Source organism: Enterobacter sp. C4G1 (assembly GCF_052886895.1).
In genome coordinates this window covers 1,765,516-1,880,858 of sequence record NZ_JBQVVV010000002.1, presented here as the reverse complement: position 1 = coordinate 1,880,858, position 115,343 = coordinate 1,765,516, and the positions used below count along the sequence as shown (strand labels likewise).

Genomic DNA, 115,343 nt, shown 5'->3' with positions numbered 1-115,343 from the left:
GGCAGTCCTGCTGGCACACCTGCGCTTCAAGCAAAAAGCGTTTCTCGCTGATATAGTGGCCTTCCAGAACGTCGGCAAGCTGTTGCTGGGCATTGTCCGGGTCGAGATCGGTCAGAAAACCGAGGTTGCCACGGTTAATGCCGATAACTTTGATATCGTAGCGCGCCAGGGTACGGGCCGCTCCCAGCATGTTGCCGTCACCGCCGACCACGACGGCGAGATCCGCCTGCTGGCCAATTTCCGCCAGCGTACCGGTTCTGACGCTCTTAAGCTGTAGCTCCTGCGCAATTTGCTGTTCGACCATCACGTCATAGCCTTTGGCGCACAGCCAGCGATACAACATTTCATGTGTCGTCAACGCGGTAGGGTGACGCGGATGCCCGACGATCCCAATACACTTGAAATGATTATTCATTTTCTGGAGGTCCTTGTGCCTAATGAATGATGACAATCTGTCTTGTTCCCTTGAATCCCGGAAACTGATCCCCATAATAAGCGAAGTTAGCGAGATGAATGCAGAAAAACGCGGAGAAATTCATGAGTAGTAAAGAACAGAAAACGCCTGAGGGGCAAGCCCCGGAAGAAATTATCACGGAACAGCACGATGAAGTTGAGGCCGTAGAGTCAGCAACTTCTGCTGAGCAGGTGGACCCGCGCGATGAAAAAATTGCGAATCTGGAAGCCCAGGTTGTAGAAGCACAGAATCGCGAACGCGATGGTGTGTTACGCATCAAAGCGGAAATGGAAAACCTGCGTCGTCGTACCGAGCTGGACGTTGAAAAGGCGCATAAGTTTGCGCTGGAGAAGTTTATCAACGAACTGCTGCCGGTTATCGATAGCCTGGATCGCGCGCTGGAAGTGGCTGATAAAGCTAATCCGGATAACACCGCCATGATTGAAGGTATCGAGCTGACGCTGAAATCCATGCTGGATGTGGTGCGTAAGTTCGGTGTTGAAGTGATTGCCGATACCAACGTGCCGCTGGATCCAAACGTTCACCAGGCAATTGCTATGGTGGAATCTGAAGACGTTGAAGCCGGTAAAGTGCTTGGCGTGATGCAGAAAGGTTACACCCTGAACGGCCGTACCATCCGCGCTGCTATGGTGACGGTGGCGAAAGCGAAAGCATAATTTGCCGCCCTGTAGTGCCGGGTGGCGGCTTCGCCTTACCCGGCCTACAGCATTATTCAGCGATACTTTCGCGCAGTGGTTTCACGGGCAGGATTTTCACCTGCTTAATCATATTGTCCTGCACGTCCAGGATATCAATATCGTATTGCTCAATGCGTACCCGCGTGCCTGCCGCCGGGATTTCTTCCAGTGCTTCCAGAATCATTCCGTTCATGGTGCGGGCTTCGTCTTCTGGCAGGTGCCAGTTAAAGGCTTTATTGATCTCACGGATGTTGGCGCTGCCATCAATTAGCACTGAGCCGTCGTTCTGCGGGGTAACTTCCTCTGCCAGCGAGGGTGACATTGAGGTGGTAAAGTCCCCGACAATCTCTTCGAGAATATCCTCTACCGTCACCAGCCCCTGAATATCGCCATATTCATCGACAACCAGCCCGACTTTCTTCTTATTGCGCTGGAATTTCACCAACTGAGTGCTGAGTGGCGTGCCTTCTGGCACATAGTAAATCTCGTCAGCAGCACGCAGCAGTATCTCTTTGGTAAACTCGTTTTTCTCGGTCATCAGACGGTAAGCTTCGCGTACACGCAGCATACTGATGGCATCGTCCAGCGAATCGCGGTACAGCACGATACGCCCGTGCGGAGAGTGCGTGAGCTGACGAACAATAGCTTTCCAGTCGTCATTGATATCGATACCGACGATTTCGTTGCGCGGCACCATAATGTCGTCAACGCTGACCTTTTCAAGATCCAGCACCGACAGAAGCATGTCCTGGTTGCGGCGGGAAATTTGCGAGCGGGATTCGTTCACGATGGTGCGCAGCTCATCTTTGCTGAGTGCGCTGCTAATGGTGACGTCCGCTTTGATGCCGACCATGCGCATCAAAATACGCGTCACCATATTCAGCAGCCAGACCAGCGGCATCATCAGGATCAGTAAAGGGGCCAGCAGGAAGCTGCTCGGGTAGGCGACTTTCTCCGGGTAAAGCGCCGCGATGGTTTTTGGCAGCACTTCGGCAAACACCAGTACCACAAACGTCAGTACACCGGTGGCAATCGCCACACCGGCGTTACCGTACAGGCGCATCCCGACGATAGTCCCCAGTGCTGAGGCGAGGATATTGACCAGGTTGTTACCGATAAGGACCAGGCTAATCAGGCGGTCCGGCTTACGCAATAGCTTTTCTACACGACGTGCGGCGCGGTTACCTTGTTTAGCGCGGTGACGCAGCCGATAGCGGTTCAGCGTCATCATGCCGGTTTCCGAGCCCGAGAAATAGGCAGATATGACCACCATGATGATCAGCGTGACGATCAGCGTGGTGGTAGAGATGTGTTCCAGGGGGAACTCCTTTGTTACTTAGCCAGCAAATTGCTGTATGAAGCGGCTACCGAAATAGGCAAGAGTGAGAATGCCTGCACCCGCAACGTTGAACCAGACCACGCGGCGACCGCGCCAGCCTTCATGATAATGGCCCCATAACAGGACAATATAGACAAACCACGCAATGATGGAGAGGACGGCTTTGTCGATATTCTCCACGCTGAAGAGGTTTTTCATATAAAACAGGCCAGTACAGAGTGTTAGCGTCAACAGTACAACCCCGACCTGGGTGATGTGGAACATTTTACGTTCGATGACCATCAGCGGCGGCATTTCATGGTTGAAGGCCAGCTTTTTGTTTTTCAGCTGGTAGTCAATCCAGGCCAGCTGCATTGCGTACAGCGCGGCAATAATCAGCGTGGCATACGCGAACAGCGACAAGCCAATATGCACAAGCATTCCCGGCGTAGCTTCCAGGTGGGTAATGAACTCATTGGGCATAAAGGTGGCTAAGGCCAGATTGATCAGCGCAAAGGAATAGACAATCGGCAGCAGCAGCCAGCCACGGTTTTTGGATGCCACTATAGTCATTACCGTACAGATCATCAGGCTGACCAGCGAGCCGACGTTAAGTACGCTCAGGTTTTGCACGCTGCCATCGCCGGGAATAATGCGCGATTCCAGCGCAAAAGCGTGGCATATGAGCGCGATCACCGCTGAAAGAATGGCCATACGTCGCCAGCCGCTGTTTTTTTGCAGCAGGCCAGGAATGATCAGCGCGAGGCTGACAGAGTAGGCAACAAGGGCGATCAGTGCGAAAACAGGCATATAGGCGTCGACAGTCGTCTTAATAATAAAGAGAAGCAGTATAACGTTACGTGACGCGTGCTCCAACCGTTGCATAACAACAAAGCCGCCTTCATGTTATACTCCGGCAAAATTCTGTGTATGTGTCGCTAATGCGACCCAACGTTTCTACCTCAGGCGAGAGACAATGTTTGATAATTTAACCGATCGTTTGTCGCGCACGCTGCGCAACATCAGCGGCCGCGGACGCCTCACCGAAGAAAATATTAAGGAAACGCTGCGCGAAGTGCGTATGGCGCTGCTCGAAGCAGACGTTGCGTTGCCTGTCGTGCGTGATTTTATCAGCCGCGTTAAAGAAAAAGCGGTTGGTCACGAAGTTAACAAGAGCCTGACCCCGGGTCAGGAGTTCGTCAAAATCGTTCGTACCGAACTGGTTTCGGCGATGGGCGAAGAGAACCAGGTGCTTAACCTGGCGGCTCAGCCACCGGCAGTGGTGCTGATGGCCGGCCTGCAAGGTGCGGGTAAAACCACAAGCGTGGGTAAGCTGGGTAAATTCCTGCGCGAGAAGCACAAGAAAAAAGTGCTGGTTGTCTCTGCGGACGTATACCGCCCTGCGGCAATCAAACAGCTGGAAACCCTGGCAGAGCAGGTTGGCGTGGATTTCTTCCCGTCTGACGTTGCCCAGAAACCTGTCGACATCGTGAACGCTGCGCTGAAAGAAGCGAAGTTGAAATTCTACGACGTGCTGCTGGTGGATACCGCCGGTCGTCTGCACGTTGACGAAGCGATGATGGACGAAATCAAGCAGGTTCATGCTTCTATCAATCCGGTAGAAACTCTGTTTGTTGTCGATGCCATGACCGGCCAGGATGCGGCGAATACCGCAAAAGCCTTCAACGAAGCACTGCCGTTAACCGGCGTGGTGCTGACGAAAGTGGACGGTGATGCGCGTGGTGGTGCGGCGCTTTCTATTCGCCATATCACCGGTAAGCCAATTAAGTTCCTCGGCGTTGGCGAGAAAACCGAAGCCCTGGAGCCGTTCCACCCAGACCGTATTGCCTCCCGTATTCTCGGCATGGGCGATGTGCTGTCGCTTATCGAAGATATCGAGAGCAAAGTAGACCGTGCGCAGGCCGAGAAGCTGGCCAGCAAGCTGAAAAAAGGCGACGGTTTCGATCTGACCGACTTCCTTGAGCAACTGCGTCAGATGAAAAACATGGGCGGCATGGCGAGCCTGATGGGCAAACTGCCGGGCATGGGCCAGATCCCTGACAACGTAAAAGCGCAGATGGATGACAAAGTGCTGGTGCGAATGGAGGCCATCATCAACTCGATGACGCTGAAAGAGCGCGCTAACCCGGACATCATCAAAGGTTCCCGTAAACGCCGTATCGCAGCAGGATGTGGGATGCAGGTACAGGACGTTAACCGTCTTCTGAAACAGTTCGACGACATGCAGCGCATGATGAAGAAAATGAAGAAAGGCGGTATGGCGAAGATGATGCGCGGCATGAAAGGGATGATGCCCCCAGGATTCCCAGGCCGCTAAGCGGCCTGGCTTGTTTGCCATTTCGGCACCGGGGTGTGCTCGCCATCCTCACGTACTGCGTGTACGCTCCGGTGGCTGCGCGCACGCTGGCACCGAACTGACTGCACCGCCGACGGCCTTTTCTGGCAGACTTCGCAACTGCTGATTGCATTTTCCGCAGAAATCAGTAAAATTTTCGGGCTTTTAATATGACACCCGGGCTCCGTTCCTCGATGGGGCCCGGTTGTTTTATTCACACAAGAGGATGTTATGGTAACTATTCGTTTAGCACGTCACGGCGCTAAAAAGCGTCCGTTCTACCAGGTTGTTGTTACTGACAGCCGTAATGCACGCAACGGTCGCTTCATTGAGCGCGTTGGTTTCTTCAACCCACTGGCCTCTGGCGCAGAAGAAGAAACTCGTCTGGATCTGGATCGTATCGCTCACTGGGTTGGCCAGGGCGCTACTGTTTCCGATCGCGTTGCTACGCTGATCAAAGCAGCAAACAAAGCAGCTTAATCTGTCACGGTGGTCATGATGAGCAAGCAACACACCGCACCAGTACCTGTTGAACCGATCGTATTGGGGAAAATGGGTTCTACTTACGGTATCCGTGGTTGGCTCAGAGTGTTTTCCTCCACTGAAGACGCCGAAAGCATTTTTGATTACCAGCCCTGGTTTATCCAGAAAGGCGGTAAGTGGGAAGAGGTCGAGCTGGAAAGCTGGCGTCACCACAATCAGGATATCGTTATCAAGCTGAAAGGCGTTGACGATCGCGATGCCGCGAATCTACTGACTAATTGTGAAATTGTCGTTGATTCGTCGCAGTTGCCGAAGCTGGATGATGGCTACTACTGGAAAGACCTTATTGGCTGCCAGGTAGTGACCACTGAAGGTTATGGTCTTGGTAAAGTCATTGATATGATGGAAACCGGATCAAATGACGTTCTCGTCATCAAGGCAAACCTGAAAGATGCATTTGGCATCAAGGAGCGGTTGGTTCCGTTCCTCGATGGACAGGTTATCAAGAATGTCGATCTCACTACTCAAACCATTGAAGTAGATTGGGATCCTGGTTTTTAAATTCTCCGGATAAACGGTAAAAGACGGCGCTATGTGGATTGGCATAATTAGCCTGTTTCCTGAAATGTTCCGCGCGATTACCGATTACGGGGTAACTGGCCGGGCAGTAAAAAATGGCCTGCTGAGCATCCAGAGCTGGAGTCCTCGTGACTTTGCTCATGACCGGCACCGTACCGTGGACGAACGTCCTTACGGTGGCGGACCGGGGATGTTGATGATGGTGCAACCCTTACGGGACGCCATTCACACAGCAAAAGCCGCGGCAGGTGAAGGCGCGAAGGTGATTTATCTGTCACCTCAGGGACGCAAGCTTGATCAAGCGGGCGTGAGCGAACTGGCGACGAATCAAAAGCTGATTCTGGTCTGTGGTCGCTATGAAGGGATAGATGAGCGCGTAATTCAAACCGAGATTGATGAAGAATGGTCTATCGGCGATTACGTTCTCAGCGGTGGTGAGTTACCAGCGATGACGCTGATTGACTCCGTCGCCCGGTTCATTCCGGGGGTACTGGGCCATGAGGCTTCGGCAACAGAAGATTCTTTTGCCGATGGATTGCTGGACTGTCCACACTATACTCGTCCTGAAGTGTTAGAAGGGATGGAAGTACCGGCAGTATTGCTGTCTGGAAACCATGCCGAGATACGTCGCTGGCGTTTGAAGCAGTCGCTGGGCCGGACCTGGCTTAGAAGACCTGAACTTCTGGAAAACCTGGCTCTGACTGAAGAGCAAGCAAAGTTGCTGGCCGAGTTCAAAACTGAACACGCGCACCAGCAGCATGAACATGATGGGAATGCGTAATACGCTCCCGAATATCAGTTTACCCAGGATAAGAGATTAAATTATGAGCAACATCATTAAACAAATTGAACAAGAGCAGATGAAGCAGGACGTACCTTCCTTCCGTCCAGGTGACAGCGTGGAAGTGAAAGTATGGGTTGTTGAAGGTTCCAAAAAACGTCTGCAGGCATTCGAGGGCGTGGTTATCGCTATTCGTAACCGCGGTCTGCACTCTGCATTCACTGTTCGTAAAATTTCCAACGGCGAAGGCGTTGAGCGTGTCTTCCAGACTCACTCTCCGGTAGTTGACAGCATTGCTGTTAAACGTCGTGGTGCTGTACGTAAAGCTAAACTGTACTACCTGCGTGAGCGTACTGGTAAGTCAGCTCGTATTAAAGAGCGTCTGAACTAAGATTCGCTTAAGCGACATCCTGTTAAAAAGGGCTGGCCGAAAGGCTGGCCCTTTTTTTATCTCATCGCATCTCTCGCGTTAACCCTTTCGTCATAAATCATTTACAATGCTTGCCTCTTCCGTGGAGGGTAAGTGGATAACACACTGCATCAGCACAACTGGAAACGCGCAGCGGCATTGACCGCGCTGTTTGCGATCCTGCTGATCGTGGTGGCGCCGCTTATCTCCGTCTCGTTGCAAAAAGATCCCATGAGCGCGATGCCGGGAATGCATCATGATATGAGCATGATGTCGATGGATGAACATCATGGCGATATGCAGCACACCATGCCGGTTGATCATGCTGAAGCGTGCGGTTACTGCGTACTGTTAGCCCATGTTCCTGGCATGATGCTGGCGCTGATCGTCCTGCTCAGTGTGGTGATGCAAAGACTGCGGGTGAAGCCTCCTCGTCAGGCGGTCAGTCACTGGCACTTTTTCCCCTGGCTTTATCCTGATACTCGCGCGCCACCGCGCTGGTCTGCTTTTTCCCTTTAAAAATAAATTCGATAACTTTTGGCCTTAAAAAGGAAAAGTATGACCACCTGCACTCCGCGCGCGGCATGGGGAAACCTGCTGCGTCGACTCCATTTCTATATTGGGCTGTTTGTCGGCCCGTTTATCTTCTTCGCTGCCCTGACCGGCACGCTGTATGTGGCAACGCCGCAGCTGGAAAATGTGTTGTACCGGCACGCGCTTCACACGGATGCTGTGGGGGAACCGCAGTCGCTGGCGGAACAAATTGCCGTGGCAGAAAAAACTGTGGGCCCGGAACTGAGACTGCATGCCGTTCGCCCTGGACTGACTGAAGGTGAAACGACCCGTGTGATGTTCGCCGACCCTTCGCTTGGGCCATCAGAGAATCGGGCGATTTTTATCGATCCTGTCAGCCTTGAAGTGCGTGGCGATCTGACGGTATACGGCACCAGCGGAATTCTGCCACTTCGTCAGACTATTGATTATCTGCATACTTCACTGATGCTGGGTGATACCGGGCGGCTTTACAGCGAGCTGGCTGCTTCATGGATGTGGGTTGCCGCACTGGGGGGAATTGCTCTGTGGTTTTATACCCGGCCAAAGCGACGCATCAATAATCGCTTCCAGAACCGTCGGCGCCTGCATGTCACGCTCGGCTGGATCCTGCTGGGCGGGATGTTGCTGTTCTCGGCAACCGGGCTGACCTGGTCGCAGTGGGCAGGGGGGAATGTCGATAAACTGCGGGCTGAAATGAACTGGCTCACGCCGCAGGTTAACACCCAGCTTTCCGGTGCGCCTCAGCAGATGGATGAGCACGCTGAGCATCACGGTCATCATGGCGGAATGATGATGCCAGAGATGGATATGGATCTGACGCAGTTTGACGGTGTGTTGGATGCCGCCAGAAAGGCAGGAATCGATGCCAGCAAGCTGGAGATCCGCCCGGCCAAAGCAGCTAATCAAGCCTGGACGGTAACCGAAATCGATCGTAGCTGGCCGACACAGGTAGATAGCGTGTCGGTTGATCCCCATTCCATGCAGGTCCTGGACAGAACCCGGTTCGACGATTTCCCGCTCATGGCCAAGCTGACTCGCTGGGGTGTGGATTTCCACATGGGGATTTTGTTTGGTCTGGCAAACCAGCTTTTGCTTATCGCTTTTGGTCTTGCGCTCTGCGTGCTGATCCTTTGGGGATACCGCCTGTGGTGGATGCGTCGTCCTGCCCAGTCAAGCGCAAACCCGGTTCAGACACTCTGTCAGAGCTGGCTGGCGTTATCGCTTCCTGCAAGGTTAGTCACTGCGGTAATGAGCATACTGCTGGGGCTGGCACTTCCGGTGATGGGAGGCAGTCTGGTACTGTTTATTTTGTTTGACTGGCTGCGCTGGCGAGCGGCCATAAATGTGTCGCTCGCCGAATCATCCGTTAAATAATGTCTATGGCGTGCTGATGACTACTGCTACGCGGCGGTTTTCAGCACGACCTTTCGATGTACTGTTGCTGGCTACCGGGTATTTTTTACCTAACCCCTGAGTGGTGAGATTACTGCGCGGGATGCTGGCACCTTTTGCCCAGCTGTCGGCAACGACATTGGCTCGTTTTAACGATAACGCTTCGTTATAGCTATCTTCACCGTAGTTGTCGGTGTGTCCATCCATGCGCGCATGAGTTAAACCGGTCGCAGCCAGACGTGTTGCCATTGTCTGGATCTGTTTTTCGCTCTCAGGACGCAGTTGCGCTTCATTTTTGCCGAACAGAATGGTGTCAGAAAGTCCCAGTGACCAGTCGCCATTGAGTTCATTGAAGCCATATGACTTCATGGCGGCGATTTGCTCTGCAGTGAATTTTCCTTGTGGCGGGGTCTGACATCCAGCCAGAACCATTGATGCCAGTAAGAGCGGTGCGAGGTATCGCTTTAACATATCGTATTCCTTTCTAGGATATTGTTTTTGAACGCTGGTTTTTAACCAGGTACATATTGCGGTCGGCTTGCTCCAGTAATGCTTCCACTGAAACATTTTCCCACGCCAGAGCAAAGCCAATGCTGAGTGACATCGACGCCGTGTGCCCGTTATGCAAATCGAACGGGCGGATAAACTGCTGCGACAGCGCAGCACAAATGTGTTGAACATCGGGTTCAGAATGTACGCCGTACAGGATCATCGCAAATTCATCGCCACCAAGACGGTACGATTGATGGCGGTTTTCTCCGAACTCCACCATTCTACTGGCGACCTCAATAAGCACGCAGTCGCCAGCGGCATGTCCCCATGTATCATTGATAAATTTAAAGTTATCGCCATCCAGGAAAAGCAGGGCAGAGTTCATTTTTGCGGAAGAGTCATTCATTAACGCCGCAATACTGTTGCGAAATGCCGCGCGGTTAGCCAGGCCGGTTAACGGGTCGTGCATCGCGGTACGCAGTAACTGTGCATTTTTGGCCTGGAGCTTCAGTTGCCACTCTTCCATTTCGTCCAGCAGGCTGTTGAAGTCCTCGCCAAAACGGTGGAACTCCTCAATTCTGCCCTCTTTGACCCGGCGCGAGAAATTACGGTTGGTGCGCACGTCATGAACGACATCGGTAATATTTTGCATCGCCGTGACCATGCCCTGGTGCAGGGAGCGGGTAATAGTTAATGCCACCAGAGAAGCAAAAAGAATGCAGCCGGTAAGAACGGCAAACGACATCCAGATAAAGTGGCTGATAAGACTGTCGCGTGCCGTAAGGCGAATTTCACCAATCTTATTGCCGTTATGCATAATGGGCTGCGCGACAGGGTTTGGGAACAACCAGCGGCTGACTAACGCACCCAGCGTATCCGTATTGTCTTCAGGGTTCCATGACCACCAGGCAAAACGTTTTTCATGGATATTGAGGACTTCTGCTACCGCAAATTGCCCCTGTTTGCCGAGGGTGGCGAGTGTTTCATTCGCGGCCAGAGAGTCGTTGAAAACCAGCGAAGCTTCAAGGCTGTGGCTCATGGTTGCGCCGGTTAATTCGAGATTTTTTTGCGCGTATTGTTTTAACGTCACGACGGAAGCGAAACAAAGCAACAGCCATATAAACGTCATTGTTATTATGACGCTTATCATGCTGATACGCCTCAACGTTCTTTTAAACGTAGGACGTGGAGCTGAAGTGAAATCCTTATTCATGCTTCGAATTCCGTGCAAGCATTAATACATCTGGACTGACTCTTACACCACTGCGAGACAGTGCATCCAGATTTACGGAAAACCTAACCCGGTCGTCTTCTATAATGAGACAAAATGCGCTTCCAATAACACATTCCGGATTCTGTTCTGAGATTAATAGCAACGCTCGGCCCTGATACTGACTTATTAAATCAAGTTGTTGGGCAGGGGATTCGTTCCCGAAATATATAGCGTCGCACATGGCTGCCAGTGCTTCCTGATCGTTACGCACGATAGCAGGAGTGTAGGGTAACTCACTATGCCCATCTTCGCGGCTGAGTGCCTGCGTGTAGCGCGATGTGGCGTAAATACAGAGTTTCGGCTGGCCGGAAAGTGCTGGCCATCGGGTATAACTCACAATACCCGAAACAATTGAACGCACCGATTTATCGGTTTCCGTTTGCGTTCCGGCAACCGTTACGCCCGCAGTAAGAAACAGCATCAATGCCAGAGTCAGTCGGTACAAAGAGATCAAGAATGAAATTCTCACCAGAAACCGCCATACCGCTCTGGAAATAGATGTCCTTAAGAGTTGTCGGCAGAATACCATTGTTTGTCAAAGCCGTCATTATGTCAGAAATGCAACTACGTTGACTTAGGTTAAATCTCACAGTTACATTTATTCCGATGGTAAAAGATAAAGATCAATTAAGCCTGCTGGCCTTCATGCTTTCATCCATCCCTTGTTGCCAGGCATCGTGAAGTTTTGCTGCATTTTCTACGGTATCGCAACTGGCTGGAAATGATTTGCCTGCTAAACCCCATGCGTGAATAAATCCTTCTTCACAAACTTTCTTCTGACCATCCGCATAACCGCGGAGATATTCACTACGATCAACTTTCGGATCGTTAAAATTATCGGCCAGCGCCTGATTATCTTTAACCGGCACGCCGTTCATGGCGTCTTCTTTTCCCGCGCCAAACCAGTCAGGGCTTGTCCAGTCGGGCTGGAAGGTGTAGGGATTGATCTGGCAGCCTGATAAAGACAGGGCCAGTAGCGCTAACGCGATTGAACGCATAGACATTCTCCTTTTTTCTTCAGCATAGCCTGGCGGAAGATAAGTAGAGTGTAATTTTAAGTTTACGTTTTTATCGGCTGATTTTTGCAATAAATTGGCTGTTGTAAAGTAATGTGTACGTATTTTGGATTGAAATCTTTACTTGTTGTGGTATCGTTGTCTCACCTCTTAGAGGAAAACAACTATCGCAAACGAGCTTTACAGGATCGCAATCATGCAAAAAGACGCGCTGAACAACGTACATATCACTGACGAACAGATTTTAATTACCCCGGATCAACTGAAAGCGGAATTCCCGCTGAGCATTGCGCAAGAGGAGCAAATTGAGCACTCTCGCCAGACCATTTCTGACATCATCGCCGGGCGCGATCCGCGTCTGCTGGTGGTATGTGGCCCATGCTCTATTCACGATCCTGAAACCGCCATTGAATATGCCCGTCGATTTAAAACATTAGCGGAGGAGGTCAGCGATAGCCTCTATCTGGTGATGCGCGTCTATTTTGAAAAGCCACGTACCACTGTTGGCTGGAAAGGGTTGATTAACGATCCGCACATGGATGGCTCGTTTGATGTGGAAGCTGGCCTGAAGATTGCGCGTCGCCTGCTGGTTGAGCTGGTCAGCATGGGGCTGCCTTTGGCAACCGAAGCGCTGGATCCGAATAGCCCGCAATACCTGGGTGACCTGTTTAGCTGGTCTGCTATCGGTGCGCGTACCACTGAGTCGCAAACCCACCGCGAGATGGCGTCTGGTCTGTCCATGCCTGTTGGTTTCAAAAACGGGACTGACGGCAGCCTGGCAACTGCGATTAACGCAATGCGTGCTGCGGCAATGCCACACCGCTTTGTTGGCATCAACCAGGCGGGGCAAGTTTGTCTGCTGCAAACGCAGGGTAACCCGGATGGCCATGTGATCCTGCGCGGCGGTAAAGCGCCAAACTACAGCCCGGCAGATGTCGCTCAGTGTGAAAAAGAGATGGAACAGGCGGGACTGCGTCCGGCTCTGATGGTAGATTGCAGTCATGGTAACTCGAACAAAGATTACCGTCGTCAGCCTGCAGTTGCTGAATCTGTTGTCGCGCAAATCAAAGATGGCAATCGTTCTATTATCGGCCTGATGATTGAAAGCAACATTCATGAAGGCAATCAGTCATCTGAACAACCGCGTAGCGCAATGAAGCACGGGGTGTCTGTAACCGATGCCTGTATCAGCTGGGAAGCTACGGATGCACTGCTGCGTGAGATCCACAAAGATTTGAACGGCCAGCTGGCGACGCGTCTGGCATAAGAGGGTAGTTATGGTTGCTGAATTGACCGCATTGCGCGATCAAATTGATGAAGTGGATAAGGCGTTGCTGGACCTGCTGGCGCGCCGTATGTCTCTGGTTGCCGAAGTGGGCGAGGTTAAGAGTAAATATGGCCTGCCGATTTATGTACCAGAGCGTGAAGCTTCCATGCTTGCGTCCCGCCGCAAAGAGGCGCAGGCGCTGGGGGTTTCTCCAGACTTAATTGAAGATGTACTGCGTCGCGTGATGCGTGAATCCTATTCCAGCGAAAACGACAAAGGCTTTAAAACCCTTTACCCGTCGCTGCGCCCGGTTGTGATTGTAGGCGGTGCGGGCCAGATGGGGCGTCTGTTTGAAAAAATGCTGACGCTTTCTGGCTATCAGGTTCGTATTCTGGAAAAAGAAGACTGGGCTCGCGCGCCGGAACTGATAAAAGATGCGGGCATGGTGATCGTTAGCGTGCCAATTCACGTGACGGAACAGATTATCGAGAAACTACCTCCGCTGCCGGAGGATTGCATTCTGGTGGATTTGGCGTCGGTGAAAAACGGTCCGTTGCAGGCGATGCTGGCCGCTCACACTGGCCCGGTGCTGGGTCTGCATCCGATGTTTGGCCCGGATAGCGGTAGCCTTGCCAAACAGGTGGTGGTCTATTGTGATGGCCGTCAGCCGGAAGCTTATCAGTGGTTCCTGGAACAGATTCAGGTATGGGGTGCGCGTTTGCACCGCATTAGCGCGGTTGAGCACGATCAGAACATGGCGTTCATCCAGGCGCTGCGCCACTTTGCAACCTTTGCTTATGGCCTGCATCTGGCGGAAGAAAACGTGCAGCTTGAGCAGTTGCTAGCGCTTTCTTCGCCAATCTATCGCCTGGAGCTGGCCATGGTAGGGCGTCTGTTTGCGCAGGATCCGCAGCTTTATGCTGACATTATTATGTCTTCAGAGAACAACCTGGCGCTGATTAAACGCTACTACCAGCGCTTTGGTGAGGCCATCACCTTGCTGGAGCATGGCGATAAACAAGCTTTTATCGACAGTTTCCGTAAGGTTGAACACTGGTTTGGCGATTATGCGCAGCGCTTCCAGAGCGAAAGCCGCACCCTGTTGCGCCAGGCAAATGACAGTCGCCAGTAATGTGATGATGTATATACTAAAAGCCAGCAATGCTGGCTTTTTTCTTTTGGGGAAATGACATGACGGAACCGCAGCTGTTATTGAACTACACCGGGCACTTACCGGAATGCCCGACGTGGAGCGAAGATGAAAATGCACTCTACTGGGCTGATATTCTGGAAGGGGAGATCCATCGTTACCATCTGCCAACGGCTGAGCACACTGTCCTGTCATTTCATGAAGAGGTTGGATGTTTTGCCCTGCGGGAACGTGGCGGTTTTATTGTCGCGATGCGAAATGCCATCTGGTTGACCGATAAGCACGGGCTGCTTCAGCGCAAGGTGTGCGACAACCCCTCGAACCCGCAGCTGGCACGATTTAATGATGGTGGCACCGATAACCGTGGTCGCTTCTATGCGGGGACGTTTTGGGGGCCTGGGGACTATAACGGCGCAATGCTGATGCGTGTCGACAACGACCTGACCCCGAAGGTACTTCAGTGCGATATCCACGGGCATAACGGCCTGGCATTCAGTAATGACCAGCAATGGATGTTTACCTCCGACACGCCGAATGGCGTTATCTATCGCACACCGCTGGATGAACAGGGGGAGCCAGGCAAACGAGATGTTTTCCGGCGGTTTAAGGAAGGCGAGGGGATACCTGACGGTGCCGCGATGGACGTGGAAGGCTGTTACTGGAGCGCGTTGTTTGATGGCTGGCGCATCGCCAGATTTTCGCCAGAGGGTGAACAGCTCGAGGAATACCGGCTTCCGGTTCGTTGCCCGACGATGGTCTGCTTTGGCGGTGACGATATGAAGACGTTGTTTATCACGACGACCCGGGAAAATATGGACGATGCTGAAACAGCAAAATATCCGCTTTCCGGGGCCATCTTCACCCTGCCTGTCAGCGTGGCAGGGATGAAGAAAAGCCGCTTTATCGAACGTTAAGCCGGGTCGACCGGAACAACGTTTTCGCTCGGATAGCAACCGAGCACTTTCATTGAGCGGGTGATTTCACCCAGCTCACGCAGGGCTTTCTGCATGGATGCAGATTCCAGATTGGCCTGAACATCAAGATAGAACATCTCTTCCCACGGGTTGCCGTGGATCGGGCGCGATTCCAGTTTGGTCATAATCAGATTGTGATTACGCAGCACCAGCAGGGCTTCAACCAGCGCACCAGCCTGCTGGCCGGTGGCCATCAACAGCGTGGTTTTTGCCGGGACCTGATCGGACACATTAATGGCTTTGCGCGCCAGCACCACAAAACGCGTAATGTTTTGCGTCTGGTTAGCGAGGTTACGTTCCAGCACCTGCAATCCGTACAGCGCGCCACCCGCTTCGCTACCCAGTGCGGCTACGGTCGGGGAGTTTGCCTGCGCGACTTTTTCCATCGCCGCAGAGGTACTTTCGGTGTACTCAATCTTCCAGTTCGGATAGCGGTTCAGGAACTGGCTGCATTGCTGGAACGGCTGCGGATGGCTGTACACCGTGTCGATTTTGCTCAGGTCAGTGGAGCCTGAGACCAGAACACAGTGGTCAATTGGAATAGTCAGCTCGCCAACCAGCGACAGACTGGTGTGTTGCAGCAGGTCGTAGACATCATTGATGGCGCCGGAGCTGGTATTTTCAATCGGGACCACGGCGTAATCGGCCTGGCCGGTTTCAACCTGATTGAAAATGTCGGCAAACTTCGCGCACCCACTTTCGATAAACTCTTCGAAATGGCGGGCTGCATACTGACGTGCCGCCAGGTGTGAATACGAACCTTTCGGGCCCAGAAACGCGATACGGGCAGAGTGCGGATTGGTTTTGTTCAGATGCTGCTGTAACAGCGCTTGTTGGGTCAGAACGGAATCTTCGATGATAAGCTGGAACAGACGGGTGATGTAATGGGCATCAAGGTGGTGCGCTTTTCCAAGCTGAATCAGACGCTCCAGCAGGTCACGCTCACGGTCGATATCACGTACGGGGCGATGGGAGTCCAGCTTGGCTTTGCCCACTTCGACAGCGAGTAAGCGGCGTTCTGCGAGCAGTGCCAGTAATTTTTCATCCAGCGCGCTGATTTTTACTCGCAGATCCAGTAACGGGTTTTCCGGTGTCATAGTGTTGCCTGTCTCATTTTATCGTTATCAATAAAAAAGGCCCCCCGGTTTGGGAGGCCTTGTTGTTCGTCTTCGCATTCTTTATCACACGACGAAACGCCTCCCATTCAGGGGAAGGTAAAAAAGAATGCGAAGAAAAACGGCGTTAGTTTCATTGAGTCATCCTGTGGTTGATACCGTTAAAGTACCTGCACTGTTTTCACCCTGTCAATAAAAAACGCGCCCGAAGGCGCGTTGGCGGTACACTCAATTTAAAGGATTACTCTTCTTCAACTTCTTCCGCGAGGCTGGCGTCTTTCACCGATGTTGTGGCGCGACGGGCTTCGCCTTTGTGTTGCACTTTATTGAGCTGCCGTTCCAGCTTGTTGATCAAATCGTTAATTGCGGTGTACATATCCTCGTGTTTAGCGCTGGCGACCAGATGGCCGTTTGGAGTATTGATAGTTGCGTCAGCGATGAAACCCTGTGGCTCCTTGGACAGGATGATATGTGGATTAATCAAATGAGTTTGCCATTTATCCAGTTTGGCGAGACGGTCTGCGACGTGCTGGCGAATTGCCGGAGTAATTTCCATTTGTTTACTGGTAATGTTCATTGTCATAAATTTTACCTCTTGTCTTTCCGTCTTGGTGATCCCAGCATACCTGTCCTAATGTCAAAATGTGTGATTTATATCACGTTATTTTGTCGGTTTTTGTCAGGGAATCTTTTTTGTGAGGCAGGACAGGAAGAGGCGATTTTTACCTTGTCGAAGTCAGAAATTGAGGCCATAGTTGATAGGATGTGTTGTAGCTAAACCGCTTCAGCTTGCGACAGAAATGAATAAAAAAACGGCAGCCATTGGGCTGCCGTTTTGCTTTGAGCGGAATATCAGGTATTGCTGCTGTTCGCGGCGATGATTTTCGCGACCTTTTCAGCCTGCGCGTTCATCTGCATTTGACGGTATGCATTTTCCATCAGCTTCAGGCCATCACGCGTGGCTTGCGTATCTGGGTAATCGCGCAGCATTCCTTCTACACGGTTAACCACGGCAACCCATGCGCCACGGCGAGTGTAGTATTCGGCAACGGAGTATTCATACTTAGCCAGACGGTCTTTCAGGAAAACCAGACGTTTAGTGGCATCGGTAATATACTGGCTGTTTGGATAACTGCGCACCAGCTTGGAGAAGTCGTTAAAGGCGTCACGCGCATGTTGAGGATCGCGGTCGGAACGATCAACACCAAAGAAACCTTGCAGAGCACTGTCGTCCAGCGCCATGTTGGTGAGGCCGCGCATGTACATCACATAGTCGATGTTAGGATGAGTCGGGTTCAGACGCATGAAACGATCGATGGTTGCCTGAGCCAGCGGCAGATCGGCATTTTTATAGTATGCGTAGATGAGATCTAACTGTACCTGCTGTGAATACGGACCAAATGGATAGCGATTATCCAACGCTTCCAGTTGCGTTATCGCCTGTTTCCAGTTACCGTCCTGCAACTTTTGTTGTGCAGTCGCATAGATTTCATTCGGCGGATTGTCAGGGACCTGTTCATTTGAACCGGAGCAGCCCACCAAAGCCAGGCTCAACGTGGCCGCTGCCACCAGATATTTCATGCGCGTCATGACGTTTTGACTTTCCTCAAATGTTTGTCCGGGAGAAACTCTGTTCCTGCTCCCGATTAAGACCAGCTACAATAGCACACTATATTAAACGGCAAAGCCGTAAAACCCAACGTTAAACGAAGAAGCAGTTTATGGCACAACGAGTAGAACTCACCGCAACAGTCTCCGAAAATCAGCTCGGTCAACGCTTAGATCAGGCTTTGGCCGAATTGTTCCCTGATTATTCGCGTTCACGTATAAAAGAATGGATCCTTGACCAACGCGTGATGGTAAACGGCAAAGTCTGGGACAAACCAAAAGAGAAAGTGTTAGGTGGGGAAGCTGTCGCCATCAATGCTGAAATTGAAGAAGAAGTGCGTTTTGAACCGCAGGATATCCCACTGGACATCGTCTACGAAGATGATGACATTCTGGTTATCAACAAGCCGCGCGATCTGGTTGTTCATCCAGGTGCCGGTAATCCTGATGGTACAGTATTAAACGCACTCCTCCATTACTACCCGCCAATTGCGGACGTTCCGCGCGCCGGTATTGTTCACCGTCTGGATAAAGACACCACAGGTCTGATGGTGGTGGCGAAAACCATTCCTGCACAGACACGTCTGGTGGAATCGTTGCAGCTGCGTGAAATTACCCGTGAATATGAAGCTGTCGCGATTGGTCATATGACCTCGGGGGGCACGGTAGAAGAACCTATCAGCCGCCACCCAACCAAACGCACGCATATGTCGGTGCACCCAATGGGGAAACCGGCGGTAACGCACTACCGCATTATGGAGCATTTCCGTATCCATACGCGTCTGCGTCTGCGCCTTGAAACGGGTCGTACACACCAGATTCGTGTCCATATGGCACACATCACTCATCCGCTGGTGGGTGATCAGGTTTACGGTGGTCGTCCGCGCCCACCTAAAGGCGCATCTGATGAGTTCATCAGCGTCCTGCGTAAGTTTGACCGCCAGGCTCTGCACGCAACAATGCTGCGTCTTTACCATCCGATCACCGGCATTCAGATGGAATGGCACGCGCCTATCCCACAGGATATGGTGGAGCTTATCGAAGCATTACGCGCTGATTTTGAAGAGCATAAGGACCAGGTGGCCTGGTTATGACCAAACTGATTGTCCCGGAGTGGCCACTTCCTGAGGGTGTGGCCGCCTGTAGTTCGACCCGCATCGGCGGGGTAAGCCAGGGCGCGTGGGAGTCATTAAATCTCGGCGCGCATTGCGGTGATGTTCTGGAACACGTTGAGGAAAACCGCAAGCGTATGCTTGCGGCCGGTAACTTACCGTCAAAACCCGTCTGGCTCGAGCAGGTGCATGGCAAGGACGTACTGAAACTGACGGGTGAACCCTATGTTTCTAAACGCGCCGACGCCTCTTACAGTAATACTCCCGGGACAGTTTGTGCCGTTATGACCGCCGATTGCCTGCCGGTTCTCTTCTGTAACCATGCTGGAACTGAAGTCGCGGCCGCGCACGCGGGATGGCGTGGCTTGTGCGAAGGGGTTCTGGAGGAGACGGTCGCCTGCTTTGCCGATGACCCTGCCAACATTATTGCCTGGCTTGGCCCGGCAATTGGCCCTCGCGCCTTTGAAGTCGGGCCTGAGGTACGCGAAGCCTTTATGGATAAAGACCCGCAAGCCGTCACCGCGTTTCAGTCGGTGGGTGAAAAATATCTGGCCGATATTTATCAGCTTGCGCGTCAGCGTCTGCATCGCGTGGGTATTACGCAAATCTTCGGTGGCGATCGCTGTACGTTCACCGAAAAGGGTGATTTTTTCTCTTATCGTCGTGACAAGACGACGGGTCGTATGGCAAGTTTTATTTGGCTGATATAACCTAAAGAATCAAGACGATCCGGTACGTGCCGTTTTCTTTTCACATAATTCAGGTCATTAACCTTGAATAATTGAGGGATGACCTCATTTAATCTCCAGTAGCAAATTTGACCTGTTATGGGAGGAGTTATGCGTCTGGATCGTCTTACTAATAAATTCCAGCTTGCACTCGCCGATGCCCAGTCCCTCGCACTGGGGCACGACAACCAATTCATCGAACCTCTTCATCTAATGAGCGCCTTGCTGAATCAGGAAGGGGGTTCGGTACGTCCATTATTAACGTCCGCCGGTATTAATGCTGGCCAGTTACGCACGGCTATCGATCAGGCACTGAGCCGTTTGCCGCAGGTAGAAGGGACCGGCGGTGATGTTCAGCCGTCCCAGGATCTGGTGCGTGTACTGAATCTTTGCGACAAGCTGGCGCAAAAACGTGGCGACAACTTTATATCGTCGGAACTGTTTGTTCTGGCGGTGCTTGAATCACGCGGTACTTTGACCGACCTGCTGAAAACTGCCGGAGCAACAACCGCCAACGTGACTCAGGCGATTGAAAAAATGCGCGGAGGTGAAAGCGTGAACGATCAAGGAGCCGAAGACCAACGTCAGGCTTTGAAAAAATTTACGGTCGATCTGACCGAGCGTGCCGAGCAGGGCAAGCTTGACCCGGTAATTGGCCGTGATGAAGAAATTCGCCGTACCATCCAGGTGCTGCAACGTCGTACCAAAAACAATCCCGTTTTGATTGGTGAGCCGGGTGTCGGTAAAACCGCCATCGTTGAAGGGCTGGCGCAACGTATTGTTAATGGAGAAGTACCGGAAGGCCTGAAAGGTCGCCGTGTGCTGGCTCTGGATATGGGTGCGTTGGTAGCCGGGGCGAAATACCGCGGTGAATTCGAAGAACGTCTGAAAGGCGTGCTTAACGACCTGGCAAAACAGGAAGGCAACGTCATTCTGTTTATCGACGAATTGCACACTATGGTCGGTGCCGGTAAAGCGGATGGCGCAATGGATGCCGGGAACATGCTGAAACCGGCGCTGGCGCGTGGTGAACTTCACTGTGTCGGTGCGACAACGCTTGATGAGTATCGTCAGTATATTGAAAAAGATGCTGCGCTTGAGCGTCGTTTCCAGAAAGTATTCGTTGCTGAGCCAACGGTCGAAGACACCATTGCGATTTTACGTGGCCTGAAAGAGCGTTATGAGTTGCACCACCATGTGCAGATCACCGACCCGGCCATTGTTGCAGCGGCGACGCTTTCGCACCGTTATATCTCCGATCGCCAGCTGCCGGATAAAGCTATCGACCTTATTGATGAAGCTGCGTCGAGTATTCGTATGCAGATTGACTCAAAACCTGAAGAGCTGGACAGACTCGACCGCCGAATCATTCAGCTCAAGCTGGAACAGCAGGCGCTGAAGAAAGAGTCTGATGAAGCCAGTAAGAAACGCCTGGATATGCTTAACGAGGAACTGGATGACAAAGAGCGCCAGTATTCTGAGTTAGAAGAAGAGTGGAAAGCGGAGAAAGCGTCGCTTTCGGGTACCCAGACGATTAAGGCAGAACTGGAGCAGGCAAAAATTGCCATTGAACAGGCTCGCCGGGTAGGTGACCTGGGGCGGATGTCTGAACTTCAGTACGGTAAAATTCCAGAGCTGGAAAAACAGCTGGAAGCTGCAACGCAGACAGAAGGCAAAACCATGCGTCTGCTGCGTAACAAAGTGACCGATGCGGAAATCGCTGAAGTGCTGGCGCGCTGGACGGGTATCCCGGTCGCTCGCATGATGGAAAGTGAACGTGAAAAACTGCTGCGGATGGAGCAGGACTTACACCACCGGGTTATCGGCCAGGATGAAGCCGTTGAGGCTGTATCGAATGCAATTCGCCGTAGCCGTGCGGGCTTGTCTGACCCAAATCGTCCGATTGGTTCATTCCTGTTCCTGGGGCCAACGGGGGTGGGTAAAACAGAACTCTGCAAAGCGCTGGCAAACTTTATGTTTGATAGCGATGACGCGATGATCCGTATCGATATGTCTGAGTTTATGGAAAAACACTCGGTTTCACGTCTGGTGGGTGCACCTCCGGGATACGTTGGCTACGAAGAAGGTGGCTATCTGACTGAAGCGGTACGCCGCCGTCCTTACTCCGTCATTCTTCTGGATGAAGTGGAGAAAGCGCACCCGGATGTGTTCAACATTCTGTTGCAGGTTCTGGATGATGGACGACTCACCGATGGGCAGGGGAGAACAGTCGATTTCCGTAATACCGTTGTGATCATGACGTCTAACCTGGGTTCTGATTTGATTCAGGAACGTTTTGGTGAGCTGGATTACGGTCATATGAAGGAACTGGTTCTGGGGGTTGTGAGTCATAGCTTCCGCCCTGAGTTCATTAACCGTATCGATGAAGTCGTGGTATTCCACCCATTAGGTGAAAAACACATTGCTTCTATCGCGCAGATTCAGCTCCAGCGTCTTTATAAACGTCTGGAAGAACGTGGGTATGAAATTCACATCTCTGATGACGCGCTGAAACTGCTCAGTGAGAATGGCTACGATCCTGTTTATGGTGCACGCCCTCTGAAACGTGCTATCCAGCAGCAGATCGAAAACCCTCTGGCTCAGCAAATCCTTTCCGGGGAGTTGATTCCAGGAAAAGTAATTCGTCTGGAAGTGAATGAAGATCGAATTGTGGCAGTGCAGTAAGTCACAAAACATCAAAAACGAGCCGCTTGCGGCTCGTTTTTGTTTAAAAACCAGGCGAAAATGAATGTCTGGAGTGCGTTTTGCCTGGAAAGTGAGCGGTCAGTAAATAATTTTCACTTTGCACTTGCAGCTTCAGAATAACTCCCTATAATGCGCCTCCACTGACACGGAACAACGGCAAGCAAGCCGCCGGGTCAGCAGGGTTCTCCGGCGAAAGCCGCTGAAGAATCCCGGAGAAAAGCGAAAATAAATGCTTGACTCTGTAGCGGGAAAGCGTAATATGCACACCCCGCGCCGCAGTGAAAACGAAGCGGCACTGCTCTTTAACAATTTATCAGACAATCTGTGTGGGCACTCAAAGTGACATGGATTCTTAACGTCGCAAGACGATAAATGAATACCAAGTCTCTGAGTGAACATACGTAATTCATTACGAAGTTTAATTCACGAGCATCAAACTTAAATTGAAGAGTTTGATCATGGCTCAGATTGAACGCTGGCGGCAGGCCTAACACATGCAAGTCGAGCGGTAACACAGGGAGCTTGCTCCTGGGTGACGAGCGGCGGACGGGTGAGTAATGTCTGGGAAACTGCCTGATGGAGGGGGATAACTACTGGAAACGGTAGCTAATACCGCATAACGTCGCAAGACCAAAGAGGGGGACCTTCGGGCCTCTTGCCATCAGATGTGCCCAGATGGGATTAGCTAGTAGGTGGGGTAACGGCTCACCTAGGCGACGATCCCTAGCTGGTCTGAGAGGATGACCAGCCACACTGGAACTGAGACACGGTCCAGACTCCTACGGGAGGCAGCAGTGGGGAATATTGCACAATGGGCGCAAGCCTGATGCAGCCATGCCGCGTGTATGAAGAAGGCCTTCGGGTTGTAAAGTACTTTCAGCGAGGAGGAAGGCATTAAGGTTAATAACCTTGGTGATTGACGTTACTCGCAGAAGAAGCACCGGCTAACTCCGTGCCAGCAGCCGCGGTAATACGGAGGGTGCAAGCGTTAATCGGAATTACTGGGCGTAAAGCGCACGCAGGCGGTCTGTCAAGTCGGATGTGAAATCCCCGGGCTCAACCTGGGAACTGCATTCGAAACTGGCAGGCTAGAGTCTTGTAGAGGGGGGTAGAATTCCAGGTGTAGCGGTGAAATGCGTAGAGATCTGGAGGAATACCGGTGGCGAAGGCGGCCCCCTGGACAAAGACTGACGCTCAGGTGCGAAAGCGTGGGGAGCAAACAGGATTAGATACCCTGGTAGTCCACGCCGTAAACGATGTCGACTTGGAGGTTGTTCCCTTGAGGAGTGGCTTCCGGAGCTAACGCGTTAAGTCGACCGCCTGGGGAGTACGGCCGCAAGGTTAAAACTCAAATGAATTGACGGGGGCCCGCACAAGCGGTGGAGCATGTGGTTTAATTCGATGCAACGCGAAGAACCTTACCTACTCTTGACATCCAGAGAACTTTCCAGAGATGGATTGGTGCCTTCGGGAACTCTGAGACAGGTGCTGCATGGCTGTCGTCAGCTCGTGTTGTGAAATGTTGGGTTAAGTCCCGCAACGAGCGCAACCCTTATCCTTTGTTGCCAGCGGTTCGGCCGGGAACTCAAAGGAGACTGCCAGTGATAAACTGGAGGAAGGTGGGGATGACGTCAAGTCATCATGGCCCTTACGAGTAGGGCTACACACGTGCTACAATGGCATATACAAAGAGAAGCGACCTCGCGAGAGCAAGCGGACCTCATAAAGTATGTCGTAGTCCGGATTGGAGTCTGCAACTCGACTCCATGAAGTCGGAATCGCTAGTAATCGTAGATCAGAATGCTACGGTGAATACGTTCCCGGGCCTTGTACACACCGCCCGTCACACCATGGGAGTGGGTTGCAAAAGAAGTAGGTAGCTTAACCTTCGGGAGGGCGCTTACCACTTTGTGATTCATGACTGGGGTGAAGTCGTAACAAGGTAACCGTAGGGGAACCTGCGGTTGGATCACCTCCTTACCTTAAAGAACCTGCCTTTGTAGTGCTCACACAGATTGTCTGATGAAAAGTAAATAGCAAGGCGTCTTGCCGAAGCAGACTTCAGTGTCCCCTTCGTCTAGAGGCCCAGGACACCGCCCTTTCACGGCGGTAACAGGGGTTCGAATCCCCTAGGGGACGCCACTTGCTGGTTTGTGAGTGAAAGTCGCCGACCCCCGTATCTCAAAACTGACTCAGTGAGTCATGTTTGAGATATTTGCTCTTTAAAAATCTGGATCAAGCTGAAAATTGAAACGACACACCTTAATGGTGTGTTCGAGTCTCTCAAATTTTCGCAATTTGATGATGAATCGAAAGAAACATCTTCGGGTTGTGAGGTTAAGCGACTAAGCGTACACGGTGGATGCCCTGGCAGTCAGAGGCGATGAAGGACGTGCTAATCTGCGATAAGCGCCGGCGAGGTGATATGAACCTTTGACCCGGCGATTTCCGAATGGGGAAACCCAGTGTGTTCCGACACACTATCGTTAAGTGAATACATAGCTTAACGAAGCGAACCGGGGGAACTGAAACATCTAAGTACCCCGAGGAAAAGAAATCAACCGAGATTCCCCCAGTAGCGGCGAGCGAACGGGGAGCAGCCCAGAGTCTGAATCAGCTTGTGTGTTAGTGGAACGGTCTGGAAAGTCCGGCGATACAGGGTGATAGCCCCGTACACGAAAGCACACAGGTTGTGAACTCGAAGAGTAGGGCGGGACACGTGGTATCCTGTCTGAATATGGGGGGACCATCCTCCAAGGCTAAATACTCCTGACTGACCGATAGTGAACCAGTACCGTGAGGGAAAGGCGAAAAGAACCCCGGCGAGGGGAGTGAAAAAGAACCTGAAACCGTGTACGTACAAGCAGTGGGAGCACCTTCGTGGTGTGACTGCGTACCTTTTGTATAATGGGTCAGCGACTTATATTCTGTAGCAAGGTTAACCGTATAGGGGAGCCGAAGGGAAACCGAGTCTTAACTGGGCGTTAAGTTGCAGGGTATAGACCCGAAACCCGGTGATCTAGCCATGGGCAGGTTGAAGGTTGGGTAACACTAACTGGAGGACCGAACCGACTAATGTTGAAAAATTAGCGGATGACTTGTGGCTGGGGGTGAAAGGCCAATCAAACCGGGAGATAGCTGGTTCTCCCCGAAAGCTATTTAGGTAGCGCCTCGTGAATTCATCTTCGGGGGTAGAGCACTGTTTCGGCTAGGGGGCCATCCCGGCTTACCAACCCGATGCAAACTACGAATACCGAAGAATGTTATCACGGGAGACACACGGCGGGTGCTAACGTCCGTCGTGAAGAGGGAAACAACCCAGACCGCCAGCTAAGGTCCCAAAGTCATGGTTAAGTGGGAAACGATGTGGGAAGGCACAGACAGCCAGGATGTTGGCTTAGAAGCAGCCATCATTTAAAGAAAGCGTAATAGCTCACTGGTCGAGTCGGCCTGCGCGGAAGATGTAACGGGGCTAAACCATGCACCGAAGCTGCGGCAGCGACGCTTATGCGTTGTTGGGTAGGGGAGCGTTCTGTAAGCCGTTGAAGGTGTCCTGTGAGGGGTGCTGGAGGTATCAGAAGTGCGAATGCTGACATAAGTAACGATAATGCGGGTGAAAAGCCCGCACGCCGGAAGACCAAGGGTTCCTGTCCAACGTTAATCGGGGCAGGGTGAGTCGACCCCTAAGGCGAGGCCGAAAGGCGTAGTCGATGGGAAACAGGTTAATATTCCTGTACTTGGTGTTACTGCGAAGGGGGGACGGAGAAGGCTATGTTAGCCGGGCGACGGTTGTCCCGGTTTAAGCATGTAGGCGGAGAGTTTAGGTAAATCCGGACTCTTTTTAACGCTGAGGTGTGATGACGAGGTACTACGGTACTGAAGTAACAAATGCCCTGCTTCCAGGAAAAGCCTCTAAGCATCAGGTAACATCAAATCGTACCCCAAACCGACACAGGTGGTCAGGTAGAGAATACCAAGGCGCTTGAGAGAACTCGGGTGAAGGAACTAGGCAAAATGGTGCCGTAACTTCGGGAGAAGGCACGCTGATGTGTAGGTGAAGCCCCTGCGGGTGGAGCTGAAATCAGTCGAAGATACCAGCTGGCTGCAACTGTTTATTAAAAACACAGCACTGTGCAAACACGAAAGTGGACGTATACGGTGTGACGCCTGCCCGGTGCCGGAAGGTTAATTGATGGGGTTAGCGGCAACGCGAAGCTCTTGATCGAAGCCCCGGTAAACGGCGGCCGTAACTATAACGGTCCTAAGGTAGCGAAATTCCTTGTCGGGTAAGTTCCGACCTGCACGAATGGCGTAATGATGGCCAGGCTGTCTCCACCCGAGACTCAGTGAAATTGAACTCGCTGTGAAGATGCAGTGTACCCGCGGCAAGACGGAAAGACCCCGTGAACCTTTACTATAGCTTGACACTGAACACTGGTCCTTGATGTGTAGGATAGGTGGGAGGCTTTGAAGCGTGGACGCCAGTCTGCGTGGAGCCGACCTTGAAATACCACCCTTTAATGGCTGGTGTTCTAACGTAGACCCGTAATCCGGGTTGCGGACAGTGTCTGGTGGGTAGTTTGACTGGGGCGGTCTCCTCCCAAAGAGTAACGGAGGAGCACGAAGGTTAGCTAATCCTGGTCGGACATCAGGAGGTTAGTGCAATGGCATAAGCTAGCTTGACTGCGAGAGTGACGGCTCGAGCAGGTGCGAAAGCAGGTCATAGTGATCCGGTGGTTCTGAATGGAAGGGCCATCGCTCAACGGATAAAAGGTACTCCGGGGATAACAGGCTGATACCGCCCAAGAGTTCATATCGACGGCGGTGTTTGGCACCTCGATGTCGGCTCATCACATCCTGGGGCTGAAGTAGGTCCCAAGGGTACGGCTGTTCGCCGTTTAAAGTGGTACGCGAGCTGGGTTTAGAACGTCGTGAGACAGTTCGGTCCCTATCTGCCGTGGGCGCTGGAGAATTGAGGGGGGCTGCTCCTAGTACGAGAGGACCGGAGTGGACGCATCACTGGTGTTCGGGTTGTCATGCCAATGGCATTGCCCGGTAGCTAAATGCGGAAAAGATAAGTGCTGAAAGCATCTAAGCACGAAACTTGCCCCGAGATGAGTTCTCCCTGACCCTTTAAGGGTCCTGAAGGAACGTTGAAGACTACGACGTTGATAGGTCGGGTGTGTAAGCGTAGCGATACGTTGAGCTAACCGATACTAATGAACCGTGAGGCTTAACCTTACAACGCCGAAGCTGTTTCGGCGGTTGAGAGACAGAATATTTTCAGCCTGATACAGATTAACAGAATTTGCCTGGCGGCTTTAGCGCGGTGGTCCCACCTGACCCCATGCCGAACTCAGAAGTGAAACGCCGTAGCGCCGATGGTAGTGTGGGGTCTCCCCATGTGAGAGTAGGGAACTGCCAGGCATCAATTAGAAGAACCCCGTACCGAAAGGTGCGGGGTTTTTTGCTTTTGTGCGAAAAAAATGCCCGGTGGCGCTACGCTTACCGGAGCTGCAAAACCGTAGGCCGGGTAAGGCGAAGCCGCCACCCGGCAATGTCGACCGCACGATCCCCCTTTCTGGCCTTTCTCCTAATCCCTTATCCTGCTAATGAAATATGTGATCTCCATCTCAATGTGATTTATAACAAAATTATAACATTTCATTTACGAAGCAATTGAGTCTCTTAGACTCAACACGCCGCTGTAGATGGCAGGAGCATAATCATAATGACAGAAAACATCACATCACACGGGACGCTGGCTAACAGTGATACCCGCCGAAGGGTATGGGCAATCGTCAGCGCCTCTTCAGGAAATCTGGTTGAATGGTTCGACTTCTACGTCTATTCGTTCTGTTCGCTCTACTTCGCTCACATTTTCTTCCCGTCCGGTAACACAACCACGCAGCTACTGCAAACTGCGGGCGTTTTTGCCGCTGGGTTCCTGATGCGCCCAATTGGTGGCTGGCTGTTCGGCCGAATTGCGGATCGCCGTGGCCGTAAAATCTCTATGCTGATCTCGGTCTGTATGATGTGCTTTGGTTCGCTTGTGATTGCTTGCTTACCGGGTTACGACGCTATTGGTACATGGGCACCGGCGCTGCTGTTACTGGCTCGCTTATTCCAGGGGCTTTCGGTTGGCGGGGAATACGGCACCAGCGCGACTTACATGAGTGAAATTGCGCTCGAAGGTCGTAAAGGATTCTACGCATCTTTCCAGTATGTCACTCTCATTGGCGGCCAACTTTTGGCGATCCTTGTGGTGGTGATCCTTCAGCAGATCCTGACCGATGAACAGTTACACGCCTGGGGATGGCGGATCCCCTTTGCAATGGGGGCCGTGCTGGCGATCGTTGCGCTTTGGCTGCGTCGACAGTTAGATGAAACATCGCAGCAGGAAGTCAGGGCGTTAAAGGAAGCCGGATCGTTCAAAGGCTTATGGCGTAACCGCAAAGCATTTCTGATGGTGCTGGGCTTCACCGCCGGGGGCTCGCTAAGCTTTTACACCTTCACCACCTATATGCAAAAGTACCTGGTGAACACAACGGGAATGCACGCGAACGTCGCCAGTGTAGTAATGACCGTGGCGCTGTTTGTCTTTATGCTGATACAACCGGTGATTGGCGCGCTCTCTGATAAAATTGGTCGGCGCACATCGATGCTGATTTTTGGCGGAATGTCTGCGTTATGTACCGTGCCCATTTTGTCCGCACTTCAGCATGTCTCCTCGCCTTATGCAGCTTTTGCCCTCGTTATGATGGCAATGGTGATAGTCAGTTTCTACACCTCTATCAGCGGGATATTAAAAGCGGAAATGTTCCCTGCACAGGTGCGTGCTCTGGGGGTTGGTCTCTCTTACGCGGTGGCTAACGCACTGTTTGGGGGCTCAGCTGAATATGTCGCGCTGTCTCTCAAATCATGGGGAAGCGAAACGACCTTCTTCTGGTATGTCACCGTCATGGGGGCGCTGGCCTTTATTGTTTCTCTGATGCTGCACCGTAAAGGGAAGGGGATCCGCCTTTAATAATGCGCCATCTGCCACACGGCATAGCCGGTGGTTGCTCCGGTGACATCCCACGCTAAATCTTTCCAGCTCCAGCCGCTCCCTGCCGGGCGGCTGTCCCAAAGCTCTTTGGATGCCCCAAGGCTTACAGAAAACATGAAACCAATCGCCGCGCTACGATCCTGGCTGTAACCCTGATGTTGTGCGTATTCATTGCCCGCAGCGGACAACATTGCTGAGGCAAGAAAGTGCTGAGCCTTGTCCTGGCCATACCAGTTATCGTTAGCCATGTGGCTACATCCAGTCAGACAGAGGATTGTAAGCAGCAGAGGTATACGCACAATGAGCTCCATAAAAAAAGCCCCGTCGTTGACAGGGCCTGGCGTTACAAAATGCGGCTAATAAGGCGGTCGATACGGATCCGACGCAAACGGCGAATGAGCTTGCGGACTTTCACCGGATAATCAGCAATGCTTTGCAGATCGCGGTAGTGACGCACCACCGTGGTATGCGTGCGAATCAAATCCAGTTCGCGTTCACGTTTCGCGGCCAGTTCATGCTGTGGATCGTGGATCAGAATGGCATTTTCCAGATCCAGGCGCCAGGCACGCGGGTTCAGGTTATTACCTGTCAGCAGCATCCACTCATCATCTACCCACATCCCTTTCAGGTGATAGGTATTGTCTTCATCTTTCCACAAGCGCACAACTAGCTGGTCAGTGTTGACATAGTACTGTAAACGGCTCAGGAAACGGCGCAGGTTAATCTCATAGAGATAAGGCAATGCACCGATGATTTTGAACGGCTGATCTTCCGGGATAAAAAAGTCGTTCGCGGTTTTATCACCCACGATGATTTCGACCTTCTTACCATCACGTAACAGCTGAATGATGTTACGCACCAGCACGGCCGGCAGGTTGAAGTAAGGGGTGCAGATCGTGAGTTTCTGATCGGCGCACGGCATCAGATGGAAGATGGTCTTATTCAGCAGGCTCGACTTGCCCAGTCCAACGAGCGGAGTGACAGATAACTGCTCGTTGTTTGCATCACCCTGAAAATGATAAATCGCGTCACGTAATTCCTGGCGGAAGAGACGAACGTCGTTTTTAATTTCCGGACTCTTGGGACGGTGAGGGTTATCAAGACGATTCACGCCACGTCCATGTACCAGATTCTTATCAACCCAGTTGAACATGATGTCAGCCATCTGCGGATTGCGAATCAGATGGTAGCGGTCGTAACGATATTTATCGAGCTGGTGCAGGTAAACATCATTCAGACTCGCGCCGCTATACAGAACGCTGTCGTCAATGATGAAGCCTTTGAAATGGAGTACGCCAAGTGCTTCGCGAGTATTGACGGGAACGCCATAAACCGGGATATCAATCCCCGGGTTTTCCTGGGCAGTTCGGCAATACCAGTCTGCGTTGGTGTTAGAAGCCACGGCACCAATACGGCCGCGTTGTGCGCGATGCCAGTCAACCAGCACACGTACATCCAGCTCTGGACGAAGCCGTTTTGCTTCATAAAGCGCGTTCAGGATCCCGCGGCCACCTTCATCTTGTTCGAGATAAAGAGCCACTATGCAAATACGTCTCGTGGCGCTGGCAATTTTTTCCAGAAGTGTCTCCCGAAAATGAGCGGGAGCGTAAAAGAACTCTACATCATCAACTGACTGAGAAATCTTCGGTAGTTGAGCAAGGTGTTGTTGATGTTTATTACGCTTAAATTTTGACAACATCACAGTGCGTTTCTTCTCTGTTCATTGAAGGGTTGTCTGTACCAGGCAAACAACATAAGCGGATAATGATACCACCAGTACCATCCAAAGTGGTTAACATTTCCAGTAGGTTACTCTTGTTTATCCGCCGAATTCAGGCCGAGGGTCAGGGAAACAATACCTTCCTCCAGTTGGATATCAACGTCAAAACCAAGTTTTCGCGCCAGAGTGACCATGCCGCGATTGTTAGGCATAGTAATGCCATTCAGGCGTAACAATCCGTGATCGCGCGTATAACTGATGAGTTTTTCCAGCAGGCGTCTGCCCAGACCCAGCCCCTTCAGATCGGAACGTACCAGCACGGCGAACTCCGCATCCACGTTATCAGGATCAGAGATCGCACGCGTAACACCCAGGATCTCTTCCTCTGCTTCCAGGCGACGAACAGCCACAAATGCCATTTCACGATCGTAGTCGATCTGGGTCATGTTGGCTAAATCTTCGTGGGTAAATTCGTTGATTTCGCTGAAGTAGCGATAGTAGAGATCTTCTTTCGTTACTTGCGAGATAAACACCCGCAACTGAGGTTCATCTTCTGGCAGGATAGGGCGGAACAGCACGCGTTCGCCGTTTTTCATTTCCACCCATTCTTCAAGTTGTAGCGGGTAAGGACGAATAGCCAGCCTGCTTTCGCTGTCACCTTTAAAGGGCGCAATATCCAGCGTGACGTCCAGCGCGGTAAATTCATTGCCAGAAGCCAGCAGCGGATGAATATCCAGGCGCTGAATTTCAGCACAATCAACAATCAGGTTAGAAACCTGCACCAAAAACTGGCTTAGCCCGGCGATATCCAGCGGTCTCAGTGCACTTCGCCCGCGGATTTTCTTGCTTTTAATGGCCTGAATAACCAGATAGCGCGCCAGGTTCATGTTCAGTGGTGGCAGGGCGACCACCGCCTGCTCTTCAGGGCGCCATTCAACACCGCCTTCACCCAGCATAATCAGTGGGCCAAAGACCGGGTCGTGCTCAACCACCACCCGTAACTCCTGGGCACCGGCACGGTTGGCCATACTTTGCACCAGCAAACCGTGGATCCTCGCCTGCGGCCAGGCCATTTTTACCCGATCGAGAATGGCGTCTGCGGCCTGTTGTACTTCAGCTGCGGTGCGTAAATACAACATAACGCCCTGAATATCGGACTTATGCGGGATATCCGGCGAACGCAGTTTCAGTGCAACCGGGTAACCAATTTGCTCGGCAATATGAACGGCCTCTGCGCTGTCGCTGGCAATCCAGGTGGGTAGGGTGTGTATCCCATAGCTGCCGAGGATCGGCTGCACTTCATGGGTGTCCAGAGATGTTGCACCCTCCTCGATGGCCCGTTGCAACAACCTGCGAACATCAACGGTATTCGCCGCCAGATGACCCGGTAAAGCAGGGGTTTCACGCAACTGTTTCTGGTTACGACGATATTCCACCATATGCATAAACGCGGTGATGGTGCCTTCCGGGGTGCGATAGGTCGGAAGCCCGGCTTCACTAAACAGCCGCCGTGCTTCCTGTGATGAAAACTCTCCACACCAGTTGGTTAGCAGCGTGACGTATTTCCCGCGAGGATGATTTCGAACCGCTTCGATAAGCCCTCGCGCACTTTCGCTGCCGGGGGCGGCGGCACTTGGCGAATGAATGATCATCAGCGCATCAAAATCCTGGCTATCCAGCAAGATAGAGATGGCTTTGATGTAACGCTCGCTGCTGGCATCATCGCGCAAATCCAGCGGATTACCGGATGAAACGCTTGTTGGCAGGGCGTCACGCAAGCGCTGAAGCGTCTCCTCACTGAGCGCCGCCAGTTTGCCATTACGTAGCCACAGTTCGTCCAGAGCCAGTGCAGCAGGTGCTGCACCATTACTGACTATCATTAATTTCTCACCGCGCAACGGGCGCATATGGCTCAGTGTTTCGACCGCGGAAAAAAGCTCATGTGTATCCTGAACACGCAGCAAACCTGCGCGCTGAATAGCGGCATCCCACGCAGGATCCATTCCTGAATGTGAATGCAGAAGCCGTTGTGCGGCTGGGCTACGGCCACTTTTGATGACCAGAATCGGTTTATTACGCGATGCACTACGGGCTGCTGAGACAAAACGGCGGGCATCGCTTAAATGTTCTAGGTACAGCAATATCGCACTGGTTTTGCTGTCCCTGGCCAGGAAATCCAGCAGCTCATCGACATCAATATCCAGGCTGTCGCCCAGCGCGATGAAGTAGGAAAATCCCATTTCGCGCTGTTGCGCCCAGTCGAGGATGGTATTTGATACAGCCGCAGACTGGGAAATAAACGCCAGCTTGCCTTTGCGAATCGGAACGGGGGAAAAACTGGCATTCAGACCCTGCCAGGGCGCCAGCAAACCGAGACTGTTTGGGCCGAGAATGCGCATCTGATACCGGCTGGCACAGGCGAGAAGCTCAGGATGCTGTTCAGGAGGAGAAGAGAGGATAATGCAGGTTTTACACCCTTTCTGGCCAAGTGACTCAAGCAGGTCCAGGTTACGTTTCGCGTTTGTACACAGCACGGCAAGGTCTGGCACAAAAGGCAGGCTCTGCACATCGGGCCACGCCAGTACACCCTGTACCGCTTTCCAGGAGGGCGTAACCGGCAACACGGGGCCATTAAATCCACCGGCCAGTAAATTACGCATCATCAGATAACCTGCACGATCAGGCTTCATCGACGCACCGATAACAGCAATGGATTTAGGGCGCAGTAGCGCTTCCAGGCCTCGCTGACTCATGCAAGTCTCCAGTAGATACGAGTGACCTGATGATTTTAAACGCTTTCTGCTTCGTCTGCTGTGACACTGCCCTTATGAATGGTTTTTCCTGCCAGGTAGCGCTCACGAAAACGGGAAAAATGGCCGCCCAGCGCAGCTGCCGCTAACGTATCCCCGGCAAGGTCCAACAGCGCAATTGCCACTTCTGCGGTGCAGTATTGTCCCTCTGCGTGCGCTTCACGCAGTCGGTAAGTAGATACGCGTGACAGATCGACTGAAATGACTGGCAGCGCGTCAAGATAAGGACTTTTGCGGAACATTTTTCGCGCTTCGGTCCAGGTGCCATCCAGCATAATGAATAGCGGCGACTTCCCTGAAGGCGGCGCAGAAAGCACCTGACGGCTCTCTCCTGCATAAGAGGCCGGGAAAACGACCATCGGCTGATACTCATCACTGGCAACCAGATCGAGCAGCGCCTGAGATGGTTCGGTACGTGACCACTGAAATGCCGTTGTGTCCGGCAGAATATCCGCAATCAGACGCCCTGTATTGCTGGGTTTCATGGGTTCGGTATCGAACATGACCAGGCAAAAACGGCTTTGTGCTTGAGCAGGGGCGAGTGTTTCGCACAGGCAAACCTTGAGCGGCAGCAGGCAGCGCTGACAGCGGCGGATACGGTTGCCACGAGCAAGGAAAGGGCGGGTCGCACGCGCAAGGCGTTCGGCGCGTAATTGAAGTACGGCGTTATCAGTCATGGGCGAAATGCAGGAAAAACACCATTTTCGCAGAGGGAAGAACGGGGCACAAGATGTGCCCCGCGATTGTTACACGGATTCGTTCAGCCAGCTCTCAAATGGAGCCTTAGGAACTGCGCCGTTAAGCATGTCGATCACTTCGCCATTTTTGAAAATCATAATGGTCGGGATACTGCGTATACGAAAGCGAGCGCTAAGCTCGCGTTCAGCTTCGGTGTTCACTTTCACGAAACGCATTTTACCACTGCGCTCTTCTGCAACATCTTCAAAGATTGGCGCAAAACTCCGGCATGGACCACACCATGGCGCCCAGAAATCCACAACCACGGGCAGATCATCCTTGAGGAGTTTGTCCAGCGTAGCACCCGTCGCGTTAATCACGTCACCATCAAACAATTCGTGACCGCAACGCCCGCACTTCGCACCATCATCAATCCGATCATTGGGAATGCGGTTAAGAGCCTGACAGTTGGCACATACGGTATTCATAACTAACCTCTGATAGAGCTGTGGGACAGAGCGGCAGAACGCCGATTTTGTTTCTAATATGTTACATATTATCAATGAGCCTGTTTGAAACGACAATGCGTTTTATTCAATGAGAACAATAGTCGCAGGCTTTTGTACGAAATAATGGCTATGAGCTTGCACATCGGGTAATCTGCGCGCTTCGCGCAGCGCTGGTGGAGAAAAGCATGAACGACGAATTAAAGAACAAAAGCGGCAAGGTCAAAGTGATGTATGTCCGCAGTGATGAGGATTCTGATAAACGCACCCAAAATCCGCGTACCGGAAAAGGTGGCGGGCGTCCGGCGTCTTCTCGTGCAGACGGTGGCCGTCGCCCCGCCCGCGATGACAGAAATAACCGCGGTGATGACCGCAAACGTGACGATCGCAAACGTGACGATCGCAAACGCGATGACCGTCCACGTGATGATTTCTCACGTGATGGCTCGTCCCCGTGGCGTACCGTTTCTCGCGCCCCTGGCGACGAAACGCCAGAAAAGGCCGATCACGGCGGTATCAGCGGTAAAAGCTTTATCGATCCTGAAGTGCTGCGCCGTCAGCGTGCGGAAGAGACCCGCGTGTACGGTGAGAATGCGTGCCAGGCACTGTTCCAGAGCCGCCCTGAGTGCATCGTTCGTGCCTGGTTTATTCAGAGCGTAACGCCACGCTTCAAAGAAGCGCTGCGCTGGATGGCGGCGAACCGTAAAGCCTACCATGTGGTTGATGATGCCGAGCTGACCAAAGCGTCCGGTACCGAACACCACGGTGGCGTTTGCTTCCTGATCAAAAAACGTAACGGGACGACTGTTCAGCAATGGGTGAGCCAGGCTGAGGCAGATGACTGCGTTCTGGCGCTGGAAGATGTTGGCAACCCGCATAACCTGGGTGCGATGATGCGTAGCTGCGCGCACTTTGGCGTGAAAGGCGTGTTGTTGCAGGACGCTGCGCTGCTGGAATCAGGTGCGGCGATCCGTACCGCAGAAGGTGGTGCTGAGCATGTTCAGCCGATCACCGGTGATAGCGTTCTGGATGCCATCGAGCAGTTCCGCAAAGCGGGCTATTCCATTGTGACCACCTCCAGCCACGCCGGTACACCGCTGTTTAAAGCGACGCTGCCGCGTAAGATGGTGCTGGTGCTGGGTCAGGAGCGCGATGGTCTGTCTGATGCAGCACTGTCGAGCGCCGATCTGAGCGTGTCTATCGACGGTACCGGTAATGTCGAAAGTCTCAACGTTTCCGTTGCAACCGGCGTACTGCTGGCTGAATGGTGGCGTCAGAATAAGGCATAAGCCTTAATCTGCGGTGGTATGCCCGGTGAGCCGGGCATACTGCATCAAACTACTCGCCTTCTGCCGGTAATACGGGCATCCAGTCAATCGGCGTCTCGCCACGTTTTTCCAGCCATTCGTTCGCCAGAACAAAATGATTACTGCCAAAGAAACCGCGATGTGCAGACAGCGGTGACGGATGCGGCGCTTTCAGCACGTGATGACGCTGCGGGTCAATAATCGCCCCTTTTTTCTGCGCATGAGATCCCCACAATAAAAACACCACACCTTCACGATGTTCATTGATGAGGCTTATCACTTTATCCGTAAAAGTTTCCCAGCCCAGGCTGGCGTGAGAGTGGGCCTGACCTGCGCGCACGGTTAATACGGTATTCAATAACAGAACCCCCTGATGCGCCCAGCTTTCCAGGTAACCGTGTGTTGGCCGGGTAAAGCCGGGAAGGGTACCTTCAAGCTCTTTATACATATTCAAAAGAGAAGGCGGAATGGCAATGCCAGGACGCACGGAAAATGCCAGACCATGCGCTTGCCCTGGCCCGTGGTAAGGATCCTGACCGAGGATAACCACTTTTACATCATTCAGTTCGGTATAGCGAAAAGCGTTGAAGACATCTTTCTGCGGCGGATAAATCGTCTGGCCAGATTGCCGCTCTGCCGCGACGGTGCTGAGTGTATTAATAAAATAGGGTTGCTGTTTTTCTTCGGCCAGAACGTCGTGCCATGTTAAAGGGGTTGCCATCTCGCTCTCCTGCGAATCTCATCTGCGCCTAGCTTACCCGTTAAACCCTGGTGATCAAAATTCCACGCGGAAAAATGCCCTAAGTCCTTAAATTTAATTTGAAACTATACAATCTGGGTTGAATTGGTAAGGTGGTTAAATTGATCTGAAACAATAAAATCAAACCACACTCTTTATGTGGTTAGTATTTTTGTTGATTTAAATCAATAAATCGCAGAGGGCTGAGTGATATATATACACGCAAGCAACAATGGTTTTACCAATTGGCCTGAACAGGCCGACACCAGTTAATGTAGCCTAAGGGAGGCATCACATGATTACAGGTATCCAGATTACTAAAGCTGCAAATGACGACCTGCTCAACTCTTTCTGGCTGCTGGACAGCGAGAAAGGTGAAGCGCGCTGTGTAGTGGCTAAAGCAGGTTTTGCAGAAGATGAAATCGTTCCAGTAAGCAAACTGGGCGACATCGAATACCGTGAAATTCCAATGGAAGTGAAACCGGAAGTACGCGTGGAAGGTGGTCAGCACCTGAACGTTAACGTACTGCGCCGCGAAACGCTGATGGATGCCGTTGAGCACCCGGAAAAATATCCACAGCTGACCATTCGTGTGTCTGGCTATGCAGTACGTTTCAACTCTCTGACTCCCGAGCAGCAACGCGACGTTATCGCGCGTACCTTTACTGAAAGCCTGTAAGGCTTTTTGTCACGGAAGCAGAATGAAAAAGCCGGGTGATACCCGGCTTTTTTTTACTCTTCAGTTTGCGAATCTGGCGCAGCAGCACTTGGCTTACGGCGCTTACCAATATTCTTGGTATCGCGGTGGCGTTGTTTAACGCGCGGCTTCTCTTTTTCTTTCTCTTTCTTCTCAGCACGTTTGGCGAGCGCTTTCTTGGACGGTTTACCCGTCATTTTTTCGCTCGGAGCACGCGTGGTTGGACGAAGCTCACTGATAACGCGAGCCTTCAGCGGCTCATCAACATAGCGGCCAATTTTCTGCAGCAGCAGAAAATCATGTGCTTCGACCAGAGAAATAGCTATACCTTTGCGGCCTGCACGACCGGTACGGCCAATGCGGTGCAGATAGGTGTCACCGCTGCGGGGCATATCGAAGTTAATCACATGGCTTACATCCGGAATGTCGATCCCGCGTGCAGCAACATCGGTGGCAACCAGCACGTTTACGCGACCATCGGTCAGACGCTTGATGCCTTCGGTACGCTTAACCTGCGCCATCTCGCCTTCAAGGTAGCAGTTGTTGATCCCTGCATTACGCAGCATTTCAGCCAGCTCGTGCACACGCTCGCGCTTGCGCACGAAAACGATGGTGCGAGTCGCGTCTTCTTGCTTCAGCAAATGCTTGAGCAACTCAACCTTGTGTTCCAGATCATCTGCGCGGTAGTACCACTGGTGGATCTTCTTACGCTCACGGGTGGAAGGGGTTGCAGACACCTCCACCGGATCTTCCAACAGGCGCTCTGCGAAGTCTTTAATCGCTTCCCCTTCCAGGGTGGCAGAGAACAGCATGGTCTGGTTACGCCAGCGCGTTTCACCCGCGATGTGTTCGATATCCTGCGCAAAGCCCATGTCCAGCATGCGATCAGCTTCGTCGAGGATCAGCGTTTCAACCGCACGGCAGTCAAAATTCTCTTCTTTAATGTACTGCAGGAGACGGCCAGTCGTCGCCACGACGATGTCCTGGTTCTCACTGAACACTTCAGCGTGGTTCATATACGCAACACCGCCGGTAATGGTGGCGATATCAAGATGGGTGTTCGCAGCCAGTTCACGCGCGTGTTCGGCAACCTGCATTGCCAGTTCACGAGTAGGCGTCAGGATCAAAATACGCGGCGGGCCTGATTTTTTGCGGGGGAAATCGAGCAAATGCTGCAAGACAGGCAGCAAGTAGGCTGCTGTTTTCCCCGTGCCGGTTGGCGCAGAACCGAGCACATCGCGGCCCTCAAGCGCAGGCGGAATGGCCGCGGCCTGAATGGCGGTCGGGCGTGTAAAGCCTTTGCTCTCAAGTGCATTGAGCAGGCTTTCATCGAGTTCAAGTTCGGAAAAAGTCGTTACAGTCATGTTCTACCTCTGTGTGGGGCGCTGATTATAGACGTTACGGCTGTAATCTTCATCTGTTTGTATGGATATCGCTTTGCGACCACTTCGCTTTCCCCTATGCTACTCCAGTTTCACTTAGAAGGTTGCCCTGACATGTCTCAACTCAAAGCGCAATTGCGCCGCGATGGTTTCACATTTAAACAGTTCTTTATTGCTCACGATCGCTGTGCGATGAAAGTCGGCACAGACGGGATCCTTCTTGGATCCTGGGCTCCTGTTGCTGGCGTTAAACGTATTCTCGATATTGGTTCAGGAAGCGGACTTCTGGCGCTGATGCTGGCGCAGCGTACCGAGCAACATGTCACCATCGATGCCGTTGAGCTTGACGCACAAGCCGCTGAGCAGGCAAGTGAAAATGCCGCTGAATCCCCCTGGGCTGAACGTGTAAAAGTGGAATGTGCCGATGTACTTGTCTGGGCACCAGAGCAGACTGCGCGTTACGATCTTATCGTCAGCAACCCACCTTACTATGAACCCGGCGTAGAGTGCGGCACGCCGGAGCGTGAACAGGCCCGCTACACCGGTTCGCTTGATCACCGCGCGTTATTAACCAGTGCCGCTGAGTTGATTTCAGAAGAGGGTTTTTTCTGCGTCGTATTGCCAGAAAACACCGGTAATACCTTTATTGAAATTGCGCGGGAAATCGGCTGGAACTTGCGTCTGCGAACTGATATTTCAGATACAGAAGGGCGCTTGCCCCACCGGGTGTTACTGGCACTGTCACCAAAAGAGGGCGAGTGTTTTAACGACCGGATGGTTATCCGTGGGTCAGACCAGCGTTATTCCGAAGATTACACTGCTCTGACCCAGGCATTTTATTTGTTTATGTGAGCCCCGGGGAGAGTACCGACGGGCCTGATTCGGCCAACTGATCCGGGTAATCCAGAGTGTAGTGCAATCCGCGGCTCTCTTTACGCATCATGGCGCAGCGCACAATCAGTTCAGCTACCTGTACCAGGTTACGCAATTCGAGCAGGTTATTGGATACGCGGAAGTTTGCGTAATACTCGTCGATTTCCTGTTGCAGCATGGTGATGCGTCGTAAAGCGCGTTCAAGGCGCTTGGTTGTACGGACAATCCCCACATAGTCCCACATAAATAGCCTTAACTCGTGCCAGTTATGCTGGATGACAACCAGCTCATCCGGGTTCTCAACGCGGCTTTCGTCCCAGGCCGGCAAGTGCGCCGTCGGGCGTGCATAAGGCATCCGCTTAATAATATCTTCCGATGCTGACCACCCGTAGACCAGGCATTCGAGCAGCGAGTTAGACGCCATGCGGTTTGCCCCATGCAACCCTGTGTAGCTTACTTCGCCAATGGCATACAGGCCGTCAACGTCGGTACGACCGTGATCGTCAACCATGACGCCGCCACAGGTATAGTGTGCCGCGGGAACAATAGGAACCGGGTCGCGGGTGAGATCAATTCCCAGGCTCAGCAGTTTTTCGTAAATCATCGGGAAGTGCTGGCGAATGAAATCAGCCGGTTTATGGCTAATATCCAGATACATACAATCAACACCAAGACGTTTCATCTCGTGGTCGATGGCTCGCGCAACGATATCACGTGGGGCGAGTTCGCCTCTGGCATCAAAGTCCGGCATAAAACGCGAACCATCCGGGCGTTTCAGGTAAGCGCCTTCGCCGCGCAGGGCTTCAGTCAGTAAGAAGTTACGCGCCTGCGGGTGGAATAAGGCTGTTGGATGGAACTGGTTAAACTCCAGGTTCGCCACCCGGCAGCCAGCGCGCCAGGCCATGGCAATGCCATCACCTGAGGCGATATCCGGGTTTGTGGTGTATTGATAAACTTTGGATGCGCCGCCTGTTGCCAGCACAACGGCTTTCGCCTGGCAGGTTTCGACTTTCTCTTTATTGCGATTCCAGACCCAGGCGCCCACCACGCGGCGCGTACCAGGCAGTCCAATCTTATCGGAAATAATAAGGTCGACCGCATTGCTGCGTTCCAGTACCTGAATGTTCGGGTGGCCCAGGGCTTTACTGACCAGCGTGGTTTCAACTTCTTTACCGGTTGCATCCGCTGCGTGGAGGATGCGGCGGTGGCTGTGTCCACCTTCACGGGTAAGGTGATAACTCTCTTCACCGTTTGGCTGGATCTGCGTATCGAATAACACACCCTGATCGATGAGCCACTGAACGCAGTGGCGTGCATTGCTGGCGACAAACTCGGCGGCGTGCGCATCCACGATCCCCGCCCCGGCAATCAGCGTATCTTCCACATGGGAAGCGATGCTGTCAGTTTCATCAAACACGGCGGCAATACCGCCTTGTGCATAAAAGGTTGAGCCTTCGCTCATTGGCCCTTTACTCAATACGATAACTTTCTGATTTTTAGCCAGGCGAAGCGCCAAAGATAACCCTGCAGCGCCGCTGCCAATAATCAGTACGTCACACGTCAGTTCTGGTGTTGTGTTCATGATGTTTGTTTAATTTACTAAACATTGTTTGGTCAGAATAGCACCCGAATGCGAGATGTCGCACGTTTTTTTTAAATGATGTTGCAATGGCTAAACTCTATGTGAGGGCTTAAATGCGGGTAAATGTATGAAAATATTTTGCGAAGCAGATCGTTAGCTTCAGATTTTGTGGTGAAATAAAGGCTGTGTTGCGTTACTCTTCTGACGGTAATCAGGCAGAAAGTGCGAACGTATCGTGAACGGACTTATAATGATAGAAAATGAACGGTCTGCGGCGCGGTGAACAAAAACAAAGGCGTTACGGAACTAATTGAAGAACAGACACTCTAAGTCGGTGCTTGCTCAAAAGTGCAGTGTTTTTAGAGTGGCGTTTCGATAACGCGTGGAATTTAGGTTTGGGGAGACATTACCTCGGATGAGCGAGCAGTTAACGGACCAGGTCCTGGTTGAACGGGTCCAGAAGGGAGATCAGAAAGCCTTTAACCTTCTGGTGGTTCGCTACCAGCATAAGGTGGCGAGTCTGGTTTCCCGCTATGTACCGTCAGGGGACGTCCCTGATGTTGTACAAGAGTCTTTTATTAAGGCCTATCGTGCGCTGGATTCTTTCCGGGGAGATAGTGCTTTTTATACCTGGCTGTATCGTATTGCAGTTAATACAGCAAAGAATTATCTGGTCGCTCAGGGCCGCCGTCCACCTTCCAGTGATGTGGATGCAATCGACGCCGAAAATTTCGAAAGTGGCGGCGCATTGAAAGAAATTTCGAACCCTGAGAACTTAATGTTGTCAGAAGAACTGAGACAAATCGTTTTTCGCACGATCGAGTCGCTCCCGGAAGATTTACGCATGGCAATTACGTTACGGGAGCTGGATGGTCTGAGCTATGAAGAGATAGCCGCTATCATGGATTGTCCGGTCGGCACGGTACGTTCACGAATCTTCCGTGCGCGAGAAGCTATTGATAATAAAGTTCAACCGCTTATCAGGCGTTGACGATAGCGGGATACTGAAAAAGGTATTAGGCATGCAGAAAGAAAAACTTTCCGCTTTAATGGATGGTGAAACGCTGGATAGTGAGCTGCTCAACGAGCTGTCTCATTCTCCCGAAATGCAAGAGACCTGGGCGAGTTATCATCTCATCCGTGACACCCTGCGCGGTGATACCGAAGAGGTTCTCCATTTCGATATCTCAGCACGCGTTATGGCGGCGATTGAGAACGAGCCTGTTCATCAGACCACACCGCTGATTCCTGAAGCTCAACCCGCACCTCACCAGTGGCAGAAAATGCCGTTCTGGCAAAAGGTGCGCCCGTGGGCCAGTCAACTTACCCAAATGGGTGTGGCTGCATGTGTATCGCTTGCAGTTATCGTTGGCGTCCAGCACTATAATACTCAGTCTGAAGCCAATCAGCAGCCTGAAGCGCCAGTGTTTAATACACTGCCGATGATGGGTAAAGCCAGCCCGGTTAGCCTGGGCGTACCAGCAGATGCATCCGCAAGCGGCGGTCAGCAACAGCAGGTACAAGAGCAGCGACGTCGCATTAATGCGATGTTGCAGGATTATGAGTTGCAGCGTCGTCTGCACTCTGAACAGCTTCAGTTTGAGCAGGCACAAACCCAGCAAGCCGCTGTGCAGGTGCCAGGTAACCAAACTTTAGGAACGCAATCGCAGTAATGAAGCAACTTTGGTTCGCCATGTCTCTGATGGCGGGTAGCCTGTTCTTCTGTGCAAACGCCTCGGCTGATGTTTCATCCGGGGCGTTGTTGCAGCAAATGAATATGGCCAGCCAGTCACTCAATTACGAGTTGGCATTTATCAGCATCAATAAGCAGGGTGTAGAATCATTACGCTATCGCCATGCCCGCCTTGATAAACAGCCGCTTGCCCAGCTTTTACAGATGGATGGTCCGCGTCGGGAAGTTGTTCAGCGCGGTAACGAAATCAGCTATTTCGAACCTGGTCTTGAGCCTTTCACGCTTAATGGCGATTACATCGTTGATTCCCTCCCATCGCTTATCTACACAGACTTTAAGCGTCTTGCGCCTTTCTATGATTTTATCTCGGTTGGTCGTACGCGCATTGCCGATCGTCTGTGCGAGGTGATCCGCGTAGTTGCGCGCGATGGTACACGTTACAGCTACATTGTCTGGATTGACGCAGAAACTAAGCTGCCGATGCGTGTGGACCTGCTCGATCGTGATGGCGAGACCCTGGAACAGTTCCGGGTTATCTCCTTCACCGTCAACAACCAGGTCGGGAACAGTATGCTCAATCTGGCAAAAGCCAGCCTGCCACCGCTTTTGTCTGTGCCTGCGGGCGACTCAGTTAATTTCAACTGGGTACCTTCCTGGATCCCACAGGGCTTTAGCGAAGTTTCCAGCAGCCGCCGTCAGTTGCCGTCCATCGAAACGCCGGTGGAATCTCGACTCTACTCCGATGGGTTGTTCAGTTTTTCGGTTAACATCAACCGTGCAACGGCAAACAGTTCTGAGCAAATGCTCCGTACCGGTCGCCGGACTGTCAGCACCACGGTGCGAGATAACGCAGAAATAACGATTGTGGGTGAATTGCCGCCGCAAACAGCGAAGCGCATTTCCGACAGCATTAAATTCAAGGCAGCACAATGATTAAAGAGTGGGCCACGGTCATTTCGTGGGCGGATGGCATTGCGCTGGTCAGCTGCGATGTAAAAGCGTCGTGCAACAGCTGTGCTTCCAGAGCCGGTTGTGGAAGCCGCGTGCTGAACAAGCTTGGGCCGCAGACTTCTCATACCATCTCAGTGCCAAGTGAACAACCGCTGGTGGAAGGGCAAAAAGTTGAACTGGGTATCACCGAAGGTAGTTTGCTCACTTCTGCCATGCTGGTTTACCTCTCTCCGCTGGTGGGCTTGTTCGTGATGGGCGGTGTGTTCCAGATGCTTTTTGGCACCGACCTGGCCGCAATGTGCGGGGCAGCACTGGGTGGCGTTGGGGGCTTTTTACTGGCCCGAGGCTTTTCCCATAAACTTGCCGCACGGGAAGAATGGCAGCCCGTTATTCTGAACGTTGCGTTGGCACCAGACCAGCTTCGTGTTGAAACGCTCTCTTCTGAAGCCCGGTGATTTCACCGGGCTTTATCATTATTTACATCTCTAATAAGAAAACGCTGTTTCTTCACGCTATGCTTGGCTCTAAGTGCATTTCCAGGTTACGGAGATGTAGTGTAGAATGCTGCGTTTTCGCACTGAAAAACGTCAGGCTAAGAACAGCGGCCTCCAGGAATTCGTAAGGCATAATTATTTAACTATATGAAGAACATACGTAACTTTTCGATCATTGCTCACATTGACCACGGTAAGTCGACGCTGTCTGACCGTATTATCCAGATTTGCGGTGGCCTGTCTGATCGTGAAATGGAAGCCCAGGTTCTGGACTCCATGGACCTGGAACGCGAACGTGGTATTACCATCAAAGCACAGAGCGTAACGCTCGATTACAAGGCTGCTGATGGCGAAATCTACCAACTGAACTTTATCGACACCCCGGGCCACGTTGACTTCTCCTATGAAGTTTCTCGCTCGCTGGCGGCCTGTGAAGGCGCGCTGCTGGTGGTGGATGCCGGGCAGGGCGTAGAAGCTCAGACTCTGGCAAACTGCTACACCGCGATGGAAATGGATCTCGAAGTGGTTCCGGTTCTGAACAAAATCGACCTGCCTGCCGCCGATCCTGAGCGCGTAGCCGAAGAGATTGAAGACATCGTCGGTATCGATGCCACCGATGCAGTGCGCTGCTCGGCGAAAACCGGCGTGGGTGTCCCTGATGTGCTGGAACGTCTGGTGCGTGATATTCCTGCGCCAGAAGGTGACCCGGATGCACCATTACAGGCGCTTATCATCGACTCCTGGTTTGATAACTACCTGGGCGTTGTGTCACTGGTCCGTATTAAAAACGGCACCATGCGTAAAGGTGACAAAATTAAGGTGATGAGTACCGGGCAGGTCTATAACGCTGATCGTCTGGGTATCTTCACGCCAAAACAGGTTGACCGTACCGAGCTGAAATGCGGCGAGGTAGGCTGGCTGGTGTGTGCAATTAAAGACATCCTCGGCGCGCCAGTAGGCGATACGCTGACGCTGGCCCGCAATCCGGCGGATAAAGCGCTGCCTGGCTTCAAAAAAGTGAAACCGCAGGTATACGCGGGTCTGTTCCCTGTCAGCTCTGATGATTACGAAAACTTCCGTGATGCGCTTGGCAAGCTGAGCCTTAACGATGCTTCCCTGTTCTATGAGCCAGAAAGCTCAACAGCGCTGGGCTTCGGCTTCCGCTGTGGCTTCCTCGGCCTGCTGCACATGGAGATCATTCAGGAACGTCTGGAGCGTGAATACGATCTGGATCTGATCACCACGGCGCCGACTGTAGTGTATGAAGTCGAAACCACGTCGAAAGAAGTGATTTACGTCGATAGCCCGTCCAAGCTGCCGCCGTTGAACAATATTTATGAACTGCGCGAACCTATTGCAGAGTGTCACATGCTGCTGCCGCAGGAGTTCCTCGGCAACGTTATCACCCTGTGTATCGAGAAGCGTGGCGTGCAGACCAACATGGTTTACCACGGTAACCAGGTTGCGCTGACCTACGAAATCCCGATGGCAGAAGTGGTGCTCGACTTCTTCGACCGTCTGAAGTCTACCTCTCGCGGCTATGCGTCGCTGGATTACAATTTCAAACGCTTCCAGACATCCAACATGGTACGTGTGGACGTGTTGATCAACAGCGAGCGTGTTGATGCGCTGGCGCTGATCACCCACAACGACAACGCACCATACCGTGGCCGTGAGCTGGTTGAGAAGATGAAAGAGCTGATCCCGCGTCAGCAATTCGACATCGCGATCCAGGCCGCAATCGGTAACCACATTATCGCGCGTTCTACCGTGAAACAGCTGCGTAAAAACGTTCTGGCTAAATGCTATGGCGGTGACGTGAGCCGTAAGAAAAAGCTGCTCCAGAAACAGAAAGACGGTAAGAAACGTATGAAGCAGGTCGGTAACGTTGAGCTGCCGCAGGAAGCATTCCTTGCCATTCTTCACGTTGGTAAAGACGGCAAATAACCCTTAAGGAGTTGGCATGGCGAACATGTTTGCCCTGATCCTGGTCATTGCTACCCTGGTGACAGGTCTGTTGTGGTGTCTGGATAAGTTTATTTTCGCCCCAAAACGTCGTGAACGTCAGGCTGTCGCGCAGGCAACTACTGGCGACGGGCTCGATGCGAAGACCCTGAAGAAAGTTGGCCCGAAACCGGGCTGGCTGGAAACTGGTGCATCGGTGTTCCCGGTGCTGGCGATTGTTCTGGTTGTCCGTTCGTTCATTTACGAACCTTTCCAGATCCCGTCTGGTTCAATGATGCCAACACTGTTGATTGGTGATTTTATTCTGGTAGAGAAGTTTGCCTATGGCATTAAAGATCCTATCTACCAGAAAACGCTGATCGAAACGGGTCATCCGAAACGCGGCGATATCGTTGTCTTTAAATATCCGGAAGACCCGCGTCTTGATTACATCAAGCGTGCGGTAGGCCTGCCGGGTGACCGGGTCTCTTACGATCCGGTGGCGAAAGAAGTGACCGTACAGCCAGGTTGCAGCTCCGGTACGGCGTGTGAAAACGCGCTGCCAATCACTTACTCAAACGTTGAGCCGAGCGATTTTGTGCAGACCTTTGCCCGCCGTAACGGCGGTGAAGCGACCAGCGGTTTCTTCCAGGTTCCGAAAGGTGAAAGCAAAGATAACGGCATTCGTCTGGTTGAGCGCAAAGAGACGCTGGGTGATGTTACACACCGTATTCTGACCGTGCCGATTGCGCAGGATCAGTTGGGTATGTACTACAAACAACCCGGTCAGCAGCTGGCAAGCTGGATTGTTCCTCCAGGACACTATTTCATGATGGGTGACAACCGCGATAACTCAGCGGACAGCCGTTATTGGGGCTTTGTACCGGAAGCCAATCTGGTGGGTAAAGCGACGGCTATCTGGATGAGTTTTGAGAAGCAGGAAGGCGAATGGCCTACTGGCGTGCGCCTGAGTCGTATCGGTGGGATCCATTAATTCTCAATAATTGAACGCGTAGCCACTTGAATTAGTGGCTACGTGAATTATTTAAGCGATAAATCTCTTCGAACTAACGACATCCCCTGTCGTTGTGTATAGAATATTCCCCCGAAGTTTAAGGTTGGCCCTGTAAGGGTGCCACGGCACACGAAACCGCGTTGGTTTTCTCAGGTCGGTTTCGTGTGCTGCATTTTTGACGCATTCATTTATTGGTATCGCATGAACCCCATCGTAATTAATCGGCTTCAACGGAAGCTGGGCTACACTTTTCAGCATCAGGAGTTGTTGCAACAGGCATTAACCCATCGCAGTGCCAGCAGCAAACATAACGAGCGTCTTGAGTTTTTGGGCGACTCTATTTTAAGTTATGTGATCGCCAATGCGCTTTATCACCGTTTCCCGCGTGTGGACGAAGGTGATATGAGCCGGATGCGCGCCACGCTGGTACGGGGTAACACCCTCGCGGAAATCGCCCGCGAATTTGAACTGGGTGAATGTCTGCGTCTTGGGCCGGGTGAGTTGAAAAGCGGTGGTTTCCGCCGTGAATCTATTCTCGCTGATACGGTCGAAGCATTAATCGGTGGCGTTTTCCTGGACAGCGATATCCAGACCGTAGAGAAGCTGATCCTGAACTGGTATCAGTCACGTCTGGACGAAATCAGTCCGGGCGATAAACAAAAAGATCCGAAAACGCGCTTGCAGGAATATTTGCAGGGCCGTCATCTCCCGCTGCCATCCTATCTGGTGGTGCAGGTGCGTGGCGAAGCGCACGATCAGGAATTTACCATCCATTGCCAGGTCAGTGGCCTGAGTGAACCGGTGGTTGGCACAGGTTCTAGCCGACGCAAGGCTGAACAGGCTGCCGCCGAACAGGCGTTAAAAATGCTGGAGCTGGAATGAGCGAAGAAAAAACCTATTGCGGATTTATTGCCATCGTCGGACGTCCGAACGTTGGTAAATCCACCCTGTTGAATAATCTGCTTGGGCAGAAGATTTCTATCACCTCTCGTAAGGCGCAGACCACGCGTCACCGCATCGTCGGTATCCATACTGAAGGCGCGTATCAGGCGATTTACGTCGATACCCCGGGCCTGCACATGGAAGAGAAGCGTGCCATCAACCGCTTGATGAACAAAGCCGCGAGCAGCTCGATTGGCGATGTTGAGTTGGTGATTTTCGTTGTGGAAGGCACTCGCTGGACGCCGGATGACGAAATGGTGTTGAACAAACTGCGCGATGGCAAAACGCCGGTTATTCTGGCCGTCAACAAAGTGGACAACGTACAGGAAAAAGCTGACCTGCTACCGCATCTGCAATGGCTGGGTAGCCAGATGAATTTCCTCGACATCGTACCGCTGTCTGCAGAGACCGGTCTGAACGTCGATACCATCGCCGGCATCGTGCGTAAGCATCTGCCAGAAGCGATTCATCACTTCCCGGAAGAGTACGTCACAGACCGCTCTCAGCGCTTTATGGCGTCTGAAATCATCCGTGAAAAGCTGATGCGTTTCCTGGGTGCGGAACTGCCGTATTCTGTTACCGTTGAGATTGAACGTTTCCAGAGTAATGAGCGCGGTGGCTATGACATCAACGGCCTGATCCTCGTTGAGCGTGAAGGGCAGAAGAAGATGGTGATTGGTAACAAAGGTGCCAAGATCAAAACCATCGGTATTGAAGCCCGTAAAGACATGATGGACATGTTTGAAGCACCGGTTCACCTGGAACTGTGGGTGAAAGTGAAATCTGGCTGGGCCGATGATGAGCGTGCTCTGCGCAGCCTCGGTTACGGCGAAGACCAATAACCAAAGACGACGAGTATGATGGAAGGATGGCAACGTGCCTTCGTCCTGCATAGTCGTCCCTGGAGCGAAACCAGCCTTATGCTGGACGTCTTCACGGAAGAGTCGGGTCGCGTGCGTCTTGTTGCTAAAGGCGCACGTTCCAAACGTTCTAATCTGAAAGGCGCATTACAGCCTTTCACTCCGCTGCTGGTGCGTTTTGGTGGGCGAGGGGAAGTGAAAACCCTGCGCAGCGCTGAAGCCGTCTCTCTGGCGCTCCCCCTTTCTGGTATCACGCTTTATAGCGGTCTTTATGTCAATGAACTCGTCTCGCGCGTTCTTGAACATGAGACCCGCTTCTCTGAACTTTTCTTTGATTATCTGCACTGTATCCAGGCGCTTGCTGGCGCAACTGGCACGCCGGAACCGGCACTACGCCGTTTCGAACTGGCGCTGTTGGGGCATCTTGGCTACGGCGTGGATTTTCTGCACTGTGCAGGCAGTGGTGAGCAGGTAGATGACACGATGACCTACCGTTATCGCGAGGAAAAGGGCTTTATCGCCAGTATCGTGATTGATAACAGTACTTTTACCGGGCGGCAGCTCAGGGCGCTGTATGAACGCGAGTTCCCTGATGCTGATACCCTGCGCGCGGCAAAACGCTTTACCCGAATTGCACTCAAGCCGTATCTTGGTGGCAAGCCTTTAAAGAGCCGCGAATTATTCAGGCAGTTTATGCCGAAACGTTAGATCGTAGAAACACAAGAAAACCGAGGATTGTCATGGCTGAATTACTGTTAGGCGTCAACATTGATCACATTGCCACGCTGCGTAATGCGCGCGGCACGGCTTATCCTGATCCGGTTCAGGCGGCATTTATCGCTGAGCAGGCTGGCGCTGACGGCATTACCGTTCACCTGCGTGAAGACCGCCGCCACATCACCGACCGTGACGTACGCATTCTGCGTCAGACGCTGGATACCCGCATGAATCTGGAAATGGCCGTCACGGAAGAGATGCTGACCATTGCTTGCGACACCAAACCGCATTTCTGCTGCCTGGTGCCGGAAAAACGTCAGGAAGTGACCACTGAAGGTGGGCTGGATGTGGCAGGTCAGGTCGACAAAATGCGTGATGCCTGCAAGCGCCTGGCGGACGCGGGGATTCTGGTTTCGCTGTTTATCGACGCCGATTTCGACCAGATTAAAGCCGCTGCTGACGTGGGTGCGCCATACATCGAAATCCACACCGGCTGCTATGCAGATGCCGAAGACGATGCCACTCAGGCTAAAGAGCTGGAGCGCATCGCCAAAGCTGCCACCTATGCGGCAGGTCTGGGTCTTAAAGTTAACGCGGGTCACGGCCTGACTTATCACAACGTCAAAGCCATCGCAGCATTGCCAGAAATGCATGAGCTGAACATCGGTCACGCCATTATTGGCCGTGCGGTGATGAGCGGTCTGAAAGAGGCGGTATCTGAGATGAAACGCCTGATGCTGGAAGCGCGCAAGTAATGGCCATTCTGGGCTTAGGCACGGATATCGTCGAAATAGCCCGCATTGAAGCGGTGATCGCCCGTAGTGGCGATCGCCTTGCTCGACGCGTGTTAAGCGATAACGAATGGGCCATCTGGGAAGCGCACCAGCAGCCGGTGCGTTTTCTTGCAAAGCGTTTTGCAGTGAAAGAAGCGGCCGCCAAAGCCTTTGGTACGGGAATTCGCAACGGTCTGGCGTTTAATCAGTTTGAAGTGTTTAACGATGAACTGGGTAAACCGCGTCTGCGTTTATGGGGTGAAGCACAGAAGCTGGCCGAGAAACTCGGCGTGGCGCATATGCACGTGACAATCGCGGATGAACGTCACTACGCCAGTGCGACGGTAATTATCGAAAGTTAGAGACAGGCCCTTAAAGTTTGTCCGCGTGGTGCATCAGCACAAACTTATCCCACAGCTGTTCTTCGCTTTCAACGTGTGCCGGATCTTTGAGGATCGTATTGGGGATTGGGCACACTTTCTGGCAGGTCGGTGTTTCGTAGTGGCCGATACATTCCGTGCAGCGGTCGCTGTTAATCTCATAAATGCTGTCACCCATCGAAATCGCCTCGTTTGGGCATTCGGGTTCGCACATATCGCAATTGATGCATTTTTTGGTGATTAACAGCGCCATCAGGAAATTCTCAGAAACAACACAAACAGGGCGGGCATTATATGCGCATTCCCTGTTCAAACCAATTTTTTTACCAGCTCTTCACTCTGTCGAATACGTTCCGGAGCGTGCTCCAGATCCTGCTGAACCAGTGCCATAAAAAGAAGATCCGTCAGCATCATCTGGGCGCTGGTGGATGAGATAGCCGCGCTACGCGTAGCCTGCTCTTCCGCAATGGTATACAAACAGCGCGTTGCCCGTTGTTGCAGGGCATTAGGGGTAAAACCGGTGATCGCCAGTATTTTACCGCCCACGCGCAGGGTCTCATCGGTGGCCATGTTGATCTCGCGGCGCTCGCCGGAATAGGAGATAGCCACCAGCAGGTCGTCAGGCTCCATCGCCTGCACGGTGGCAAGCAGGGCGTGCATATCAAGCTCGACAATGCCGTTGTAACCGATTTTGGTGAGCTTCCAGCCAAAGTTACGCGCCACCAGACCCGATGCGCCAATCCCGGTCAAAATGATCCGCCGCGCGGTACGCAACATCGCCACGCTTTCCAGCAATTTCTCTTCAGTGTTGACGTCGAGTGTGGCGTGCATTGCCGCCACATTCTCTTTGATCAGTTTTTCACCGACAAGGCGCATCGGGTCATCACCGCGGATCTGGTTGTGAACCGGCATAGACTGCGGGTTGGGGTTACTCACCAGCGCTTCGCTGATGGCTAGTTTTAATGCCGGAAAACCTTTGAAGCCAATCTTCTGGGCAAATTTCACCACGCTGGACTGGCTCACTCCGGCTTCACTTGCCAGCTGCTGAGAACTGAGATGGCGGGCGTGGTCGGGCTGCGTAAGCAGGAAATCCGCCAGCTTTTTATCGCTCTGGGCAAAACCCGCGTAACGCTGGCGGATGCGAATTAAACAGTTCATACGTTCTCCTGGCGAAAATGTGATTGCTGCTGCAAATAAAGAAATTTGCTCGCCTGAATGAATTTTATATTCCATTATAGTGTGATTATTATGAATTAAAAATTCCTGAGGTACAAAAAATGAATCTTGGCTTACTTGTTTCTGAAACGCGCAACCCGCAAACCATGGATCTGGATGCTCTCTCCACGCTGGAGCTGGTTAGCCGTTTTAATCAACAGGATACGCTGGTCGCGCAGGCAGTGAAAGAGACATTACCCGAAGTGGCAAAAGCCGTCGACGCGGCGGCTACTGCTCTGAAAGCAGGTGGTCGCATCATCTACATGGGGGCGGGAACCAGCGGGCGTCTTGGCGTGCTCGATGCCTCTGAATGTCCCCCGACGTTTGGTGTACCGCATGGGTTGGTTATTGGGCTCATCGCAGGTGGCCCCGGCGCGCTTCTGAAAGCCGTAGAGGGTGCGGAAGACAACAAACAGCTCGGGGAAGATGACCTGAAAGCGCTGAACCTGAATGAGCGGGATCTGGTTGTCGGGCTGGCGGCTTCCGGGCGCACGCCGTATGTCATTGGCGGGCTGGAATATGCTAACCAGACTGGCTGCACCACGGTCGCTATCTCGTGTAATCCGGGCTCACCGATTGCACAGGTTGCTGCCATTGCCATTTCCCCGGTCGTCGGGCCTGAGGCGCTTACCGGCTCCACGCGTCTGAAATCCGGCACGGCACAAAAGCTGGTGCTCAACATGATTTCAACCGGCGCGATGGTGAAGTTTGGCAAGGTATACCAAAACCTGATGGTGGATATGAAAGCCACCAATATCAAGCTTATCGACCGGGCCTGCCGGATGGTGGTGGAAGCCACAGGCGCAACCCGCGAAGAGGCGGAATCCGTCCTCAGACAGACGGATTACGATGTTAAACCCGCCATTTTGATGATGTTAAGCGGGCTGGATGCAACCGCTGCGAGAGCAAAACTCGATACGCATCATGGGTTTTTACGGGCAGCGTTAGAAAACTAAAAAAGAGGCGTGTATGGAAAAAACGGCAGCGCTCGCCAGCGGTATTTTGCAAGGGATTGGCGGAGAGAAAAATATACAGCGTCTGGAAAACTGCATGACGCGTGTGCGTGTTGAGGTGCATGACGACGGGCAGCTTGACCTGCCACGCCTGAAGCAGCTTTCCGGGGTGAGCGGATACGTCAAACAGGGGCAACAGCATCAGCTGATTGTCGGCCCGGGTAAAGCCGCACAGGTGGTGGATGCCATGCGTGCGCTGATGGGGGGGGAAGCAACAGCCTCGTTTGACGATGCTGAACGCACCAAAGCGCAGGCAAAAGCAAAATATAAAGCCCCAATGAGCGATGCGCTGCGACAGCTGGCAAACGTCTTTATTCCACTTATTCCGGCCTTTATTGCCTCCGGCTTGATTACCGGGATCATCAATATCCTCAAGCGCCCGGACATCGTGGGGGACTTTGCCACCCACTATCCAAACTTACTGGGTATTCTGGGCATTTTCGGCAGCGCCGTCTTCGCTATCATGAATATTCTGGTGGGGGTCAATACCGCAAAAGTATTTGGTGGCTCGCTGGCAATGGGTGGCGTAATGGCCGGGATCCTCTCCAGTCCGCAGCTGGCGCAGATTACCCTGTTTGGCGAGGCGCTCCAGCCCGGGCGCGGCGGCGTTATCGCCGTGCTGCTGGTGGTCATCCTGATGTGCTGGATTGAGAAAAAGTTGCGCACCCTGCTGCCAGGCTCGATTGAACTTATCCTCAATCCACTGCTCACCACCTTAATTACTGGCAGCGTGGCGATTGTTGCGCTGCAACCGCTCGGTGGCTGGATCTCAGAGGCCATCGCCCACGGCGCCTCTTTGGCTATCGACCGGGGTGGTTTACTGGTGGGCGCAATATTGTCGGGGACCTTCCTGCCGCTGGTGTTAACCGGTTTGCATCAGGGGCTGGTGCCCATCCATGTTGAGCTGGTTCAGGCGCATGGTTATAACGCTTTGCTGCCGATCCTGTCGATGGCGGGCGTCGGGCAGGTCGGCGCGGCCATTGCGGTGCTGATGAAGACCCGCAATACACGTCTGAAGAAGGTGATTAAAGGGGCGCTGCCGGTCGGATTACTGGGCATTGGCGAGCCGCTGATCTTTGGTGTAACCCTACCGCTTGGGAAGCCTTTCCTCGGGGCATGTCTGGGTGGTGCAGTAGGAGGCGCGCTCATCAGCTACTGGAAAGTGGCAACGGTGATCACCTTTGGCATTTCCGGTTTGCCGCTGGCGTTAACCATCGTGACCGGAAAAGTCATGCTCTATCTGTTAGGCTATCTGGTAGCGGTGATCGCCGGGTTCTTGTTTACCTGGCTGTTAGGATTCAACGATCCAGAGGAGTAAGGTTTGGCTAATCACGAGCATCGCGTTGTCTTTTTTGACCTGGACGGAACGCTGCATCAGCAGGATATGTTTGGTACGTTTATGCGTTACCTGCTACGGCGTCAGCCACTGAATGCATTGCTCGTACTGCCACTCTTACCGGTTGTTGGCCTGGGATTGCTGATCAAGGGGCGTGCCGCACGCTGGCCGATGAGCCTGTTGTTGTGGGGCTGCACATTCGGCCACCGTGAAGCACGGCTTAAACAGCTCGAACAGGATTTTGCCCACTGGTTTCGCGGTCATGTGACCGCGTTTCCGGTTGTACAAGAAAGGCTGACTAATTACCTCGCTGAAAATGATGTGGATATCTGGCTGATTACCGGCTCCCCGCAGTCGCTGGTGGAACAGGTTTACGTCGACACACCCTGGCTACCACGGGTCAATCTTATCGCCACTCAAATTGCCCGCGGTTACGGCGGCTGGGTGCTGACAATACGCTGCCTGGGGCACGAGAAGGTGGCGCAGTTAGAAAAGCGGATCGGCACGCCGCTTCGCCTCTACAGCGGTTATAGCGACAGCAAACAGGATAACCCGCTGCTCTATTTCTGCCAGCACCGCTGGCGCGTCACCCCGGCTGGTGAACTTCAGCAACTCGAATAGTCTTATCCGGAAGGGGTGTGTATAATGCCGCCCGCTTTAGACTGGAGTATCTACCGTTGTCCAATCCCGAACACAATCATGAATACTGGATGCGCCACGCGCTGACACTGGCCCAACGCGCCTGGGAAGAGGGTGAAGTGCCCGTGGGGGCGGTTCTTGTTCATAACAACCAGGTGATTGGAGAAGGGTGGAACCGTCCTATTGGCCGCCACGATCCCACGGCTCATGCTGAAATCATGGCGTTACGCCAGGGTGGGCTGGTACTGCAAAACTACCGTCTGCTGGATACCACACTGTATGTCACCCTTGAGCCCTGTGTTATGTGCTCAGGGGCAATGGTGCACAGCCGTATTGGCACGCTGGTGTTTGGCGCACGGGATGAAAAAACCGGTGCGGCAGGTTCACTGATGGATGTGCTTGGCCATCCGGGCATGAATCATCAGGTCAAGACTATCGGCGGGGTGCTTGCACCAGAGTGTTCGGGGCTACTAAGTGACTTCTTTCGAATGCGCCGGCAGCAGAAAAAGCAACAAAAGGCAGAATTGAAGCCGTCGGACGATTAACTTCGTTCGGTAATACCACCGGATAGCTCTGCGCCAGCTGTTTCGCTTCTACTGCTTCTTTTTCTTTTTCAAGCAGATAACCTACCAGGCTAATCTGGTACTTACGGATATTTTCCACATAGGCGTAAGCCTCATGCCCACGCGCGTAACCATAGGTCAGCTTGTTGTACCAGGGTTTTTGGCTCAGTAAAGGCAGCCGCTGTTTTACATCTGACCAGCTATCGGGGTTGCCTTTTGTTTTTGCCGTCAGCGCGCGCGCATCAAGCATATGCGCGTAGCCCATGTTATAGGCCGCCAGCGCAAACCAGATACGTTCTTCTTCCGGCACCGTCTCAGGCACTTTAGTCATCATATCCTGCAAATACTGCGCGCCACCGCTGATGCTCTGTTCCGCATCGGTCCGGTCGCTAATGCCAAGGCTCTGCGCGGTATTTTTGGTTAGCATCATTAAACCACGCACGCCCGTCGGGGAGGTGGCCTGAGTGTCCCAGTGGGATTCCTGATAAGAAATCGCCGCCAGCAGCCGCCAGTCAATCTCCTGGGCGTACTTCTCGAACAAAGGTTGCAGGTCTGGCAGCACGCTATCTACCGCGCGCAGAAAACTCCGGGTATCGACATAATCAAAGTCTTCACCGTGACCCAGATACTTCTCTTCCAGACGCGCCAGGGTCCCGTCTTCATTGATCGAATTAAAGAAATCGAGCATCGCAGCGGACAGGGTTTGGTCGTCATCCAGCTGGCTAAACCAGGTGACAGGCTGTTCATCGGTCACATCAAGCGCCACGGCGATTTCCGGATGTACGCGCTGGAAAAGGCTGATGGCCACGGAGTCAGCAATGGTGTAAGCCAGCTTTTTGTCTTTGACCTGCTCCAGCAGTGCGGTGGTACCAAGCTTTGGATCTACCGTCCAGCTGAGGTCCGGGTATTTCTTTTCTTTAAGTGCGCGCAGATCGTCAATCACCACATGGCCCGGGGCGATAGCGAGCTGCTGCTCATTAATAGTCGCAAGCGAGCGCGGGCGCGGGTTTCCAACGCGGTAAACCAGCTGCTGTGAAACCGAATAGTAGGTTGGTCCGGGTTGATAGTTCTTGCTGCGTTCGCTGTTATACACCAGCCCGGCGGCCAGGATATCGGCATCGTCGTTATCCAGGTCATCGAACAGCTGGCTGATATTCTGGCGAACGGTAATTTTGAGCTTCACGCCGAGGTAATCGGCGAACTGCTGGGCCAGTTCATAATCCAGGCCAATGGTTTTACCGTTGATGTCGCCGTAAATCAGCGGGGAGCTCAGGGTACTGACGCGCAACTCTCCCCGCTCTTTGATCGCGGCGATACGGTTTTCGGCTTTGCCGAACCAGGGGATAGAAGGCCAGAGGGCCACTGCCAGCAGCAAGGTAACTATGCCGATGAGCAGATAATTAATCTTTAATTTTTTCAATTAGTTAATTCTCTGCGACGCCGGGTGCCTCAGTGTGCTGTAGCCATGTTAAGAATAAGGTTTGTCATTGAATGTGCGGCATTTTGCGCAAACTTACGCCAGTTGGCAACAAATTAGAGAGAGAGGTCACATCTATTGTTAAATGTCTCTGTCGATTTTATTTCGACGCAAACGGTTTCGTCGGCGCTCAGGATTCTCTATAATGACGCCCGTTTTCCCCCTTGCGCACACTGTAAGCGCCCCGGCGCTTCGAAGACGAGAGACTTATGATGGAAATTCTGCGTGGTTCGCCTGCACTGTCTGCCTTCCGTATCAACAAACTGCTGGCACGTTTTCAGGCAGCCGACCTTCCGGTAAGCAATATTTACGCTGAGTATGTCCATTTTGCTGACCTGAATGCACCCCTGAATGCAGAGGAGCGAGTACAGCTGGAACGCCTGCTCAAGTATGGCCCAAGTCTGAGCAGCCATACGCCAACCGGCAAATTAATCCTGGCTACGCCTCGCCCTGGAACCATCTCCCCCTGGTCTTCCAAAGCCACCGACATTGCCCACAACTGCGGCCTGAACCAGATTAACCGTCTGGAACGCGGTGTGGCGTACTATGTGGAAGCCTCTACGCTGACGGCCGAACAATGGCAGGCCGTTTCCGCTGAACTGCACGATCGCATGATGGAGAGCGTGTTTACCTCTCTGGACGACGCGCAGAAGCTCTTCTCTCACCATCAGCCTGCACCCGTTCAGAGCGTAGACCTGCTGGGGCAGGGCCGTCAGGCGCTGATTGACGCCAACCTGCGTCTCGGCCTGGCACTGGCAGAAGATGAGATTGATTACCTGCAGGACGCGTTCGTTAAGCTGAACCGTAACCCGAACGACATCGAACTCTACATGTTCGCGCAGGCTAACTCCGAGCACTGCCGCCACAAAATCTTCAACGCCGACTGGGTCATCGACGGTGAACAACAGCCGAAGTCGCTGTTCAAAATGATCAAAAACACCATGGAACAAACCCCTGACCACGTGTTGTCTGCCTATAAAGACAACGCCGCGGTGATGGAAGGTTCCGAGGTGGGCCGCTTCTTCGCCGATCGCGAAGCAGGGCGCTATGACTTCCACCAGGAGCCTGCGCATATCCTGATGAAAGTTGAAACCCACAACCACCCGACGGCGATATCTCCGTGGCCAGGTGCGGCAACCGGCTCTGGCGGTGAAATCCGCGATGAAGGCGCAACCGGACGTGGTGCAAAACCGAAAGCCGGTCTGGTGGGCTTCTCTGTTTCCAACCTGCGTATCCCGGGCTTTGAGCAGCCGTGGGAAGAAGATTTCGGTAAGCCAGAGCGCATTGTGACCGCGCTGGATATCATGACCGAAGGCCCGCTGGGCGGCGCAGCATTCAACAACGAATTTGGTCGTCCGGCACTGAACGGTTACTTCCGTACCTACGAAGAGAAAGTTGACAGCCACAACGGCGAAGAGCTGCGCGGCTACCACAAACCGATCATGCTGGCCGGCGGCATCGGTAATATTCGTGCCGATCACGTGCAGAAAGGTGAGATCGTCGTCGGCGCGAAGCTGATCGTACTGGGTGGCCCGGCAATGAACATCGGCCTGGGCGGCGGTGCGGCCTCTTCAATGGCATCCGGTCAGTCTGATGCAGATCTCGACTTCGCTTCTGTACAACGCGACAACCCGGAAATGGAACGTCGTTGCCAGGAAGTGATCGACCGCTGCTGGCAGCTTGGCGATGCTAACCCAATCCTCTTTATTCATGACGTGGGTGCGGGCGGTCTGTCTAACGCCATGCCAGAGCTGGTAAGCGACGGTGGTCGTGGCGGCCGCTTTAACCTGCGTGACATCCTGAGCGATGAGCCAGGCATGAGCCCACTGGAAATCTGGTGTAACGAATCCCAGGAACGCTACGTGCTGGCGGTTGCCGCCGACCAGCTGCCACTGTTTGACGAGCTGTGCCGCCGCGAGCGTGCACCTTATGCCGTTATCGGTGAAGCTACCGAAGAGCAGCACCTCTCATTAAGCGACACTCACTTCGACAATCAGCCAATCGATCTGCCGCTGGACGTGCTGCTCGGCAAAACGCCGAAGATGACTCGCGACGTGCAGACCCGTAAAGCGGCAGGCAAAGCGCTGGATCGTCAGGATATTACCGTTGCCGAAGCGGTAAACCGCGTTCTGCACCTGCCGGCTGTGGCAGAGAAAACCTTCCTGGTTACCATCGGCGACCGTACCGTAACCGGTATGGTGTCGCGCGATCAGATGGTTGGCCCGTGGCAGATCCCGGTGGCGAACTGCGCCGTGACGACCGCGAGCCTCGACAGCTACTACGGTGAAGCAATGGCGCTGGGTGAACGTACGCCGGTGGCGCTGCTGGACTTCGCAGCATCTGCCCGTCTGGCGGTGGGGGAAGCGCTGACCAACATCGCGGCAACCCAGATTGGCGACATCAAGCGTATCAAATTGTCTGCTAACTGGATGGCTGCTGCTGGCCACCCGGGTGAAGATGCAGGTCTGTATGAAGCGGTGAAAGCGGTAGGTGAAGAGCTGTGTCCTGCGCTCGGCCTGACCATTCCGGTGGGTAAAGATTCCATGTCGATGAAAACCCGCTGGCAGGAAGGCAACGAGCAGCGCGAGATGACCTCTCCGCTGTCGCTGGTTATCACAGCATTTGCCCGCGTGGAAGATGTGCGTCATACCATCACCCCGCAGCTGGCGACCGAAGACAACGCCCTGCTGCTGATTGACCTGGGTAAAGGTTACAACGCGCTGGGCGCAACCGCGCTGGCACAGGTTTACCGTCAACTGGGTGACAAACCTGCCGATGTACGCGACGTGGCGCAGTTAAAAGGTTTCTACGATGCCATTCAGGCGCTGGTCGCTCAGCGCAAACTGCTGGCCTACCACGACCGTTCAGACGGTGGCCTGCTGGTTACCCTGGCAGAAATGGCCTTTACCGGTCACTGCGGCGTGGAAGCAAACATTGCCACGCTGGGTGAAGACCGACTGGCAGCGCTGTTCAACGAAGAGCTGGGCGCGGTCATTCAGGTTCGTGCCGCGGATCGCGACGCCGTTGAAGCCGTACTTGCACAGCACGGCCTGGCCGACTGCGTGCACTATCTGGGTAAAGCCGTGCAGGGCGACCGCTTCGTGATTGAAGCTGATGGCCACGCGGTGTTCAGCGAAAGCCGCACTACCCTGCGCATGTGGTGGGCAGAAACCACCTGGCAGATGCAGCGCCTGCGTGACAACCCGGAATGTGCCGATCAGGAACACGACGCGAAAGCCAACGACAACGATCCTGGCCTGAACGTGAAGCTCTCCTTCGACATCAACGAAGACATCGCCGCACCGTACATCGCAACGGGTGCGCGTCCGAAAGTGGCCGTACTGCGTGAGCAGGGTGTTAACTCCCACGTTGAGATGGCGGCAGCCTTCCACCGTGCAGGCTTTGATGCCATCGACGTGCACATGAGTGACCTGCTGGCAGGACGTACCGGTCTGGAAGATTTCCAGGCGCTGGTCGCGTGCGGCGGCTTCTCTTACGGTGACGTGCTGGGCGCGGGTGAAGGCTGGGCGAAATCCATTCTGTTCAACAATCGTGTGCGTGACGAATTCGAAACCTTCTTCCACCGTCCGCAGACGCTGGCGCTGGGTGTGTGTAACGGCTGCCAGATGATGTCTAACCTGCGTGAACTGATCCCGGGTAGCGAAGCCTGGCCGCGCTTTGTGCGTAACCAGTCCGACCGATTCGAAGCGCGTTTCAGCCTGGTAGAAGTCACGCAAAGCCCGTCTCTGCTGTTGCAGGGAATGGTGGGCTCGCAGATGCCAATTGCGGTTTCTCACGGTGAAGGACAAATCGAAGTGCGTAACGCGGCACACCTTGCCGAGCTGGAAAGCAAAGGTCTGGTGGCACTGCGCTTCGTCGATAACTTCGGCAAAGTCACGCAAACCTATCCGGCTAACCCGAATGGCTCAGCGAACGGTATCACCGCTGTTACCACGGAAAACGGCCGTGTGACCATCATGATGCCGCACCCGGAACGCGTATTCCGCACGGTGAGCAACTCGTGGCACCCGGAAAACTGGGGTGAAGACAGCCCGTGGATGCGTATTTTCCGCAATGCGCGTAAACAGCTTGGCTAATCATTAACGATTGCCCTTAAAAGCCCGGTCAGCGATTTGCGACCGGGCTTTTTTATGCCTGTCGCAAAACCGCGACAATCCGCTATTTGTAGTGTCGCCAAATGGCGACATTTAAGTTATTGATTTATTTAAGGCTGGCTGAGTTTCTGATAACGTGTTGCTATTTAGCGACACTTAGGGTGAAAATCATTCAACAACCAATTAATATATTTAACCTTGAAAATCTTTAAATATCATATAGATAAATAATTGTTTTGCATTATGGCACGGCTGTTGCATAATAATAACCAGTGGCTCATTCACCCTCTTATGTCAGCCCCTTCGGGACGTGCTACATAAACTTCGAATGACGCACAAAAAGGTGCCTGCCGTCCAACTACTGATAAAAGCATTGCTTATCAGGCCAGGGCGTAACGTCGAGTTAGGCACCGCCTCATTCCATAACAAAGCCGGGTTTTTACCCGGCTTTGTTGTATCTGAAGGGCAGACTCAGTTACGCTCTCCTGAAACCAACATGAAGAGAGTAATGTGTTGAAACGCTGGCCTGTTTTCCCTCGTTCCTTACGACAACTCGTGATGATGGCGTTTTTGCTGATCCTGTTGCCTCTGCTGGTTCTGGCGTGGCAGGCATGGCAAAGCCTGAATGCGCTAAGTGCTCAGGCAGCGCTAACCAACCGTACTACTCTGGTTGATGCAAGACGTAGTGAAGCGATGACGAATGCTGCGCTGGAGATGGAGCGAAGCTATCGTCAGTACTGCGTTCTGGACGATCGCACACTGGAAAAGGTGTATCAAAATCAGCGTAAGCGTTACAGCGAAATGCTGGATGCACACGCAGGTGTCCTGCCTGACGACAAACTGTATCAGGCGCTGCGTCAGGATCTTAACGATCTGGCTCAGCTTCAGTGTCACAACAGTGGCCCGGCAGCCTCTGCCGCCGTGCGCCTTGAGGCCTTTGCCAGCGCCAACACGGACATGGTTCAGGCGACGCGAACGGTGATTTATTCCCGTGGGCAGCAGCTGCAACAAGAGATTGCCGAACGAGGTCAGTTCTTTGGCTGGCAGGCGCTGGTGCTGTTTTTGGTCAGCCTGGGGCTGGTATTGCTGTTTACTCGTATGATCATCGGCCCGGTGAAAGGGATCCAGCGAATGATCAATCGCCTTGGCGAGGGGAAATCGCTGGGTGATACGGTCGCTTTTAAGGGGCCGCGTGAATTACGCTCGGTCGGGCAACGGATCATCTGGCTCTCTGAGCGTCTGGCATGGCTCGAATCTCAGCGTCATCAATTTTTACGCCATATCTCTCATGAGCTGAAAACGCCGCTCGCCAGTATGCGCGAAGGCACAGAGCTGCTGGCTGACGAGGTGGCAGGGCCATTAACCGTCGAACAAAAAGAGATTGTCGAAATCCTGGATGCCAGCAGCCGTAATTTGCAAAAGCTCATCGAGCAACTGCTGGATTACAACCGCAAACTGGCTGATGGCGCAGTGGTTCTGGAAAAAGTCGCGATAGCGCCGCTGGTGGATATGGTTATCTCCGCACATAGCCTGCCAGCAAGAGCTAAAATGATGCATACCAACGTGGAACTTGGTGAGTCAGTCTGTTTTGCAGAGCCGATGTTGTTAATGAGCGTACTGGATAATCTTTATTCCAATGCGGTGCACTATGGTACTGAATCCGGTAACATTTATATCCGTAGTTATACCAATGGCTCGCGCGTGTTTATTGACGTAGCTAATACGGGAACCCCAATCCCTGATGACGAAAAAACGATGATTTTCGAACCCTTCTTCCAGGGGAGCCATCAGCGAAAAGGTGCGGTTAAAGGAAGCGGTCTGGGGTTGAGTATTGCCCGCGACTGCATACGGCGAATGCAGGGTGAGCTCAATATCGCCAGTGACGAACGCTCGGATGTGTGCTTTCGTATCGAACTGCCTCTTGGGCCGGAAAAATCAATACAATGAATCTATGTCTGGTGAGTATGTCACACGTCTTTTTCCGCGCAGTGCGCGCGGTGTTTTCCAGCAAAAAATTACGCCTGGGTCTGCCATGTCTTCTGCTGGCTGGCTGCGTTTCCCATGCACCAAAGAGTGCCATCAATGATAAACAGGATGCCAGATGGCCAGATAATCAGCTGGCCGATTTTCTGACAACGGGATGCGACGATATCTGGAATTTATCGGGGCATGACGTTGAAGCAAACCCGCTGTTCTGGTTGCGTGGCATAGATTGCTCGCAGCGCCTTGCGCCGACAACCGCGCGAGCGCGGGCGGCGATGTGGGACGATGACACCTGGCAGGACGCGTTTAAACGCGCCATTTTACTGGCTGATGCCAAAATTACACCTGTTGAACGTCGTGCAAATACCTCACGCCTGGACGGGCTGGCGGCAAGCATTCCGGCGCAGGTGCGCCCGGTGTATCAGCTCTGGCGGGACGGGCAGGTACAGCAACTTCAGCTGGCCGAGGAGCGCTCTCGCTACAGCAAATTGCAGCAGTCCAGCGATGCTGAACTCGATACGCTTCGCCAGCAGCAGGATTACTTACGCGCCCAGCTTGATACCACCACGCGCAAGCTTGAAAACCTGACCGATATAGAAAGACAGCTTTCGACGCGTAAACCGGCGAGCAACTATCTGCCTGATGGATCAAAGGGGAGTTCGCCATCCACCTCGCAAGATCAGGATAGCGACACGCAGAAACAAGAGGATGTGAAGCCATGACAAGCCGCAAACCTGCCCATCTCTTGCTGGTGGACGACGACCCTGGATTGTTAAAACTGCTGGGAATGCGTCTGGTCAGCGAAGGCTATAGCGTGGTCACCGCTGAAAGCGGGCAGGAAGGGCTGAAAGTGCTCAGTCGCGAAAAGATAGACCTGGTGATTAGCGATTTGCGCATGGACGAGATGGACGGGATGCAGCTGTTTGCGGAGATCCAGAAGCAGCAGCCAGGGATGCCGGTTATCATCCTCACCGCTCACGGCTCTATCCCCGATGCGGTCGCTGCCACGCAGCAGGGCGTATTCAGTTTTCTGACCAAGCCCGTCGATAAAGACGCGCTTTATAAAGCCATCGACAGCGCGCTTGAACACTCCGCACCTTCTGGTGATGAAGCCTGGCGGGAATCTATCGTGACCCGCAGCCCCGTTATGTTACGCCTGCTCGAACAGGCACGGATGGTGGCGCAGTCTGACGTCAGCGTGCTGATTAATGGCCAGAGCGGAACCGGGAAAGAGATCCTGGCGCAGGCCATCCACAATGCCAGCCCGCGCAGCAAAAATGCCTTTATCGCCATTAACTGTGGCGCACTGCCGGAACAGCTGCTGGAGTCTGAGCTGTTTGGTCACGCGCGCGGGGCCTTTACCGGTGCGGTGAGTAGCAGGGAAGGGCTGTTCCAGGCCGCAGAAGGCGGCACGCTATTTCTTGATGAAATTGGCGATATGCCTGCGCCGTTGCAGGTCAAACTGCTGCGCGTGTTGCAGGAGCGTAAAGTGCGCCCGCTCGGCAGTAACCGCGATATCGACATCAACGTGCGTATCATTTCAGCGACTCACCGTGATTTGCCGAAAGTGATGGCGCGTAACGAGTTCCGTGAAGACCTTTACTACCGTCTGAACGTCGTGAACCTGAAAATCCCCGCGCTTGCCGAACGTGCGGAAGATATTCCGCTGCTGGCTAACCATTTACTGCGCCAGTCTGCCGATCGTCATAAACCCTTCGTGCGTGCTTTTTCTACCGATGCCATGAAGCGCCTGATGACCGCCAGCTGGCCTGGAAACGTGCGCCAGTTGGTCAACGTTATCGAGCAGTGTGTCGCGCTTACTTCGTCGCCGGTGATCAGCGATGCGCTGGTGGAGCAGGCACTCGAAGGGGAAAATACGGCACTGCCGACCTTTGCAGAGGCGCGTAATCAGTTCGAACTGAACTATTTGCGTAAGCTGCTGCAAATTACCAAAGGCAACGTGACCCACGCGGCGCGAATGGCGGGGCGTAACCGTACCGAATTCTACAAACTGCTGTCGCGGCACGAGCTGGAAGCGAACGATTTTAAAGAGTAGTACCGCAAAAACCGAATGAATATGATACTGTGAGCAACCGATTACGAGGCAGCTTACTGGCAAGAGTTTAAGGACCCACCATGAAAAAGATTGATGCGATTATTAAACCTTTCAAACTGGATGATGTACGTGAAGCGCTGGCTGAAGTCGGCATCACCGGGATGACCGTAACAGAAGTGAAAGGTTTTGGTCGCCAGAAGGGCCACACCGAACTGTACCGTGGTGCAGAGTACATGGTGGACTTTCTGCCAAAAGTGAAAATCGAAATCGTGGTGAGCGATGACATCGTGGATACGTGTGTGGATACCATTATCCGCACGGCGCAGACGGGCAAAATTGGCGACGGTAAAATTTTCGTCTTTGACGTGGCGCGCGTGATCCGTATCCGTACCGGTGAAGAAGACGACGCCGCAATTTAATTTTCTTGCCGGGTGGCGCTGCGCTTACCCGGCCTGCAATACCTCTCACAGGCCCGTGCAAGTACAGCGCCGCTGGGCGATTACAGCACCTTATGCGGGCCGAAGCACTCATAATGAATGCTGTCTTTATTCACACCCAGCTCAACCAACTGCTTCGCGGCATACTGCATAAACGCCACCGGGCCACACACATAGAACTGCATATCCGGTGCGCTGAACGCCCCTTCATGCTGGCTTAAATCAATCAAACCTTCGCTGTCGAAGCGAGCAGCCGCGCGATCAGCTTCAGTTGGCTGGCGATACCAGGTGTGCGCGCTAAAGCGTGGCAGATCTGCCGCCAGCGTTTTCACTTCATCCGCAAACGCATGAACGTCGCCATTTTCTGCGGCGTGGAACCAGTTCACCTGCGCGCTGTGGCTCGCTTTCGCCAGCGTATCCAGCATCGCCAGCATTGGTGTTTGACCAACACCTGCGGAAATCAGCGTAACCGGGGTATTGGCGTCAACGGCCATAAAGAAATCACCCGCAGGCGCGGCCAGATGCACCACATCACCCACGCTGGCGTTGTTATGCAGCCAACTGGAAACCTGACCGCCATCTTCGCGTTTCACGGCAATGCGGTAGCCTTTACCGTCAGGCTTACGAGTCAGAGAGTACTGGCGGATCTCCTGGTGCGGGAAACCTTCTGGTTTCAGCCACACGCCCAGATACTGACCTGGCTGATAACCTGCCACTGGTTGGCCATCAACAGGTTCGAATTCGAAGCTGGTAATCAGCGCGCTGCGTGGCGTTTTTTCGACAATACGGAATGCGCGAGTGCCTTCCCAGCCGCCATTTTTACTGGCATTTTCACTGTAGATCTGCGCTTCGCGGTTAATAAAGACACCTGCCAGCACGCCGTAGGCTTTACCCCAGGCGTCCAGTACTTCCTGACCCGGGCTGAACATCTCATCGAGCGTTGCCAGCAGGTGACCGCCAACGATGTTGTATTGCTCTGGCTTGATCTGGAAGCTGGTATGTTTCTGTGCAATTTTCTCTACCGCAGGCAGCAGCGCCGCCAGGTTTTCAATATTGCTGGCATATGCGGCGATAGCGTTAAACAACGCTTCGCGCTGATCGCCGTTACGCTGGTTGCTCATGTTGAAAATCTCTTTGAGCTCCGGGTTATGCGTAAACATACGATCGTAGAAATGTGCGGTGAGTTTAGGGCCGGTTTCAACCAGCAGGGGAATAGTAGCCTTAACAGTAGCGATGGTTTGAGCGTCGAGCATAGCAGCTTCCTTTAGATGTTACTTTAATGATGTATTTTAAATGCATCTTATAGAAAATACCCCTGCGTTGTAAATGGTTCTTTGCATCGTGAAAAATATGCATCACAAACCTGAAAAGAAATCCGTTGAAAATGGTGAGAGCTTTATTCCTCAAACCCTTGCGTGGCGTGGAGGAAAACGTTTGCGTAAAATCCTTTGTCAAGACCTGTTATCACAGAACTAATCAGTTATACTGTTGCCCGTCGTCCAACAGGACTGCCTTTTCAGGCCAAAATTTTATTGTTAGCTGAGTCAGGAGATGCGGATGTTAAAGCGTGAAATGAACATTGCCGATTATGATGCCGAACTGTGGCAGGCTATGGAGCAGGAAAAAGTACGTCAGGAAGAGCACATCGAACTGATCGCCTCCGAGAACTACACCAGCCCGCGCGTTATGCAGGCGCAGGGTTCTCAGCTGACCAACAAATATGCTGAAGGTTACCCGGGCAAGCGCTACTACGGCGGTTGCGAATACGTTGATATCGTTGAGCAACTGGCTATCGACCGCGCAAAAGCGCTGTTTGGTGCAGACTACGCTAACGTGCAGCCGCACTCAGGCTCCCAGGCTAACTTCGCGGTTTACACCGCGCTGCTGCAACCGGGTGATACCGTTCTGGGTATGAACCTGGCGCAAGGCGGTCACCTGACTCACGGTTCCCCGGTTAACTTCTCTGGCAAACTGTACAACATCGTGCCTTATGGTATTGATGAGTCAGGGAAAATTGACTACGAAGAGATGGCGAAGCTGGCTCAGACCCACAAACCGAAGATGATCATCGGTGGCTTCTCTGCATACTCTGGCGTGGTTGACTGGGCAAAAATGCGTGAAATCGCTGACAGCATCGGTGCATATCTGTTCGTGGATATGGCGCACGTTGCCGGTCTGATTGCCGCAGACGTTTACCCGAACCCGGTTCCTCACGCTCACGTCGTGACCACCACCACCCACAAAACCCTGGCGGGTCCGCGCGGCGGCCTGATCCTGGCGAAGGGCGGCGATGAAGAGCTGTACAAAAAACTGAACTCTGCTGTGTTCCCAAGCGCGCAGGGCGGCCCACTGATGCACGTCATCGCGGGTAAAGCGGTTGCGCTGAAAGAAGCGATGGAACCTGAGTTCAAGGTTTATCAGCAGCAGGTTGCTAAAAACGCTAAAGCGATGGTGGAAGTGTTCCTGAGCCGTGGCTATAAAGTGGTTTCTGGCGGCACTGAAAACCACCTGTTCCTGCTGGATCTGGTTGATAAAAACCTGACCGGTAAAGAAGCTGACGCAGCCCTGGGCCGCGCCAACATCACCGTGAACAAAAACAGCGTACCAAACGATCCGAAGAGCCCGTTTGTGACCTCTGGTATCCGTATCGGTTCTCCGGCTGTGACTCGCCGTGGCTTTAAAGAAGCCGAAGTGAAGGAGCTGGCTGGCTGGATGTGTGACGTTCTGGACAATATCAATGACGAAGCGGTAATCGAGCGCGTTAAAGGTAAAGTTCTGGATATCTGCGCGCGCTTCCCGGTGTACGCATAATCCCTCTGCTTTGCAGAAAGTAAAAAGGCCGCGATTGCGGCCTTTTTTTTGTTTAACGCCTGTCGAGGGATATTGCGCCAGGGCCGGTTATCGCCAGCAAAATAAATGCACCAGCAATACTGACGTTCTTGTAGAAATTAATCATATTCGGCACAACCGCATCACCGGTCATATCCCAGTAGTGATGACCAATCACCGCCGTTCCCAGCGTGTAGAAAATAAACAGCACGGCAATAGGGCGAGTGTAAAAACCCAGCACGATAAGAATAGCTGCGGGGACTTCCATCACCACCGCGATAATGGCCGCCAGCATGGGCATGGGGGCGCCGAGCGAGGTCATATATTGAACGGTGCCGCTAAACCCCGTCAGTTTGGGATAGCCAAAAATAATAAACAGGACAACGATGGCGATACGGGCAATCAATAACAGGAAGGAGCGTGAGGAGCCGAAATCGAAATAACGTAAGCTGTTCATGGCAAACGACCTCTGCATGCGATGTAGTTTAAACGTAATACAATTTTCCTGCTCTCGCCATACGCTATCCGGCTCTCACTGATGTTAATTTATCGTTAATTTATAGCACGCTAATGACTTGCTAAAGTCGGGGATTAACGCCAGACTATCGCCTCCATTTCAGGAGGGATTCATGGTTTTGCATTCCACACGCTGGCTGGCGCTCAGCTATTTCACCTACTTTTTTAGCTACGGTATTTTCCTGCCTTTCTGGAGCGTCTGGCTCAAAGGGATTGGCCTTACGCCGGAAACCATTGGCGTGCTGCTGGGCGCCGGGCTGGTTGCGCGTTTTCTGGGAAGTCTGTTAATTGCGCCACGCGTCAGCGATCCCTCCTTACTGATTAAAGCTGTACGAATTCTGGCGCTGCTGACGCTGGTTTTTGTGGCCTGCTTCTGGGTCAGCCATCAGTTTGCCTGGTTGATGGTAGTGATGGTGGGTTTCAATCTGTTCTTCTCTCCGCTGGTACCGCTGACGGATGCGCTGGCGAATACCTGGCAAAAACAGATAACCATGGATTATGGCCGCGTACGCCTGTGGGGTTCGATTGCCTTTGTGATTGGCTCGGCGCTGGTGGGCAAGCTGGTTAGTCTCTACGATTATCACGCCATTCTGGCTTTGTTGAGCCTCGGGATCGCTTCAATGCTGTTGGGTATGTTATTGCGCCCTTCTGTGATGCCGCAGGGAGAAAACCGCCATCAGGAAAGCGCTGGCTGGCCTGCCTGGCGGGCGTTGGTCGTCCAAAGCTGGCGTTTTCTGGCGTGCGTGTGCCTGCTTCAGGGAGCACATGCAGCCTATTACGGTTTTAGCGCAATTTACTGGCAAGGGGCAGGGTACTCGGCTTCAGCCGTGGGGTATCTCTGGTCGCTTGGCGTTGTTGCTGAGGTGATTATCTTTGCCCTGAGCAAAAAACTGTTCCGTCGCTTTGGGGCTCGCGACCTGCTGCTGCTTTCCGCCGTGTGCGGTGTGGCGCGCTGGGGCATTATGGGCTGGACGACAGAACTGCCGTGGCTTCTCGTGGCGCAAATCCTGCACTGTGGCACCTTCACGGTGTGCCATCTGGCTGCCATGCGCTATATTTCAGCCCGGGAAGGTGGGGATGTTATTCGCTTGCAGGCGGTCTATTCAGCCGTCGCAATGGGCGGCAGTATTGCCGTGATGACAGTATTTGCGGGCTTCCTGTATCAGCAGTTGGGCCACGGCGTATTCTGGGTCATGGCACTGGTCGCGCTGCCCGCAATGGTAGTACGTCCCAAAGTGGCGGCGCGGGTCTGATTACGACTCCAGCATGGCGCGAATATGTTCTTGCTGCTGCGCATTGAGTGTCTCAACGGCATGGATCAGCGGTGGTGAGAACAGCGGCAGCGCCGTAGGGTAGGGGGTGATAACCAGTGAGGCTTCACGCGGTGCTCCCTCCTTCTGAAAAGCCTGTAACGTCAGATAACGAATATTGAGCGGCAGCAGCGTCAGTTCACGTAGCTGTTGCTCAATTAACGCCTCGCACTCTTTATCATCCCCCGTTAACAGCACGACCTGTTTTTCGTGCAGATCGTTCTCCTGCATCAGCCAGGCTCCAAAAATCACCGCCACCAGGCTCATCTCTTCTTCGGAAAAACGCAGCCCGAATTCGGCTTCCAGCTCAAACAGCGACGCTTTGGTTGTACGCAGCAGGCGTGGGTAAAGGCGATGGATCTCTTCCGGCAGGCTGTTATCGATGCCGATATCAAATAAAGAGCGATCAAGCGCCTGAGTCAGGTGGATATAAAGCTGATCGGTCAGCCCTTGCTCGTCGCTGAAGTTCATCCCGGTCTGCGCCCGAAAGCGCGCAATCATGCGGACAATAGTACGGCGTAAACGCTGGTCCTGCTGGTGTTTATCCAGAACCGGATCGGGGGTGCGCAGCATCATGAACAGCAGCGACAAAAACAGTTGCTCATCGATGTGCGGCGCCGCGGGTACACGACGTTTCCAGTGGCGAACAATCTCCTGCGCCGTAAAATATTCTCCCCTGGACTGCGCCCAGTTGCGCTGAACGTGGGTGAAGCGCGGCGTATTCCCCTGATGGTGTTGAATCAGACAATATTGTAAAAATAGCTGTAAAAACTGCACATCCCGGCATTCAAACTGGCGCTGAAGCCTGCGGGAACAGAAGTTAATCAGCGCGCGCAGGTTGATGTCATCGTACAGAGGGCGGGCAATGCCGTGCCGTTTAAGTGCGGTTTTTAATGCCGGAGTAAACTGGTGAGAAACAAACTGTGGGCAAAGCCTGAGCGCCCTGCGCAGCCAGTGCAGCAGGCATAAACGCTGATTCAGCGCGGTGCCCTCAATTCGGTAGCTGCCGTCATGATGGGTGACGATATCAAGCCGATGATAGCGCTGGATTTCATCGCGTGTCTCGGCTATATCTTGCCGTGCGATGGTGTCGTCTACCCCGTTGGCAGCCGTAATGCTCTGTGCGGTGACGGCAGTATCTGGCAGGTAGAGCATCAAAAGCACCTGGCAGCGGCGCTGCGAACTGGAAAGCACAGATGGTATCTCAAGCGTCGTCATCATCTGTCGGGTATCCAGTGTGAGTGTTTGGTAAGAATAGCTAAAGGATGTCCGCAATAAAGCGCAACGGGAATGCTTTCCTTCAGGATTGCAGGCGAACATCACAGAATTTTTGACGTGAGGAATTGATGCAAATAGTTAAACAAAGTGCTCTGGCGTTATTTTTGGCGGTTTTCACTTTTACCGTCAGCGCACATCCTCACAGTTTTATTAGTCTGCAAACAACGCTGGTGACAGACGGGACGCAACTTAGCGGCCTTAAGATGCGCTGGATGATGGACGAAATCACCTCTGCTGACCTGCTTTATGATGCCGGAAATGCCAAACCTGGCGATGATGTCTGGAAAAAACTGGCGGCGGAAGTGATGGCGAATGTATTGGGTCAGCACTATTTCACCGAGTTCTGGCATAACGGCCAGAAAGTTAAATTCCTTAATCGCCCGACGGAATACGGGATGTCGCGTGAAGGGCATCAGGCGGTGCTGACGTTTGTGCTGCCTCTGGCGCAACCCCAGCCGCTGGCGGGGCAAAAGTATACTTTTTCAACTTTTGACCCAAGCTATTACGTCGATATGAGTTATGCCGAAGACAACGATGCGCAGCTGCCTGCCGGGCTGCAAAAACGCTGTACGCTGGCGGTCCACACCCCTAAACCCAGTGAAGAAACGCTTAACTTTGCCGTGTCTCTCGATAAAGAAGATGCTCCGCCAGAGGATATGGAGCTGGGTAAACAGTTTGCACAGCAGGTTACGTTGCAATGTCAGTGATCTCTTCCCCCGTCAGAAAACCCCGCCGCGGGTTGCAGCTTTGGCCGCTGGCCCTGTTTCTGGTGTTGGCCGCAGGCGGCACGCTTTGGCTGTGGCAAGTATGGCCGCAGGTGATGATGAAAAGCATCCTCTGGCAGCGTGATGTTAATCAGCAGATGAGCGGGCTGCTAAAAGCCGTGGCCGACAACCCGACTCAGGCGGGGGGATCGTTGCTGATTTTCAGCTTTCTGTATGGTGTTTTGCACGCGCTTGGCCCCGGACACGGCAAAATTGTGATTACCACCTGGCTTGCCACGCATCCCTCAAAGCTGAAATCGAGTATTGGCCTGACGCTGGCCTCCTCATTGCTACAGGGGTTTGTGGCTATTGTGCTGGTAGTGGTTGTCCTGTCGCTTCTGCAACTCCCGGTGCGTCAGCTTCATTTGAGCAGTTTCTGGCTGGAGAAGGGCAGCTACGCGCTGGTGGGTGTGCTGGGGCTGATCCTCTGCTGGCGAGCACTAAAGAAAATGCGCGCCTTACTGCAAAAACCAACATTCAAAACCTTTATGCCATACCACGTTCACGATGCTCATTGCGGCTGTGGACATCAACATTTGCCGACTCAAAAACAGCTGCAAAATGGCGATGACTGGCGCGCACGGTTGATGATTGTCCTCTCGATGGGAATGCGCTCGTGTTCGGGGGCGATCATGGTGCTGCTGTTCAGTAAGGTTATTGGTGTGTTTGGCTGGGGAATGATCTCAGCGCTGGCGATGGCGGCGGGAACATCACTAACGATTACTTCACTGGCGTTGCTGGTTCACAGTTTCCGTCAACTGGCGGTAAAACTGAGCGGTAATAAAACGCCGGTATTGTGGCGACAGGTTGGCTGGACAACACTTGCGCTGGCAGGTGGCGTTATTTTACTTGTTGCGGCGGTAACGATGTGGATGAGTGCGGTGCCGGTAGGAAGGGGATTGCGGCCGTTTTAACAGGGGCGGGCAGGTGCCCGCACCCTGATGACTGAATTAACGCTTCAGCGCGTCGCTCAGTTCATCACGCATGTTTGCCAGCATGGCTTTAACAACGCGTGGGTTACCTGCAACGATGTTGCCGGTGGTCATGTAGTTGTGGCCGCCGGTGAAGTCACATACTAGTGCGCCCGCTTCACGCGCGATCAACTCACCCGCAGCAAAGTCCCACGGCTTCAGTGCCAGTTCGAAGTAACCGTCAACGCGACCGGTCGCAACGTATGCCAGATCCAGCGCAGCAGAGCCGGTGCGACGGAAATCAGCACATTCGGTGAACAGTTTGCCCAGGATATTCATATAAGTGGTTGCGTGCTGCTTCGCTTTGAACGGGAAGCCGGTCGCCAGAATGGTGCCGTCCAGGTCACGTGCATTGCTGCAACGCAGACGGTAGCCGTTCAGCTGAGCGCCCTGGCCGCGGGTTGCGGTGAACAGTTCGTTACGCATTGGATCGTAGACAACGGCGACTTCAGTACGGCCTTTAATGCGTACAGCGATAGACACAGAGAAGTGTGGCAGGCGTTTTACGAAGTTGGTGGTGCCATCCAGTGGATCGATAACCCATTGAACATCCTGATCGGTACCTTCATGTTCACCGCTTTCTTCGGTGATGATGGTGTGCTGCGGGTAAGATTTGCGGATCGTTTCGATAATAATCGCTTCTGCGGCTTTATCGACGTTAGTCACGAAATCATTGCTGCCTTTCTGGCTGGTTTCTACGGAGTCTGGAGTTTCGTAGTGTTTGGCAATTACATTACCCGCCTTGCGCGCTGCGCGCACGGCGATGGTCAGCATCGGATGCATCGGTCTCTCTCACTGGATGTTAAAGAACATGAAAATCGGCGCAGAGTATAGCAGCGGGATCGGATTATGTCTCCCGATTATGATAATATGCCCGAATATTCTTCAGACACTGAATTCAGACACTAAAAACTATGCTGCAAAACATTCGAATCGTGCTGGTCGAAACATCGCATACCGGCAATATGGGCTCTGTTGCCCGCGCAATGAAAACCATGGGTTTAACCAATCTGTGGCTGGTAAACCCACTGGTCAAACCCGACTCCCAGGCTATCGCCCTGGCAGCCGGTGCCAGTGATGTTATCGGCAATGCCCAGATTGTTGATACCCTCGACGAAGCTCTGGCAGGTTGTAGCCTGGTGGTGGGCACCAGTGCGCGTTCACGTACGCTGCCGTGGCCGATGCTGGACCCGCGTGAATGCGGCCTGAAAAGCGTGGCAGAAGCTGAACAGGCACCAGTTGCACTGGTGTTTGGCCGTGAACGCGTTGGCCTGACCAACGACGAACTGCAAAAATGTCATTATCACGTGGCGATTGCCGCAAACCCGGAATACAGCTCGCTGAACCTGGCGATGGCGGTACAGGTTATTGCCTACGAAGTGCGCATGGCCTGGCTGGCAACGCAGGAGAAACCGGTAGAACATAAAGAAGAGGCGGCTTACCCGCTGGTGGACGACCTGGAGCGTTTCTACGGTCATCTGGAACAGACCCTGCTTTCAACCGGTTTTATCCGTGAAGGTCACCCGGGGCAGGTGATGAACAAACTGCGCCGTATGTTCACCCGTGCGCGCCCGGAAAGCCAGGAGCTGAACATCCTGCGCGGTATCCTGGCGTCGATTGAGCAAAAGAATAAAGAGTAGCGTCGTCTGTTCGCCGGGTGGCGCTTCGCTTACCCGGCCTACAAAACCGTAGGTCGGGTAAGCGAAGCGCCACCCGACAAAAACGGCACGGAAGGTTAAATACCTGACTAAAACAGTCAAGTAAATAGTTGACCAATTTAGTCAGGAATGTCAGACTTGGCCCTGCTATGCAATACCCCCATTTTACAATAAAAAACCCCGGGCAGGGGCGAGTTTGAGGTTAAGTAAGACATGAGACTGACATCTAAAGGGCGTTATGCCGTGACCGCGATGCTGGACGTTGCGCTCAACTCCGAAGCGGGCCCGGTTCCGTTGGCTGATATTTCTGAACGACAAGGGATCTCCCTCTCTTACCTGGAACAGCTGTTCTCCAGACTGCGTAAAAATGGACTGGTTTCCAGCGTTCGTGGCCCAGGCGGCGGATATCTGCTGGGTAAAGACGCGGGCAGTATTGCGGTAGGCGAAGTGATTAGCGCAGTTGACGAATCCGTTGACGCGACCCGTTGCCAGGGTAAAGGCGGCTGCCAGGGCGGCGATAAGTGCCTGACCCATGCGCTGTGGCGCGATCTGAGTGACCGTCTGACCGGCTTCCTGAACAACATCACCCTTGGTGAGCTGGTGAATAACCAGGAAGTTCTGGATGTATCTGGTCGTCAGCACAACCATGATTCCCAACGCAGCACCCGCGCGCAAGACGCAATCGACGTTAAACTGCGCGCGTAATAAAAAGATAAGTATTTCAGAATCAGGCCGGGGCGTTCGCTCGCCCCGTGTACTCGGTCGTACATCCAGCCGGTTGCCTGATTCCTTGCATTGAAGCGATGTACGGAGTTTATAGAGCAATGAAATTACCGATTTATCTCGATTACTCCGCAACCACGCCGGTGGACCCGCGTGTTGCCGAGAAAATGATGCAGTGTCTGACCCTGGACGGAAACTTTGGTAACCCAGCTTCCCGTTCACACCGTTTTGGCTGGCATGCTGAAGAGGCGGTAGATATCGCCCGTAATCAGATTGCTGACCTGGTGGGTGCCGATCCGCGTGAAATCGTATTCACCTCCGGTGCAACCGAATCCGACAACCTGGCGATCAAAGGTGCGGCCAACTTTTATCAGAAAAAAGGCAAGCACGTTATCACCAGCAAAACCGAACACAAAGCCGTGCTGGATACCTGCCGTCAGCTGGAGCGTGAAGGGTATGAAGTCACCTACCTGGCACCACAGAGCAACGGTATCATTGACCTGAAAGAGCTCGAAGCGGCAATGCGTGAAGACACCATTCTGGTTTCCATCATGCACGTGAACAACGAAATCGGCGTAGTGCAGGATATCGCGACCATCGGCGAAATGTGCCGTGCGCGCGGCATCATCTATCACGTTGATGCAACTCAGAGCGTGGGTAAACTGCCTATCGACCTGAGCCAGCTGAAAGTGGATCTGATGTCCTTCTCCGGCCACAAAATCTATGGTCCGAAAGGTATTGGCGCGCTTTATGTTCGTCGTAAGCCACGTATCCGTATCGAAGCGCAGATGCACGGCGGCGGTCACGAGCGCGGAATGCGTTCAGGTACTCTGCCTGTTCACCAGATCGTGGGCATGGGCGAAGCGTACCGCATTGCGAAAGAAGAGATGGAAACCGAGATGGCGCGTCTGCGCACTCTGCGTAACCGTCTGTGGGATGGCGTGAAAGATATGGAAGAAGTGTATCTGAACGGTTCCCTGGAGCAGGGCGCACCAAACATCCTCAACGTAAGCTTCAACTATGTTGAAGGCGAATCGCTGATCATGGCGCTGAAAGACCTGGCGGTTTCTTCTGGCTCTGCATGTACTTCTGCAAGCCTGGAGCCATCCTACGTGCTGCGCGCACTGGGGATGACCGACGAGCTGGCACACAGCTCTATCCGTTTCTCTTTAGGTCGTTTCACTACCGAAGAAGAGATTGACTACACCATCAAGCTGGTTCGCAACTCCATTGGCCGTCTGCGTGACCTTTCTCCACTGTGGGAAATGTTCAAACAGGGCGTGGATCTGAACAGCATTGAATGGTCACATCACTAATCGGTACATAAGGAGAATTCAATCATGGCATACAGCGAAAAAGTTATTGATCATTACGAGAACCCACGCAACGTTGGCTCTTTTGACAACAGCGATGAATCCGTAGGTAGCGGCATGGTCGGTGCACCGGCGTGTGGCGATGTGATGAAGTTGCAGATTAAAGTCAACAATGAAGGTATCATTGAAGACGCGCGCTTCAAGACCTATGGCTGCGGTTCTGCTATTGCGTCCAGCTCACTTGTGACCGAGTGGGTAAAGGGCAAGTCTCTGGACGAAGCACAGGCAATCAAAAACACCGATATTGCTGACGAACTCGAACTGCCGCCGGTGAAAATTCACTGCTCTATCCTGGCAGAAGACGCGATCAAAGCCGCTATTGCGGATTACAAAAGCAAACGTGAAGCAAAATAATTGAGGTTTGAGTATGTCGATTACCCTTAGCGACAGCGCTGCCGCGCGAGTAAGCGCCTTCCTGGCGAACCGTGGTAAAGGCTATGGCCTGCGACTGGGCGTACGTACCTCCGGCTGTTCTGGTATGGCTTACGTACTGGAGTTTGTTGATGAACCGGCGTCTGACGACACCGTGTTTGAAGACAAGGGCGTGAAGGTGGTGGTCGATGGCAAGAGCCTGCAATTCCTCAATGGCACTCAGCTGGACTTTGTAAAAGAAGGCCTGAACGAAGGGTTCAAATTCACGAACCCGAACGTAAAAGACGAGTGCGGTTGCGGCGAAAGCTTCCACGTTTGATCGTGCGTCATCCGATGAACCCCACCGCAGGAATCTGTGCGTGGGGTTTGTTTTAATCGGCTACCCCTGAGATTGTTATGGATTACTTCACCCTCTTCGGATTACCCGCTCAGTACACTGTCGATATTCCGGCCCTGACGATCCGTTTTCAGGATCTGCAACGTCAATATCACCCGGATAAATTCGCCAGTGGTACTCAGTCAGAGCAATTGGCGGCCGTGTCTCAATCTGCGACCATCAATCAGGCCTGGCAGACGCTGCGTAATCCGTTAACCCGCGCAGAGTACTTACTCTCTCTTCACGGATTTGATCTGGCGAGCGAACAACACACCGTACGCGATACCGCATTCCTGATGGAACAGCTGGAGCTGCGTGAAGAGCTGGACGAGATTGACCAGGCGAAAGACGAAACCCGGCTGTCGCGTTTTATCAAACGTGTCAAAGAGATGTTTGATACCCGCCATCAGCAGATGGTTGAACAATTGAATAACGAGACATGGGACGTAGCGGCGGACACAGTACGCAAGCTCCGTTTTCTCGATAAACTGCGAAGCAGCGCTGAACAACTCGAAGAAAAGCTGCTCGATTTTTGATTCTGGAAGCTCAACATGGCCTTATTACAAATTAGTGAGCCTGGTTTAAGTGCTGCACCGCACCAGCGTCGTCTGGCGGTGGGCATTGATTTAGGTACCACCAATTCCCTCGTGGCGACCGTGCGTAGCGGCCAGGCTGAAACGCTGGCTGACGCAGACAGCCGCCATTTGCTGCCATCTGTGGTCCACTATCATCAGCAGGGCCACACGGTCGGCTACGATGCGCGTGCTAACGCCGCCCGCGATCCGGTCAACACCATCATCTCTGTTAAGCGCATGATGGGTCGCTCTCTGGCGGATATCCAGAGCCGCTACCCGCACCTGCCTTATCAGTTCCAGGCAAGTGAAAATGGCTTGCCGATGATCGCCACCACCGCCGGTTTACTGAACCCGATTCGTGTGTCTGCGGATATCCTCAAAGCGCTGGCGGCCCGCGCCACAGCTACGCTTGAAGGCGAACTGGATGGCGTGGTGATTACCGTTCCAGCCTATTTTGACGATGCACAGCGCCAGGGCACCAAAGACGCTGCGCGTCTGGCTGGCCTGCACGTATTGCGTCTGCTGAACGAACCGACTGCCGCTGCCATTGCCTATGGCCTGGATTCCGGTCAGGAAGGGGTGATTGCGGTATACGATTTGGGTGGCGGGACGTTTGATATCTCCATTCTGCGCTTAAGCCGTGGTGTATTTGAAGTACTGGCCACCGGCGGTGATTCTGCGCTCGGCGGTGATGATTTCGATCACCTGCTGGCGGAGCACATTCGCGAGCAGGCGGGCATTACCGATCGTAGCGACGCGCGCGTTCAGCGTGAACTGCTGGATGCGGCGGTTGAAGCCAAAATTGCACTGAGTGACGCCCAGGCTGTCACCGTGAATGTCGCGGGCTGGCAGGGTGAAATCACCCGTGAACAGTTTAATGATCTGATTACCTCTCTGGTAAAACGCACGCTTCTGGCCTGCCGCCGCGCGCTGAAAGACGCGGGCGTCGAAGCGGAAGAGGTACTTGAAGTGGTCATGGTGGGTGGTTCCACCCGTGTGCCGCTGGTACGTGAACGCGTGGGTGAATTCTTTGGCCGCACGCCGCTAACCTCCATCGACCCGGACAAAGTGGTCGCTGTGGGCGCCGCAATTCAGGCTGATATTCTGGTCGGCAACAAGCCGGACAGCGAAATGCTGCTGCTGGACGTCATTCCGCTCTCCCTGGGGCTGGAAACGATGGGCGGCCTGGTAGAGAAAGTGATCCCGCGTAACACCACCATTCCGGTGGCGCGTGCGCAGGAGTTCACCACCTTCAAAGATGGCCAGACCGCGATGTCTATCCACGTGATGCAGGGCGAACGCGAACTGGTGCAGGATTGCCGTTCTCTGGCGCGCTTTGCCCTGCGCGGTATTCCGGCGCTGCCTGCGGGTGGAGCGCACATTCGCGTGACCTTCCAGGTGGATGCGGACGGCCTGCTGAGCGTCACGGCGATGGAAAAATCGACCGGTGTTGAATCGTCCATCCAGGTGAAGCCGTCTTACGGCCTGACCGATGGAGAAATCGCGACCATGATTCAGGATTCAATGAGCTACGCCGAACAAGACGTGAAGGCGCGAATGCTGGCTGAACAGAAAGTTGAAGCCGCGCGCGTGCTGGAAAGCCTGGTTGGCGCACTCACTGCCGATGCCGCGCTGTTAAGCGCCGCTGAGCGTCAGGTGATCGACGACGCTGCCGAGCACTTACGTGCCGTAGCGCAAGCCGATGACGCTGATGCAATAGAAGAAGCCATTAAAAACGTTGATAAACAAACCCAGGACTTCGCCGCTCGCCGCATGGACAAATCTGTCCGCGTCGCGCTGAAAGGCCAGTCCGTGGACGAGGTTTAATATGCCAAAGATTGTTATTTTGCCTCATGCGGACCTCTGTCCGGATGGCGCTGTTCTGGAAGCGAAGACCGGTGAAACCATTCTCGACGTTGCCCTGCGTAACGGTATCGAAGTGGAACACGCCTGTGAAAAATCCTGTGCCTGCACCACGTGTCACTGCGTTGTGCGTGAAGGTTTTGACTCTCTTGCTGAGAGCACCGAAGACGAAGACGACATGCTGGATAAAGCATGGGGTCTGGAGCCAGACAGCCGTTTAAGCTGCCAGGCACTGGTGACCGACGAAGATCTGGTCGTGGAATTCCCACGTTACACCATCAACCACGCACGCGAGCATTAATATGGGACTGAAGTGGACAGACAGCCGTGAAATCGGCGAAGCGCTCTACGACGCGAACCCGGATCTCGATCCAAAGACCGTACGATTCACCGACATGCACAAGTGGATCTGCGATTTAGAGGATTTTGACGACGATCCAAACGCATCCAATGAAAAAATTCTGGAGGCGATTCTGTTAGTCTGGTTAGATGAAGCAGAGTAAATCACTTAACGGGCTGCCTTCAGGCGGCCCGTTTGCTAATAAGGATAAATAAAATGACCGAAGCGATGAAGATTACGCTCACCACACAGCCTGCTGACGCACGCTGGGGCGAGAAAGCCACCTACAGCATCAACAACGACGGCATTACCCTGCACCTGACAGGCAAAGATGATTTGGGCCTGATCCAGCGCGCCGCGCGTAAAATTGACGGCCTGGGCATTAAACATGTTTCTCTGGACGGCGAAGGCTGGGATATCGATCGCAGCTGGGCGTTCTGGGCAGGTTACAAGGGTCCGAAAGGCACCCGTAAAATTGAGTGGGCAAACCTCGATGAAGCCGGCCAGAAAGAGCTGGAAAGCCGTCTGACCATTATCGACTGGGTGCGTGACACCATCAACGCCCCGGCTGAAGAATTAGGCCCGGAGCAGTTGGCGCAGCGCGCGGTTGACCTGCTGTGCGGCGTGGCGGGTGACAAAATGTCTTACCGCATCACCAAAGGCGAAGATCTGCGCGAGCAGAACTACATGGGTATTCATACCGTGGGCCGCGGCTCTGAGCGTCCCCCTGTGCTGCTGGCGCTGGATTACAACCCAACCGGCGACAAAACGGCACCCGTCTTTGCCTGCCTGGTTGGCAAAGGTATTACCTTCGATACCGGCGGTTACAGCCTGAAGCAGAGCGCATTCATGGATTCCATGAAATCCGATATGGGCGGTGCGGCGACCATTACCGGCGCGCTGGCGTTTGCTATCACCCGTGGTCTGAACAAGCGCGTGAAGCTGTACCTGTGCTGCGCGGACAACATGGTGAGCGGCAATGCCTTCAAGCTGGGCGACATCATTCGCTACCGCAATGGCAAAAACGTCGAAGTGATGAACACCGACGCCGAAGGCCGTCTGGTGCTGGCCGATGGTCTGATCGACGCATCTGCCCAGAAACCCGAGCTGATTATCGATATGGCAACGCTGACCGGTGCGGCGAAAACCGCCCTGGGCAACGACTACCATGCGCTGTTCAGCTTCGATGACAAACTGGCTGCCCGCCTGCTTGCAAGCGCTGCCGCTGAGAAGGAGCCGTTCTGGCGTTTGCCGTTGGCTGAGTTCCACCGCAGCCAACTGCCGTCTAACTTTGCCGAGCTGAACAACACCGCAAGCGCGGCGTACCCGGCAGGTGCAAGCACCGCCGCAGGCTTCCTGTCTCACTTTGTTGAGAACTATCACGAAGGCTGGCTGCACATCGACTGCTCTGCAACGTACCGTAAAGCGGCAGTTGAGCAGTGGTCCGCAGGCGCGACCGGTCTGGGTGTGCGTACCGTGGCGAACCTGCTGACGGCTGAGTAATCTTTTTTGCCGGGTGGCGCTACGCTTACCCGGCCTACAAAACCCGTAGGCCCGTGCAAGCGTAGCGCCGCCGGGCAATTGTGAAGTAGCCAAACTATGTCCGAAACCAAAAACGAATTAGAAACCCTGCTGGAACAGGCGGCGACCGAGCCCGCGCATCGTCCGGCATTTTTCCGCACCTTGCTGGAATCCACCGTCTGGGTGCCAGGCACGGCGGCGGAAGGTGAGCAGGTTGTTGAAGACAGTGCGCTGGATCTGCTGCACTGGGAGAAAGACGACGGCACCTCTGTTATCCCGTTCTTCACCTCTCTTGAAGCACTCCAGGAAGCGGTTGAAGACGAACAGGCATTTGTGGTGATGCCCGTGCGCACGCTGTTCGAAATGACGCTGGGTCAGACGCTGTTCCTGAACGCCAAACTGCCGACCGGAAAAGAGTTCACCCCGCGCGAAATCAGCCATCTGATTGGCGAAGAGGGCAACCCGCTCAGCACGCAGGAAGTGATTGAAGGTGGCGAAACGCTGCTGTTGTCTGAAGTGGCAGAACCGCCGGCGCAGATGATTGACTCCCTGACCACGCTGTTCAAAACCATCAAACCAGTAAAACGCGCGTTCCTGTGCTCCATTAAAGAGAGCGCGGACGAACAGCCAGTGCTGCTGATGGGTATTGAAGCCGACGGTGACATCGACGAGATCATTCAGGCTGCCGGAAGCGTGGCTACCGACACTCTGCCAGGTGATGAGCCGATTGATATCTGCCGTGTTGTGAAAGGTGAGAAGGGCATCAGCCACTTTATTACTGAACACATCACCCCGTTCTATGAACGTCGCTGGGGCGGTTTCCTGCGCGATCTTAAAACCAATCGCATTATCTGATAGCACTGGGGTGAGTACTCACCCCAGTGCTTCCAACAGCAGTAAATCCATCAACAGCACCAGATTAGACTCGAACGACGTCACGCCAGCGGCTTCTGCGGCGTAATGTACCGCTTCGTCATACAACGCGAAATGCAAATCCGCCATGCTCGCCAGCGTATTTGCAGAGGCGCGGGTAAAGGCCACCACCGTCATGCCAACGTTTTTGGCAATCCGCGCTTTATCCAGCACCTGTTCTGTTTCGCCACTGCGTGAGACGGCAATAAACACCTGATAACGAGCAGCGTTACTCAGAAAAATATTCCTGCTGTCGCCGGGCCCGGAAATAAAGGCCGTTTTGCCCAACACCTGCAATTTCTTGGTGAGGTACTCGGCAAAAAGATAAGAAAACCCGGCGCCGTAGAGAAAGAAACTCTCTTTCTGGCGCAACAGGTCGGCAAACTGCTGGCGTTTTTCTTGCGTAACCCACTGGAATGTCTGCTGATAATTCGCAATAAACTGGCTGAACAGGGCAGGCAATTCCGGGAGGTCATTCCTTTGCGCAGTAATGTGTGGCGTGTCTGAAAGAAGCTGTTTGCAGTGCCAGATAAACTCGCTAAAACCGCTAAACCCCAGTTTCTGGCACAGACGCATAATGGTGGCGGTAGAGACGAATGTCGCCTGCGCCAGCTCGCGCACCGTGATGTTACCCACCAGCAGCGGATGTTCTGTGAGGTGGGCGAGCACGCGATACTCCGCGCGGGTCAATGACTCCCCGCGCGTTAAGAGTGTTGTCAGGCGGTTATCCATTATTTGGCAGGTTCAACCGGCAGGTCGTCACGCGCGCCCCATTCGCTCCACGCGCCGTCATAGAGCGTCACATCGGCTGCACCAAGCGTGGCGAGCGCCAGAATGACCACGCAGGCCGTTACGCCGGAGCCGCAGCTGGCAATAATAGGGCGGCGTAAATCCACGCCCGCACGGTCAAAAATGGCGCGCAGTTCGTCGGTGGTTTTGAGCTCACCTTCAAACACTAAATCACCCCAGGGAACGTTCAGAGCGCCTGGAATATGGCCGCGCTTTAACCCCGGACGCGGTTCATCCGCTTCGGCGTTGAAACGCGGTGCAGGGCGAGCATCGATGATTTGCGCTGTTTTTTCATGGCTAACGACCAGCACATCGGTCAGACGTTTCACCACGTGAGCGTCGAAGGTGGCATCGAACTCGCCTTCCGGCAACGTCACGTCGCCCTGCTGGAGCGGCAGCTCGTCGCGCTTCCAGCCCGCAAGGCCGCCCGCCAGAATCGAGACGTTTTCCACGCCGAAGTTTTTCAGCATCCACCACGCGCGCGGCGCCGAGAAGAGGTTACCTTCGTCATAAACAACGAGGTGTTTGTCTTTGCTGACGCCCAGCTCGCGCATTGCAACGGAGAAGGCTTCCGGGCGTGGCAGCATGTGCGGCAGGGGAGAAGTGTGGTCAGAGAGGGCTTCGATATCAAAAAATACCGCGCCAGGCAGATGCCCAGCGCGGTACTCACCGGGAACGTCGCGATGCTCTTGCCCCGGAGGGGCCATACGTGCGTCTATAATCTGGACTTCCGGGTCGTCGCTGTGTTCAATCAACCAGTCGGCGGCGACAAAATATGAGGTGGACATGGGTGCCTCCATTCTTTTCCGTAAAAAAGGATTGTCGGTGTTTTTTCTGACACCGACAAGCACACCACGTTCAACTCGCGAGCAACGCCTTATTTTTCACCGCTTCGCCGTTATTCCAGGCTTTTTGCAGCGCAGGCCAGTAATCACGGTTAGCCTCTATCATCTCATCGAGAATCGCTTTTGCATGTTCCATAGTGGGCACGGTACGGTTCAGGGTGAATGCCTGCAACGCTTTTTCATAGTTGCCCTCTATAGTGGCTTCCACCAGCAACTGTTCAGAAGCCAGCTGCTGTTGCAGTAACGTCTGGTGGAACAGCGGTACCTGGCCCACGCGTATTGGCTCTGGCCCTTCTGAGGTGATATAGGCTGGCACTTCCACCACGGCATCGTACGGCAGATTAGTAATCGCCCCGCGGTTTTCCACCATCACCAGATGGCGGCTCCGCAGGTTAAAGGCCAGCGAGCAGGCAACATCAACAATGAATTCACCGTGCACACCAACGTGGAAGGCATCCGACAGTACGCCGGTGCGCTTGTACTCTTCTGCGGCCGCGAACAGCTTCTTCTCGCGCCCGTTCATCACTTCGTTAGCGCGGGTGTATTCAGGGTTCTGGTGCTCGACAATCTGGTTCGGCATCAGGTAGTACTGCAGATACGGGTTCGGCAGATACTCCGGGAAATTGTCCATGATCGGTTTGATGTTGCGCCAGGTTTTTACCCATGAAGGATCGGAATGCTGCGGGTCGGTTTTCGCGGCATCTTCCGTCAGCAGACCAAACTTCGCGATATGTCGACGCAGTTCCGGCAGCTTGTCTTCGCCATCCACCAGCACGCGGGTAAACCAGCCGAAGTGGTTCAGACCAAAGTAGTCCACCTCCAGCTTGTGGCGATCGACACCCAGAATCGCCCCCATATTACGCATCGCGGCCACCGGCATATCGCAGATGTTCAGCACGCGGGCGTTCGGACGCAGACGACGCACGCCTTCCGCGACGATCGCCGCCGGGTTGGAGTAATTTACGATCCACGCTTTTTCATGCGCGTAGCGATCCACCAAATCGATAAGCTCCACCATCGGCAGGATGGTGCGCAGGCCGTACGCCAGCCCGCCAGGGCCGCAGGTTTCTTGCCCAACCACGCCGTGACGCAATGGGATCTTCTCATCCTGCTCGCGCATTTTGTACTGGCCAACGCGCATCTGGGCGAAGACAAAATGTGCGCCGCTGAAAGCCACTTCCGGATCGCTGGTGACGGTAAATTTAATGCTCTGGCTGTGGTCGCGAATAACCTTCTCCACCACCGGCGCAATGGTGTTCTGACGCGCGTCGTCAATATCGTAGAGGCGTATTTCTGCCAGCGGGAAATCCTGCAGGCGTACCATCAGGCTTTTCACGATGCCCGGCGTGTAAGTGCTGCCGCCACCGGCAATAGAGAGAATAAACGGGGGTTTAAACATCTTTAGCTCCTTTCAGAGAAACGTCTCAACGGCTTCTCGCATTTTTTTGACATGCAGCCCGTAGACCACCTGAACGTTGTTACCTTGTTTGATAATCCCTTTCGCGCCGGTCGCCTTGAGGCGCGGTTCGTCAATGATCTCGACATTCTTCACCGTGACGCGTAAGCGGGTGTAGCAGTTATCTACCACTTCAATATTTTCTCGTCCGCCAAGACCCGACACGATGGATCCCCCAGGCCCTCATTGTTCCCCTTCGCCTGATACTCGTGTTTGCTGTAGAGCCGTGTTTCCTGCTCGTCATCTTCACGGCCTGGCGTCTTCATGTTGAAACGCAGGATCAGGAAGCGGAACACCACGAAGTAGAGCGCGAACATAATCAGCCCAACCACGAGGTACATTGGCCAGTTGGATTTCTCTGTGCCGAGCGGCAGGTTGTAAAGAATGAAATCAATAATCCCGTTAGCGCCAATTGCATGAACGCCAAACAGCGAGAAGAGCATCATGCCGATGCCGGTCAGTACCGCGTGCACCACGAACAGGAGGGGGGCAACAAACAGGAACGAGAACTCAATCGGCTCGGTCACCCCCACCAGCAGAGAGGTCAGTGCGGCCGGGATAAGAATCGCTTTTGCCGCAGCCTTGCGTTCTGGCTTCGCGGTCATATACATCGCCAGCGCCGCCGCAGGCAGGCCAAACATCTTGCTGATGCCACGCGCATCCCACACTACCGTGCTGCTGAGCTGTTTCACCTGCGGGCAAGCCATCTCGGCAAAGTAGATATTGCGCGCACCCTGGTAGGTTGCACCGCAGACCTCTTGCGTCCCGCCCAGTTCGGTATACAGGAACGGCGTGTAAACCAGATGATGCAAACCGGTTGGCACCAGAATGCGTTCAAGGAAACCGTAAATGGCCACACCGAACGGACCAGAGTCTTTTATCACCAGCGCCAGGGTGCTAATGCCATGTTGGGCAAATGGCCAGAGTTCACTCATCACCACGCCGAGGAGCATGGACACAGGAAGCATCACAATAGCGACAAAACAGTGGCCGGAATAAATCGCCATCGCGCCATTAAACTGTACGCTGGCGTATTTGTTGTACAGGTAGCCGGAGAGCGCCCCGGTCAGGATCCCGGCAAAGACGCCCATCTCCAGTACCTGAACCCCCAGCACCATGGCTTGTCCGGCCGCTTTTATCTGGTCTGCCGGAGCAAGCTCGCCCTGCAGCTGCAGCGTGACGTTCATAGCATTGATAAACACCACAAAGGTCACCAGACCAATCAGGGCGGCGTAGCCTTTATCACGGGTCGCCAGGCCAATCGGGATACCCACGGCAAAGACCAGCGCCAGGTTAACCAGCACTGATACGGCAGATTTGGCGATAAGTTGACCCAGATTCTGGATTAATGGGTGGCCGAGGAATGGCAGATAGTCTGCAAGGTTACCGTTACCCAGCACGTTACCCAGGGCGATAAAAAGGCCGACAATCGGTAAGATAAGTACCGGTCCGTACAATGATTTTCCGAAATTTTGTAAGGCGTTCACGGCTCGTTTCATGGCTATCTCTCTTATTGAACCGCGCACTCGGTGTGCGTCTTGGGCCTTAAACTAGCAGGCAACTGGCGGGTTCATCCAGCTATCTGCTTGTTTTAAAAACAAATGACGCGAAAGGTAACATGTGACGTTTGATGGTGTGATCGGCGTTGCAGCACCGGTTGTGAGGTATCACCTCTTTGCGAGGTGCTTTCCAGAATCTCAATTTAGACTTTTTGTATTAATGAAACTTGCGGATAATACTTACTCGGATGACGACCAACAGGCTCAATGGGCCAGGGATAAAGGATGAAACCGTTCCGCTTAGCCGCGATCTCACTCGCGCTGCTTACCGCTTTTACGCTTGTCGGCTGTGATAACAGCGACGAAAAACCACAGGCTTCGGCCCCGGCACCTTCTGCAACCGCCAGTTCATCGAAAGAGAACACTCCGGTAAAACCCGATAGCGCGCAACTGGCGAAGCTGGCGTCTGCCAGTCAGGGTAAACCTCTCACCTTACTGGATGCCTCTGAAATCCAGCTCGACGGAGCGGCTACGTTAGTTCTGACTTTCTCTGTCCCGCTCAATCCCGATCAGGATTTTGCGCGTACCGTTCATGTCGTTGATAAGAAAAGCGGTAAAGTGGATGGCGCATGGGAGTTGGCGCCCAATCTGAAAGAGCTGCGCTTGCGTCACCTCGAGCCGAACCGCAATCTGGTGATTACCGTCGAACGCGACCTGCTGGCGCTGAACAAAGCCACATTTGGCATCGATTACGAAAAAGCGATCACCACCCGGGATGTCGAACCGACGGTCGGTTTTGCCAGCCGCGGCTCGCTTCTGCCAGGAAAAGTGGTGGAAGGGCTGCCGGTGATGGCGCTCAACGTCAACAACGTGGATGTGAACTTCTACCGCGTGAAGCCTGAATCTCTGGCATCGTTTGTCAGCCAGTGGGAATACCGTAACTCGCTCACCAACTGGGAGTCTGACAATCTGCTCAAAATGGCCGATCTGGTCTATACCGGCCGTTTTGATCTTAACCCGGCGCGAAACACGCGCGAAAAACTGCTACTGCCCCTGAGTGATATCAAACCGCTGCAACAGTCTGGCGTGTATATCGCCGTGATGAACCAGGCGGGACATTACAACTACAGCAATGCGGCCACCCTGTTTACCCTGAGCGACATTGGTCTGTCCGCTCACCGTTATCATAATCGCCTCGATATCTTTACCCAGAGCCTGGAAAACGGCGCGGCACAGTCCGGTATTGAGGTCGCATTACTCAATGATAAAGGGCAGACGCTGGCGCAAGGCACCAGCGATGGTGACGGACACGCCAGACTGGAGACTGATAAAGAAGCCGCGTTAATACTGGCGCGAAAAGACGGGCAGACAACCCTGCTCGACCTGAAACTTCCGGCGCTGGATCTGGCTGAGTTTGATATCGCCGGCGCGCCTGGTTACAGCAAACAGTTCTTTATGTTTGGCCCGCGCGATCTCTATCGCCCGGGTGAAACCGTTATTCTCAACGGCCTGCTGCGTGACAGTGACGGTAAGCCATTGCCTGCACAACCGGTCAAACTTGATGTGCTGCGCCCGGACGGGCAGGTTGCGCGCACCCTGGTGGTTCAGCCGGAAAACGGTTTGTATCGCTTTACCTATCCGCTGGACAGCGGGGCGCAAACCGGTATGTGGCATATTCGCGCCAATACCGGCGATAACCTGCAACGGATGTGGGATTTCCACGTCGAAGATTTTATGCCGGAGCGCATGGCGTTAAATCTCTCAGGGCAAAAAACGCCGGTTTCCCCGGCTGATGACGTCAGATTTGATGTAACGGGTTATTACCTCTATGGCGCACCCGCCAACGGAAACAGCCTGCAAGGTCAGCTATTCCTGCGTCCTCTGCGTGAGGCCGTATCGGCACTGCCGGGCTTCCAGTTCGGGGATATCGCTGAAGAGAACCTGACGCGTAGCCTGGATGAAGTACAGCTCACGCTTAACGAGCAGGGCCGGGGTGAGGTATCAGCGGAAAGTCAGTGGAAAGAGGCGCACTCGCCGTTACAGGTGATCCTGCAAGCCAGCCTGCTGGAATCCGGCGGCCGTCCGGTGACGCGTCGCGCAGAGCAGGCCATCTGGCCAGCGCAAACCCTGCCGGGGATTCGCCCGGAGTTTGCCAGCAAAGCAGTGTATGACTACCGCACAGACACCACCGTCAATCAGCCTATTGTTGATGAAAACAGCAACGCCGGTTTTGATATCGTCTATGCCGATGCCAGTGGAGCGAAAAAAGCAGTTTCAGGGCTACAGGTTCGGCTTATCCGCGAACGCCGGGATTACTTCTGGAACTGGTCCGAAACGGACGGATGGCAGTCTCAATTTGATCAAAAAGATCTGGTTGAAGGTGAGCAATCACTCGATATCGCCGCCGATCAGACCGGTAAAGTGACCTTCCCGGTGGAGTGGGGCTCTTATCGTCTGGAGGTCAAAGCGCCAGATGATACGGTCAGTAGCGTGCGTTTCTGGGCCGGCTACAGCTGGCAGGACAACAGCGATGGTACCGGTGCGGCGCGTCCCGACCGCGTGACGCTGAAGCTGGATAAACCGGCCTATCAGCCTGGCGACACCATCAATCTGCACATTGCCGCACCTGCCGCAGGCAAAGGCTACGCGATGATTGAATCCAGCGAAGGGCCGCTGTGGTGGAAGGAAATCGATGTTCCGGCCAACGGTCTTGATCTGGCGATCCCGGTGGATAAAGCCTGGAAACGTCACGATCTTTATCTCAGCACGCTGGTGGTGCGTCCGGGCGATAAATCTAAATCGGCCACACCAAAACGCGCCGTTGGGCTGCTGCACCTGCCAATGGGGGACGAGAATCGTCGTCTGAATATTGCGCTCGATAATCCGCAAAAAATGCGCCCAAATCAGACGCTGTCGGTGAAAGTGAAAGCCAGCGTGAAAGAGGGCGCGGTACCGCAGAAAGTCAACGTGCTGGTTTCTGCGGTGGATAGCGGCGTGCTGAACATTACGGATTACGTCACGCCGGATCCGTGGCAGGCATTCTTCGGGCAGAAGCGTTACGGGGCAGATATTTACGATATCTACGGCCAGGTTATCGAAGGTCAGGGCCGCATGGCGGCGCTGCGTTTTGGTGGTGATGGTGATGAACTGAAACGCGGGGGTAAACCGCCGGTGAATCACGTCACCATTATTGCCCAGCAGGCACAACCCGTAGAGCTTGATGCCAATGGCGAAGGCACCATTACGATGCCGATAGGTGATTTCAACGGCGAATTACGTCTGATGGCGCAAGCCTGGACGGAAGACGACTTTGGCAGCAGCGAAAGCAAAGTTATTGTCGCGGCACCTGTTATCGCTGAGCTGAATACGCCACGCTTCCTCGCCAGCGGCGACACCTCCAGGTTAACGCTGGATGTGACAAACCTGACCGATCAGCCGCAGACCCTGAACGTCGCCTTAACGGCATCGGGCTTGCTAAGCCTGGAAAGCGCGCAGCCGCAGCCGGTTAAGCTGGCGCCAGGCGTGCGAACCACCCTGTTTATTCCGGTTCGGGCACTCGCTGGCTATGGCGATGGTGAAATTACCGCACAGGTGACGGGGCTGGCGCTTCCGGGGGAAACCTTCGCACCGCAGCAAAAAAGCTGGAAAATCGGCGTTCGTCCGGCGTTCCCGGCCCAGACGGTGAATACAGGAGCAATGCTGAACTCGGGTGAGTCCTGGACTGCACCTGCGCAGCATATCAATGGGTTATCCCCTGAAACCTTGCAGGGACAACTGCTGCTTAGCGGTAAACCACCGCTGAATCTGGCGCGCTATATCCGTGAGTTGCAGGCTTATCCGTATGGTTGTCTTGAGCAGACGACCAGTGGCCTGTTCCCGTCGCTGTATACCAATGCAGCACAGCTGACGGCGCTGGGCATTAAAGGGGATAGCGATGATAAGCGTCGTGCCGCGATTGACATCGGGATATCTCGTCTGTTGCAAATGCAGCGTGATAACGGCGGCTTTGCGCTCTGGGATAAAAATGGCCAGGAAGAGTACTGGCTCACCGCCTATGTGACCGATTTCCTGGTGCGTGCTGGCGAGCAGGGCTACAGCGTTCCGGCCGATGCCATTAATAATGCCAATAACCGCCTGCTGCGCTATTTGCAGGACCCGGGCATGATGTCAATTCGCTACAGTGACGATACTCAGGCCAGTAAATTTGCGGTACAGGCTTATGCAGCTCTGGTGCTGGCGCGTCAGCAAAAAGCGCCGCTCGGCGCATTGCGTGAGATCTGGGATCGCCACGGTCAGGCGGCGTCTGGATTGCCACTGATGCAGCTCGGCATGGCGTTAAAACTGATGGGTGATGCGCCACGTAGCCAGCAGGCGCTGGGCCTGGCCATCAAAACGCCGCGTAACGATAGCAAAAACTGGATGGCTGATTACGGTAGCGCGCTGCGCGATAACGCGCTGATGCTCTCCCTGCTGGAAGAGTACAAACTGCTGCCGGATGTGCAAAATACCTTACTGAACACGCTTTCTGAACAGGCCTTTAGCCAGCGCTGGCTCTCCACTCAGGAGAGCAATGCGCTGTTCCTGGCTGGCCGTTTATTGCCAACGCTGTCCGGTGCCTGGCAGGCCACGACCAGTCTGGCTGACAAACCACTCAGTGGCGACAATGCACAGGTGCAGAACGTCAATAGCGACCAGCTCGGTGCGTTGCAGGTGACCAACACCGGCACGACACCACTCTGGATCCGCCTTGATAGCACCGGATACCCGGAAAATGCGCCTCAGCCTTCATCCAGCGTATTGCAAATCGAACGACATATTCTGGCCACCGATGGCAGCACCAAATCGCTCTCCTCGTTGAAGAGTGGTGAGCTGGTGCTGGTATGGCTTGATGTGAAAGCCAGCCAGAACGTCCCGGATGCGCTGGTGGTTGATTTGCTCCCGGCAGGACTGGAGCTGGAGAATCAGAATCTGGCAAACAGCAGCGCCAGCTTGCAGGATAGCGGGAGCGAGGTGCAGAACCTGCTGACACAGATGCAGCAGGCGGATATTCAGCATATGGAGTTCCGCGACGATCGCTTCGTGGCGGCGGTTCCGGTCAGTGACGGCCAGCCGGTAACGCTGGTTTATCTGGCGCGCGCTGTGACGCCAGGGACCTATCAGGTGCCGGCCCCGATGGTGGAATCCATGTATGTTCCGCAGTGGCGGGCAACAGGTGCGGCAAGTGGCCCGCTGATTGTTGTTCCATAACATGCAGATAGCTCGTCTGACACGCTCCCGCTGGTTTCAACTGGCGGGAGCGCTTCTCATTTTATGGGGGCTTATCATTGCCGCCGATCGCCTGTGGCCGTTACCCCTCAAAGAGGTCAATCCCGCGCGCGTGGTGGTGGATGAGCAGGGGACGCCACTGTGGCGCTTTGCCGACAGCGAAGGGATCTGGCGTTATCCGGTGACCATTGAAGAGGTTTCTCCGCGCTATCTCGACGCCCTGATCCAGTATGAAGACCGCTGGTTCTGGGACCATCCCGGCGTTAACCCTTTTTCCGTGCTGCGTGCGGCCTGGCAGGATCTGAGCTCCGGTAAAGTGGTGTCCGGGGGAAGCACGCTCACCATGCAGGTTGCACGGTTACTCGACCCGCATCCGCGTACCTTTGGCGGTAAAATTCGCCAGCTCTGGCGGGCTGTCCAGCTCGAATGGCATCTTTCAAAACGCGATATTCTGACGCTCTATCTGAACCGTGCGCCCTTTGGCGGCACGTTGCAGGGCGTGGGTGCGGCCAGCTGGACTTATCTTGGCAAACCACCCTCGCAGCTAAGCTATTCGGAAGCCGCGCTGCTGGCCGTTTTACCTCAGGCACCAAGCCGGTTGCGCCCTGACAGATGGCCGGAGCGTGCTGAAGCCGCGCGCAATAAAGTGCTCGACAGAATGGTGACCCAGGGTGTCTGGTCAGCACAGCAGGTTAAAGAGTCCCGTGAAGAGGCCGTCTGGCTGGCGCCACGGCAAATGCCGCAGCTGGCACCGCTTTTTTCACGGATGATGCTTAGCAAAAGCCGGGATAACAAAATCATCACCACGCTGGATGCGTCATTGCAGCGACAGCTTGAGGAGCTGGCGCTTAACTGGAAGGCGCGCCTGCCGGCAAGAAGCTCTCTGGCGATGATCGTCGTCGATCATACCGATATGAAAGTGCGTGGTTGGGTAGGTTCCGTGGATATCAACGACGATAGCCGGTTCAGCCACGTGGACATGGTCAATGCGATCCGATCGCCGGGATCGGTACTCAAGCCCTTTATCTACGGTATGGCGCTGGACGAGGGGCAGATCCATCCCGCGTCACTGCTACAGGACGTGCCGCGCAGAACCGGGGATTACCGGCCCGGTAATTTCGACAGCGGATTTCATGGGCCAGTCAGTATGAGCGAAGCGCTGGTGCGGTCGCTGAACCTCCCGGCGGTGCAGGTGCTGGAAGCCTACGGACCAAAACGCTTTACCGGAATGCTCAGCAATGCAGGGCTACCGCTTATTCTGCCTGCGGGGGCTCAGCCCAACTTATCGCTGATCCTGGGGGGCGCAGGGGCAAGGCTCGCGGATATTACGGCCGCCTACAGCGCGTTTGCCCGACACGGCAAAGCGGCAAAATTGCGTATCCGGCCTGGCGACCCGCTTCTGGAGCGCCCCTTATTGTCACCGGGGGCGGCGTGGATTATTCGCCGGATTCTGGCGAATGAGGCACAACCTCTGCCTGATGGCGCACTGCCACAGGTGGTGCCGCTCGCGTGGAAAACCGGCACCAGTTATGGCTATCGGGATGCCTGGGCCATCGGCCTTAACGCCCGCTATATCATTGGGATCTGGACCGGACGACCGGATGGCACGCCAGTGGCCGGACAGTTTGGCTTCGCGAGTGCGGTGCCGTTGCTAAACCAGGTCAATAACATGCTTCAGTCTCGCTCGACGATTGCCGAAGCGCGTCTGCCGCGCGACCCGCGTCCGGCATCGGTTGGGCGCGGTGTTATCTGCTGGCCAGGCGGGCAGTCTCTGCCGGAAGGCAGTGAGAACTGCCGTCGTCGCCTTTCTACCTGGCTACTGGATGGCAGCGAGCCACCAACGCTGTTGCTGCCGGAACAGGAAGGCGTTCGCGGTATCCGCTTCCCCATCTGGCTGAATAAAGAGGGCAGGCGTGTTGCCGCGGATTGCCCGGATGCCACAGAGAAGGTCGTGGACGTGTGGCCGTTGCCGCTGGAGCCCTGGCTCCCGGCCGCCGAGCGGCGTGCGGCAAGGATCCCTGCGGCGTCTGCGGTTTGTCCGCCGTTAGCACAGGATTCACCGGCACCGCTTATCCTCTCTGGCGTGCGTGAAGGGGCCGTTATCAAACGTCTGCCGGGTGAAGCACGTGTGTCGCTGCCTCTCCAGGCCAGTGGCAGTAGCGGCGAACGCTGGTGGTTTTTAAACGGTGAACCGCTGGATGTGAAAGGAAGGGTTTACACTTTACAGCTTGATAAGTCAGGTGATTATCAGTTACTGGTAATGGATGACGCAGGTCAGGTAACAACGGTGAACTTTACGCTTCAGTAGCGAAATAGTGGCCTTTAGATGTGAGCTGTTGCTAAAACTCATCTTATTTTAAAAAAATGTTACTTAGATCCGTAGGCAATGGCGCTATTGCTCATTATAATCCGCGCCACACCATACTCAGGTATGCAAAACAACAGAACATTTGACAGAGGTTATCATGGCTATTGAACGTACTTTTTCCATCATTAAACCAAACGCGGTGGCAAAAAACGTTATTGGCAGCATCTTCGCTCGCTTTGAATCAGCAGGGTTCAAAATTGTAGGCACCAAAATGCTGCACCTGAGCGTTGAACAGGCTCGCGGTTTCTACGCTGAGCACGAAGGTCGTCCATTCTTTGACGGCCTGGTTGAGTTCATGACTTCTGGCCCAATCGTCGTTTCCGTACTGGAAGGTGAAAACGCAGTACAGCGTCACCGCGATCTGCTGGGCGCAACCAACCCGGATAACGCGCTGGCAGGTACTCTGCGCGCTGACTACGCTGACAGCTTCACCGAGAACGGCACCCACGGTTCTGACTCTGTAGAATCTGCTGCGCGCGAAATCGCTTTCTTCTTCGCTGAAGGCGAAGTGTGTCCACGTACCCGTTAATTTAACGGTTTCGTTTACACATTATTTTCGTAAATGCCGCGTGCAGACGTGGCATCCCTGCGCCAGACTTTGTACAATGCAACGCCCCGGACGAGCAGATGCTTTCCGGGGCGTTTCTTTTTAACCCTCCACGGGCCATAACGTGTAACAACGAGGCCGGAAAAAATTATGTCTGAACTAGTGAATACCTCCGAAGTCGCCATTCCTGCGGTTCCAAATAAAAATGGAAAAATCAACCTGTTGGATCTGAACCGTCAGCAGATGCGCGAATTCTTTAAAGAGATGGGCGAGAAGCCGTTTCGTGCCGACCAGGTCATGAAATGGATGTACCACTATTGCAGCGACAACTTTGATGACATGACTGACATCAACAAAGTGCTGCGCAACAAGCTTAAAGAAGTGGCCGAAATTCGTGCGCCTGAAGTGGTGGAAGAACAACGCTCTGCCGATGGCACCATCAAATGGGCTATCGCTGTAGGCGATCAGCGCGTTGAAACCGTGTATATCCCGGAAGATGACCGTGCCACGCTATGCGTCTCTTCTCAGGTCGGTTGTGCGCTTGAGTGCAAATTCTGCTCTACGGCTCAGCAAGGCTTTAACCGTAACCTGCGCGTGTCTGAAATTATCGGCCAGGTGTGGCGTGCGGCTAAAATCGTTGGCGCAGCAAAAGTGACGGGCACACGTCCAATCACCAACGTGGTGATGATGGGCATGGGTGAACCCCTGCTGAACCTGACTAACGTCGTACCGGCGATGGAAATCATGCTGGATGATTTCGGTTTTGGTCTGTCTAAACGCCGCGTCACTCTCTCTACGTCAGGTGTTGTACCTGCGCTGGATAAGCTCGGCGACATGATTGACGTTGCGCTGGCAATTTCCCTGCACGCGCCAAACGATGAAATCCGTGACGAAATTGTACCAATCAACAAAAAGTACAATATCGAAACCTTCCTCGCCGCAGTGCGCCGCTATCTGGAAAAATCCAACGCGAACCAGGGCCGTGTAACTATCGAGTACGTCATGCTGGATCACGTTAATGATGGCACCGAACATGCGCATCAGCTGGCTGAGCTGCTGAAAGATACGCCGTGCAAGATTAACCTGATTCCATGGAACCCGTTCCCGGGTGCGCCGTATGGCCGCAGTTCAAACAGCCGTATCGATCGTTTCTCCAAAGTACTGATGGAGTACGGTTTCACCACTATCGTGCGTAAAACACGTGGTGATGATATTGATGCCGCGTGCGGACAGCTGGCGGGTGATGTGATTGACCGTACGAAACGAACGCTGCGTAAACGTATGCAGGGTGAGACAATCGCGGTGAAAGCTGTTTGATTATTATTCAGTCACGGCGCATTATCATCGCCGTGACGCATAATCTTACTGAATAATCAGTCATATTCGTGATGATTGATTAATAATTACGGTGCGTTTCATACGACTTTCGGGCAGTATGTAACGGCCTAAAAACAGTTTGGCTGCACAGGCAGGGCTGTACTGTCATCTACGGGCTGACAGTCTTATACTGTCTGTTCCAGGTTAACTGACCAGAAGTTTCGCGGTGCGGGTGGCATTGTGACTCACCGGCACCTGAACCCTTATTTTTCACGTACCAGTAGTTGTAGCGAATGAATACTGAAGCCACTCACGACCAACATGAAGCACTCTCCACTGGCGTTCGTCTTCGCAACGCCCGTGAACAACTCGGACTCAGCCAGCAAGCTGTTGCAGAACGCTTGTGCCTGAAGGTATCCACGGTTCGCGATATTGAAGAAGATAAGGCACCTGCCGATCTGGCTTCAACATTTCTGCGTGGTTATATCCGCTCTTACGCAAAACTGGTGCATATCCCCGAAAACGAATTACTGCCTATGATCGAGAAGCAGGCGCCGGTGCGTGCAGCAAAAGTTGCGCCGATGCAGACATTCTCGCTGGGGAAACGTCGTAAAAAACGTGATGGCTGGCTGATGAGCTTTACCTGGCTGGTGCTGTTTGTGGTTATTGGCCTGACGGGCGCATGGTGGTGGCAAAACCACAAAGCGCAGCAGGAAGAGATAACCACCATGGCCGACCAATCTTCCGCCGAGCTGAACAACGCGGGTAGCGATAACGCACAGAACGTGCCGCTGAGCACCGATAACGCAGCAACGTCTAACGATCCGCAAACGGCTGCAACTGCAACCGATCCGGCACAGGCACAAGCGCCAGCGGCGAATCCTGCTGCTCCTGCACCAGCACCAAATAATACCGTTGTAGCTCCTTCTCAGGCGAATGTTGATACCGCGGCCACCACGCCAGCGGCATCTGCGCCTGCGAATAGCGCTGCTCAGCCACTGCCAACCGATCAGGCGGGCGTAGCGAATGCTGCGGCCAACCCGAATGCGCTGGTGATGAACTTCTCGGCCGATTGCTGGTTAGAAGTGACCGATGCAACCGGTAAAAAACTTTTCAGCGGCTTACAGCGTAAAGATGGCACGTTAAACCTGACGGGTCAGGCGCCGTATAAGCTCAAGATTGGCGCACCATCTGCGGTACAGATCCAGTACCAGGGTAAACCTGTCGATCTGAGTCGCTTTATCAGAACTAACCAGGTTGCGCGTCTTACCGTTAATGCCGAACAATCAGCAGCACAGTAACAGACGGGCAACGCGGGAGATTTTTCATGCATAACCAGGCTCCGATTCAACGTAGAAAATCGAAACGGATTTACGTTGGGAATGTGCCAATTGGCGATGGGGCTCCTATCGCCGTCCAGTCGATGACCAACACGCGCACCACAGATGTGGAAGCAACGGTCAATCAAATCAAAGCATTAGAACGCGTCGGTGCGGACATTGTCCGCGTTTCCGTGCCAACCATGGATGCCGCCGAGGCCTTCAAACTGATCAAACAACAGGTCAGTGTTCCGCTGGTTGCAGATATTCACTTCGACTACCGTATTGCACTTAAAGTCGCCGAATATGGCGTTGACTGCCTGCGCATCAACCCAGGCAACATCGGTAACGAAGAACGTATCCGTATGGTAGTGGACTGCGCGCGAGACAAAAATATTCCAATCCGTATCGGTGTAAACGCCGGTTCACTGGAAAAAGATCTGCAAGAAAAGTATGGCGAACCGACGCCGCAGGCGCTGCTTGAGTCCGCTATGCGCCATGTGGATCATCTGGATCGTCTTAACTTCGATCAGTTCAAAGTCAGCGTAAAAGCTTCTGATGTGTTCCTGGCGGTGGAATCTTATCGACTGCTGGCAAAGCAGATCGATCAGCCGCTGCACCTGGGGATCACCGAAGCTGGCGGCCTGCGTAGCGGTTCCGTAAAATCGGCGATCGGTCTGGGGCTGCTGCTCTCGGAAGGGATCGGCGACACTCTGCGTGTCTCTCTGGCAGCCGATCCGGTTGAAGAGATCAAAGTCGGTTTCGATATCCTGAAATCACTGCGTATCCGTGCGCGTGGGATCAACTTTATTGCCTGCCCAACCTGTTCGCGTCAGGAGTTTGACGTCATCGGTACGGTGAATGCCCTTGAGCAGCGCCTGGAAGACATTATCACTCCGATGGATGTGTCCATTATCGGTTGTGTGGTGAATGGCCCGGGTGAAGCGCTCGTGTCTACGCTGGGCGTGACCGGTGGTAACAAGAAAAGTGGTCTCTATGAAGATGGCATTCGTAAAGATCGTCTGGATAATAGCGACATGATCGATCAGCTTGAAGCCCGCATTCGCGCCAAAGCCACGATGATGGATGAAGCGCAGCGTATCAGCATTCAGCAGGTTGAAAAATAACGTGATGGGAAGCCGCTCGCTTCCCATGTATGATTGAACCCATTCTTTGGGTTCTTTTTTGTATATAGAAAGAGAATAAACGTGGCAAAAAACATTCAAGCCATCCGCGGCATGAACGATTATCTGCCTGGCGAAACCGCCATCTGGCAGCGCATTGAAGGCACACTGAAACAGGTGCTCGGCAGCTACGGTTACAGCGAAATCCGTTTGCCGATTGTAGAGCAGACCCCGTTATTCAAACGCGCGATCGGTGAAGTGACCGACGTGGTTGAAAAAGAGATGTATACCTTTGAGGACCGCAACGGCGACAGCTTGACACTGCGTCCGGAAGGTACGGCGGGCTGCGTACGCGCCGGCATCGAACATGGTCTCCTGTACAATCAGGAGCAGCGCCTGTGGTACATCGGCCCGATGTTCCGCCACGAACGTCCACAGAAAGGTCGTTACCGCCAGTTCAACCAGCTGGGTGTTGAAGTCTTTGGTCTGCAAGGCCCGGACATCGATGCCGAACTGATTTTGCTGACAGCCCGCTGGTGGCGCGCGCTCGGTATTTCTGAGCATGTTTCTCTGGAGCTGAACTCTATCGGTTCTCTGGAAGCGCGTGCGAACTATCGCGATGCACTGGTTGCGTTCCTGGAACAGCATAAAGAGTCGCTGGACGAAGACTGCAAACGTCGCATGTACAGCAATCCGTTGCGTGTTCTTGATTCTAAAAACCCGGAAGTTCAGGCGCTGTTGAACGATGCACCTGCGCTGGGTGATTACCTGGACGATGATTCTCGCGAGCACTTCGCGGGTCTGTGCAAACTGCTGGAAGCAGCAGGCATTGCTTATACCGTCAACCAGCGTCTGGTGCGTGGTCTGGATTACTACAACCGTACCGTTTTCGAGTGGGTGACGAGCAGCCTCGGCTCACAGGGAACAGTATGTGCAGGCGGTCGTTATGACGGTCTGGTTGAACAGCTTGGTGGCCGTGCGGCACCTGCCGTTGGTTTTGCAATGGGTCTTGAGCGACTTGTTTTGCTGGTTCAGGCAGTTAATCCGGAATTTAAAGCAGATTCCGTTGTCGATATATACCTGGTGGCCTCAGGCGCGGATACGCAGTCTGCGGCAATGCAGCTTGCCGAACGTGTTCGTGACGAACTGCCGGGCGTTAAGCTGATGACCAACCATGGCGGCGGCAACTTCAAAAAACAGTTTGCTCGTGCCGATAAGTGGGGCGCAAGTATTGCACTGGTGCTGGGTGAGTCTGAAGTGGCTAACGGCGAAGTGGTGGTTAAAGACCTGCGCTCTGGTGAGCAAACAACGGTAACGCAGGATGGCGTTGCGGCGCACTTGCGCACTTTGACTTCCTAAGGAGAAGAACTGCGTGGAAATTTACGAGAACGAAAACGACCAGGTTGATGCGATTAAACGCTTCTTTGCCGAAAACGGCAAAGCACTGGCTGTTGGGGTAATTTTGGGTGTGGGTGCGTTAGTGGGCTGGCGTTTCTGGAACGGTCATCAGGCTGATTCCGCGCGTGGCGCTTCTCTGGCGTATGAAAATACCATCAGCGCTATTCGTGCCGATCAGCCGCAAACGCTGACCGCTGCCGAGAAATTTTCTGCTGAAAACAAAAACACCTACGGTGCGCTGGCCGCACTGGAAGTCGCGCAGCAGTTTGTTGATAAAAATGAGCTGGATAAAGCAGTAGCACAGCTGTCACAAGGCCTTGCTGCGGCGAGTGATGAGAACCTGAAAGCGGTCATAAACATGCGTCTGGCGCGTATCCAGGTTCAGCAGAAAAAAGCCGATGATGCGCTGAAAACGCTCGATACCATCAAAGGTGAAGGCTTTGCGGCCATTGTTGCCGACCTGCGCGGTGAAGCACTGCTGAGCAAAGGTGACAAAGAGGGCGCGCGTAAAGCGTGGCAAGCTGGCGTAGATAGCAAAGCTTCACCTGCGCTGAGCGAAATGATGCAGATGAAAATAAATAATTTGTCCGTCTGAGAGGGACCCGATGCAATTGCGTAAATTACTTCTGCCAGGACTGCTTTCTGTTACGTTATTGAGTGGCTGTTCACTGTTCAGTGGCGAAGAAGATGTTGTAAAAATGTCCCCGCTGCCAACGGTTGAAAACCAGTTTACCCCGTCAACCGCGTGGAGCTCTTCCGTCGGTGACGGTATTGGTGAATTTTATTCCAACCTGCACCCGGCATTTGCTGACAGCGTTGTCTATGCGGCTGACCGTAAAGGCACGGTAAAAGCACTTAATTCCGACGACGGAAAAGAAGTGTGGTCCGTTAATCTGGCGGAAAAAGATGGCTGGTTCTCCCGTAAGCCTGCACTGCTCTCTGGCGGCCTGACGGTTGCTGGCGGCCACGTCTATGTGGGCAGTGAAAAAGCGCAGGTTTACGCGCTGAACACCAGTGATGGCTCAATCGCATGGCAAACCACGGTGGCTGGCGAATCGCTGTCCCGCCCGGTTGTGAGCGATGGTCTGGTTCTAATCCACACCAGCAACGGCCAGTTGCAGGCGCTGAACGAAGCCGACGGTCTGGTGAAATGGACGGTAAACCTGGATATGCCTTCACTGTCTCTGCGCGGTGAATCTGCTCCGGCATCTGCTTTTGGCGCGGCGATTGTTGGCGGCGACAATGGTCGTGTCAGTGCGGTACTGATGCAGCAGGGCCAGATGATTTGGCAGCAGCGTATCTCTCAGGCAACCGGTTCAACTGAAATTGACCGCCTGAGCGACGTGGACACAACGCCGGTTATCGTCAATGGCGTGGTTTACGCGCTGGCTTATAATGGTAACCTGACCGCGCTGGACCTGCGCAGCGGCCAGATCATGTGGAAACGTGAGCTGGGCTCTGTTAATGATTTCATCGTTGATGGCAACCGTATTTATATGGTTGATCAGAACGATCGCCTGCTGGCACTGAACACCGAAGGTGGCGTAACGCTGTGGACGCAAAGCGATCTGCTGCACCGTCTGCTGACGGCTCCGGCGCTGTATAACGGCAGCCTGGTTGTCGGTGATAGCGAAGGTTATATGCACTGGATTGACCCAGAAACGGGTCGCTTCACTGCTCAGCAAAAAGTTGACAGCTCTGGCTTCCTGACGGAACCAGTTGTGGCTGATGGCAAACTGCTGATCCAGGCAAAAGACGGCACGCTGTACGCGATCACGCGTTAATTATTCAGCGGTTGTTGTATACTAAACGGCTCCTGTTAACTCAGGGGCCGTTTTGACTTTTTTAAAAACGCCGCGAAAGCGACGTGATTTTGAATTTTATGAGGCTTCAAACATGGTACCTGTGGTCGCGCTTGTCGGGCGCCCTAACGTTGGAAAATCCACTCTTTTTAACCGTTTAACACGCACCCGTGATGCGCTGGTTGCGGATTTCCCGGGGCTGACGCGTGACCGTAAGTACGGTCGTGCAGAAGTGGAGGGGCGTGAGTTCATCTGCATCGATACTGGCGGTATTGATGGGACAGAGGACGGCGTCGAAACCCGTATGGCGGAACAGTCTTTGCTGGCAATCGAAGAAGCAGACGTTGTTCTGTTTATGGTTGATGCCCGTGCTGGCCTGATGCCAGCAGACTCCGCTATCGCCAAACATCTGCGCGCGCGTGAAAAGCCAACCTTCCTGGTGGCGAATAAAACTGACGGCATCGATGCCGATCAGGCGGTTGCTGATTTCTGGTCCTTAGGTCTGGGTGAGATCTACCCAATCGCGGCCTCTCATGGCCGTGGCGTGACCAGCCTGCTCGAAACCGTTCTGCTGCCGTGGGTTGACGAAGTGAACCCGCCGGAGGAAGTGGACGAAGACGCTGAATACTGGGCGCAGTTCGAAGCAGCTGCAGAGGGCGAAGAGGAAGAGCCTGAAGAGGCATTCAACCCGCAGGATCTGCCTATTAAGCTGGCGATTGTGGGCCGTCCAAACGTAGGTAAGTCTACGCTTACTAACCGTATTCTGGGTGAAGAGCGCGTGGTCGTTTACGACATGCCTGGCACCACGCGTGACAGTATCTACATCCCGATGCAGCGCGATGAACGTGAGTACGTACTTATCGATACTGCCGGTGTGCGTAAACGCGGGAAAATCACCGATGTGGTGGAAAAATTCTCCGTTATCAAAACCCTACAGGCAATTGAAGATGCCAACGTGGTGCTGCTGGTTATCGATGCGCGCGAAGGGATCTCCGATCAGGATCTGTCGCTGCTGGGCTTTATCCTCAACAGCGGGCGCTCACTGGTTATCGTCGTCAACAAGTGGGACGGCCTGAGCAATGAAGTGCGTGAGCAGGTGAAAGAGACGCTGGACTTCCGTCTGGGCTTTATTGACTTCGCGCGTGTGCACTTTATTTCTGCGCTGCACGGTAGCGGCGTGGGTAACCTGTTCGATTCCGTTCGCGAAGCCTACGACAGCTCAACCCGTCGTCAGAGCACCGCGATGCTGACCCGTATCATGAATATGGCAGCAGAAGACCATCAGCCGCCGTTGGTGCGTGGTCGTCGCGTGAAGCTGAAATACGCTCACGCCGGTGGTTATAACCCGCCAATCGTGGTTATCCACGGTAACCAGGTGAAAGATCTGCCGGATTCCTACAAACGTTATCTGATGAACTACTTCCGTAAATCGCTGGATGTGATGGGCACACCTATCCGTATCCAGTTCAAGGAAGGGGATAACCCGTTTGCCAACAAGCGCAATACCCTGACGCCAAACCAGATGCGTAAGCGTAAGCGTTTGATTAAGCACATCAAGAAAAGCAAATAATCATTGCCTGCTTTCATATAACCCGCGTATTTCGCGGGTTTTTTTTCGTCTGAACCTGTCGTATGTTTCTCTGTGTGATGTCAATCACTATTCGTTATTAGCCAATTTTAAATCTGAGAAAGTAGACGATTGTCGAACTTTCATCTTAAAGGCCTGCTGTTGGTACTAGACAAAACTGGCACCAGGTTATCAAATGGTTAATTAACTCTTCGCCGCAGGCAAAAAATCGGCCAGATATATAACTGGTCGGCGTGTTTTGCGGTGTTTACAAGCACGACGACATACCTTTCGGGAGAATTATGCAATCCTCTGTTAATCAAAAAGAAAGCCGAACGTTCTTCGGCCATCCGTATCCGCTTGGCTCACTGTTCTTTACTGAAATGTGGGAGCGTTTCTCGTTTTACGGTATCCGCCCGTTACTCATTCTGTTTATGGCGGCAACCGTTTATGACGGCGGTATGGGGCTGGCACGTGAGAACGCGTCCGCCATCGTGGGGATTTTTGCCGGCTCGATGTACCTCGCCGCGCTGCCGGGTGGCTGGCTGGCAGATAACTGGCTCGGCCAGCAAAAAGCCGTCTGGTACGGCTCTATTCTGATCGCCCTCGGCCACCTCTCGATCGCGCTGTCTGCTGTGATGGGGAATAACCTGTTCTTCATCGGTCTGATGTTTATTGTGCTTGGCTCTGGCCTGTTCAAAACCTGTATCTCGGTGATGGTCGGTACACTGTATAAAAAAGGCGATGCGCGCCGTGACGGCGGTTTCTCGCTGTTTTATATGGGCATCAACATGGGGTCGTTCATTGCTCCGCTGATCTCCGGCTGGCTGATTAAAACTCATGGCTGGCACTGGGGCTTTGGTATCGGTGGTATCGGGATGCTGGTGGCGCTAGTTATCTTCCGCGTGTTTGCCGTTCCGTCCATGAAACGCTACGACAGTGAAGTTGGCCTGGATTCCACCTGGAACAGCCCGGTAGTGAAGCGAAAAGGCGTGGGCGCCTGGTTGCTGGCGCTGGCTGTGGGTGTGGCTGTTGTTGTGACGCTGATTGCGCAGGGTGTGATTGTCATTAACCCGGTTGCGGTTGCCAGTACGCTGGTTTACGTCATTGCCGCGTCTGTTGCTTTGTACTTCATCTACCTGTTTGTTTTTGCCGGCCTCAGCCGTAAAGAGCGCGCCAGACTGCTGGTGTGTTTCATCCTGCTGGTTTCCGCGGCGTTCTTCTGGTCTGCGTTTGAGCAAAAGCCAACCTCGTTCAACTTGTTTGCCAACGACTACACTAACCGCATGATCGGCGATTTTGAGATCCCGGCGGTGTGGTTCCAGTCGGTCAATGCCCTGTTTATCATCCTTCTGGCGCCGGTATTTAGCTGGGCATGGCCGAAGCTTGCGAGCATGAACATTCGCCCGAGCAGTATCACCAAATTCGTTATTGGCATTCTGTGTGCCGCAGCGGGCTTTGGCCTGATGATGCTGGCCGCGCAGAATGTGCTGGCTAACGGTGGGGCGGGGGTTTCTCCGTTCTGGCTGGTGGGCAGTATTCTGATGCTGACGCTGGGTGAGCTGTGCTTAAGCCCGATTGGTCTGGCGACCATGACGCTGCTGGCACCGGAAAGAATGCGTGGTCAGATGATGGGCCTGTGGTTCTGCGCAAGCGCGCTGGGCAACCTGGCGGCTGGCCTGATTGGCGGGCATGTGAAGGCCGACCAGCTTAATATGCTGCCGGATCTGTTTGCCCGCTGTTCTGTCGCACTGCTGATTTGTGCCGCGGTACTGATTGTGCTCATTGTTCCGGTACGCCGGATGCTGGAAAATACTCAGACTAAACCGGCCGCTAACGCCTGATAAAACCTCGATGTTGCCGGGGCAGGCGTAATGCCCCGGCAATTTACTCAACGAGGTAAGCACATGCTGTTAGGGTTTGTTGGACTTGGCTCCGTAGTTGAAACGGCATACCTGCCTGCTTTACGACTTCGCTTTAGCGACTCGCTACAGTGTCTGGGTTTTGATGTTGACCCCGCAAAACAGCCCGCCGACGTGACGCGATGCGCATCACTTGCTGAACTCCTCACTCAACCTCTCGATACCCTGTTTATCACCACGGCTTCCCTGCACCATCTTGAGGTGCTTGAGCAGGCGCTGGCTTCCCCGGTCCCGCGTATTGTTGTTGAAAAACCTATCGTCGCGACGCTTGCCCAAATCGAAAAACTGAAAACACTACTGGCATTGCCCGGCGCGGCTTCCCGTGCGCTGGCGCTCGATCACTGGATGGCGCGTCTCGGTACCGTGCAGCAGGGGCTGGTCGACACCGTGACTGATATTGTCAGAATCGAAGGATTTCTTGAGGAGCCGAGTGGGTATAACGCGGCGGGTGAGTCCATCGCGCTGAACTTTGCCACCGGCGAGCCGGATACGCGCACGCTTCGCCACCCGGACGGCGTTATCCTGGATATTGGCACGCATGTGCTGGCGATGATTCGTGAAACCTTACGCTATCTGGGGGGAAAGGGCGATATGGCCTTGCAGGTGGTGACCGCAAAGGACCGTCTGGGGCGGGATATCAGAAAAGGGGATTTGACCACCGCAGAGGGCGAGGCATACCTTCAGGGGCAGATCAGCGGCGTGCCGGTCGATCTCTGGTTAAACAAATATGCCGGGCCGTCTGGCGGGCAAAAAGGGCTGCGGATTTATCTGCGCGATGGACGTATCATCAGCCACGACAGACGCGGTGCAGAAGATGTTCTGGAACATATTGATGGTGAGGACATTCAGCGCTGGCATATGCCTGGCTCCATCTATGAGCACTGCCTGGCCGGACATATTCTGGGGGCGCAAAGTCTGTTCGAACGCGATCTGCAGGAAGTGCCCCGCACAACGCAACGCAGAATTGAAGAGGTTGAGCTTTTGCTGACATTACAGCAACAGCTGCGTGGCCCTCATTAAGCGCATCGTGATAAAATTAACGCAGTAATGAATACCTGGTTAAAGGAGTCACTATGTCGATTATCTGCCCGGATTGTCATGCAGAGCTGGAGCCACAAAACGGTGTGGCGCACTGTGAACAGTGTAACAACGATATTGCGCTGGAAGCGCGCTGCCCGGAGTGCCATAAGCCGCTCCAGGTGCTAAAAGCCTGCGGTGCAGTGGATTATTTCTGTCAGAACGGCCACGGGTTAATCTCTAAAAAACGCGTGGAATTTGTGCCGGTTTAATCCGGCTTTTTCTTCCGCGTTTTTTTGGCAACGGTTACGCCTTTCACTTCGCTTTCCACCCAGCCATCTGACAGGCGGGTGGTGAGCACATCACCGGCTTTCACTTGTTTGGCCTGCTTCAGCACTTTGCCATCCGTTGCGGTTGTCACGCTGTAGCCACGCGCCAGCGTGGAAAGCGGGCTGACGGCCTCAAGATGGGTCACGGCATTTCCAAAGCGCTCACGGGTGTTGCTCAGTCGTGCACGCAGATTCTCTGTCAGGCGAAACTCCAGCTGTTGAATACGCGTTTGCGCGCGATAAATTTTCGGCTGCGGGTTTTGCTGGTTCAGGCGTTGGGTCACACGCTGCTGGCGTGATACCGCGCGCTTAAGTTGATTATCCAGGGCGAAGTTCATCCGCTGGCGCAGGCGATCCAGCACGGTCTGCTGACGCGCCAGACGCAACTGAGGGTGCTGCTGTTGCAGGCGATGATGAAGCTGCGTAAAGCGGCGGGTGCGATTCGCGAGGAAATAGTCCATCGCCATTTCAAGACGCTGCTGCCCGTTCTGAAGCTGGCGCAGCAACTCAAGCTGATTGCGGCTCACCACTTCTGCCGCCGCCGATGGCGTAGGCGCGCGCAGATCCGCCACAAAATCAGCGATTGTCACGTCTGTTTCATGCCCGACGGCGCTCACCACCGGGATAAGGCTGGCAAAGATGGCCCGTGCTACCCGCTCGTCGTTAAAGCTCCACAAGTCTTCCAGCGAACCGCCGCCGCGACCGACGATTAATACGTCGCACTCCTGACGCGCGTTGGCCAGCTCTATTGCGCGGACGATTTGCGCAGGTGCATCGTCACCCTGAACGGCTGTCGGGTAGATGATGACCGGAAGGGAAGGATCACGGCGCTTAAGCACGTGCAAAATATCGTGCAGGGCCGCACCGGTCTTAGAGGTGATAACGCCCACGCAGTGCGCAGGTGAGGGCAGCGGTTTTTTGAACTGCTGGTCGAACAGACCTTCTGCGGAGAGTTTAGCTTTTAACTGTTCGTATTTCTGTTGCAGTAAGCCTTCACCCGCAGGCTGCATACTCTCGACAATAATCTGGTAGTCGCCGCGCGGTTCATACAGGGTGATATTGGCGCGAACCAGAACCTGCTGACCATGCTGCGGGCGGAAGGTAACGCGACGATTGCTGTTGCGGAACATCGCGCAGCGTACCTGGGCGGTATCGTCTTTTAGCGTAAAGTACCAGTGGCCGGATGACGGTTGGGTGAAGTTTGAGATTTCACCACTGATCCAGACCTGCCCCATTTCCTGCTCAAGCAGTAAACGAACCGTTTGGTTTAGGCGGCTGACAGTAAAAATTGAGGGGGTTTGAGAGGATAACATGTGAGCGGGATCAAATTCTAAATCAGCAAGTTATTCAGTCGATAGTAACCTGCTGAGAGGGGAGCGCAAGTATTTTTTATAAAAAAGTGTGGATGCAATCGGTTACGCTCTGTATAATGCCACGGCAATATTTAACCACCCAGGTCAGAGATATTGCCCATGCTACGTATCGCTAAAGAAGCACTGACGTTTGACGACGTCCTCCTTGTTCCCGCTCACTCCACCGTTCTGCCGAATACTGCCGACCTCAGCACGCAGTTGACTAAAACCATTCGCCTGAACATTCCTATGCTCTCTGCGGCAATGGACACCGTGACTGAAGCGCGCCTGGCTATCGCCCTGGCACAGGAAGGTGGCATTGGCTTTATTCACAAAAACATGTCTATCGAGCGTCAGGCTGAAGAAGTTCGCCGCGTGAAGAAACATGAATCCGGTATCGTCACCGACCCACAGACCGTTCTGCCAACTACCACGCTGCACGAAGTTAAAGCCCTGACCGAACGTAACGGCTTTGCCGGTTACCCGGTTGTGACTGAAGCCAACGAACTGGTGGGTATCATCACCGGCCGTGACGTGCGTTTCGTGACCGACCTGAACCAGCCTGTCAGCGTTTACATGACGCCGAAAGAGCGTCTGGTGACCGTTCGCGAAGGCGAAACACGTGAAGTGGTCTTCGCGAAAATGCACGAAAAACGCGTTGAGAAAGCGCTGGTTGTGGATGCGAACTTCCACCTGCGTGGCATGATCACCGTTAAAGACTTCCAGAAAGCAGAACGTAAACCAAACGCCTGTAAAGACGAGCATGGCCGTCTGCGCGTAGGTGCTGCGGTTGGCGCGGGTGCTGGCAACGAAGAGCGTGTTGATGCGCTGGTTGCGGCAGGCGTTGACGTGCTGCTGATTGACTCCTCTCACGGCCATTCCGAAGGCGTTCTGCAACGTATCCGTGACACCCGTGCGAAATATCCTGACCTGCAAATCATTGGCGGTAACGTGGCGACTGGCGCAGGCGCTCGTGCTCTGGCTGAAGCCGGTTGCAGCGCGGTGAAAGTGGGTATTGGCCCTGGCTCCATCTGTACTACCCGTATCGTGACCGGCGTGGGCGTTCCGCAGATCACCGCCGTTTCTGATGCGGTTGAAGCGCTGGAAGGCACCGGCGTTCCGGTTATCGCTGATGGCGGCATCCGCTTCTCTGGTGACATCGCTAAAGCCATCGCCGCTGGCGCTGCTGCCGTAATGGTAGGCTCCATGCTGGCCGGTACTGAAGAATCTCCGGGCGAAATCGAACTCTTCCAGGGCCGTTCTTACAAATCTTACCGCGGTATGGGTTCCCTGGGCGCGATGTCCAAAGGCTCTTCTGACCGTTACTTCCAGACCGATAACGCCGCTGACAAACTGGTACCGGAAGGTATCGAAGGTCGCGTTGCCTATAAAGGCCGTCTGAAAGAGATCATTCACCAGCAGATGGGCGGCCTGCGCTCCTGTATGGGTCTGACCGGCTGTGGTACCATTGACCTGCTGCGTACTAAAGCGGAATTCGTACGTATCAGCGGTGCGGGTATCCAGGAGAGCCACGTTCACGACGTGACGATCACTAAAGAGTCCCCGAACTATCGTCTGGGCTCCTGATTTTCTTCGCCCGACCTTGTGTCGGGCGATTTATTTAATCTGTTTCACTTGCCTCGGAATTAGCGTCAATGACGGAAAACATTCATAAACATCGCATTCTCATCCTGGACTTCGGTTCTCAGTACACTCAACTGGTGGCGCGCCGCGTGCGTGAACTGGGCGTTTACTGTGAACTGTGGGCGTGGGATGTCACGGAAGCACAGATTCGCGAATTCAATCCAAGCGGCATCATCCTGTCCGGCGGCCCGGAAAGCACCACCGAAGACAACAGCCCGCGCGCACCGCAGTACGTGTTCGAAGCAGGCGTTCCGGTGTTCGGCGTGTGCTACGGGATGCAGACCATGGCAATGCAGCTGGGCGGCCACGTTGAAGGTTCTAACGAGCGTGAGTTCGGCTATGCGCAGGTTGAAGTAGTTACCGACAGCGCGCTGGTACGTGGTATCGAAGACTCCCTGACCGCAGACGGTAAACCGCTGCTGGACGTGTGGATGAGCCACGGCGACAAAGTGACCGCTATCCCGGCTGATTTCGTGACTGTTGCCAGCACCGAAAGCTGCCCGTTCGCCATCATGGCAAACGAAGAAAAACGCTTCTACGGCGTACAGTTCCACCCGGAAGTGACCCACACCCGCCAGGGGATGCGCATGCTGGAACGCTTCGTGCGTGACATCTGCCAGTGTGAAGCCCTGTGGACTCCGGCAAAAATCATCGACGACGCCGTTGAGCGTATTCGCCAGCAGGTTGGTGATGACAAAGTGATCCTTGGCCTGTCCGGTGGCGTTGACTCCTCCGTGACAGCGATGCTGCTGCACCGTGCTATTGGCAAAAAACTGACCTGTGTATTCGTGGACAACGGTCTTCTGCGCCTGAACGAAGCCCAGCAGGTTATGGACATGTTCGGTGACCACTTCGGTCTGAACATCGTTCACGTGGAAGGCGAGAAGCGCTTCCTCGATGCGCTGGAAGGTGAAAACGATCCAGAAGCCAAACGTAAAATCATTGGCCGCGTCTTCGTAGAAGTGTTCGACGAAGAAGCGCTGAAGCTTGAAGACGTTAAATGGCTGGCACAGGGCACTATCTACCCTGACGTTATCGAATCTGCTGCCTCAGCAACCGGTAAAGCACACGTCATCAAATCTCACCACAACGTGGGCGGCCTGCCGAAAGAGATGAAGATGGGTCTGGTTGAACCGCTGCGTGAGCTGTTCAAAGATGAAGTGCGTAAGATCGGTCTGGAGCTGGGTCTGCCGTACGATATGCTCTACCGTCACCCGTTCCCGGGTCCAGGTCTGGGCGTGCGTGTGCTGGGCGAAGTGAAGAAAGAGTACTGCGACCTGCTGCGTCGTGCGGATGCTATCTTCATCGAAGAGCTGCACAAAGCTGACCTGTACAACAAAGTGAGCCAGGCGTTCACCGTGTTCCTGCCAGTACGCTCTGTAGGCGTGATGGGCGATGGCCGTAAATACGACTGGGTTGTTTCCCTGCGTGCGGTAGAAACCATCGACTTCATGACTGCACACTGGGCGCACCTGCCGTACGACTTCCTGGGGCGCGTGTCTAACCGCATCATCAACGAAGTCAACGGCATTTCCCGCGTGGTGTATGACATCAGCGGTAAGCCACCGGCTACGATTGAGTGGGAATAATCCTCCTCTGATCTAACCCCAAAACCCTCTGCCTGTGCAGGGGGTTTTTTATTTCCTTACTTCCCCTCACCCAATCTATACGCCAGCGCCACTACCAGCGACTGCACCAGGCACAGCGTTGCTGACTGAGACCGGAACGCATCCACCTGCGCCTCTTTCACCACAAAGCAGAGATCGCTAAACGTCGCCAGCGGGCTAATCTGGCTGTCGGTAATCACAATCTGCCGCGCGCCGACGCTGGCAGCGGTTTCGCTGACCATCACCGTCTCTTCCGCGTAAGGCGAGAAGCTGATCGACACCACAATGTCGCGCGCTTTAATGCGGCTGATCTGTTCGCGCAGCATCCCGCCCATGCCGTCTAGCAGAATAGGGCGGCACTCCAGATGGCTCAGGGCGTAGGTCAGATAGGCGGCGACGCTAAAGGAGCGACGTAAACCGGCGATGTAGATGGTGTCGGCATCGGCCAACAGCTGAACGGCGCGCTCCAGCATCTCCGGCTCGGCGCGGGCAGCCAGCTGCTGTAGCGCCTGTGCATTTGAACGGGCGAACTCCTGCAGGATATCGAGCGGCGTTTCCGGTACGGTCTCGTTCTCCATTTCGCGAAACAGCCGGGCGCGATCGCTGTAGCTGGCGGTTTCTTCCACCAGGTTCATGCGAAACAGCTGTTTCATTTCGTTGAACCCGGTGAAGTCAAAGGCGTTGGCAAAGCGGATCAGCGTCGACGGCGGCACATCGGCGCGCTCGGCAATAACGGCAACCGTATCAAAGGCCACGCTGTTGGTGTTATCCAGCACGTAGCGGGAAACCTGCTGCAGCCTCTTGCTCAGGCTATCGTAGCGATCGCGGATTTGCTGCTGCAGTTCGTTCAGGCTGGTTGCTGTCGTCATGTTATCCCCCAAATACAGTCATATGATTCTAAACGCAAAACCGCGTCTTTTAAATGTCGGCCATCCATCTGGCAGCAAAAATGAAACAGAAGCTTCAGTCATTTCCTCGCCCGAAATCCCTTAATAGCGCACGCTGCGTCAGTGTTGTTGGCTGTTAACATAAAAATCCATCCTTGATCACAATAATCATCATTTATTTTATTTCAACTTAAAATGGAATATTTGTTTCATATATAGTGTTCAGTACACAGTGTTCAGGTAACAATCACGTATCAACAGCGAGAGGTTAAGGATGGAGACGGTAGCGAATTTTATTCACGGCGAAAGTGTCACCGGTTCAGGCCAGCGCGTTCAGGCGATCTTCAACCCGGCCACTGGCGAGCAGATCCGCCAGGTGGTGATGAGTACGGCACAGGAAACCGGGCAGGCCATTGCCGCCGCGCAGCAGGCGTTTCCGGCGTGGGCGCGTCAGGCTCCGCTTAAGCGCGCGCGCGTGATGTTCCGCTTCAAGGCGCTGCTGGAAGAGAACATGGCGCGCCTGGCCCGCATCATCAGCGAAGAGCACGGCAAGGTCTTCTCTGACGCGGTGGGCGAACTGACCCGTGGCCTGGAGGTGGTGGAATTTGCCTGCGGCATCCCGCATCTGCAAAAGGGTGAACACTCTGCGAACGTAGGCACCGGCGTCGACAGCCACTCGCTGATGCAACCGCTTGGGGTCTGCGTCGGGATCACGCCGTTTAACTTCCCGGCGATGGTACCAATGTGGATGTTCCCGATTGCGCTGGCGACCGGTAACACCTTCGTGCTGAAACCGTCGGAAAAAGATCCTTCTCTCGCGCTCGCACTTGCGCAATTGCTGAAAGAGGCCGGCCTGCCGGACGGCGTGTTCAACGTGGTGCAGGGCGATAAAGAGTCTGTTGATGTGCTCCTGACCGACCCGCGCGTGCAGGCGGTGAGCTTTGTCGGCTCCACGCCAATTGCGGAATACATATACCAGACCGCGTCCGCTCACGGTAAGCGCTGCCAGGCGCTGGGCGGCGCGAAAAACCACTGCATTTTAATGCCAGATGCGGACATGGAGATGGCGGCCAACGCCATTATGGGCGCAGGCTTCGGCGCAGCGGGGGAACGCTGCATGGCGCTCTCGGTGGTGCTGGCGGTGGGTGATAAAACGGCCGATGACCTCTGCGCCCGGCTGGAAAAACAGATTGCCGCGCTGCGTGTAGGGCCGGGTCTGGACCAGTCGCCAGAAAACGAAATGGGTCCGCTTATCTCTTCCGCGCACCGCAGTAAAGTGCTGGGCTACATCGATAGCGGGGAAGCGCAGGGGGCGAAACTTCGCGTGGACGGTCGCGGCTTCAGCGTGAAAGGGCACGAACAAGGCTATTTCGTCGGGCCGACGCTGTTCGATAACGTCACTCCGGAGATGACCATCTATAAAGAAGAGATTTTCGGCCCGGTGCTTTCTGTGGTGCGCGTAGCAGATTACGCCAGTGCGGTGGATCTGATTAACCG

101 protein-coding genes, 1 tRNA gene, 3 rRNA genes, 2 pseudogenes and 1 other annotated feature (2 of these 108 only partly in view) are annotated in these 115,343 nt (G+C 53.8%); of the genes and pseudogenes, 74 read left to right on the top strand and 33 right to left on the bottom strand.

Features of this window, described 5'->3' with window-relative positions; all coding sequences use genetic code 11:
• Window positions 1–415: the start of an NAD(+) kinase gene (gene nadK, locus ACT9TW_RS22770; protein ID WP_041162108.1), read on the bottom strand. It extends 464 nt beyond the left edge of the window; only the first 415 of its 879 coding nucleotides appear in the window; it begins with the start codon at window positions 413–415; the stop codon falls past the left edge of the window.
• A 122-nt stretch (window positions 416–537) separates the two neighbouring features.
• Between nadK and grpE the strand changes: the two genes are divergently transcribed.
• Window positions 538–1,131 (top strand): nucleotide exchange factor GrpE, encoded by a 594-nt coding sequence (gene grpE / locus ACT9TW_RS22765; RefSeq protein ID WP_182062121.1) that lies wholly within the window; start codon window positions 538–540, stop codon window positions 1,129–1,131.
• 52 nt (window positions 1,132–1,183) lie between these two features.
• On the opposite strand, the gene ACT9TW_RS22760 is transcribed toward grpE, so the two are convergent.
• Together ACT9TW_RS22760 and ACT9TW_RS22755 are read right to left on the bottom strand one after the other, a co-directional pair.
• The gene (locus ACT9TW_RS22760; protein WP_182063450.1) at window positions 1,184–2,470 is read right to left on the bottom strand and encodes an HlyC/CorC family transporter; all 1,287 of its coding nucleotides are present in this window, start codon (window positions 2,468–2,470) and stop codon (window positions 1,184–1,186) included.
• A gap of 18 nt (window positions 2,471–2,488) precedes the next feature.
• Window positions 2,489–3,280, bottom strand: a complete 792-nt coding sequence (locus tag ACT9TW_RS22755) for a cytochrome C assembly family protein (protein WP_182062120.1) — start codon at window positions 3,278–3,280, stop codon at window positions 2,489–2,491.
• A gap of 166 nt (window positions 3,281–3,446) precedes the next feature.
• Between ACT9TW_RS22755 and ffh the strand changes: the two genes are divergently transcribed.
• The 7 genes from ffh to ACT9TW_RS22720 all read left to right on the top strand — a co-directional run bounded on the left by ffh (window position 3,447) and on the right by ACT9TW_RS22720 (window position 9,007).
• Window positions 3,447–4,808, top strand: coding sequence for a signal recognition particle protein (gene ffh / locus ACT9TW_RS22750; protein ID WP_182062119.1), 1,362 nt, complete (start codon window positions 3,447–3,449; stop codon window positions 4,806–4,808).
• Between the two features lie 249 nt (window positions 4,809–5,057).
• Window positions 5,058–5,306, top strand: a complete 249-nt coding sequence (gene rpsP, locus ACT9TW_RS22745) for a 30S ribosomal protein S16 (protein ID WP_022649067.1) — start codon at window positions 5,058–5,060, stop codon at window positions 5,304–5,306.
• Window positions 5,307–5,324: 18 nt separating this feature from the next.
• Window positions 5,325–5,870, top strand: a complete 546-nt coding sequence (rimM, locus tag ACT9TW_RS22740; protein WP_182062118.1) for a ribosome maturation factor RimM — start codon at window positions 5,325–5,327, stop codon at window positions 5,868–5,870.
• Between the two features lie 31 nt (window positions 5,871–5,901).
• Window positions 5,902–6,669 carry a tRNA (guanosine(37)-N1)-methyltransferase TrmD gene (gene trmD / locus ACT9TW_RS22735; RefSeq protein ID WP_446493767.1) on the top strand — a complete coding sequence of 256 codons (768 nt, stop codon included), beginning with the start codon at window positions 5,902–5,904 and terminating at the stop codon, window positions 6,667–6,669.
• A gap of 43 nt (window positions 6,670–6,712) precedes the next feature.
• Window positions 6,713–7,060, top strand: coding sequence for a 50S ribosomal protein L19 (gene rplS, locus ACT9TW_RS22730; protein WP_041146788.1), 348 nt, complete (start codon window positions 6,713–6,715; stop codon window positions 7,058–7,060).
• A 132-nt stretch (window positions 7,061–7,192) separates the two neighbouring features.
• The gene (locus ACT9TW_RS22725; protein WP_446493766.1) at window positions 7,193–7,597 is read left to right on the top strand and encodes a DUF2946 domain-containing protein; all 405 of its coding nucleotides are present in this window, start codon (window positions 7,193–7,195) and stop codon (window positions 7,595–7,597) included.
• A 39-nt stretch (window positions 7,598–7,636) separates the two neighbouring features.
• The gene (locus ACT9TW_RS22720; RefSeq protein ID WP_446493765.1) at window positions 7,637–9,007 is read left to right on the top strand and encodes a PepSY-associated TM helix domain-containing protein; all 1,371 of its coding nucleotides are present in this window, start codon (window positions 7,637–7,639) and stop codon (window positions 9,005–9,007) included.
• A gap of 3 nt (window positions 9,008–9,010) precedes the next feature.
• Here ACT9TW_RS22720 and ACT9TW_RS22715 read toward each other — a convergent pair whose 3' ends face one another.
• From ACT9TW_RS22715 to ACT9TW_RS22700, 4 genes are all read right to left on the bottom strand, one after another.
• Window positions 9,011–9,496 carry an OmpA family protein gene (locus ACT9TW_RS22715; RefSeq protein WP_446493764.1) on the bottom strand — a complete coding sequence of 162 codons (486 nt, stop codon included), beginning with the start codon at window positions 9,494–9,496 and terminating at the stop codon, window positions 9,011–9,013.
• Window positions 9,497–9,509: 13 nt separating this feature from the next.
• Window positions 9,510–10,730, bottom strand: a complete 1,221-nt coding sequence (gene dgcN / locus ACT9TW_RS22710) for a diguanylate cyclase DgcN (RefSeq protein WP_446493763.1) — start codon at window positions 10,728–10,730, stop codon at window positions 9,510–9,512.
• Window positions 10,723–11,259, bottom strand: coding sequence for a YfiR family protein (locus ACT9TW_RS22705; RefSeq protein ID WP_446493762.1), 537 nt, complete (start codon window positions 11,257–11,259; stop codon window positions 10,723–10,725). The genes dgcN and ACT9TW_RS22705 overlap by 8 nt, the downstream gene beginning before the upstream one ends.
• A gap of 154 nt (window positions 11,260–11,413) precedes the next feature.
• Window positions 11,414–11,788, bottom strand: a complete 375-nt coding sequence (locus tag ACT9TW_RS22700; protein WP_014071402.1) for a DUF2799 domain-containing protein — start codon at window positions 11,786–11,788, stop codon at window positions 11,414–11,416.
• Between the two features lie 214 nt (window positions 11,789–12,002).
• Between ACT9TW_RS22700 and aroF the strand changes: the two genes are divergently transcribed.
• From aroF to ACT9TW_RS22685, 3 genes are read left to right on the top strand one after another with little or no spacing between them, the layout of a single operon-like run.
• Complete coding sequence (aroF, locus tag ACT9TW_RS22695; protein ID WP_182062111.1) at window positions 12,003–13,073, top strand: 3-deoxy-7-phosphoheptulonate synthase AroF; 1,071 nt, start codon at window positions 12,003–12,005, stop codon at window positions 13,071–13,073.
• A 10-nt stretch (window positions 13,074–13,083) separates the two neighbouring features.
• On the top strand, window positions 13,084–14,205 hold the full coding sequence (tyrA, locus tag ACT9TW_RS22690) for a bifunctional chorismate mutase/prephenate dehydrogenase (protein ID WP_446493761.1): 1,122 nt from the start codon (window positions 13,084–13,086) through the stop codon (window positions 14,203–14,205).
• A gap of 59 nt (window positions 14,206–14,264) precedes the next feature.
• Entirely contained in the window at window positions 14,265–15,137 is an 873-nt protein-coding gene (locus tag ACT9TW_RS22685; protein WP_446493760.1) for an SMP-30/gluconolactonase/LRE family protein, read from the top strand.
• Here the strand turns inward: ACT9TW_RS22685 and pheA are convergent.
• From pheA to bamD, 4 genes are all read right to left on the bottom strand, one after another.
• Complete coding sequence (gene pheA / locus ACT9TW_RS22680; protein ID WP_182062108.1) at window positions 15,134–16,294, bottom strand: bifunctional chorismate mutase/prephenate dehydratase; 1,161 nt, start codon at window positions 16,292–16,294, stop codon at window positions 15,134–15,136. The two genes, ACT9TW_RS22685 and pheA, sit on opposite strands and share 4 nt — an antisense overlap.
• Window positions 16,295–16,324: 30 nt before the next feature.
• Window positions 16,325–16,450 (bottom strand) — a sequence feature (Phe leader region).
• Window positions 16,402–16,449, bottom strand: coding sequence for a pheA operon leader peptide PheL (pheL, locus tag ACT9TW_RS22675; RefSeq protein WP_100249759.1), 48 nt, complete (start codon window positions 16,447–16,449; stop codon window positions 16,402–16,404). Its footprint overlaps the feature before it by 48 nt.
• 103 nt (window positions 16,451–16,553) lie before the next feature.
• Entirely contained in the window at window positions 16,554–16,895 is a 342-nt protein-coding gene (gene raiA, locus ACT9TW_RS22670) for a ribosome-associated translation inhibitor RaiA (protein ID WP_014071397.1), read from the bottom strand.
• 269 nt (window positions 16,896–17,164) lie between these two features.
• Entirely contained in the window at window positions 17,165–17,902 is a 738-nt protein-coding gene (gene bamD, locus ACT9TW_RS22665; RefSeq protein ID WP_181620428.1) for an outer membrane protein assembly factor BamD, read from the bottom strand.
• Window positions 17,903–18,033: 131 nt separating this feature from the next.
• Here bamD and rluD point away from each other — a divergent pair, with 131 nt between their 5' ends.
• The 8 genes from rluD (at window position 18,034) to ACT9TW_RS22625 (ending at window position 29,493) form a co-directional block, all read left to right on the top strand.
• Complete coding sequence (gene rluD, locus ACT9TW_RS22660) at window positions 18,034–19,014, top strand: 23S rRNA pseudouridine(1911/1915/1917) synthase RluD (RefSeq protein WP_182062107.1); 981 nt, start codon at window positions 18,034–18,036, stop codon at window positions 19,012–19,014.
• The gene (gene yfiH, locus ACT9TW_RS22655) at window positions 19,011–19,742 is read left to right on the top strand and encodes a purine nucleoside phosphorylase YfiH (protein ID WP_446493759.1); all 732 of its coding nucleotides are present in this window, start codon (window positions 19,011–19,013) and stop codon (window positions 19,740–19,742) included. The genes rluD and yfiH overlap by 4 nt, the downstream gene beginning before the upstream one ends.
• Before the next feature lie 129 nt (window positions 19,743–19,871).
• Window positions 19,872–22,445 (top strand): ATP-dependent chaperone ClpB, encoded by a 2,574-nt coding sequence (clpB, locus tag ACT9TW_RS22650; protein ID WP_182062105.1) that lies wholly within the window; start codon window positions 19,872–19,874, stop codon window positions 22,443–22,445.
• A gap of 461 nt (window positions 22,446–22,906) precedes the next feature.
• Window positions 22,907–24,446 (top strand): 16S ribosomal RNA (locus ACT9TW_RS22645).
• Window positions 24,447–24,532: 86 nt separating this feature from the next.
• Window positions 24,533–24,608 (top strand) — tRNA-Glu (locus ACT9TW_RS22640).
• Between the two features lie 193 nt (window positions 24,609–24,801).
• Window positions 24,802–27,707 (top strand): 23S ribosomal RNA (locus tag ACT9TW_RS22635).
• A 70-nt stretch (window positions 27,708–27,777) separates the two neighbouring features.
• Window positions 27,778–27,893: ribosomal RNA gene (gene rrf / locus ACT9TW_RS22630) — 5S ribosomal RNA — on the top strand.
• The 16S, 23S and 5S rRNA genes sit together here with 1 tRNA gene alongside, the layout of an rRNA operon.
• 304 nt (window positions 27,894–28,197) lie before the next feature.
• Window positions 28,198–29,493 carry an MFS transporter gene (locus ACT9TW_RS22625; protein ID WP_182062104.1) on the top strand — a complete coding sequence of 432 codons (1,296 nt, stop codon included), beginning with the start codon at window positions 28,198–28,200 and terminating at the stop codon, window positions 29,491–29,493.
• On the opposite strand, the gene ACT9TW_RS22620 is transcribed toward ACT9TW_RS22625, so the two are convergent.
• The 5 genes from ACT9TW_RS22620 to trxC form a co-directional block, all read right to left on the bottom strand.
• Window positions 29,490–29,825 (bottom strand): YfiM family lipoprotein, encoded by a 336-nt coding sequence (locus ACT9TW_RS22620; RefSeq protein ID WP_446493758.1) that lies wholly within the window; start codon window positions 29,823–29,825, stop codon window positions 29,490–29,492. The genes ACT9TW_RS22625 and ACT9TW_RS22620 overlap by 4 nt on opposite strands.
• 32 nt (window positions 29,826–29,857) lie before the next feature.
• A complete protein-coding gene (gene pssA / locus ACT9TW_RS22615; protein WP_182063448.1) occupies window positions 29,858–31,213 on the bottom strand; it encodes a CDP-diacylglycerol--serine O-phosphatidyltransferase in 1,356 nt (451 codons plus the stop codon).
• A gap of 110 nt (window positions 31,214–31,323) precedes the next feature.
• Window positions 31,324–33,987, bottom strand: coding sequence for a bifunctional acetate--CoA ligase family protein/GNAT family N-acetyltransferase (locus ACT9TW_RS22610; protein ID WP_446493757.1), 2,664 nt, complete (start codon window positions 33,985–33,987; stop codon window positions 31,324–31,326).
• Between the two features lie 35 nt (window positions 33,988–34,022).
• Window positions 34,023–34,721 (bottom strand): tRNA-uridine aminocarboxypropyltransferase, encoded by a 699-nt coding sequence (gene tapT, locus ACT9TW_RS22605; protein ID WP_446493756.1) that lies wholly within the window; start codon window positions 34,719–34,721, stop codon window positions 34,023–34,025.
• Window positions 34,722–34,790: 69 nt separating this feature from the next.
• Complete coding sequence (gene trxC / locus ACT9TW_RS22600; protein ID WP_446493755.1) at window positions 34,791–35,210, bottom strand: thioredoxin TrxC; 420 nt, start codon at window positions 35,208–35,210, stop codon at window positions 34,791–34,793.
• A 206-nt stretch (window positions 35,211–35,416) separates the two neighbouring features.
• On the opposite strand from trxC, the gene ACT9TW_RS22595 reads away from it, so the two are divergent.
• Entirely contained in the window at window positions 35,417–36,517 is a 1,101-nt protein-coding gene (locus tag ACT9TW_RS22595; RefSeq protein WP_014071386.1) for a tRNA/rRNA methyltransferase, read from the top strand.
• A gap of 49 nt (window positions 36,518–36,566) precedes the next feature.
• Here ACT9TW_RS22595 and ung read toward each other — a convergent pair whose 3' ends face one another.
• Window positions 36,567–37,256 carry a uracil-DNA glycosylase gene (gene ung, locus ACT9TW_RS22590; protein WP_446493754.1) on the bottom strand — a complete coding sequence of 230 codons (690 nt, stop codon included), beginning with the start codon at window positions 37,254–37,256 and terminating at the stop codon, window positions 36,567–36,569.
• A 313-nt stretch (window positions 37,257–37,569) separates the two neighbouring features.
• Here ung and grcA point away from each other — a divergent pair, with 313 nt between their 5' ends.
• A complete protein-coding gene (grcA, locus tag ACT9TW_RS22585) occupies window positions 37,570–37,953 on the top strand; it encodes an autonomous glycyl radical cofactor GrcA (RefSeq protein WP_014071384.1) in 384 nt (127 codons plus the stop codon).
• Between the two features lie 53 nt (window positions 37,954–38,006).
• On the opposite strand, the gene srmB is transcribed toward grcA, so the two are convergent.
• The gene (gene srmB, locus ACT9TW_RS22580; protein WP_166716667.1) at window positions 38,007–39,335 is read right to left on the bottom strand and encodes an ATP-dependent RNA helicase SrmB; all 1,329 of its coding nucleotides are present in this window, start codon (window positions 39,333–39,335) and stop codon (window positions 38,007–38,009) included.
• A 132-nt stretch (window positions 39,336–39,467) separates the two neighbouring features.
• On the opposite strand from srmB, the gene trmN reads away from it, so the two are divergent.
• Window positions 39,468–40,205 carry a tRNA(1)(Val) (adenine(37)-N(6))-methyltransferase TrmN gene (gene trmN, locus ACT9TW_RS22575; RefSeq protein WP_315686504.1) on the top strand — a complete coding sequence of 246 codons (738 nt, stop codon included), beginning with the start codon at window positions 39,468–39,470 and terminating at the stop codon, window positions 40,203–40,205.
• Here trmN and nadB read toward each other — a convergent pair.
• The gene (nadB, locus tag ACT9TW_RS22570; protein WP_446493753.1) at window positions 40,198–41,808 is read right to left on the bottom strand and encodes an L-aspartate oxidase; all 1,611 of its coding nucleotides are present in this window, start codon (window positions 41,806–41,808) and stop codon (window positions 40,198–40,200) included. The two genes, trmN and nadB, sit on opposite strands and share 8 nt — an antisense overlap.
• Before the next feature lie 353 nt (window positions 41,809–42,161).
• Between nadB and rseD the strand changes: the two genes are divergently transcribed.
• The 12 genes from rseD (at window position 42,162) to acpS (ending at window position 51,559) form a co-directional block, all read left to right on the top strand.
• Window positions 42,162–42,227: a rpoE leader peptide RseD gene (gene rseD, locus ACT9TW_RS22565; protein WP_224955222.1), complete on the top strand. Its 66-nt coding sequence runs from the start codon at window positions 42,162–42,164 to the stop codon at window positions 42,225–42,227.
• On the top strand, window positions 42,224–42,799 hold the full coding sequence (gene rpoE / locus ACT9TW_RS22560) for an RNA polymerase sigma factor RpoE (protein ID WP_006176728.1): 576 nt from the start codon (window positions 42,224–42,226) through the stop codon (window positions 42,797–42,799). The genes rseD and rpoE overlap by 4 nt, the downstream gene beginning before the upstream one ends.
• A 31-nt stretch (window positions 42,800–42,830) precedes the next feature.
• A complete protein-coding gene (gene rseA, locus ACT9TW_RS22555) occupies window positions 42,831–43,481 on the top strand; it encodes an anti-sigma-E factor RseA (protein ID WP_182062095.1) in 651 nt (216 codons plus the stop codon).
• Window positions 43,481–44,434 (top strand): sigma-E factor regulatory protein RseB, encoded by a 954-nt coding sequence (rseB, locus tag ACT9TW_RS22550; RefSeq protein WP_446493752.1) that lies wholly within the window; start codon window positions 43,481–43,483, stop codon window positions 44,432–44,434. The genes rseA and rseB overlap by 1 nt, the downstream gene beginning before the upstream one ends.
• A complete protein-coding gene (rseC, locus tag ACT9TW_RS22545) occupies window positions 44,431–44,907 on the top strand; it encodes a SoxR-reducing system protein RseC (protein WP_014071379.1) in 477 nt (158 codons plus the stop codon). Before rseB ends, rseC begins: the two co-directional genes overlap by 4 nt.
• Before the next feature lie 186 nt (window positions 44,908–45,093).
• A complete protein-coding gene (lepA, locus tag ACT9TW_RS22540; protein ID WP_182062092.1) occupies window positions 45,094–46,893 on the top strand; it encodes a translation elongation factor 4 in 1,800 nt (599 codons plus the stop codon).
• Between the two features lie 16 nt (window positions 46,894–46,909).
• Window positions 46,910–47,884 (top strand): signal peptidase I, encoded by a 975-nt coding sequence (lepB, locus tag ACT9TW_RS22535; RefSeq protein ID WP_182062091.1) that lies wholly within the window; start codon window positions 46,910–46,912, stop codon window positions 47,882–47,884.
• 222 nt (window positions 47,885–48,106) lie between these two features.
• A complete protein-coding gene (rnc, locus tag ACT9TW_RS22530) occupies window positions 48,107–48,787 on the top strand; it encodes a ribonuclease III (RefSeq protein WP_446493751.1) in 681 nt (226 codons plus the stop codon).
• Window positions 48,784–49,689 carry a GTPase Era gene (gene era, locus ACT9TW_RS22525; RefSeq protein WP_014071375.1) on the top strand — a complete coding sequence of 302 codons (906 nt, stop codon included), beginning with the start codon at window positions 48,784–48,786 and terminating at the stop codon, window positions 49,687–49,689. Before rnc ends, era begins: the two co-directional genes overlap by 4 nt.
• An 18-nt stretch (window positions 49,690–49,707) precedes the next feature.
• Window positions 49,708–50,415: a DNA repair protein RecO gene (recO, locus tag ACT9TW_RS22520; RefSeq protein WP_182063447.1), complete on the top strand. Its 708-nt coding sequence runs from the start codon at window positions 49,708–49,710 to the stop codon at window positions 50,413–50,415.
• Between the two features lie 32 nt (window positions 50,416–50,447).
• Window positions 50,448–51,179: a pyridoxine 5'-phosphate synthase gene (pdxJ, locus tag ACT9TW_RS22515; protein ID WP_446493750.1), complete on the top strand. Its 732-nt coding sequence runs from the start codon at window positions 50,448–50,450 to the stop codon at window positions 51,177–51,179.
• Complete coding sequence (gene acpS / locus ACT9TW_RS22510) at window positions 51,179–51,559, top strand: holo-ACP synthase (protein WP_166716663.1); 381 nt, start codon at window positions 51,179–51,181, stop codon at window positions 51,557–51,559. Before pdxJ ends, acpS begins: the two co-directional genes overlap by 1 nt.
• A 10-nt stretch (window positions 51,560–51,569) precedes the next feature.
• Here the strand turns inward: acpS and ACT9TW_RS22505 are convergent, their stop codons facing one another.
• Entirely contained in the window at window positions 51,570–51,830 is a 261-nt protein-coding gene (locus ACT9TW_RS22505) for a YfhL family 4Fe-4S dicluster ferredoxin (RefSeq protein ID WP_014071370.1), read from the bottom strand.
• A gap of 56 nt (window positions 51,831–51,886) precedes the next feature.
• Window positions 51,887–52,735 carry a MurR/RpiR family transcriptional regulator gene (locus ACT9TW_RS22500; protein ID WP_446493749.1) on the bottom strand — a complete coding sequence of 283 codons (849 nt, stop codon included), beginning with the start codon at window positions 52,733–52,735 and terminating at the stop codon, window positions 51,887–51,889.
• Between the two features lie 119 nt (window positions 52,736–52,854).
• On the opposite strand from ACT9TW_RS22500, the gene murQ reads away from it, so the two are divergent.
• From murQ to tadA, 4 genes are read left to right on the top strand one after another with little or no spacing between them, the layout of a single operon-like run.
• Complete coding sequence (gene murQ / locus ACT9TW_RS22495) at window positions 52,855–53,748, top strand: N-acetylmuramic acid 6-phosphate etherase (protein WP_446493748.1); 894 nt, start codon at window positions 52,855–52,857, stop codon at window positions 53,746–53,748.
• A gap of 13 nt (window positions 53,749–53,761) precedes the next feature.
• Complete coding sequence (locus ACT9TW_RS22490) at window positions 53,762–55,123, top strand: PTS transporter subunit EIIC (RefSeq protein ID WP_446493747.1); 1,362 nt, start codon at window positions 53,762–53,764, stop codon at window positions 55,121–55,123.
• A 3-nt stretch (window positions 55,124–55,126) separates the two neighbouring features.
• Complete coding sequence (gene yfhb, locus ACT9TW_RS22485) at window positions 55,127–55,762, top strand: phosphatidylglycerophosphatase C (protein WP_446493746.1); 636 nt, start codon at window positions 55,127–55,129, stop codon at window positions 55,760–55,762.
• Window positions 55,763–55,818: 56 nt separating this feature from the next.
• Window positions 55,819–56,325, top strand: a complete 507-nt coding sequence (gene tadA / locus ACT9TW_RS22480) for a tRNA adenosine(34) deaminase TadA (protein ID WP_041162105.1) — start codon at window positions 55,819–55,821, stop codon at window positions 56,323–56,325.
• Here the strand turns inward: tadA and mltF are convergent.
• Window positions 56,213–57,763, bottom strand: a complete 1,551-nt coding sequence (mltF, locus tag ACT9TW_RS22475) for a membrane-bound lytic murein transglycosylase MltF (RefSeq protein WP_446493745.1) — start codon at window positions 57,761–57,763, stop codon at window positions 56,213–56,215. The two genes, tadA and mltF, sit on opposite strands and share 113 nt — an antisense overlap.
• A 153-nt stretch (window positions 57,764–57,916) precedes the next feature.
• Window positions 57,917–57,994, bottom strand: a pseudogene (locus ACT9TW_RS22470) (hypothetical protein); the annotation flags it as partial.
• A 35-nt stretch (window positions 57,995–58,029) separates the two neighbouring features.
• Between ACT9TW_RS22470 and purL the strand changes: the two are divergent.
• From purL to glnB, 5 genes are all read left to right on the top strand, one after another.
• Window positions 58,030–61,917: a phosphoribosylformylglycinamidine synthase gene (gene purL / locus ACT9TW_RS22465; RefSeq protein WP_446493744.1), complete on the top strand. Its 3,888-nt coding sequence runs from the start codon at window positions 58,030–58,032 to the stop codon at window positions 61,915–61,917.
• Between the two features lie 531 nt (window positions 61,918–62,448).
• Entirely contained in the window at window positions 62,449–63,882 is a 1,434-nt protein-coding gene (gene qseE, locus ACT9TW_RS22460) for a two component system sensor histidine kinase QseE/GlrK (protein WP_446493865.1), read from the top strand.
• The gene (gene qseG, locus ACT9TW_RS22455; protein WP_446493743.1) at window positions 63,879–64,640 is read left to right on the top strand and encodes a two-component system QseEF-associated lipoprotein QseG; all 762 of its coding nucleotides are present in this window, start codon (window positions 63,879–63,881) and stop codon (window positions 64,638–64,640) included. The genes qseE and qseG overlap by 4 nt, the downstream gene beginning before the upstream one ends.
• Window positions 64,637–65,974 carry a two-component system response regulator GlrR gene (gene glrR, locus ACT9TW_RS22450; RefSeq protein ID WP_182062082.1) on the top strand — a complete coding sequence of 446 codons (1,338 nt, stop codon included), beginning with the start codon at window positions 64,637–64,639 and terminating at the stop codon, window positions 65,972–65,974. The genes qseG and glrR overlap by 4 nt, the downstream gene beginning before the upstream one ends.
• Window positions 65,975–66,054: 80 nt before the next feature.
• A complete protein-coding gene (gene glnB / locus ACT9TW_RS22445; RefSeq protein WP_003860685.1) occupies window positions 66,055–66,393 on the top strand; it encodes a nitrogen regulatory protein P-II in 339 nt (112 codons plus the stop codon).
• A gap of 80 nt (window positions 66,394–66,473) precedes the next feature.
• Here glnB and hmpA read toward each other — a convergent pair whose 3' ends face one another.
• Window positions 66,474–67,664, bottom strand: coding sequence for an NO-inducible flavohemoprotein (hmpA, locus tag ACT9TW_RS22440; protein WP_446493742.1), 1,191 nt, complete (start codon window positions 67,662–67,664; stop codon window positions 66,474–66,476).
• Between the two features lie 304 nt (window positions 67,665–67,968).
• On the opposite strand from hmpA, the gene glyA reads away from it, so the two are divergent.
• Window positions 67,969–69,222 carry a serine hydroxymethyltransferase gene (gene glyA / locus ACT9TW_RS22435; protein WP_182062080.1) on the top strand — a complete coding sequence of 418 codons (1,254 nt, stop codon included), beginning with the start codon at window positions 67,969–67,971 and terminating at the stop codon, window positions 69,220–69,222.
• A 52-nt stretch (window positions 69,223–69,274) separates the two neighbouring features.
• Here the strand turns inward: glyA and ACT9TW_RS22430 are convergent, their stop codons facing one another.
• Window positions 69,275–69,697 (bottom strand): DoxX family protein, encoded by a 423-nt coding sequence (locus tag ACT9TW_RS22430; RefSeq protein ID WP_315686484.1) that lies wholly within the window; start codon window positions 69,695–69,697, stop codon window positions 69,275–69,277.
• A gap of 172 nt (window positions 69,698–69,869) precedes the next feature.
• On the opposite strand from ACT9TW_RS22430, the gene ACT9TW_RS22425 reads away from it, so the two are divergent.
• Entirely contained in the window at window positions 69,870–71,009 is a 1,140-nt protein-coding gene (locus tag ACT9TW_RS22425; protein ID WP_182062078.1) for a 3-phenylpropionate MFS transporter, read from the top strand.
• On the opposite strand, the gene csiE is transcribed toward ACT9TW_RS22425, so the two are convergent.
• Window positions 71,010–72,287, bottom strand: a complete 1,278-nt coding sequence (gene csiE, locus ACT9TW_RS22420; RefSeq protein WP_446493741.1) for a stationary phase inducible protein CsiE — start codon at window positions 72,285–72,287, stop codon at window positions 71,010–71,012.
• Between the two features lie 125 nt (window positions 72,288–72,412).
• On the opposite strand from csiE, the gene ACT9TW_RS22415 reads away from it, so the two are divergent.
• Both ACT9TW_RS22415 and ACT9TW_RS22410 read left to right on the top strand, forming a co-directional pair.
• Window positions 72,413–73,051, top strand: a complete 639-nt coding sequence (locus ACT9TW_RS22415; protein WP_446493740.1) for a DUF1007 family protein — start codon at window positions 72,413–72,415, stop codon at window positions 73,049–73,051.
• Entirely contained in the window at window positions 73,042–74,022 is a 981-nt protein-coding gene (locus tag ACT9TW_RS22410) for a nickel/cobalt transporter (protein WP_446493739.1), read from the top strand. Before ACT9TW_RS22415 ends, ACT9TW_RS22410 begins: the two co-directional genes overlap by 10 nt.
• Window positions 74,023–74,058: 36 nt before the next feature.
• Here the strand turns inward: ACT9TW_RS22410 and suhB are convergent, their stop codons facing one another.
• The gene (gene suhB, locus ACT9TW_RS22405; RefSeq protein ID WP_014071352.1) at window positions 74,059–74,862 is read right to left on the bottom strand and encodes an inositol-1-monophosphatase; all 804 of its coding nucleotides are present in this window, start codon (window positions 74,860–74,862) and stop codon (window positions 74,059–74,061) included.
• Window positions 74,863–74,993: 131 nt separating this feature from the next.
• Here suhB and trmJ point away from each other — a divergent pair, with 131 nt between their 5' ends.
• The 11 genes from trmJ (at window position 74,994) to sseB (ending at window position 83,735) form a co-directional block, all read left to right on the top strand.
• Window positions 74,994–75,719, top strand: a complete 726-nt coding sequence (gene trmJ, locus ACT9TW_RS22400) for a tRNA (cytosine(32)/uridine(32)-2'-O)-methyltransferase TrmJ (protein WP_182062074.1) — start codon at window positions 74,994–74,996, stop codon at window positions 75,717–75,719.
• Window positions 75,720–75,950: 231 nt separating this feature from the next.
• Window positions 75,951–76,442, top strand: coding sequence for a Fe-S cluster assembly transcriptional regulator IscR (gene iscR, locus ACT9TW_RS22395; protein WP_182272293.1), 492 nt, complete (start codon window positions 75,951–75,953; stop codon window positions 76,440–76,442).
• Between the two features lie 119 nt (window positions 76,443–76,561).
• Window positions 76,562–77,776: an IscS subfamily cysteine desulfurase gene (locus ACT9TW_RS22390; RefSeq protein ID WP_182062073.1), complete on the top strand. Its 1,215-nt coding sequence runs from the start codon at window positions 76,562–76,564 to the stop codon at window positions 77,774–77,776.
• 24 nt (window positions 77,777–77,800) lie between these two features.
• A complete protein-coding gene (gene iscU / locus ACT9TW_RS22385) occupies window positions 77,801–78,187 on the top strand; it encodes a Fe-S cluster assembly scaffold IscU (RefSeq protein WP_005120408.1) in 387 nt (128 codons plus the stop codon).
• Between the two features lie 13 nt (window positions 78,188–78,200).
• A complete protein-coding gene (iscA, locus tag ACT9TW_RS22380) occupies window positions 78,201–78,524 on the top strand; it encodes an iron-sulfur cluster assembly protein IscA (RefSeq protein ID WP_014071348.1) in 324 nt (107 codons plus the stop codon).
• 77 nt (window positions 78,525–78,601) lie between these two features.
• A complete protein-coding gene (hscB, locus tag ACT9TW_RS22375) occupies window positions 78,602–79,117 on the top strand; it encodes a co-chaperone HscB (RefSeq protein ID WP_446493738.1) in 516 nt (171 codons plus the stop codon).
• Between the two features lie 15 nt (window positions 79,118–79,132).
• Complete coding sequence (gene hscA / locus ACT9TW_RS22370; RefSeq protein WP_446493737.1) at window positions 79,133–80,983, top strand: Fe-S protein assembly chaperone HscA; 1,851 nt, start codon at window positions 79,133–79,135, stop codon at window positions 80,981–80,983.
• A 1-nt stretch (window position 80,984) separates the two neighbouring features.
• Window positions 80,985–81,320, top strand: coding sequence for an ISC system 2Fe-2S type ferredoxin (gene fdx, locus ACT9TW_RS22365; protein WP_014071345.1), 336 nt, complete (start codon window positions 80,985–80,987; stop codon window positions 81,318–81,320).
• Window position 81,321: 1 nt separating this feature from the next.
• Complete coding sequence (iscX, locus tag ACT9TW_RS22360) at window positions 81,322–81,522, top strand: Fe-S cluster assembly protein IscX (protein WP_446493736.1); 201 nt, start codon at window positions 81,322–81,324, stop codon at window positions 81,520–81,522.
• A gap of 53 nt (window positions 81,523–81,575) precedes the next feature.
• Window positions 81,576–82,862, top strand: coding sequence for an aminopeptidase PepB (gene pepB, locus ACT9TW_RS22355; protein WP_446493735.1), 1,287 nt, complete (start codon window positions 81,576–81,578; stop codon window positions 82,860–82,862).
• Between the two features lie 96 nt (window positions 82,863–82,958).
• Entirely contained in the window at window positions 82,959–83,735 is a 777-nt protein-coding gene (sseB, locus tag ACT9TW_RS22350) for an enhanced serine sensitivity protein SseB (protein ID WP_446493734.1), read from the top strand.
• 18 nt (window positions 83,736–83,753) lie between these two features.
• Here the strand turns inward: sseB and ACT9TW_RS22345 are convergent, their stop codons facing one another.
• From ACT9TW_RS22345 to ACT9TW_RS22330, 4 genes and pseudogenes are all read right to left on the bottom strand, one after another.
• Entirely contained in the window at window positions 83,754–84,524 is a 771-nt protein-coding gene (locus ACT9TW_RS22345) for a MurR/RpiR family transcriptional regulator (RefSeq protein WP_446493733.1), read from the bottom strand.
• Window positions 84,524–85,369 (bottom strand): 3-mercaptopyruvate sulfurtransferase, encoded by an 846-nt coding sequence (sseA, locus tag ACT9TW_RS22340; protein ID WP_446493732.1) that lies wholly within the window; start codon window positions 85,367–85,369, stop codon window positions 84,524–84,526. Before sseA ends, ACT9TW_RS22345 begins: the two co-directional genes overlap by 1 nt.
• A 70-nt stretch (window positions 85,370–85,439) precedes the next feature.
• Window positions 85,440–86,825, bottom strand: a complete 1,386-nt coding sequence (locus ACT9TW_RS22335) for a 6-phospho-alpha-glucosidase (protein WP_446493731.1) — start codon at window positions 86,823–86,825, stop codon at window positions 85,440–85,442.
• Between the two features lie 12 nt (window positions 86,826–86,837).
• Window positions 86,838–88,381 (bottom strand): annotated as a pseudogene (locus ACT9TW_RS22330) (PTS transporter subunit EIIC).
• Between the two features lie 285 nt (window positions 88,382–88,666).
• On the opposite strand from ACT9TW_RS22330, the gene ACT9TW_RS22325 reads away from it, so the two are divergent.
• From ACT9TW_RS22325 to ACT9TW_RS22265, 13 genes are all read left to right on the top strand, one after another.
• Window positions 88,667–93,628 carry an alpha-2-macroglobulin family protein gene (locus tag ACT9TW_RS22325; RefSeq protein ID WP_446493730.1) on the top strand — a complete coding sequence of 1,654 codons (4,962 nt, stop codon included), beginning with the start codon at window positions 88,667–88,669 and terminating at the stop codon, window positions 93,626–93,628.
• Between the two features lies 1 nt (window position 93,629).
• Window positions 93,630–95,954: a peptidoglycan glycosyltransferase PbpC gene (gene pbpC, locus ACT9TW_RS22320; RefSeq protein ID WP_446493729.1), complete on the top strand. Its 2,325-nt coding sequence runs from the start codon at window positions 93,630–93,632 to the stop codon at window positions 95,952–95,954.
• Between the two features lie 157 nt (window positions 95,955–96,111).
• A complete protein-coding gene (gene ndk, locus ACT9TW_RS22315) occupies window positions 96,112–96,543 on the top strand; it encodes a nucleoside-diphosphate kinase (RefSeq protein WP_014071336.1) in 432 nt (143 codons plus the stop codon).
• A gap of 168 nt (window positions 96,544–96,711) precedes the next feature.
• A complete protein-coding gene (locus tag ACT9TW_RS22310) occupies window positions 96,712–97,878 on the top strand; it encodes a bifunctional tRNA (adenosine(37)-C2)-methyltransferase TrmG/ribosomal RNA large subunit methyltransferase RlmN (protein ID WP_446493728.1) in 1,167 nt (388 codons plus the stop codon).
• 293 nt (window positions 97,879–98,171) lie between these two features.
• The gene (gene rodZ, locus ACT9TW_RS22305; protein WP_446493727.1) at window positions 98,172–99,179 is read left to right on the top strand and encodes a cytoskeleton protein RodZ; all 1,008 of its coding nucleotides are present in this window, start codon (window positions 98,172–98,174) and stop codon (window positions 99,177–99,179) included.
• 26 nt (window positions 99,180–99,205) lie between these two features.
• Window positions 99,206–100,324, top strand: a complete 1,119-nt coding sequence (gene ispG, locus ACT9TW_RS22300) for a flavodoxin-dependent (E)-4-hydroxy-3-methylbut-2-enyl-diphosphate synthase (protein ID WP_014071333.1) — start codon at window positions 99,206–99,208, stop codon at window positions 100,322–100,324.
• 81 nt (window positions 100,325–100,405) lie between these two features.
• Window positions 100,406–101,680 carry a histidine--tRNA ligase gene (gene hisS / locus ACT9TW_RS22295; protein WP_446493726.1) on the top strand — a complete coding sequence of 425 codons (1,275 nt, stop codon included), beginning with the start codon at window positions 100,406–100,408 and terminating at the stop codon, window positions 101,678–101,680.
• 13 nt (window positions 101,681–101,693) lie between these two features.
• On the top strand, window positions 101,694–102,314 hold the full coding sequence (locus ACT9TW_RS22290) for a YfgM family protein (RefSeq protein ID WP_014071331.1): 621 nt from the start codon (window positions 101,694–101,696) through the stop codon (window positions 102,312–102,314).
• Between the two features lie 10 nt (window positions 102,315–102,324).
• Window positions 102,325–103,503, top strand: coding sequence for an outer membrane protein assembly factor BamB (gene bamB / locus ACT9TW_RS22285; RefSeq protein WP_014071330.1), 1,179 nt, complete (start codon window positions 102,325–102,327; stop codon window positions 103,501–103,503).
• Window positions 103,504–103,615: 112 nt separating this feature from the next.
• Window positions 103,616–105,091, top strand: a complete 1,476-nt coding sequence (der, locus tag ACT9TW_RS22280) for a ribosome biogenesis GTPase Der (protein WP_182062058.1) — start codon at window positions 103,616–103,618, stop codon at window positions 105,089–105,091.
• 299 nt (window positions 105,092–105,390) lie between these two features.
• Window positions 105,391–106,932 carry a peptide MFS transporter gene (locus ACT9TW_RS22275; protein WP_446493725.1) on the top strand — a complete coding sequence of 514 codons (1,542 nt, stop codon included), beginning with the start codon at window positions 105,391–105,393 and terminating at the stop codon, window positions 106,930–106,932.
• Window positions 106,933–106,995: 63 nt separating this feature from the next.
• On the top strand, window positions 106,996–108,030 hold the full coding sequence (locus ACT9TW_RS22270; protein ID WP_446493724.1) for a Gfo/Idh/MocA family oxidoreductase: 1,035 nt from the start codon (window positions 106,996–106,998) through the stop codon (window positions 108,028–108,030).
• A gap of 53 nt (window positions 108,031–108,083) precedes the next feature.
• Window positions 108,084–108,299, top strand: a complete 216-nt coding sequence (locus ACT9TW_RS22265) for a zinc ribbon domain-containing protein (RefSeq protein ID WP_014071323.1) — start codon at window positions 108,084–108,086, stop codon at window positions 108,297–108,299.
• Here the strand turns inward: ACT9TW_RS22265 and xseA are convergent.
• Window positions 108,296–109,669, bottom strand: coding sequence for an exodeoxyribonuclease VII large subunit (gene xseA, locus ACT9TW_RS22260; protein ID WP_446493723.1), 1,374 nt, complete (start codon window positions 109,667–109,669; stop codon window positions 108,296–108,298). The genes ACT9TW_RS22265 and xseA overlap by 4 nt on opposite strands.
• Window positions 109,670–109,828: 159 nt before the next feature.
• Here xseA and guaB point away from each other — a divergent pair, with 159 nt between their 5' ends.
• Both guaB and guaA read left to right on the top strand, forming a co-directional pair.
• The gene (gene guaB / locus ACT9TW_RS22255; protein ID WP_014071321.1) at window positions 109,829–111,295 is read left to right on the top strand and encodes an IMP dehydrogenase; all 1,467 of its coding nucleotides are present in this window, start codon (window positions 109,829–109,831) and stop codon (window positions 111,293–111,295) included.
• Between the two features lie 68 nt (window positions 111,296–111,363).
• The gene (guaA, locus tag ACT9TW_RS22250; protein WP_446493722.1) at window positions 111,364–112,941 is read left to right on the top strand and encodes a glutamine-hydrolyzing GMP synthase; all 1,578 of its coding nucleotides are present in this window, start codon (window positions 111,364–111,366) and stop codon (window positions 112,939–112,941) included.
• Window positions 112,942–112,997: 56 nt separating this feature from the next.
• Here guaA and ACT9TW_RS22245 read toward each other — a convergent pair whose 3' ends face one another.
• Window positions 112,998–113,828, bottom strand: a complete 831-nt coding sequence (locus ACT9TW_RS22245; RefSeq protein ID WP_014071319.1) for a MurR/RpiR family transcriptional regulator — start codon at window positions 113,826–113,828, stop codon at window positions 112,998–113,000.
• A 292-nt stretch (window positions 113,829–114,120) separates the two neighbouring features.
• Between ACT9TW_RS22245 and ACT9TW_RS22240 the strand changes: the two genes are divergently transcribed.
• A protein-coding gene (locus ACT9TW_RS22240) for a CoA-acylating methylmalonate-semialdehyde dehydrogenase (RefSeq protein WP_446493721.1) crosses the window boundary here: on the top strand, window positions 114,121–115,343 show its 5' portion. It continues 283 nt past the right edge of the window; only the first 1,223 of its 1,506 coding nucleotides appear in the window; the start codon lies at window positions 114,121–114,123; the stop codon falls past the right edge of the window.

What these genes read in the sequence shown, in the direction of transcription:
- grpE (WP_182062121.1), top strand. Translation starts at nt 538, where the DNA reads ATGAGTAGTAAAGAACAGAAAACGCCTGAGGGGCAAGCCCCGGAAGAA.
- ACT9TW_RS22755 (WP_182062120.1), bottom strand. Translation starts at nt 3,280, where the DNA reads ATGCCTGTTTTCGCACTGATCGCCCTTGTTGCCTACTCTGTCAGCCTC.
- ffh (WP_182062119.1), top strand. Translation starts at nt 3,447, where the DNA reads ATGTTTGATAATTTAACCGATCGTTTGTCGCGCACGCTGCGCAACATC.
- rpsP (WP_022649067.1), top strand. Translation starts at nt 5,058, where the DNA reads ATGGTAACTATTCGTTTAGCACGTCACGGCGCTAAAAAGCGTCCGTTC.
- rimM (WP_182062118.1), top strand. Translation starts at nt 5,325, where the DNA reads ATGAGCAAGCAACACACCGCACCAGTACCTGTTGAACCGATCGTATTG.
- trmD (WP_446493767.1), top strand. Translation starts at nt 5,902, where the DNA reads ATGTGGATTGGCATAATTAGCCTGTTTCCTGAAATGTTCCGCGCGATT.
- rplS (WP_041146788.1), top strand. Translation starts at nt 6,713, where the DNA reads ATGAGCAACATCATTAAACAAATTGAACAAGAGCAGATGAAGCAGGAC.
- ACT9TW_RS22720 (WP_446493765.1), top strand. Translation starts at nt 7,637, where the DNA reads ATGACCACCTGCACTCCGCGCGCGGCATGGGGAAACCTGCTGCGTCGA.
- ACT9TW_RS22715 (WP_446493764.1), bottom strand. Translation starts at nt 9,496, where the DNA reads ATGTTAAAGCGATACCTCGCACCGCTCTTACTGGCATCAATGGTTCTG.
- dgcN (WP_446493763.1), bottom strand. Translation starts at nt 10,730, where the DNA reads ATGAATAAGGATTTCACTTCAGCTCCACGTCCTACGTTTAAAAGAACG.
- ACT9TW_RS22700 (WP_014071402.1), bottom strand. Translation starts at nt 11,788, where the DNA reads ATGCGTTCAATCGCGTTAGCGCTACTGGCCCTGTCTTTATCAGGCTGC.
- aroF (WP_182062111.1), top strand. Translation starts at nt 12,003, where the DNA reads ATGCAAAAAGACGCGCTGAACAACGTACATATCACTGACGAACAGATT.
- tyrA (WP_446493761.1), top strand. Translation starts at nt 13,084, where the DNA reads ATGGTTGCTGAATTGACCGCATTGCGCGATCAAATTGATGAAGTGGAT.
- ACT9TW_RS22685 (WP_446493760.1), top strand. Translation starts at nt 14,265, where the DNA reads ATGACGGAACCGCAGCTGTTATTGAACTACACCGGGCACTTACCGGAA.
- pheA (WP_182062108.1), bottom strand. Translation starts at nt 16,294, where the DNA reads ATGACACCGGAAAACCCGTTACTGGATCTGCGAGTAAAAATCAGCGCG.
- raiA (WP_014071397.1), bottom strand. Translation starts at nt 16,895, where the DNA reads ATGACAATGAACATTACCAGTAAACAAATGGAAATTACTCCGGCAATT.
- bamD (WP_181620428.1), bottom strand. Translation starts at nt 17,902, where the DNA reads ATGACGCGCATGAAATATCTGGTGGCAGCGGCCACGTTGAGCCTGGCT.
- rluD (WP_182062107.1), top strand. Translation starts at nt 18,034, where the DNA reads ATGGCACAACGAGTAGAACTCACCGCAACAGTCTCCGAAAATCAGCTC.
- yfiH (WP_446493759.1), top strand. Translation starts at nt 19,011, where the DNA reads ATGACCAAACTGATTGTCCCGGAGTGGCCACTTCCTGAGGGTGTGGCC.
- clpB (WP_182062105.1), top strand. Translation starts at nt 19,872, where the DNA reads ATGCGTCTGGATCGTCTTACTAATAAATTCCAGCTTGCACTCGCCGAT.
- ACT9TW_RS22625 (WP_182062104.1), top strand. Translation starts at nt 28,198, where the DNA reads ATGACAGAAAACATCACATCACACGGGACGCTGGCTAACAGTGATACC.
- ACT9TW_RS22620 (WP_446493758.1), bottom strand. Translation starts at nt 29,825, where the DNA reads ATGGAGCTCATTGTGCGTATACCTCTGCTGCTTACAATCCTCTGTCTG.
- pssA (WP_182063448.1), bottom strand. Translation starts at nt 31,213, where the DNA reads ATGTTGTCAAAATTTAAGCGTAATAAACATCAACAACACCTTGCTCAA.
- ACT9TW_RS22610 (WP_446493757.1), bottom strand. Translation starts at nt 33,987, where the DNA reads ATGAGTCAGCGAGGCCTGGAAGCGCTACTGCGCCCTAAATCCATTGCT.
- tapT (WP_446493756.1), bottom strand. Translation starts at nt 34,721, where the DNA reads ATGACTGATAACGCCGTACTTCAATTACGCGCCGAACGCCTTGCGCGT.
- trxC (WP_446493755.1), bottom strand. Translation starts at nt 35,210, where the DNA reads ATGAATACCGTATGTGCCAACTGTCAGGCTCTTAACCGCATTCCCAAT.
- ACT9TW_RS22595 (WP_014071386.1), top strand. Translation starts at nt 35,417, where the DNA reads ATGAACGACGAATTAAAGAACAAAAGCGGCAAGGTCAAAGTGATGTAT.
- ung (WP_446493754.1), bottom strand. Translation starts at nt 37,256, where the DNA reads ATGGCAACCCCTTTAACATGGCACGACGTTCTGGCCGAAGAAAAACAG.
- grcA (WP_014071384.1), top strand. Translation starts at nt 37,570, where the DNA reads ATGATTACAGGTATCCAGATTACTAAAGCTGCAAATGACGACCTGCTC.
- srmB (WP_166716667.1), bottom strand. Translation starts at nt 39,335, where the DNA reads ATGACTGTAACGACTTTTTCCGAACTTGAACTCGATGAAAGCCTGCTC.
- trmN (WP_315686504.1), top strand. Translation starts at nt 39,468, where the DNA reads ATGTCTCAACTCAAAGCGCAATTGCGCCGCGATGGTTTCACATTTAAA.
- nadB (WP_446493753.1), bottom strand. Translation starts at nt 41,808, where the DNA reads ATGAACACAACACCAGAACTGACGTGTGACGTACTGATTATTGGCAGC.
- rpoE (WP_006176728.1), top strand. Translation starts at nt 42,224, where the DNA reads ATGAGCGAGCAGTTAACGGACCAGGTCCTGGTTGAACGGGTCCAGAAG.
- rseA (WP_182062095.1), top strand. Translation starts at nt 42,831, where the DNA reads ATGCAGAAAGAAAAACTTTCCGCTTTAATGGATGGTGAAACGCTGGAT.
- rseB (WP_446493752.1), top strand. Translation starts at nt 43,481, where the DNA reads ATGAAGCAACTTTGGTTCGCCATGTCTCTGATGGCGGGTAGCCTGTTC.
- rseC (WP_014071379.1), top strand. Translation starts at nt 44,431, where the DNA reads ATGATTAAAGAGTGGGCCACGGTCATTTCGTGGGCGGATGGCATTGCG.
- lepA (WP_182062092.1), top strand. Translation starts at nt 45,094, where the DNA reads ATGAAGAACATACGTAACTTTTCGATCATTGCTCACATTGACCACGGT.
- lepB (WP_182062091.1), top strand. Translation starts at nt 46,910, where the DNA reads ATGGCGAACATGTTTGCCCTGATCCTGGTCATTGCTACCCTGGTGACA.
- rnc (WP_446493751.1), top strand. Translation starts at nt 48,107, where the DNA reads ATGAACCCCATCGTAATTAATCGGCTTCAACGGAAGCTGGGCTACACT.
- era (WP_014071375.1), top strand. Translation starts at nt 48,784, where the DNA reads ATGAGCGAAGAAAAAACCTATTGCGGATTTATTGCCATCGTCGGACGT.
- recO (WP_182063447.1), top strand. Translation starts at nt 49,708, where the DNA reads ATGGAAGGATGGCAACGTGCCTTCGTCCTGCATAGTCGTCCCTGGAGC.
- pdxJ (WP_446493750.1), top strand. Translation starts at nt 50,448, where the DNA reads ATGGCTGAATTACTGTTAGGCGTCAACATTGATCACATTGCCACGCTG.
- acpS (WP_166716663.1), top strand. Translation starts at nt 51,179, where the DNA reads ATGGCCATTCTGGGCTTAGGCACGGATATCGTCGAAATAGCCCGCATT.
- ACT9TW_RS22505 (WP_014071370.1), bottom strand. Translation starts at nt 51,830, where the DNA reads ATGGCGCTGTTAATCACCAAAAAATGCATCAATTGCGATATGTGCGAA.
- ACT9TW_RS22500 (WP_446493749.1), bottom strand. Translation starts at nt 52,735, where the DNA reads ATGAACTGTTTAATTCGCATCCGCCAGCGTTACGCGGGTTTTGCCCAG.
- murQ (WP_446493748.1), top strand. Translation starts at nt 52,855, where the DNA reads ATGAATCTTGGCTTACTTGTTTCTGAAACGCGCAACCCGCAAACCATG.
- ACT9TW_RS22490 (WP_446493747.1), top strand. Translation starts at nt 53,762, where the DNA reads ATGGAAAAAACGGCAGCGCTCGCCAGCGGTATTTTGCAAGGGATTGGC.
- purL (WP_446493744.1), top strand. Translation starts at nt 58,030, where the DNA reads ATGATGGAAATTCTGCGTGGTTCGCCTGCACTGTCTGCCTTCCGTATC.
- qseG (WP_446493743.1), top strand. Translation starts at nt 63,879, where the DNA reads ATGAATCTATGTCTGGTGAGTATGTCACACGTCTTTTTCCGCGCAGTG.
- glrR (WP_182062082.1), top strand. Translation starts at nt 64,637, where the DNA reads ATGACAAGCCGCAAACCTGCCCATCTCTTGCTGGTGGACGACGACCCT.
- glnB (WP_003860685.1), top strand. Translation starts at nt 66,055, where the DNA reads ATGAAAAAGATTGATGCGATTATTAAACCTTTCAAACTGGATGATGTA.
- hmpA (WP_446493742.1), bottom strand. Translation starts at nt 67,664, where the DNA reads ATGCTCGACGCTCAAACCATCGCTACTGTTAAGGCTACTATTCCCCTG.
- glyA (WP_182062080.1), top strand. Translation starts at nt 67,969, where the DNA reads ATGTTAAAGCGTGAAATGAACATTGCCGATTATGATGCCGAACTGTGG.
- ACT9TW_RS22430 (WP_315686484.1), bottom strand. Translation starts at nt 69,697, where the DNA reads ATGAACAGCTTACGTTATTTCGATTTCGGCTCCTCACGCTCCTTCCTG.
- ACT9TW_RS22425 (WP_182062078.1), top strand. Translation starts at nt 69,870, where the DNA reads ATGGTTTTGCATTCCACACGCTGGCTGGCGCTCAGCTATTTCACCTAC.
- csiE (WP_446493741.1), bottom strand. Translation starts at nt 72,287, where the DNA reads ATGATGACGACGCTTGAGATACCATCTGTGCTTTCCAGTTCGCAGCGC.
- ACT9TW_RS22415 (WP_446493740.1), top strand. Translation starts at nt 72,413, where the DNA reads ATGCAAATAGTTAAACAAAGTGCTCTGGCGTTATTTTTGGCGGTTTTC.
- ACT9TW_RS22410 (WP_446493739.1), top strand. Translation starts at nt 73,042, where the DNA reads ATGTCAGTGATCTCTTCCCCCGTCAGAAAACCCCGCCGCGGGTTGCAG.
- suhB (WP_014071352.1), bottom strand. Translation starts at nt 74,862, where the DNA reads ATGCATCCGATGCTGACCATCGCCGTGCGCGCAGCGCGCAAGGCGGGT.
- trmJ (WP_182062074.1), top strand. Translation starts at nt 74,994, where the DNA reads ATGCTGCAAAACATTCGAATCGTGCTGGTCGAAACATCGCATACCGGC.
- iscR (WP_182272293.1), top strand. Translation starts at nt 75,951, where the DNA reads ATGAGACTGACATCTAAAGGGCGTTATGCCGTGACCGCGATGCTGGAC.
- ACT9TW_RS22390 (WP_182062073.1), top strand. Translation starts at nt 76,562, where the DNA reads ATGAAATTACCGATTTATCTCGATTACTCCGCAACCACGCCGGTGGAC.
- iscU (WP_005120408.1), top strand. Translation starts at nt 77,801, where the DNA reads ATGGCATACAGCGAAAAAGTTATTGATCATTACGAGAACCCACGCAAC.
- iscA (WP_014071348.1), top strand. Translation starts at nt 78,201, where the DNA reads ATGTCGATTACCCTTAGCGACAGCGCTGCCGCGCGAGTAAGCGCCTTC.
- hscB (WP_446493738.1), top strand. Translation starts at nt 78,602, where the DNA reads ATGGATTACTTCACCCTCTTCGGATTACCCGCTCAGTACACTGTCGAT.
- hscA (WP_446493737.1), top strand. Translation starts at nt 79,133, where the DNA reads ATGGCCTTATTACAAATTAGTGAGCCTGGTTTAAGTGCTGCACCGCAC.
- fdx (WP_014071345.1), top strand. Translation starts at nt 80,985, where the DNA reads ATGCCAAAGATTGTTATTTTGCCTCATGCGGACCTCTGTCCGGATGGC.
- iscX (WP_446493736.1), top strand. Translation starts at nt 81,322, where the DNA reads ATGGGACTGAAGTGGACAGACAGCCGTGAAATCGGCGAAGCGCTCTAC.
- pepB (WP_446493735.1), top strand. Translation starts at nt 81,576, where the DNA reads ATGACCGAAGCGATGAAGATTACGCTCACCACACAGCCTGCTGACGCA.
- sseB (WP_446493734.1), top strand. Translation starts at nt 82,959, where the DNA reads ATGTCCGAAACCAAAAACGAATTAGAAACCCTGCTGGAACAGGCGGCG.
- ACT9TW_RS22345 (WP_446493733.1), bottom strand. Translation starts at nt 84,524, where the DNA reads ATGGATAACCGCCTGACAACACTCTTAACGCGCGGGGAGTCATTGACC.
- sseA (WP_446493732.1), bottom strand. Translation starts at nt 85,369, where the DNA reads ATGTCCACCTCATATTTTGTCGCCGCCGACTGGTTGATTGAACACAGC.
- ACT9TW_RS22335 (WP_446493731.1), bottom strand. Translation starts at nt 86,825, where the DNA reads ATGTTTAAACCCCCGTTTATTCTCTCTATTGCCGGTGGCGGCAGCACT.
- ACT9TW_RS22325 (WP_446493730.1), top strand. Translation starts at nt 88,667, where the DNA reads ATGAAACCGTTCCGCTTAGCCGCGATCTCACTCGCGCTGCTTACCGCT.
- pbpC (WP_446493729.1), top strand. Translation starts at nt 93,630, where the DNA reads ATGCAGATAGCTCGTCTGACACGCTCCCGCTGGTTTCAACTGGCGGGA.
- ndk (WP_014071336.1), top strand. Translation starts at nt 96,112, where the DNA reads ATGGCTATTGAACGTACTTTTTCCATCATTAAACCAAACGCGGTGGCA.
- ACT9TW_RS22310 (WP_446493728.1), top strand. Translation starts at nt 96,712, where the DNA reads ATGTCTGAACTAGTGAATACCTCCGAAGTCGCCATTCCTGCGGTTCCA.
- rodZ (WP_446493727.1), top strand. Translation starts at nt 98,172, where the DNA reads ATGAATACTGAAGCCACTCACGACCAACATGAAGCACTCTCCACTGGC.
- ispG (WP_014071333.1), top strand. Translation starts at nt 99,206, where the DNA reads ATGCATAACCAGGCTCCGATTCAACGTAGAAAATCGAAACGGATTTAC.
- bamB (WP_014071330.1), top strand. Translation starts at nt 102,325, where the DNA reads ATGCAATTGCGTAAATTACTTCTGCCAGGACTGCTTTCTGTTACGTTA.
- der (WP_182062058.1), top strand. Translation starts at nt 103,616, where the DNA reads ATGGTACCTGTGGTCGCGCTTGTCGGGCGCCCTAACGTTGGAAAATCC.
- ACT9TW_RS22275 (WP_446493725.1), top strand. Translation starts at nt 105,391, where the DNA reads ATGCAATCCTCTGTTAATCAAAAAGAAAGCCGAACGTTCTTCGGCCAT.
- ACT9TW_RS22270 (WP_446493724.1), top strand. Translation starts at nt 106,996, where the DNA reads ATGCTGTTAGGGTTTGTTGGACTTGGCTCCGTAGTTGAAACGGCATAC.
- ACT9TW_RS22265 (WP_014071323.1), top strand. Translation starts at nt 108,084, where the DNA reads ATGTCGATTATCTGCCCGGATTGTCATGCAGAGCTGGAGCCACAAAAC.
- xseA (WP_446493723.1), bottom strand. Translation starts at nt 109,669, where the DNA reads ATGTTATCCTCTCAAACCCCCTCAATTTTTACTGTCAGCCGCCTAAAC.
- guaB (WP_014071321.1), top strand. Translation starts at nt 109,829, where the DNA reads ATGCTACGTATCGCTAAAGAAGCACTGACGTTTGACGACGTCCTCCTT.
- guaA (WP_446493722.1), top strand. Translation starts at nt 111,364, where the DNA reads ATGACGGAAAACATTCATAAACATCGCATTCTCATCCTGGACTTCGGT.
- ACT9TW_RS22245 (WP_014071319.1), bottom strand. Translation starts at nt 113,828, where the DNA reads ATGACGACAGCAACCAGCCTGAACGAACTGCAGCAGCAAATCCGCGAT.